Origin of the sequence: Oculatella sp. LEGE 06141, assembly GCF_015207605.1 — a bacterium.
Taxonomy (GTDB): Bacteria; Cyanobacteriota; Cyanobacteriia; order Elainellales; family Elainellaceae; genus Oculatella.
In genome coordinates this window covers 1-115,343 of the sequence record NZ_JADEWO010000014.1, presented here as the reverse complement: position 1 = coordinate 115,343, position 115,343 = coordinate 1, and the positions used below count along the sequence as shown (strand labels likewise).

Genomic DNA, 115,343 nt, shown 5'->3' with positions numbered 1-115,343 from the left:
CCCGTTTTCACAATATGTAATGCTGCCTCTTCAGAAATTAGAAGGGCTGGTCCCAACCAGTTTGCTTCATCTTCAAGCTCCTTATTGAAATTGCGACAACCGTAATCACCGAATGGCTCCATCGGTGGGTGCTGAAGAATGGCGTGGCTCAATTCATGGGAAATATTTGATGCCTGCCGATTCTTTGAATGAGCATCATTGTGAACAATCATCCGTCGATAGCCTCGAAATACCGTTACTGCCGAAAAACACTGGCGATCGTGTTCCATCAGGTAATCGATGTGGTGAACGGCAATCTCAGCCTGCAACTGAGAAAGAGGAACAACTGGAATCTCCAGATGGGCTGCAAGTCTCCAGGGACAAAGTGGGTCATGTGCCCTCAACCCAAGTTCTGTCCGAAATTCTCTGGCATAGCTATTTGTCTCTTTCTTAAAGCCGCGACGTAATGACATTTTATTGATCCTTACGAAGTTTTTCGTAAGCCGCTTTCACAACCGCTTCGATCGCAGCCGATCCTTCAGGCGTTAAATGTGGATCAGCCCGTAGGTAAGCCGTAATCGTGGCTAGGTTATCCGAAGGCTGGTCACTACGGTCATGATGCACAAAAGAATTGGCATCCAAACCCGACCAAACTAGCAACGCCGCCATACTATCTACGTCTGGTCGTCTCCCTTGCGCCATGCGAGTCAGTGTAGACGCGCTTACACCAGACTCTTCAGCCACCTGCTTCCAGTTCAACCGCTTCGACTGCCGCTGGCTATCCAACGCGGCATAGAAAGCTTCAACGTCGAATTGACCCTTTGGCATCTATCCTCCAATTGCTCTCTTGCAATTCTAAATCATTTGTGCAATATAATAAGATAATTGCACTTTCGCAATTAAAAGTCTATCTAGCAATCAGGAGGTTGCATTATGGTTACATCCAGAGGGTATCGAATTCAAATCGATGAAAAGCCCTATATTGTGAATGACCCGGTGATTACTGGACTTCAGCTTCTAGATCTGGTCGGCAAGAGACCGGCTGACGAATACCTGATTTTTCAAGTGCTCCAGGGTGGTCAACTAGAAGAAATTCGGCTCGACGAAACCACCGATCTCCGTAAGCCAGAGCTGGAGAGATTTATTACCTTTGAGAGCGATCGCTCCTTCCGGCTGGTGATCGACGGTCGGCGATTTGAGTGGGGCAGACCCCTAATCAATGGGCTGGAGTTGAAAAAGTTGGCGGGTGTTGACACTGCAACTTACGGCATCTGGCTCGAAGTTCGAGGTGCCGAAGATCGGGCGATCGCAGACAACGAATTGGTTGACCTGCAACAGCCGGGAGTCGAACGGTTCTTCACGGGTAAGAAAACCACCACCGAGGGCAACAGCTTTCTACCGGCGAAAGATCGGGAATACCTTGCGGGTCGAGGGCTGCAATTCGATGAAATCGTTGATGGCTCCAACAAAGGGGTGATCATTCGAGGCTTTCCTCTTCCCTCGGGGCGCTTTGATGCTGGGCAAGCCGATCTTCTGCTTCTCTTGCCGTTTGGTTATCCCGATACGCCACCAGATATGTTCTTTGTCCTTCCTTGGATCAAGCTAGCCCAAATCGCCAAATACCCAAAAGCCGCCGACCAGCCCTTTCCTTTTAACGGACAGCAGTGGCAACGCTGGTCCCGCCATAACAATGAATGGCGACCGGGGGTAGATGGCATTTGGACCATGCTGAAGCGGGTGGAACACGCCCTGGAGGTGGCAGCATGATAACGTCCAGCTTGACTGCTAGCCTGACAATTCAGGAATGTCACCTGAACCGTCTTAAGGAGTTCTTGATCCACCAGGATGGAGTAGAACGCGCTGCTTACATTTTATGTGGGGAGTCATCAAGCTCGCTCGACCCCTGGACTGGGCATCCCCATCGTAAATTCTTCTCCTACGACATTCTGCCTGTTCTGGAGGATGAAGTCCTTTCGAGTTCTGACCAGCACATCACCTGGAAAACTGATTCCTTCGTGCGAACCTTGAAACAAGCGCAGGAGCAAGGTTTAACTGTTGCGCTTATGCACAGTCATACAGGGGGCTTTGCAGAATTTTCTGACCAGGACGATGCCAATGAACCCGATTTAGTCGAGCTAGCTCAGCATCGAAACGGAGAGAACACGTCACTCCTGAGCCTCATTCTGACTTCAGATGAAAAGCTGGTCGGTCGCCTCTGGACTACTCAGCAGCAGTGGATTCCGCTTCGTCTAATCTCAGTTGTCGGTGAATCGATCCGACTCCATTACCCAGGAAGAGGGCAGGGGCAATCTTCTCCCATCCTCCAAAGGCAGGCATTAGCGTTTGGGAGAGTGCTGGAGCAAGACTTGGCAATGTGGCGAGTAGGGATTGTCGGCTGCGGAGGAACTGGCAGTGCTACTGCTATGCTGCTGCCTAAAATGGGATTCCGACGTATTGCCCTCTTTGACAAAGATATTGTCGAGGAGAGCAATTTGAACCGTCTGCATGGTGCAACCCAAGCAGATGTAGACGCGAAGCGTCCCAAAGTGGAGGTCATTGCGCGATCGCTAACGGAGCTAGGCTTGGGAATGCAGGTGAAAACATACCAGTCCTGGATTGGCGATCCAGAATGCCGGGATGCCCTTAAAGCCTGCGACATCATTTTCGGTTGTACGGATGATCATGCCGGACGCTTGCTGCTTAATCGCTATGCCTATTACTATGTCACGCCCGTTTTTGATATGGGTTTGGCAATTGAGGTATCGCCATCAGAGCCACCAGAAATCAAGGCAATGGACGGACGGGTGACTGCCCTCGTTCCTGGTCATACTTGTCTCCTCTGCCGAGGAATTATCAGTCCTGCGATCGCACGTGATGAAGCTCTCAAGCGAAATAACCCCACTGAATATGAACGCCGAAAGGCAGAAGCCTACGTTTTGGGTGAAGGCAATCCTAGTCCCGCTGTTGTTCTGTTCACGACTGATGTGGCAATCATGGCGATCGAAGAACTGGTGCATCGACTTCAGGGTTTCCGAGGAGAAAACGGTTCAGTTGCCCAGCGGGTACGCAAATTTCACCTTATGGAAGATCGACGGCAAGGAGCTAATCCTGACCCATATTGCCCAGTTTGCGGATCTGTGGAGTACTGGGGCAGAGGGGATGTTGACCCATTTCTCAATCTAGTGGGGTAAAACATGCTATTTCGTACCTTTGTCCAACAATTACTAACGCGGCTCCGGTTTATCCCTAGACCAGATTTTGCTGCCCAAATCGTGCCCACCCATCCGACCCCTGAAGAAGTCAAGCCAGGAATGATACTAGTGGTTGGTGACGCTAAGTATCAGAAGTGGGCATGTTTTCGATGCCCTGGAGGTTGCGGTGAGAATATCTTACTGCCGCTGAATAAAGCTCAACGTCCTCGCTGGGCGATTTCTACAGATTGGCTTGGACGACCCACCATTCATCCTTCAGTCAGGCAACTCAACGAGTGCCACTGCCATTTCTGGGTTCGGCAAGGATGCGTTGACTGGTGCCCCGATGATTGAGTTTGTACTGTCTTGGGTGAGGAATAACCATTTCTGAATTAAGTGGGTTTCTAGAGGAGGTGGTCAGGTCAGATCAGATAATTTAAGTTCGGGGGCTAAAAACATTGGAGGGTTACTATGAAATCTGTTTAAAAATGACAAATTTTTAGTTGTTTAGTGGTAGCTGAAACCAATATGACAGAAGCTTTAGCGCATGAATGGGATTGGTGGTTTGAGCCGTGGAAAGGTTTGATTATCTGTGGTAGTTGTGAGGGATTTATGCATTTTCATAGTCCTTGCCTTATTTGTGGTCAGGACTATCGCAATACTCCAAATCAAAAAATTACTATTGATGGGCAAGTGGTCGAGGTAGCCGCATCATTTCGAGGCGCTATTGGCTACTCAGATTACACTCTGCTTAGATTGATGTATCAAGAGTGGCAACGTCCCCTAGCTATGGAAGATTGCTTTCCAGGGATGCCTATTGAAAAAAGACCGTCACTTCGCCTCATGATAGTTATCCTCTTCTGGACTTTGTTTGAGAGCCTGATGGATCGATTTTTTGAAGCTGCTACTTACCACTTGCCCAAACCTATTTCTGAAGACATACTTAACCGCTATTCGTCTATTGGAAGCCGCTTTGATCGCTTGTATAAAATACTATTTAGTACAACGATGGCTAGTGATTTGAGGCAATTGGGTTATGGTGATCTGATGACGCACCTTACCGAGATACAGAAAAAGAGAAATGCTTTTATTCATGGCGAACCAGAGGCAATTAATGATGATCTCGTCAGAGTAACACTTGAACGTTTGCCTGAAGTTCAGAGAGCCTGGATTGGGTTATACAACTTGAGGTGTACGAGACCAACTGTTAAAGGCTGAATTAGCGATTGCAGGCTTTTTAGAGAGCGTCTATGTGGCGATGATGACGATTCAAGCTGTCGCATTTTCAGTGAATGATTGAGTTTGTCCCGCTTGTATGGGCATTCCGGCAATGGTACCTGGTAGATGTCACCTATGCTTAGAAAAGACTGTTTCTCCTTAGACGTATTTAATAATCGAGTAGTAGATACGATCGCTACATGTGGAAATGAGTGAGGCAATCGTAAATACAAACAGTGACGCTCTCAGATTTTAATTGCCTGGTAAAAGAATATTTTCTGCTATGGCGATCGCTCGATTTCTTGGGTTTACTAGAACAGAAGCCCAAAAAATGTGTTGCAGATGCCCTTCGAGATCATTCATAAGCCTACCTTCACCAACCAACTCCTCGCTATCCCCAAAGAGCGAGTCATCCAGGTATTGGAGAAAATCGAGGTTTTGCGGGATGACCCCAAGCCCCACGGTAAGCTGAAGAAAAAGCTGCACGGCTATAAAGGCGATATTTACCGCCTGCGGTCTGGAGATTTCCGCATCATTTATACCTACGGTGATGGTTGGGTTGCCCTGCTTGGAGTTGATGCCCGTAAGGATATCTATAAGGGCGACAAACTGATAGCGGAAGAAACTGAGGTCGATGTCGCTGCCTTTGCCAATCTTGAAAATCTGTTAGCCCCTGAAAAGGTGCTGCCACCTGAATCTAAAATGTCTCAAGTGGAAACCCTTTTACCCGTTGGGCTAACCGAGGAATTACTCGATCGCCTGCTCATTCCCAAAACCTGTTTTCCTACCCTCCTTGCTTGTCGTACCTTTGATGACTTGTTAGAAGCCGATGTGCCAGGGGCAGTGCGCGATCGCCTGTTTGACTGCATCACCGCCCCCAACTTCGATCAAGTCCTTAACCAACCTAGCTTCGTCACCGGCAGTCCTGATGAGCTACTCCGCTTTAAGGAAGGGGATCTCCTGGGTTTTCTCCTCAAACTTAATCCTGAACAAGAAAGATTTGTTACCTGGGCAATGAATGCAACGGGACCAACCCTCCTCAAAGGAGGTCCAGGTACAGGGAAAAGTACCGTTGCACTCTATCGCACCCGTGAAATTCTCAAACAGCTTCAAGCCAGTGGCGTTAGCCAACCCCGGGTTCTCTTCACCACTTACACCAATGCCCTGGTTACCTTTTCAGAGCAACTGCTGCACCAACTCCTGGGTGAGGATGCCCGTTTTGTAGAGGTCAAAACGGCTGATGCACTGATGTCCTCCATCAGCCATGCCACTGAGCAATTTCAGATCGCTCAAACTAACGAACTAAGCAAGCTATTGCGACAAGCCATTCCTCAAGCGATCGCCGCTCTAGAAGGCAATGTTCTACAACAACAGGCACAGCGGCTCATCCTGCAACGGCTCCAACCAGAGTATTTGCTCGAGGAATTGACAGATGTGATTGATGCACGGGGCATCGAAACGCTGGCAGATTATCAAGAGACTACCCGTACTGGTCGCAACATCTCTCTCAACAAATCTCAGCGACAGGCAATTTGGACACTGCGGCTTCATTTCAATCAGTTACTGAAAGATCAGGGAATAGCAACCTGGGCACAGATGCGGCTTTATGCCCTTGATCGCCTTCACACGATGCCAGATCCGCCTGTCTATGACGCGGTTGTGGTGGATGAAGCCCAAGATCTCAGTCCCGTTGTGCTGCGCTTTTTGGTAGGGCTTTGCCGCGAATCGAATCGGCTGTTCATCACCGCTGATGCCAATCAATCAATCTACGGCAACAGCTTCCGGTGGTCTGAGGTGCATCACTCCCTCAAATTTGTTGGACGCACAGGCATTTTGAGGATGAATCATCGCACCACTCAAGAAGTCGGGGAAGCCGCTCAATCCTACTTGCAGGAAGGCATTCTGGACGAAGACAACATTGAACGGCTGTATATCCATACAGGTCCCTTACCAGTAGTCCGCGCTGTTGCCGATCGCCCTTCCGAAGGTTCTCTATTGGCTCAGTTTTGTCGCACTGCCGCTCGCGAGTTTCGCCTGGGGATAGGAGCCTGCGCTATACTAACGCCGACTGAAAAATCTGGCAAGAATATAGTAGGACAGCTTAACTACTTGGGAGTTGAGGCGACGTTTATGACCAGTCGAGAACTAAACTTGAACTGTAAGGGCATTAAAGTGTTGCCGCTCAAGGCTGCGAAAGGGTTGGAGTTTCCGATCGTGGCGATCGCAGGTTTTCTAGACTCTCCCTTTTCGGCAGTAACCAAGAAACTATTAGACGAGGAAATTGCAGAGATGCTGGCTCGTGAACGTCGCACCCTGTTTGTGGGTATGACCAGAGCCATGCGCGCTCTGATGGTTCTCGTTCCGGCTCATCAGCCAGGCAGCCTCCTGCAAGACTTTGATCCTCAGTTTTGGAATTTAGGTAACGCATGAACAGCCTTCGACTGCCTGCTATTCTCCCTGGTGATCTGGATCTTGCGGCTGTTAACCAGCAGCTCCGCGATCGCACAGTCCAACTGGATTGGAGTGCGGTTGTATCTGTTTCAGAGTCAGTCTTGGCGACGCTTCTAAACGGGCTGGATCTGTCGAACGATGCGGATGTCCTGGGTGTTGATGGCTCAATGGCGGATTCTGTCATGGCAGAAATTAGCCGTTTCTTTTCACAACAAGCTGTTACAAAGCCCAAAAAATCTCGCCAGAAATCATCTGCTAATCCCTCAAAGATTACTCCTCAAATCTGGCAACAAGACAGTTTGTTTAAAGCCGAATTGGTTCCTTCCGAGGGGAAAGCTTCCGATGGTCAGGGCACTTTATTAAAACTCCAATATATAAAAGACGAAGAAAAGGTTGCTGAGGAATCTTCAAAAGTAGTTGAACAAACGGTTGAGCTAACAGAAAATAACAGTTCATCTGATGCAAATGCAACGAAGTCGCTCCTATCAAAAAGAATTCCATTTGCTTACGACATTCGGGCTGAACTAGAGGATGCCATTCTCAAGGATTTACGGGGACCAGTCCAGGGTGAGGAGGAAGAAGTAGAGGAGGACAGTGTTCAGGATCGGTATTTGGTTGGCTTGTTGGCTCCTCAGTATCGCCAAGCAACAATCTTAGGTGAGCAGCCTGAAGAGGAAGACGAATTGGCGATCGCCGACAAGGGCAACCAGGAGGAGGGAGCCACTGAAACAACTGCAACTTCTACCCCGACGATGTTTCCTTCTTCACTTGGCATGACTTTCTGCGTCAGCGGTGAAGCCAAAGCGATTGAAATCACAGCAGAATGGGGCAACTACCGCCGAGAAGCCAGTCAATTTCCAAAGGAAGACGGCAATGCCAAGCTCGTCTGGAAACGTTACCCAATGGGAGGCAGTACCGTATTGCCTTTAGATGGCGAAGCGTGCCGCTGGGTTGTGATGGGCGAAGCAGGTCCCGATGTCTATGTTCAGGGGCGATCGCGACAACAGGATAACGGAGACTGGATTATTACGCTATTTCTCGTGAATGGACAGCACGAACCCAAGCAACGTCGGGACGAAGCATGGTTATTTCAACCGGAGTTAAGCGTCCGGGCACCTGACCGCTCACCTATCTTTATTCGTAATCCATTGCCGGCGACTGTTCAAAATATTGACCCAGTGATCCGGGCTGAAGCGCAGGCAATGGCAATGCTTTACCGTAAGCAAGTTGAATTTGCTGTTGGGCATGGCGTTAGCGTTCAAGCAGAACTGGCTGCTCATACAACCGAAAAGGCAGTTTGTCTCTCAACGAGTGTGGTTCCAGTTTATGAAGTACCGAAGACAACCCCTCCAACCGCAGAGGAGATTCCAGAACTTGCAGGGTTAGTCCTGGATATGAAAGAGCTATCAGAAACCCCGATCGGTAGCCTTTCTGTCAAACTAATAGCCTTGATCAATGCCTATAAAGCCTGGATTGACCAGCAAGAAACCCGGATCTCAGATCCGGCATCTGGGTTACTGACTTATCAAGATCCGGCTGCGACTGTCATCCACAATTGCCGGATTGCCCTCAAGCGGATTCAGGAAGGCGTGTCCCTGCTTCAGACCGATGTTCAAGCAGCCGAGGCTTTCCGGTTTATGAACAGGGCAATGTGGCAACAGCGGGTTCACTCCCTTTATTCAGAGCAGAAACGTCAAGGGAACGAGACGACTCTGGAAACAATCGACCAGTATGAGAACCGTCGTTGGTATCCATTTCAGCTTGCCTTCATCCTGCTGAACTTGCCCAGTATGACTGATCTGCATCATCCAGATCGAACGCATCCGACTGATGCGATCGCTGACTTGCTCTGGTTTCCAACTGGCGGTGGAAAAACTGAAGCTTATCTGGGGCTGACAGCCTATACGATTGGGCTACGACGGTTACAGGGGGCGATCGCAGGTCGAAGTGGTGAGTTTGGTGTCGCCGTTTTAATGCGTTATACGCTGCGACTACTAACCCTTCAGCAGTTTCAGCGAGCCACTGCTTTGATTTGTGCCTGTGAGTCAATCCGTCGCGATGATGAGGATCAATGGGGTAAAGAACCTTTTCGGATCGGGCTTTGGGTTGGGGAACGCAGCACCCCAAACTATACAGCTCAGAGCGAGGAGTTTGTTAAACAAATTCGGGGACAGCACCAGCAGTACCGGGGCGGTTCTCCCCATCAGCTCACAAACTGCCCCTGGTGTGGGACTCGGATTGAACCCGGTAAGCACATTCAGGTAACTTCAGTAGAAAAAGGGGATGGGCGTACTCTCATTTTTTGTGGTGATTCACTGGGTCGCTGCCTTTTCTCAAAAGGTGAAGGGCTTCCTGTGGTGGTGGTTGACGAGGAGATTTATCGTCGCCTACCCACACTTTTGATTGCCACCGTCGATAAATTTGCCCAAATGCCCTGGAAAGGAGAAGTTCAAATGCTATTTGGGCAGGTGAATGGGCTATGTGAACGGCATGGATTCCGTTCTCCTGATTTAGATGATAAGGATTCCCACAAAAAGACCAGCACGCTACCTGCGGCTAAAACCCGATCGCATCCATTGCTACGTCCCCCAGATCTGATCATCCAGGACGAGCTTCACCTGATTAGTGGTCCTCTGGGAACCCTGGTCGGACTGTATGAAACGGCGGTTGATCAGCTTGCCTCGTGGACAGTGAATGGAAAGTTAGTCCGTCCCAAAGTGGTTGCCTCAACTGCCACGATTCGACAGGCGAATGCTCAAGTTCACAATTTGTTTCTCCGCAAAGTGCAAGTCTTTCCCCCACAGGGACTAGACATTGAAGACAACTTTTTCTCCCGCCAACGGCAACCTAGCGAAGAGTATCCTGGCCGTCGTTATCTAGGTATTTGTGCCCCTGGTCGCAGAATTAAGGCCGCATTAATTCGAGTTTATGTTGCCTCTCTATCGGCCTCTCAGTATCTCTATGAAACCAAAGGCTATGGTACAAAAGCTGACCCCTGGATGACCCTCGTTGGCTACTTTAACTCCCTACGAGAATTAGGCGGAACTCGGCGCTTAGTAGATGATGATATTCGGTCTCGGCTTGCCAAGATGGATCGGCGGGGATTAGCCAAACGAACCCGGTTGCTGATGGATGAGTTGACCTCCCGTAAAGATTCAACTGAAATTCCAGACATTTTGGATTGGATGGAAACGACATTTGATCCAGAGCAAGAAGCAGAAAACCGTACCAGACGAAAGAACAACCAGAAAGTAGACAAACGTGATCCGTTAGATGTCATTTTGGCAACCAATATGATTTCCGTTGGAGTGGATGTGAAACGGTTAGGCTTGATGGTTGTCTGTGGGCAGCCCAAAAATACGGCTGAGTACATCCAGGCAACCTCGCGAGTCGGCAGAACGTATCCTGGTTTAGTCATTACTGTTTATAACTGGGCACGTCCCAGAGACTTGTCACACTATGAGCGGTTTGCTCATTACCATGCAACGTTTTACCAACACGTTGAAGCTTTATCAGTCACTCCCTTTTCCTCGGGTGCTCTGTACCGGGGACTCAGTGCTTTACTCGTTTCTTTGATCCGGTTATCGGGTCAAGACTTTAATCCCAACCATCATGCAGGAAGAATTCAATCGAACCATCCGTTTTTAAAGGCTGCGATCGACGCGATCGTACAGCGAGCTGGATTAGTAGCCAATACCAAAGTTGCAGATTACGTTCAGCAAGAACTGAAATCAAAGCTCGATGTCTGGTTGAGCAGTGCTCAAAATACCCCAGGTGGCGGCACACTTAAATACAAGGTTGCTTCAAAGGATGGTACGTCGATCGACCTTCTGAAGCCTGCCGGAAAAGGGGATTGGCAAGAGTTCACCTGTCTCAACTCCCTCAGAAACGTGGAGCCAACCATCGGACTCATTCTCACCGATAGCGTCCCTGATGAAGACTTTAGCCGTCTACCTCAACCCATGTCTGTTGACCCATCTGAACTATGACCCAGGCAAACTATAAGTACCGTGTTGGGGAACTTCGCCCCAGTCAAATTCTCTTCTCCTATGGGGTTGGGGCAGTGGTTGACCTCCCAAATCTCTCTGTCATGGTGCTGGGATTGGAGGATTGGGCTGACCGCTATGGCATTGAGGTTGCCGAGGAACGGCTTCTGACAGCCGTGCGCCGAGAGTTAGGCAAGCAGGTCAAGCAATTAAAATCTCCTCCGATGTCTTTGCAGGAGGATTCTGGTGGCTTTAACCCCTTTGATGAAGCCGCTCGGATTGGCATTCCCGTAGCGCCCTTTCCAGCCTGGATGGTTTGTCCCTACTGTCGTTTTCTAGCTCCCTTGCAGGGGGGATATTTTGAACTCAAGTCCAATCCCTACCGTCCTCAAGAAAGCCATTACATCCACAAAAATTGCCGTAAACCAGGGAAACCTCCCAAAGTGATACCCGCTCGGTTCCTGGTTGCCTGCGAACACGGACACTTAGATGACTTTCCCTGGCTGTACTTCGTCCATCGCGGTAATACGAACTGCCGGGGACCTTTGCGACTGGAAGAATATGGAGTTTCGGGAACGGCGGCTGATATTGTGGTCAAGTGCGAAGGTGAGGGCTGTGGTGCGTCACCCCGTCGATTATCCGATGCCTTTGGAGAGCAAGGTAAAAAAACAATGCCTCGCTGTCGGGGACGACATCCCCATCTCCGTAGCTTTGACGATTTCTGCGACCAACAAATGCGAGGGATTTTGCTCGGTGCTTCCAATAGCTGGTTCGGCATTAGCTTGTCTGCGCTCTCGATTCCGACTGCGTCTAATAAACTGAGTGAGTTGGTGGGTGAATACTGGACCCGGCTGAGTAAGGCAACTAGCGGCGACGTGCTCAAAATTCTACTGGATGCATTTCAAGCGGTCGGTGAACTTCAAGAATTCGCCAAATACTCAATTGATGATATTTGGCAAGAAATCCAAAGGCGGCAAGCAGGAAGCTCAGAGAGTGACATAACTCATGACTTAAGGACTCCGGAGTGGGAAGTTTTCTCCACGGCAGACTCCAGCAAAAACACGAAAGATTTTCAGCTTCGTCCAGTTCCACCGCCTCAAGGCTTTGAAAAATGGTTTACTCAAGTTGTTTTAGTGGAACGCCTCCGGGAGGTTCAATCCTTGATCGGCTTCACCCGGATTCAGTCTCCCGGTGATTTTGAAGACGCTGGAGAAATCCCAGAGGAATATCGAGTCAGGCTGAGCCGGAGTGCTCCCCAGTGGGTTCCAACGACCGAAGTGAAAGGAGAGGGAATTTTCTTGCAGTTTGATGAACCGTCACTGGAGCAGTGGGAGCAGCAAGCTGCCGTCAGCAAACACCAAAGCCAGACATGGGAGGCACATAAACGTTGGTGTCAAAACAGAGGACTTGATCCACTGAAGATTAGATTTCCTGGCATTCGCTATATGCTGATTCACTCCTTCTCCCATGCCTTGATGCGGCAACTGGCGATCGAGTGTGGTTACAATGCAGCCAGTTTGCGTGAAAGGCTCTATTCCAAGCCAGTCAGTGACGAAGATGGACCACAAGCAGGGCTGTTGATTTATACCGCTGCCCCAGATAGTGAAGGAACTTTGGGGGGATTAGTCAGTTTGGGAGAACCTGCAATTTTGGGACACCACATTGCCCAAGCGTTAGAGCAAACACGCCTATGCGCCTCTGATCCTCTCTGTGCAGAACATGATCCACTTCAAGGCAATGCCTGTCTACATTGGGCAGCCTGCCATGCTTGTCTATTCAGTCCTGAAACTTCATGCGAAAGAGGGAATAAATTCTTAGACCGATCGCTGCTTGTCCCAACGTTACATCGTCAACAGTTGGCATTCTTTCAATAATGGAGAGCCACCCCGTGAACTCAAAATTACTCAGTTCAATTCACCGGGTTGCGAAAGAACTACCACCGCTTGCATTGAATTCTCTGGCAGACTTTCTGGAAGAATCCGCAGGGTCTTACAGTGAAGCATTGAAAGCCAGGGTACTGAGCCAGTTGCCAAACGTCAATTTTCGGCGAGCTGTTCTTGAGCTTTTGGAGAACTGGCATCAGGCATCAACAAACTTAGATAGCCAGTCTATTGCCTTGGCGTTACGCTCAGCTGCCTATGCGATCGCCTCGGCCCACTCTGCGCTTTCCGCCGAAATTGTCTGGACAGGTCCTGATGTCTCCAATATTCCTGTTCGGAAAACAGAGCAGGTGCTCAAACAGTTGATTCAAGCAGCCCAACGAGAACTAACGATTGTCAGTTTTGCGGTCTACAAAGTACCCGATATTGCAGAAGCATTGATTGTCGCACTGGATCGAGGAGTACACTTGCGGATTATTGCCGAAACTCCAGAAGTTGGGGAGGGTAAGGTTCCTTTTGGAGTTGTAGCAGGACTGGGAGCAGAAGTCGCCCAGCGATCTGAGGTGTTTATTTGGGAGAAGTCTAAACGCCCTCAAGGCAAAGACGGCAAACACGGTTCACTTCACATGAAGTGCGCGATCGCAGACGGCAATGATTTGTTTATTTCCAGTGCCAATTTAACTGGGTATGCTTTAACTCTGAATATGGAAATGGGATTACTTATCCATAGTCAATCTCTAGCCAGTTGTGTTAGTAACCATATTAATCAACTCATTCATCAAAACGTTTTTTCATTACTCAGGTAAATGGTGTAAATAGATGAATGACGTTCCTACATTCAACTGGACTGATACCGCTATACTCCTTTGGTAGCACCAGTAATCCAGAGAGTTTGCCTATTATAAAATTCACCCTGCTGTTCTAAAGGGTATCCTCCTAATAGCAAACCGAGCCATAACTCGACGATCGGCATTTTTAAAGCTTGTTGTAAATCAGGTAGACGAATGTTTGAGCCGAAACACTGAAGATATTGGGCGATCGCCTTCGACCACTCCTCTACATTTTCTCCATGTGCTAGATCCCGAATCTGCTCCGCCATCTGAGCTTCATTAAGTGCTTGATCTGCTGCCACTTGATCGACCCAATTCAACAACGCATTCTTATCGACTTCCCCGACGACTGAACCCTCTTCCTGAATGGATGATTTCTGCTTGCGGTTAGCAGGGTACTGAATTGGCTCTGGTTCTTCAAACAGATCCGATACATCCAGCGTTAAAGATTGGACGAACAGATCGACACAGTCCTCTAGATTTACCACCGGTTCAGCCGGGTTATGCCGACGCTCCCACCCGGAAATCAAGAGATTTGCTCGTGCGGCATGAACCTCTGAGAGCTGTACCAACACATCCCCTGCGACAGTCAACTGTTCTGCCAGAGACTGGTCAGATAGGGTTTGCTCTAGCGCGTCACAGAGCGATCGCAGATCCGCCGTCTCTGGAAACCGAGAGGCTTTCTCCAGGGACTGCCAGAGATCAAGCTCTAACTGCTGCACTTCCATTACAGCCTAACCTCTGGATAGAGTGGGCAGGGTCGAATCGGGCAGTTATGGGGATGGAGTTCAACCGAGGAACGAAAGCGTTCTACCTTGATTCCACTATGCTGCGAAAACACATCGAGAATCCGAACCAGCAAGGTTTTGACATGCAATTCGGTCAGCCCCAAACAGTGAACGGGTTCAACTTTAGCAACCCGATCGTTTCCCATCCAGAGTTCTGCGCCCAGGGCATGCAGCGGCGAATCCTTGGTTATGCGATACCAGTGAACAACCGCAGCAGGAACGGCTGGAGCCAGTATCTCTAAGGTTGCCACCCTTACCGAAGTAGAAACGTCCGGTTCTGATAGCGCTTGTTCCGTTTGCTGTCCGCGTCGTCGCTGTTTGCGGACATGGTTCCGGACTCCCCGGTGGCGATAGTAGGAACGGCGGTTATGGCAAACATTCGGATTCCAGCATCCGTCCCCATCCGATCCATGACGCTGTTGGGCTTCCTGGGAGTCAAGCTTAGAGCAAAGCCGACATTTTTCCTGATCGGGACGTGCCATCACGCACCTCTGAGGGGGGCAAGTAATTCATCGACCCACTGCTGATCAGCCTCCGATAGCTTGGGCGGTGGTACAGGCTGACGATAGTCGATGCGTTCGTTGTACCCCGCCCGATCGCACACACCCTGCACAATAGCTTGTAAGTCTACCAACGGTTCCTCATCTTCGGGTCTTAGCGGCAGCGGCACACTGGGAATGGGTTCACGCAAGTCAAAGTCATACAGGTCAGCTTGAGGACGTTGTGAACGACGACTCACAATGAGGCGATAATCACTCGGCTGCACCTCTCCGATCATTGTCATCGGGATGCCAGCCCGGATTAGATCAATTTCAACTAGATTGGAGAGACTGCCCAGAATTCGCCTGCGCTTGTTTTCATAAGCCGTTCTGCCTTTTCCTTTCTGCTTGTTTTTGGGTGACAGCACCTCAATCACTGTAATGACCGTATCTGTGCCGACTTCGCGAACTTCTAAATAGCGCTCTTTAATGGTCGTTGGCTGGGGCAAGAAAATGGAGCGAGGTCGCTTCTGAGTTAACGTTACACCCGATTCAACTCGCAACGGCTCCAATTGATCGATTGACCGAGCCGCTAAGACAGCAGCATCTGGAATACCCACCAGGATTTCTTCTGGCTCTTCTTGATCCTGGTAGGTGCGAGTTTCCACCTCAATGTAATAGTTGGGGCGCAGTTGGGGCGCTACCGTATCGGCGATCGCCACCATCAGTCGGGTGTGAAACGACGACCAGAAGGCTGGCTGTTCCAAATAGGGATTCATGCCAGGGAAGGGCGACGGCATCCGTGAGACTCCCACAGTGCAAGGATTTTCATTTAGTATACCCTAACCGCTGTGAACCTAGTCGTAGTTTAGTCGTACAAAAGATATTGTACAGATATTTTACTTGAAATGCTTTAAACTCAAGGTGGCAACCTCTGTTGTGTGGCGATTGGCATGTTTTCTGATTCAGAAGGGCTACCCCCCATCCGGCTGGTTTCTGCTCAGACTTCAGTTCCACCCCGGTCAACCGAACCCACGGATCTGCGTTGGTTGCGAGTAGAAGAATATTTCCAGGCGCGATCGCTGGCTGATAACACGCAAAAAGCCTATCGACGGGAATTGAAGCGGTTTTTAGCTTGGACCGATCGAGCCTGGTCAGATCTCACGCCTCGCCAGATTGCCCAGTTCAAAGCGTATTTGCAGGGGCAAAACCTTTCTCCCAACTCTATTAATCGAGCCTTGACGGCTCTAATGAGTTTCTTTGATTGGTTTCGAGCGGCTTATCCGGAGCAAATTGCCCATGATCCCACTACAGCAGTAGAGATGGAGCGGGTGCCTTTGCCCCCAGCCAGGGATTTATCAGAAATCGAGATAGCGGCGCTGTACCTGGCATTGGAGGAACGAGGGGAGACGGAGGTGCGCGATCGGGCATTACTAGCCGTACTAGGTCATGGTTTGCGCGCGGAAGAGGTCGTGAATTTGAACGTTGCAGATTATGATGGCGTGCGGCTAGCCATCCGTGAAGCCAAGGATGACAGTACGGGCACGGTGCCGGTGAGCCGCCAAGCGCGAGAAAAGTTGAACACGTATTTAGTCCAGCGTCGTTCTGAGGAAGGGGATTTGCTACCGGATGCTCCCTTGTTTCTGTCATGTGGGCGGAATCGGAGCGGCAATCGATTGGGGTATCAAGGTCTCTACTATGTAGTTAAGTCTTTGGGTAAAATTGCAGCAGAGCAGGCTCAATTGGCATTAGAGCGGCGGCAAAGAATTGAGCAAGGAGAGCTAGAACCTGATCCTCAGGACAGATGGGGACAGTTTAGTGAGGTAGAACTCAAACAAATCCTGACTTTACTGAATGTTCATCCTCACCAGTTACGCCACACGTTTGCTACTGGCTTGCTCTTACGGGGGGTTGAAAGCCTTCATGCTCGGACACTGACCCGTCATAAATCAGAAGCCAGCTTCAAGCGATATGCCAAGCGAGCACTCGGTGCAGCGGCTGAACGGGCTTTTTATCAATCTATTGGGGAAGAGCCTCCCCAAAACAGTGAGTTGAAATGAGACGAATTTCAAAGATGGATGCTCAATTAAGCTGGTCTTGATACATACTATTTATCAGGCATATTTGGTCTGACTAATCCCGAAGAGGTTTTTTGGCCACTGTTCTCAGTCCTGCGTACAGGTTCCTAGTGAATCTGGTTTCGCTTAAAGTTTTGTTGCTATTTTTGATGATCCCCATGTTAAGGGACGTTTCAGGATTGTTCAAAAGTGTGTTTTGCAGTTGAACCACAACGTTGTGGTTCAAAAATTGACTTACTCTAATACTTGGAAAAAATTGAATGAGTCGGATTATTGCTTTGTTTAATCAGGCTGGTGGGGTTGGCAAGACCTCTCTTGTCAATCAACTTGGATACATGATTGCTTGTTGTAAGCGGTTAGATGTGAAGACTAAGAAACGGAGTAAGAAGAAGGGAGATTACTACCAAGTTCTTGTGGTGGATATGGACCCTCAGGCTTCCCTCACAATATTTATGGGTCTTGATCCTTACGAATTAGACAAAACGATATACCACGCGATTCTGCACGACGAGCCGTTACCCATTCACAAGGGAATTTATGCTCAGACTCAAAAAGAAGATGGTACACCGGGCGTTGATTTAGTTCCTGCTAACTTGGGGCTTGCTTTAGCAGAGCGTGAATTGATGTCAGCCATGATGAGTGACTTTCGCTTGAGAGAGGCACTATTGCCCGTTCAAGAGCATTATGATTTCATTTTGATCGACTGCCCTCCGAGTTTAGGTAACTTGGCTTATATTTCGTTAGTTGCAGCAACTCATGTGTTGGTACCAATTCAGTCCCAATACAAAGCGTTTAATGGGGTGCAACAGTTATTTGACACCATTAAACTGGTGCGGGCGCGTCCAAACCGAGATCTTGCGATCGCCGGATTTATACCAACCATGTATGATCAGCGAAATTCTCATGATGAGCGGACATTGGCAGCGATCCAAGAACAGCTTTCAGCAGTTGCGACAGTTTACCCCCCGATCGCACGATCTACAATTTTTGCAGATGCTTCAGAAGAGCATCTGCCCTTAGCACTTTATGATAGAAAACACCCTGCGCTTAAAACGATGAATCAGATTATTGAAGGGCTGGAGCTTCTATGACACAATCCAAAGCTTCTAAAAAAGATAAACCCTACGGGGGAAGTATTGATTTAACTAGGCTATTCGGTTCCAGTACTGAAGAATTGGCTCAGCCGGAGCCTAGTGAGACCAAGAATTTTTTGCCGCTTGCTCAGATTCATCGCAAACCTGAGCAGGTCAGACGCTATTTTGATCCTTCGAAAATGGAGCAGCTTACTGCTTCTGTTCGAGAGTACGGTATTTTAGAGAACTTACTGGTTCGTCCCATGCCAGGGAAACCTGGAGAATATGAATTGGTCGCGGGAGAACGTCGTTATAGAGCGGCTCAGGGAGCAGGTCTAACAGAGGTTCCTGCAACTATTCTTGAGTTAAATGATCAGCAAGCACTTCAAATCACGCTGGTCGAGAACTTGCAACGGGAGGATTTAAACCCAGTTGAGGAAACAGAAGGGATCTTACAGCTACTAGCAATTCGATTGGAGTTGTCTGTCCAGGAAGTAGTGTCTCTCCTATATCGAATGCAGAATGAGTCAACTCGAAATTTGAACCACAACGTTGTGGTTCAGGAAGAAGAGGTTGTAGAAGAAGTATTTAATGCCCTTGGAAGAATGAGTTGGCAGTCGTTTGTAAAACATCGCTTGCCCTTACGAAATTTGCCTGAAGAAGTGCTTGAGGCACTCCAACAAGGAAAAATTGAGTATACGAAGGCGCAAACCATAGGACGGGTTAAGGATGAAGGGCAGCGACAAGAGCTACTTCAAGCAGCGATCGCCCAAGACCTTTCGATTAGGGATATTCGTGACCGTATTAAACAGCTTTCGCAATCACAGAACACTGCTTCTCAGCCTCCCGACTACCTAAAGCGTTTCAATGCTGTAAGCCGTCAGCTCAAAAAGACATCTGCATGGGAGGATCAGGAGAAACGCGATCGCCTAGAAGCGTTATTGAAAGAGATAGAGGATTTAGTTCAGTAAGGTTTGAGCTTTTACTTACGAAGTAGATCGAATTGAACTATAAAGCAACTTCCTTTACCGACTTCAGATTCAACTTTGATAGTTCCGTGATGGGCTTCCACAATTTGATGAGATAGATAAAGCCCTAGCCCGTTCCCTCGACGCTGATGATTTCCCTGCCTGTATCGCTCAAATAGAAACTTTTGTTCTTCCGGGGGGATACCAATTCCTGTATCTTCTACCTCCAGGACAATGGAGTTATTCTCTGGGGAATCACGAGTCAAATGCTGTAAGCGAAGCTCTACCAATCCGGTATCGGTATAACGGATGGCATTACCAATCAAATTAGTCAGTAGGCGGCGAAGTTCCAGGCGATCGCCCCTAACCCACAAAGGTGTTTTGTCAGTGCCTCCTACTAAGGTTAGGTTCAACGCCAAGCCTTTAGTCATAGCCAGAGGAGTTAGTTCTCTAACAACGTTTTGGCTTAACTCCCAGAGATCAACCTTATGAAAGTGAAGATCTTTGCACCCTCCTTCATACTGATAAATTTCCAGAAGAGTATCTACCATCTCTAGCAAAGTTTGGTTGCTTTGAACAACCTGCTCTAAAGAACCCCGCATCTCCGGCAATGTTTTACCAAAAGTACCTCGACGTAGTAAATGCAGCATATGATCTGCTGCAATGAGCGGGGTTCGTAGATCGTGAGTCAGGCTAGCGATGAAGTCTTCATGCTGTTGATTAATCCTGATTTGTTCATCGATACTGTGTTTCAGTTTTAACATCGACTGGATTCTGGCAAATAGCTCTCCCTTTTTCACCGTAGGGCGGATGACATCATTTGCACCCAAGGCTAAGCCCTTAACCACACTGGCATGGTTATGATCGGCCACCAACACGATTGGAAAAAAGGGCAATTCAGCATTCCGTCGAATTCGTCGGGTTACTTCATAACCGTCTATATCAGCAGTGGCTGTATCCAGCAATAATAAGTCAGGTGGAGACTGTTCAAGCTGAATCAGTGCGTCTATTCCGCTATGGGCACTGTCTACCTGATACCCCCGTTTCCTGAGCAGCGATCGCATGGAACGAAAGATATTAGGGAGGGCATTCACCAGCAGAATGCGTTTTGCTCCAGATGAAGCAACCCTGATGGTTGGGTTTAAAGGTTTTGAGAGCATATTTTTTATCCAATGCTTTATTTGTCGGTTCTCTAGGAGATTTACGGCAAACTGGCGATGCCCCTGTGCTTCGTAACCTGCTCTAAGCCTGCTTGGTACAGCCTTCCTTAGCCTTCATCTCAGGGAATAAAAAGTACTAGAAAAGAAGCAAAATTCTGGAGAGGGAACAGCGATGTAAAGAAATCAGTCTAGCGAATTTATCAAAAATTTGCGTTTAGACAAAGACTTGTTGTATCCAGGGATTCGCATCTATCAGTCTTTAGGAGTAGTCAGGATGAGGTGAATGATGCGAATTGCAATTGTCGAGGATCACAGCCTGACCCGAACTGGCATCCGCAGTTCCCTGAATGAGCAGCAGGATATTTCGGTAGTGGGAGAAGCTGAAACAGGGGTCGCAGGGCTGAAGCTGCTTCAGAAAACCAAACCGGATCTGGCGATCGTGGATATCGGCTTGCCAGATATCGATGGGATAGAAGTTGTGCAACGGTTTCGGAATGCTCTCCCTCCAGAGTCAGATGTTTCAACCCGATTTATCATGTTGACATCCTACACTCAGGAAAGAATGGTGCTAGCGGCTTTTGCAGCAGGGGCAGACTCTTACTGTGTCAAAAACACCAAGTTTGAATTGCTACTGGAAGCCATCCGCACGACCTTCGAGGGACAGTCTTGGATTGATCCAGCGATCGCCCGTATTGTTCTCAAGCATGCTCGGCAAGCTGCGTCGCTATCATCGGTTGCTAGTGAGCCTCAAACAGTTACCATCAATGCTCTCGATTCGGAGCAAGCCACGATTCTGGAGGCTGATCCTCTGACGAATAAAGAGCTGGAAGTGTTGGAACTGGTGGTTCAGGGCTATACCAATAATCAGATTGCTGGGCAACTTTATATGAGTCTTGGCACAGTCAAAGTACATATCCGTAGTATCCTCAGCAAATTATGTGCCAGTGATCGCACTCAGGCAGCCGTACTGGCAATGCGAGCAGGACTGATCGAGTAGAAATTCCGGCACAGTGAAAAACTATGCAGTGCGCGGTGATTAATTTGAAGATTGATGGATTGCTTGAATGACACTGGTTTGGGTAGTGTAGAGCGATCTCCCACTGCCGCTCTCTAGATCAAAGTAGGTGGCGAACCGTCGCAGCTTCCCGGTGGTCAATTGCAACAGATAATCGAAGGTTTCAGCCGCAACCCGCTGATTAATGCTGAGGGATTGGCTATTCAGTAAAGCAAGCTGTTCGCAGGAGAGGCTGTTATCCTCTATTTCCTCTGGTTGCGGAATCAGCAGGTCGGGTTGTTGGATGGTAGCGGCAGGGAGCCGAAAGCATCCCAATGCGTCAAACCGATAATCATCGGGTTGGGTAGAAAGGTGAGAGCCTAAGAGAACTTGTCCACTGCGTCGGGAATTGCCACAATCCAGATACCAGGTACGAGGAGTGAATTGGTGGTTGTTATTCTCTAATATTTGAGTGATCGATTGTCTGGCTCTGGCGTTATCGACACAGCCAGTGACCAAGGCAAGGGTATTGTAGGCGGGAACAACCCAGGCTGGATCGAAGGGTTGGGCAATTGCACCGATTTCCATTTTCCAGGCGATCGCATAGCGAAGTGCCAATGTTTTGGCTTTGTTCAACCCGATTTCTGCATCACAGAAACATTGGCGTAACACATTAGCTTCTTCAATGTGGTCTGGGTCAACAAAGTAGAGTTTGACCTTCTTCCCTTTACTAGACAGAACTCTACCTAACCGAACAATGGATGGAGCGAGCCAGGAGCCTGTTCCACCACATCCTACCAACCAGAGTTCAATCTCGGTGTAATTGATGGTCAAGACAGGAGAGGCGTTGGCTAGATCGAGATTTAGCTCCATAGGTTCTCCAGCACAGGGGTAGGGGGCAAATCTGTACTGTAAAACTGGCATCCAGACAGTACAGAAACGTCAGTCATAAAGAAATCTGACTCAATATCAAACACGGTTTTTGCAGGAACATTCCAGCAGTGCTGAAACAGCCCGACTCGCATCTGAATCTCTGGTTTGGTTGTATTCACCCGACCCAGGACTCCATAGATCCGGAAGCCTGTTTCGTCTGCATTGTCGGTGCTAGAAAAGAATGCAGGCATGGAAGCATGGGAGTGAATCTCTACGACAGCCTGATGATGAGAGGTATGACTCCCCGATTCTGTAGGCTGACAACTGGTTGTGCTTTGAGTTTGTTCTGGAACCCGTAAATTCCATCTGTCTTCCTGATTATGGAAGTGAAATAGTATTTCGACATTGGATTCAGTGCAAGCATTACAGCTCGATCGCCATACTTCCAGCAAAAGTTCTTTGGGGATACGGGGTGAGATAGTGAAATGAGGAGTCAGGTGAGGTAGCCCTTTAATTCGCTGATCGCTCAGACAAATGGGCATGAGAACCTGGATGCCAGGACGGATCGCACTGACAAAAATGCCGTTGCCAGCTAGGAGGTAGGTGAGAGCGCTGCCTGAGCTAGGGAGCGAATCAGCCGCAGTTGCATAGCCAATCAGCGGGTTAGTGGTTTTGTTCATCTAAAATTTCCTGCACCAGTGTATCGACACTTTTTTTGTTGCCGATAGGCATCAGATCAGAAACTGGATAGGTGGAACGCTTGTTTAGTTGATGTAGTTTCAAGAGCTGTTGGCGTACATCTGATCGATGAGATTTCGATTTACCTGTAGACAGATGATTTGTAAATAGGCTGAAAATGAAAAGGTTCCAGGCTGGCTCAATGCCTTGAGGTCTGGCATCAGGTGGTTCATTGACACCCCAGCAAACCTGCCCTGAATTGTAGACATTGGGTAGTGGAGTATGAAAGGCAAATGCTTTGGGGTCAAATGTCTTGCCTTTAATTGCCCAAACCCAGTATTTTTTCTCCATACCCATAAAGAGCATTGCAGGTAGAAGAATTTTTAGGGTTCCGACCTCATCACAGTTGAGGAGATGCGTAGCGGGAGGGATGAACTTGACCAGGTAAGTGCCCCTGCTCCCTGTGCCATAGCGCACGATGTTAGGTTGCATCCAGCCGGTGTCAATGGGTTCAAAACTAAAGGCAGTCCGGAGTGCAGTTGGAGAGACACATTTGTAAATGTCAGCGGCTGGCAGATCTTTATCCCGTCTATGAAAGATGTAATAGCCATCCAGAAAGAGTAATTCTGCCTGGATTGCAAAAGACTTTCTGGGTGGGTCAGCAAGAACAGATCGGATGATATCACTGGAGATAATAGTGCTGGGTGAGTTCTCAGTCAGGCTCGTTTCAAGGCGCGTGTCCATAGCTGTAGCAGCAGTTGTGCATGAGTGTTTAAGTCAGCCTCTAACCATTCGATCAGGCAATACGCAGCATCCAAAATGCGGCTTGCTTGCTTCCATTTCCGGTGCACGAGGTTGATAGACGATTTAGACCAGGGTAGAGAGGAGGCGTACAGCCCATAGTTCATCTCATCAGGAGATTCATCTAGCCAAATGTTTTTGGTTTCGTGATCTAGCAATTTCAGTGCCAGAGGCAGGAATTGTAAGGGAGTCGTGAGTTCACAGCAAAGCCGCCGCAATCGTTTGTTGTCGATTTTGTCGGGAGCGTGAATGTCTTTGTAATAAATTTGATGAGCCTCGAATTCACTGTCAAACCATTCGCTACCTTCCAACTCCACATCGTCTAACCAATAGCGACCTTCTTTACTAAATGGGATAAGCAACTTCCATCCGATCCGTAAGTTCTCGATTCCTTCTTCAATTTGCCAGTCCACACCCATTGATGTGATAGGGATAGCCTGTAGTCGCTCTTCATGAGCGCTTTCTACTGCCCAAAATGACATTGGGAATAGGTGGGTATAGACCAGCGTAATGAACTCCAATTCCCTTGGGCTATGGCGATTTTCCAGGGAGACGGCTTTAGTATGGCTGGCATCAATGGGTAGATAAAGAGAGGTTTGGCTAGTTGCCCATTCAAGAGGGAAAAAGTGTTGGTAAAGTGCCAGCAATTGATAAAGGTTGAGTTGGGCTTCCAAATAGTCAAGAGCTTTGGAGGAATTGATTATGAACTGGCACTGGCGAAGGCTATAGATGGCTTCCGCTGTGCTGTTGGGGACAAGATTCATAGCTAGAATCCTTCAGGAATGCCGCCGGATGTCGGAGTACAGAAAGTTAGAGCTTTTAGTGAATGATTGACTGCTTGTGTGAATACTGTCCCAGCGGCGATCGCTTCTTCGATCTGCCCTGCCCATTGCTCGGCATTCCTCCAATCAATTCCAGTTAGCATCTGATGTTGTCGTAGTTGATGACACATCTGTATCGCCGGATTGACCTCTTCTGGATTCGTCAGCAAAGATTCCAATGGAGAAGTACCTTTTCGACCCGGCTTTTTGATAATGCGGATGGGTTCTCCTTCTTTGCGTTCAATCTCTGCATTTGCTAGTTCAGCGCAGAGGGGAGTGAAGGCATCGCGTAAGAGTTGATCATCTAGGGCGATCGCATCAGGTAGCCAGTGTTGTTGCCCTTCATAGATTACAAGTCGTTTGTTAGTTGTGCTGGTAGTCATAACAGTTAAAACAATGAAATTTGAGTTTGAGCGTTGCTGCTTGGCTTGGAAGTGGTAGGACTGGCTGAGGCAGGCTGAGTTTTGGTCTGAATTGTGGGTTGAGGCGCGACTTTAGCAGATTGAGTCCGAGCAATGTTGCGGCGGATTTCGCGGTTGGGGAAATCCGCTTTCAGGTCAGCTAGAAGCTGGGCGATCGCAGGTGGAAAGGAACCTAATTCTTCCTGGGTTAACATTGCCACAATGGGAAAATCCCCATGACTACTGGCAGCCAGTAGCACAGGTCTGCCTCCTGGTTGTTCTGTGTAGGGTAACAGAGTGATCACAACCTGAATTTTGCACTGCTCGAAAATATAAGGTTCAGGTTGCTGTATGGAGGATGGAGGGTTTGAGGAGTTTTCGTCATTTGAAGTTGCCTCTAAACCCTCTTCGTCAAGATCATCCTCTGTATCAGTGTGTTCTTCTGGTTCCTCAGTTGCGAGATTCAGGAGTCTCAAGAAGTCAGAGTGACCTGCTTCGTAACGCTCCCGATCGAACAACAACCCAAGCGCTTGAAAACTCTCTTCAGCTGTCTTTTTGCCATTAGTGCTTTTGGCGATCGCATCCAATTTAGTTGTTGTAGCTGTTAAATTTGCAACAGTGATCGCCTCATCTGGTGTTAGCCATTTCATAGCAGAGACAAATTAATGGTTTAGCTGAAATGGCGGTAGCCAGGACAATGCAAAAATTAGCCAGCAGCAAGGATGCGTTTCTGCTGCTGGCTGACGAAAGGGCTTATTGCTCCGCTAAAAGTGAGTTCTTGAAGTCTTGAATCGCTGTAGCGGTTAGTGCATAAATGACGCGCCGCCTGCGTTCGATATGGGTGCCATCGACGGGAACGCCTCTCTTCCAGGCAGCAATGATAGCTTTCTTGTCGGCAGCGTAAGTGACTTTCTTTTTGCGGAACTCATCTGGCAAGTCTTCTGCATCCACCAGTAGCTCACAACTGGGAGGATTTTCGCGAATGGTGATGCGGAGTGAATGACCGACGACTTCATCGGGCAGCCCCCCGGCTAGGTTTTGGTCTAGAATGTTTTGATCGAGTGCCTGTCGCCATCGTTCTAGGCGATCGAGGGCTTCCTGATGGACTGCTTTCAGGTGTTCCAGTCGTTGTTTAACACCCGCAATCTCAGCATCAAGCTGAAATGCCAACTCGGCGTGAAGATCGATCGCATCTTCTTGCGCTTCCTGGGTTTCCCAAATCGCTGCAAGAAGTTCTGCTTCCTCCTCAACTGTTTGGGAATGGGTGAGTAGATCCCAGAGTGCTGCTGCTGCTTGAGAGAGTCCTGCCAGGGATTGTTGAGCCAGAGGAAAGGTCATGACTACCATCTCCCACAAAATTCGTAATAGTCTCGTTCTGCTTCGATGTCTGCCAAAATCATCAGAGTGCCTGGATTAATGTCTTCTGAGGATTGCTCGGATTCAAGAGAGAGATCAGGATTGGTGATTGTCAGTGGTGTTGAGTGATTTGTAGAACTGGTTGTCAGAGTTTGCATAGGGGTAGCCTTAATCACACTGTATGAACCAGCGCGATAGCGCACTACTGCTGTGCCATAAACCGTCGAATGTTTCTGGCACACACAATACACCGAGCTTCCCGGTGACCTTCAAACCCTAATTTCCAGGCAGGTGTGCGAATTAGTTTACCGTTACGGATATGAATAATCAATCCATAGCGAGCACCATCCCAGGCAAGGCTACTATCTGCGCTGTAAGCCAGATACCGCAGGTGGTTGAGGGCAACTGTCCAATTGCACCCATATATGTGAAACCGTTGAGGATATTGCTGGCAGAGAGTTTTCAATTGACGCAGCATTTGATAGGCGATCACCCGTTCCTCTGGGTTTGTAGATTTGCCCTGACGCATGAGCATAACCAATCCACCAATGCCAACAACCCGGCTATGTTGCAGGTAGTGATTCAGAAACTTCTTGGGTGTGTCCCATCCCCAGACCGGAATCATCCTGATAGGAAAAGACTCAAAGTTTTGCTTAAGCCATCGACGAGCCATCAGCCAGTTCTGATAAGTTGCTTCCGGATCGCCAATCACATCTGGAGCACTGATCCACGTGTAGTTTCCTGACACTGCGATTTCCATATATTGGATCACATCAAGCGTACCGCCGTACCTAAAGTGATAGTAAGCATTAGAATCTAAAGCTACCTTTAGAAAACCCTTACTCAGATGAATTTTTGTTGGATTCACTAAAACTTGATTCACGCCAGCCCGTTTTAACATGAGGGCATCATTAATCTCAGAAAGCCCACTAAAGTAGAAGAACATGAGCTACTCACCGTCTTGTTGTAGAGTCGTCAGAGCGTTTTGGATGAGTGGCAACGTGTCTTCATCAGCAACAGGTACGAGTCGATAAATCCGAGTATTTTGGGTGGTGTAACCAAAGTCTTCAATCAACGAGGCAACCAGCTCCACTGCACGCTGAAGCGTACCGTAGGTGTGGGGTTCTTCTGTTGGCAAGATGGGATAGAAAGTCTCCTGTTCTGGCCACGGTAAAGGTTCATCGACCTTAACCACTACGAAAGTTGGAGGATTTGAGTTGAGTGATTCAGACATAGACCGCTCCATGTTGGTGAACAGGCGAGAGCATATAGACCTGCTTAAAGCTGGCAGCCCGCCTATATTGCCTGGAGCGGAAGCTCTATCGCGATCGCAGCCATCTTGTCTGGGCTTAGGTTAGGGAACAAAGAGAGTCAACTGAACAGGTTTAGCGGGTCCTGTCAGTTCTCGCCAATTTTGCTCAAAGGCTTTCAGGTTACGGCATTTGTTTTTCGCTAGCTTGGGAGCAACAACGTAAAACTCCTCGAAAGCCGGATAAATGCCTTCTTGTCGTCGGTGGAGATAGCACCGTTTGCCGTGCAGATCTTCTATTGAGGCATGATGCCGATGGCAAATTGTCTCTAACTTGGACTCGATCTGAGCTTTGTTGCCTTCGTCTACCAGAACCACTTTGCGATCGGAATTGACGTAGGGCTTGCCGTTTTTCCCAGTTAATTGCTTGTAAGTGCGTTGAACGTGATAGATTGCCCACTGTAACTGGCGTAATAGCTGCTCCAATTCATCAAGGGCAGCCTGGTTACTGCTTTTCACCATCAGATCGTAAGCAGTGCCTGATGAAAATAGATGCATTCGAGGATTAAATGCCAGAGCGTTTAGCTCCACCAGCAGTGTGAACCCTGCGGCTTTCGGGTCACGATTATAGCGAGCGATCGCAGCTTTTTTTTGCTGGAACGGGCAGTAGCTACAGGCAGATTTCCTCCATAGAACTCCCAGAGTACGATAGAGATATTCAATGCAATCATCCCGTGTCCATCCCCACGCGATGAGCGGGTAGAGAAACGGGTGCCCCTGACAGGTGTAGCCATCGGCTTTACCTGCCCGTTTTGTTTCATCCGCGTTGTAACCCAAATAGGGACCAAAGGCTTCTGTAATGTGATCTAAGATCCAAGCATCAAGCACTTCCCCTTTCCAGCGTTGAGCACAGATGTGAGGTCGCCCTAATCGAGGGACAGTTCCAGACTGAAGCAGATCACGGCTGAGGGGAAAGTATCCTTCGGTGTGCAGTTCGTAGGGCTGCTGAGTGTCACTGAGAATGATGTAGCCATCCAGTTTACTGGCAGAGGTTTTGGCAACTTGCACCAATCGAACTTGATGCGCCCGCATTAGTGAAAAGAGATGAGTTTCACAAAGGTATTTGGTTTCATCCATCTCATCGCCAGTTTGCGCGGTCAGCACGATCAGATTTTGGAAGCTATCGAAGGGACGGGATTGAGGCTCCAGCAGCCAACGCACCAGGATTGCTGTGCTCTCAATTCCCATCCCCCAATTGAGGAGATGCAATTGAGGAGTCATAGCGTAGAAATAAAAAAATCCTCCAGTTTAGTGCTTGAAGGAGTTCGCAGGAAAGGATTTTGATATTCTCAGGTGATGTTCCCTGTTCGCTCGGTAATATGCAGGAACCCAATACTTGTGCCCTCTGGATTTGCCTGGGCGATTACATAAAAGAACGTCTCTGAAGCTGGTTGCTTCACAATCAGGTAAGGGTAGCCGTCCTGAGTTAATCCAGCATGATGAACCTGACCACCAACTAACTTGGTGAGTTCTTGTTGATACGGGTTCATGGCAGTGTCTCTATTGGTTTGCGCTTGTCGGAGCCAATGATGAAAGTCGATACTTTCGAGTTCAGGGGTATACTCGCTGGGTTTAAGTTTGCGCGTGCGATCGTACATTGCTTCTGGCACCACACTTTTCAGATGCGCGTCAACAGCATTGAAATTGATGGTATGGAGATTGCTCCAGGGAAGGCTCACATGAAAGCGTTGGGGTTCACCAACCAGGTTGAAGTTAAGATAGTGCTCCATATCGCTTAGAGATTAAACGTCTGGAAGCGTTGGAGCGATAGCTCTGAGGTTAACTTAGGGAACAAAACTCTTGATTTTTGGTAGAGTTTATTCCCTAAGTCAAACACTACGATGTTTAACTAGAAGGAGCAGTGTTTTGATATTCCTTGCAGTTCTTTGCCCTTCAGGAGTCAAACACTACTGGAGGACGCTAACGAGCGCTAACCTTTCCGGTCTGAGTACGTCGGCTCCTACGCTTGTGAGAGTGCCATTGACTTACACTCGTCAGAATGGAGTCGAGGGTACGACTGGCGAAGGCAGGAGTTTTGCTAGCGCTTTGCCAGATGGTATTGGCTTCAGTATCATTCAGGGGAGGCGTGCAGAGATAGCAGTATCGCTCAAAGAGTTGATGGGGATCTGGATGGTAAACGATCCGGTGTCGGGTTAGCAGATCAGCGGTTCCCAATAGGTTCCGAGCCAGCTTGTAGCCTGCGTTGTTACGGTTACCTTTCAACTCACCGTACTTTAGGAGGGCGCGATCGCTCTTTGTCAGGCAAATAGTTAGCGGAATTGATATCCCGCTAACGCGGTGTTGTTTGAGAGACAAGTGCTTGTCTCTTTTTGCAGGGCTGGTTCTAACTCTCCAATGCTTTAGCACTGTTGAGCGAGACCCTGGAACAGGTGGTTGAGTCAATGCGGAGTGTGGGTCAACAAAATGATTCATTTTTGCCAGATGAACCAGTTGTACCCACTTCCGCCATCGCTGATCCGATAATCCGTAAGGAAACAACCCGGTAGAATCCAGAGCAGCTTCCAGAATTTCAGGATCGTATCGGAACGTGGAATAATCCTCCAATGTGATTGCTCTAGCACCGCTCAACTCTCCATCTATTACTTCCCTGCAAACCATGCCTGGAAGCCGCATAGAACGCGCCAAATTACAGATTGCTGGGTCAGTATTTTGAAAGATCGCTAGCTTTCGATTCAGGCAGATCCAGTTTTCTGGAGATAGCCCAATGGTGCATTTAAAGTATACATGCAGGGATTTTCCCCCGGTATACGCAACTGCTGCTGGTTCCAATCCCGTTGCGTGCTTAAATTCTTCCAATACAGTGTATTGGCTCGCCAGAGGTAAATCATCAATTTCATAGAACAGGCACTGGCATTGCCTGACATGGCTGTTGCTAATCCCTTTATCAGGCTGGTTGGGATAGAAACTAACGCTTGCACCCAAATAGGAAAACTTGAATGCAAGTGCCCATCCATCTGCATAACGTTTGGGAGTGAGCTGCCAGCAGGTATTACCCTGGCGATCGCGCCCACCCTGAGTGCAGCAGTAAAGGGTAAAGCCCTGGGGAGTGATGCTGCCACAAAAAATGTAATGACTGTAGATCAGTTGATTGTTCTTCCAGTAGCAGTTCCAGTTGTCAGGAATAATTTCTACAGGCAGATCCCAGGAAATTCGTAACCAAATTTTAGCACCCGACACAAAGCCAATGTGCCTGAGAAATTGAATTGTCATTTGTCGCAGATTGACATTCATCGCAGTTAAGCCAAGAGCATTGTTACTCCTGAGTGGCGTTAGCTGCCCTGACTATCAAAGTTCCAACTCTCGTTGTCGTTGTTTTGGTAATTTGGATTTTTGGTGATGTTTCGCTGCATTATCATCTCGTTGGTTCTCTTTGATATTCGATACCTGCATTAACGAGTCTGCATTGATTTCACCTGTAGTTGATGAATTAACAGGTTGTTCTACTAGTTTTTTAATTAATTCCGCATCTCGATGTGAGTCATAGTTCACTCCTCGGTATCTCTGCAAGCCTTTGAAGGTATAGGCTTTGCCCAGATGAGTGCCACTGAAAGCAATATCATTTAATTCGTAGCTGATACCTTTTATTTCACCAGTTTGACGATCGCGAATCCGAACAGTGATGCCGTTTTGCTGTAACTGCTCAATTAGCTGAGGCATAGTGATAGGAGATTGAGTAGCTTGATCAAGCGATCGCTGAAGCTGCACTCGAATACTTGCCTCACCAGTCCGCTCCAGTAATCGCTGTTCTCCAGTAGTAGGGCTACGGCTGGTTTTTTCCTGGCGGGAGTGGAGCGATTGCAACCCATAATCCTGTTCCAACTGGCGGATAGCAACTTCACTCCGGCGATAATCCCAGCTATCGGAAACGGTTGTTCCATCCAGCCGAACCCGACTGGCGACAATGTGAGCATGATCATGGGCGCGATCGCTATGCTGCACAACTACATACTGATTCATGTCAAAGCCCATTGCCTGAAGATATTTCTGGGCAATATCGTGCCAGGTGTCATCCTCCAGATGCTCGGTATAGGGCAAACTCAGGGAGGCGTGGTAGACCGATCGACTTACCCTGGGGTTTAACTGTTGGCAAAACCGGAACTCTGCTGCTAAACCACGCGGGGTTGTTTCCTCCATATTGCTACCGATTAAACTGGCTCCATCTTTGCCAAACAGATAATTGAGCAATTTGCTGAAGCTCCGACCTTTGATTTGTTTGCCGATCACGATTCCTCTTCAATCTCTGTCATGAATTCCAGGTCAGTAAGTTCTCGCCGTATTTGGCTCAAGAGACTTCTGGTTTGATTCAACAACTCCTGATCGACCACGATCGGAGTTGCTTGAAGTGGCGCAGTGGTATTGGCGCTAGCCTTTGCGTTAGCAAGTATCGCCTTAGCAATTTGGTTCAGGCTGTCACTAATTTTGGTGAGTTCCCAGTAGGTCAGACCCGCAATTCGAGTTACACGCCGGGGGAGCTGATTTTTCAACGTCTTGGCACGAAACAACTCTGCCATCGTCAGGTTGTGCTCTGTCGCCATACAGCGCACCTGCTCTTTCTCCTCAGCGTTGAGGGAGATATGGAACTTGATGGGACGTTTCTGCGAGGACATGCCAGCCAATCAGGAAGACGGTGAAGATTCTTCTCTAGCTTTGCTGTTCCTTCGTTGACTTGTGATCTACCAGTCGGCTATCTTTTTGATTTCTGCATCGGGCAATAGCCTTTTACAACAAACAAAACTCACGGGTGTTACAATAACACCATTATTTTTATTCCAGTAGATGAATATACATTACAACATGGCTTGCTCTGCATCCTGGGTTTTGAACGGGTACTGTAGTCTGCTGTAAGAATGTGGTTCATGGGTGGAATGCTGCGATAAAGCTGTGGACATTTGAGGTTATTGAGTGTCAATAAGTCCAGCTTATTAGGAATTCAGCGCCTTAATCGGGTGGTCAAATGAGGATGGAGACGAACCATTGAGGGAAACTGTGGCAAATTGTGAACCCCTTCGGGAGAGGAAAGCCGGGGTTCTCTTTTTTATCCACATGGATGATGAGTATTCAATCAGTGCTCGCTAAGTTGAGGGAACGTTAACCATTACTGATCAACCCGTGATGTCTGACCTCACGTTGACTTTCGATCCAGGCTCCTCACTCAGTAAAGTGATCTATAACTTAGCGGATGGCAGACCTCGACTGCTGCTCATGGAGCCTGAAGTGATTGAACTCAGCTTGAGTTCAATTGATGCCCACTTAAGAACCAGAGGAAGTCTTGGTATCACTCGACCTGAAGATGATGTTTGGCTGCAATGTGTTGATAGTCAGCAGTGTCAGGTGGTTGGTTATTTAGCGCGTCAGTTTTTGGCAGCCGTGCGGATGAATGAGGTGAAATACGAACGGGCGTTATATAAAGTGCTGGCAGCCGTAGGAGCAATCGTCCAGCACATGGATCTACCTCGTAAGTTCTCTATTGCCATTTCTGCTCTGTTACCCTACGGCGAATACCAGAATGCTCAACGCTTTCAGCAACTCCTGAAACAACAGCTCAAAAACTACAGCTTTCGCGGTGAACGCCTTCAGGTCAAGTTAGCAGCCTTTGAGTGTCGCCCAGAGGGAGGTGGCTTGGCAATGGCACAGGTCATGCAGAATGGGGCAGAGTGGTTCCAGCAACAAACACTGGCTGTGCTGATGTTTGGGCATCGGAATACCAGCCTATTGCTTTTTGAACGGGGCAAGCTGGCGATCGGTAACACCACCGATTTGGGCTTTCATCAACTGGTAGATAAGGTATTAAACCGTACCTCTGGTCAAAGTGCTGATTCGTTAACGAGCGCAATCTATAGTATTGGCAATCAGATCGCCCCTGATAATCCACAACTTCAACATCTGGTAAAGACGCGATCGCCTACAGAGCAAAAACTAGAACGCGAACAAATTGTCACTGCTATTTTGACTGCCAGAGAGGAGTACTGGTCATGCTTGCAAGATTGGCTTGACACTATGTTGCCGAATGTCACAGAGGTGATTATTTCTGGTGGAGCTGCTCTTTATCTCCATGATGAATTGGAGAACTATTTCAGTCGAACCTCGACTTATTGGGGTACTGACCTTCAGCGACGATTACAAGACCTGGTAGGACTGGATTATCGCTCGAACCGTCCAGATGCTGAGGCACTATCCTTTCGTCTGATTGACGTTTTTGGCATGTACTGCGACTTTGTTGAGCAGTTGGCGGAGGTCGCATGAACGAAATTACTCAGACCTCCCGCAAACGCGAAGATTTCAGCTTTCGCTATTCGCCATACACCGACACTCCAGACGGTGTACTGACAGCATTTTTGAAGAGAGGTGATGGCGTGAGGCAGGGCAAAGAGTTGATGTTAGAGTCCGCCAGAGCTTTTTGGATGGTAGCCGCTCGTCAGGCAGAAGGTCTGTTGAGCCAAGAAGAACTACGCCAACTGGGATTGAGCTGCTGTCGCGCTTTGGAACGTCAGGCAGACTATATCCGGGAATGTTTGCAACTGCCGATTCCATCTGCTGAATCCTCAACAATCGAATATACCAATGGCGATCGCCAAAATGGCAGCATCAAGACTGCTGATCGAGCAACCCGAACAATGTGGCAATAGGAGAGTGCAATGGCAATCATTCATTTCATTGATGGTGAAAAGGGCGGTGTCGGTAAGTCTTTGTTTGCTCGCGTAATGGTGCAATATTGCATCGATCGCCAGCTTCCCTATGTGTTGGTAGAAGCCGATCGCAGTAATCCTGATGTGGGTGAAGTCTACCCTGAAGGGTGTGAGCGAGCCGTCTTTAGTGAAGCTGAACGCAAAGCCTACGATGCCGATCGCATTTTTGACCTGGCGATCAAAACTCCAGTGATTGTTAATCTTCCCGCTCAGGTCTTTCCAGCCGTTACCGATTGGATTGAGCGCAACGGGGTGCTGGAGATGGGAACGCAGCATGGGGTCAGTATCTGTAAGTGGTTTATCTGCACTGGCGGCTATGACAGTGTGCAGCTTTTCATCCAATCTTTGAAGCAGTTTGATGGCAAAGTGCAGCATGTTTTTGTCCGCAACTGGGGACTGTGTGATGACTGGTCCCATCTGGATAGTAGAGAAGAACTACAACAACTTCTGGCAAAGCAAAAGGTTCCCGTGCTCGATTTTCCCAAGTTCAGCTATCGCGAGCGGGATCACCTGGATGCCCAGCGAATTTCTTTTTCAGCAGGCAGGGAGAGCGGTGATCTGGGCGTTTTAGGAAAGCAGCGGCTCCATACGTTTCTCAAAAGTGCTTATCAAGCGATCGACCAGGCAAACATCTGGAAACTCTCGCAGTCGGAAGTCAGTCCTTCAAAGCCAACTGCGACTGATGGACCATCAGTGGAAGCCGGAGAAGCTGACATTAAAACGGCTGAACCAGCAACAAGCGGCTCCAAATCTCGCAATAGCAAACGTTCAAGCTAAGGGAGGTAAGGCTTATGAGCAATCCCCGCCAAATAGAAGAACCTCTAGATCTGGATGATCAATTCCTGGAATCGATGGCTGCCAGAGGCAAAGGTCTAAATCGAATTCCCTACCCGACCCTGCTCGATCTGGCAATTCGCGGTAAGGATGATGCTTTCAAAGCCAGAGTATGGGAAATTGTCGTACAAACGGGAATTGACCCGGATGATCCAGCCTTCTTGATGCTGGTTGCGACTGGCAGGCTAGAAGTGTTGTTAGAAGACAGTCCCCAAGAGATGGAGACAATGTTTGATCAGTGGCAGACGCAGTTATACGATCGGCTCCAGACCTACGAAAAGGTGGCGATCAAGGGACACCAAAAGGCGATCGCCCAAACCGTCTCTGCCCTGATTCGTCGCACAGAGTTTGAGCGGGCTATTCACTCGGTTCCCTCATTGATTGCAGCCGGGGTATTGCTCCTGGTTACAGCCGGATTGGGAGGATTCTTGGGCATTGCCGGACTTTCCTGGTATCAAGCCAGTCGCCCCCTCGACCCTACCGGAACCCGACAATTGACATTAGAGCAAGCCAAGGCTTTAGACTGGGCAACCAGTGCTGAGGGTCAATTTTCTCGAAAGCTGATGAACTGGAATCAGGACTTGTTGAGCCGCGATCGCAATGGTCAGCTTGTTTGCGCCAATGAGGTTAAGCGCTTGGGTGTCACTCTGGAGATGCTGCCTAATCGAAAAGCGACTGCCGGATTCTGCACGTTATGGGTTCAGCCTCCTAATCAACGCGAATTTGCACCCGTTCAAGGAAACTAAGCGTTTATTCAAAGTTCGAGGGGAATTTACCAATGTGGACTTGTAAAACTACTCAATACTGGACAGTTGTGACTTTGGCGGGGTTGCTTGCCGTTAGTTGCGCTCCTCGCACAGCAACAGGAGGCGGAACTGAAGCCACTCAAGCGCAAAATTTTTCCATTCCAGAATATCCGCCGCTCTATAATGTAGATGTCCAGGTATGCGGTAACATTATTGCTCCTCTGAAAGATGGAAAACGCTGCATCACGACTCAACTTCAGCTTTGGGGTCCAGTCGGAGAAGCGAAGCTGGTTCGGGCTGGAGTTACTCTGCCATCAGTGTCCGCCGTACAGCATAAAGTCGCGATCGCCTCAAAAGGCTGCTACCCAGCATACTCACAACCTTCACAAGAACAATTTTACTGGGCAGACACGATTATCCAGGTTAACCGGGGTGGAAAAACCACGATCGAGGTAAAACCTACTCAACTTTCAAATCAGCAAGTTCATGAATTGGTCACTGGAAGGCTTTCAAATTCAAGTGTTCCAACCTTCGGTGGTGTTGGCTGCGAACCTGCCCCGGCTAGTTAACATCCGATACGATGGATGGGTTTGCCAATCGTCCAAGAGCGCTTGGACAATTAAGAGCTGAATGATCCCCTGCCGTTGTTCATCCCCTTTCTCTAGACAAGCAATTCACCCAATTGCAAGGTATAGTAAGGTCTGGATTAGACTCCCTGTACTGGTTTGCGAAAGGAATGGCAAGCAACCTGTCTTCAGATAGCTACGATCGCTTTCTGGATGACCTCAAAGAATGGATTCAGAGTGCTCAACTGCGGGCAGCGACCGCAGTCAACCGGGAACTCGTGACTCTGTACTGGAGGATTGGGCGTGCTATTCTTGCCAAGCAGCAGCAGGAAGGGTGGGGAGCCAAAGTCATTGAACGCCTCTCCAAAGACCTAAAACACGCTTTTCCAGAGATTAAGGGGTTCTCCCGCTCTAATCTGCTCTATATGAGAGCCTTTGCCCAAGCCTTTCCTGATGAAACGGTGATTCAGGCAGTCATGGGTCAAATTACCTGGTATCACAACATTGCACTGTTGGATAAGCTCAAAGGCAACGAGGAACGGCTGTGGTACGCCCAAAAGACAATCGAACATGGCTGGAGCCGCAGTGCCCTGGTACATCAGATTGAGAGCGGTTTGCATCAGCGAGTGGGGAATGCCGTTAATAATTTTGACCATACGCTACCTCAAAGCCAGTCAGACTTAGCCCGCCAGATCCTGAAAAGTCCCTACAATTTTGAGTTTCTGGAACTGGCAGAAGCCGCGCAAGAGCGAGATTTTGAACGGGCACTGGTGGATCGGATTCGAGATTTTTTGCTGGAACTGGGTGTGGGCTTTTCCTTCCTAGGTAGCCAGTATTCGCTTGAGGTCGGCGGCAAGGAATATAAACTCGACCTGCTCTTCTACCACGTCAAACTACACTGCTATGTGGTGATTGACCTGAAGATGGTTGAGTTTGAACCTGAATTTTCAGGCAAGATGAGCTTCTACATTGCCGCTGTGGATGATTTGCTGCGGAGTGAGATAGATAATCCGACAATTGGGATTGTCTTGTGCAAGTCTAAAAATAAGGCAACAGTAGAATATGCATTGCGGTACATCCAACACCCGGTAGGAGTGGCAACCTACCGACTGAAGGACACGTTACCAGAACCATTACAGAGAAGTTTGCCCAGTATTGAGCAGCTAGAGATGGAGCTAAATGCTCTGGTAGCAGAGGCAATCGCAGACCCTACAGATCTGGGTGAATAAATTTTTTAGGAATAAATTAATTGTCCAAGATCGCTTGGACAATGGTTAAACCCTATTCTACGCGGGTGGGCGGGCGGTAATGAAAAACCCCGACTCATCGCCGGGGTTTGAGTGGTAGCCTCTGAACCTGCTCAAGAATTAGTCATCCAGGTTGATGTCCTCTTCCAGATCAACTTCAAACTCTTCATCCGTATCCAAGTCATCCGTTGTACTCAAGCCGTTGAGCGCATTCAAGCGTCCCGTGCGGGTTGCTTTGTGGGCAGCACGGCGATCGCGCACTTCATCCAGATTTTGCAATCCATAGAGCTTGCGAGCATAGGTCAACAGATCCCGGAGTAAGGTTTCGGCATAGTCCTTACGGAACTGGGCGTTGTGCTGTTCCCAATCGAACTCCTGTCCGGTGAAACGAGCGGATGCTGCCAGCTCTCGTCCAGACTCCTCCCGTAGCACTTCAATCACCATCAGTCGAACTTTCTCTTGATAGGGAATTACCCGTTGCAAAGCGGGAGTGTGCTTCGGTTCCTTGCGTGCAGTGTTTTTTGCAGCTTTGCGTGTTGCTGTTGCAGTAACCATGAGAATTGCTCCTTTATGAATGAGTTGGATTTCTCACAGCGATCGCATCGACAGATGCCTGCTTCGTGCAGTCCGAGCTTTCATTCCTTCCGCAGTTGTTACTGCCTTTAGCTTCAGCGTACGAGGGAGGTGGGCGGGAAAAAAGAACCCTGCATCAGCCGAACTAATGCAGGGCAAGCAATCAGGCAGTGAATGAAGCTGAATGTGTTATTCGTCCTCTTCTTCGTCTAGATCCTCGTCTAACTCGTCATCCAAATCATCGTCCAGTTCATCACTTGCTTCGTGATCCAAGTCATCACTGAGATCATCATCCAAGTCATCGTCCAGTTCATCATCCAAATCGTCCAAGTCGTCATCCTGTTCAGCCTGGAATGAATTGCGACGTTCCAGGGATGCCCGGTTGAATTCCACCAGGTCTGTAACAGCTTGCTCTGGATCAGTACGAATGGTGTCATACAGAAGGCTCATAAGGATCGCCACCACTTCTGGCGCGTACTTCAGCGCATCGGGTTGTCCGAACAGTCGCGGGAACACCTTCGTATTCCATCGCTGCCAGTCGAACTTTTTATTACCACCCTTCTTCTTCACCTGAGCGGCAATGTCAAGCCCAAGCTTTTCGCGAGTCGCATGCCCAATTTTGGTAGAGACACGAGCATCCCGGAGTTGCAGCTTCACGCCGTACTCCTTGAATACCAAGTTCCGCAATTCTTTGAGCAATGCTGATGCGTTAGTTTCCGGCGGTCCATCAACCGTTGGTGCTTTGGCTTTGGTAGCTGAGGCTGTACCGTTAGGTTTAGCCGTTTTGGAGGTAGCACCGTTGCGAGTGCCGTTGGGGGTGCGAGGTTTTGTAGTCGTCGCCATTTCATAAACTCCCAAATTTGAGGATTTCACTCCCTCGCCGCATTAGCGGCATTTCCCTCCATTGGAAGTATGATCAGTCATTTTAGAAATGTCCACTTGGTTGAGGACTGAATGAAGCCCAGTTCGCTAGAAACAGTGAGAACCCTTACAGCTTTAGCTCATGCAACCGTTGCAGGATTGGATAAAACTGATCGAGCAGAACGCTCCGATCGTGGCGCTGGAATATCAGACTCCGGATCGGATGGCGGTGTTGAGCCAGTTTTATCACTGGGGTGAGGCGCGATCGCTGCCAGTTTATGTTTGGAACCCTGGTTTCTCAACACTTCAGCAGTTGATAGCACCTCAAGGACAAACGATTCTGCAATCTACAACGCAAACGATAGAGCAAGATATCCTCCAATCCTTGCTAGACCAGCCGGAACCAGGCATTTATCTTCTGGAAGGGGTTTTGAATAGCACTGTGTCGGAGATTAGCCAGCAACGTTGCTACCAACTCTTGAATGCTTGCCACCAGGCGCTGTGGAACCCGCTGTCCCATTATTGGGTCTTGCTGGAAACCTACGTTCAACTGCCTCTGGAACTGCAACCCTTTATTCCAGTGCTGTCTCATGCAATGCCTGATCGCCAACAGGTAGAAGCAATCGTGACTCGGTTCTGTAACCAGCATACCTGGTTGGGCAAGGATGACTCTGAAGCTCAACAACGATTGATCGCGGCCTGTCAGGGGTTGCCAATGGGTGAGATTGAAATGGTGCTGGGCAGGCTGCTGACGTTTGCGAATACCCCTGAGCAACTAGTTCAACTGATTTTAGAGCACAAGATCAACAAGCTGCGGGGACGTGGGCTGGAGTACATCGCAGAACCAGATGTACCCAGTGCTGCTGGATTGGATTTATTGGAGCGCCGATTGGAAGCGATCGCTTCTCTGCTTCGACCCGAAGCTCAACAATATGGGCTGAGCTTACCCACGGGTATGGTGCTGTGGGGACCACCCGGCACAGGCAAAAGTCTCTCTGCCAAACTGGCAGCTAAGAAGATGGGTTTACCTTTGCTGGCGGCAAATTGGGGCATTCTCTTGAGTAGCCCAAACCCCGATCGCGCCTTGAAGGAGTTTATTGCGGTGGTCACGTCTCTGGCTCCTTGTGTCCTCTATTGGGATGACTTTGACAAGGGTTTTGCAGGCTGGGACTCAAATGCTGATGGTGGGACCGCCCGTCGTCTTTCGGCGGCTTTGCTGACCTGGATGCAGGAACACCAGGAACCGATCTACACGATCGCGACCGTCAATCGTCTGGGAATGCTACCACCCGAACTGGTACGTCGGTTTGATGACATTTTCTTTATCGATCTGCCCCATGAGGGAGCCAGGTATGAGGTGTTCAATCTGCATCTGGCAAAGTACTTTGCAGCGTTTCGAGGGAATGGTCAATCTCCCTGGACTGATGACCAGTGGCGTAGACTGTTGACGGAGTACCGAATTTGTACCCCTGCTGAAATTGGAAAAGCGGTGCGGCGTTGTGCTGAGGAAGCGTTTTACCAGGGTAGACCAGGGCAAATTGAACTGGAGGCTTTGTTGGGGCAGCGGCAGCAGTTTACTCCAGCAATGGAACGGGAATCAGAACAGATGCAGGCAATTCGGAATTTGGCGACGTATGCAAGACCTGCGAGCGGGAGTGATCGATCGAGATTTGCTTATGCCTATCGAGAGTTGTTTGAGTGAAGAAGAAACGAGAACTCTCATATTTTGCAAATTATTAGCAACTTCGCATCAAGAAGCTAGATCTGTATCAACCCTATCACCCATTAATTCATAATACAGAATTGCCCGCTTCCCTATCTGTGTTGTTTCCCACCAGCACACACTAGCTCCAAGGGTTGCCCCAAAAACAAATGGAACTATCTTTTCAAGAAATTTTCTAACGGATTTATCTATAAGTTTACCTAAAAGATTCTTAAGTACATTTTCTGCTGCATTTTGAATTATTCTTTGCAATCCTTCTCTTGCAATTCCACTCTTTACCTTGTTTCCAAAGGCTCTACCTGGAGCTATTCCAGAAAATAGTTCTAACACTTGTTCGTCGGAACTAAACAGAATTACAAAAACATCATTCTTAGTGGGGTTTTTCTTATAAACATGAGCCACGAGACAAACAATATATACTTGAATTGTCAAAGCCTTTAAAGTATCTATAGGAGCGGTAATTAGAACACTCTCTATACTTCCTAATCCAGTTACAGCACCTCCAATAGCATCAATGATTGATGAGTAAACAACCACTTCCTTAGCTAGTCCTCTGTCAGTTTTCTCTATCTGGTTGCGAAGTTTCTCAACATGAAATTCAGCAATTTTTGAAATTCCCTTAGAGAAAAGATCATCTGTAAAACTATTGATCCAATGTGCTAAAGGATCTAGCCTTAGACTCGCTAATTGTGAAAACCACTGAATCGTTTCAGAAACTTGTGAAATGCCCCAAGTTTTGGAACTCTCTATTTCTTCTAAAATCTTTTTACTATTGACAATAAACTCCTCTAGCTTTTGAGCTTGAGATTCCATATAAGAGGAGTCTTGAGAAATCCATTCAATCAAATGTTCATAAATTTTAGAAGAAATTGATTCTACTGACTGAGAAAATGGCTCTATCGGGTTTGGAAGCCACCACTCATTATCAAGCTCACGTTTGCGTATAAGTTGCCGTTTAGTCAGCTTTGTTTCTTTAGATACTTTAGACTCTAAATGTGTACGAACAATAGATAGGAAATAGTCATGAGCTAGCTGATATTGTCTCTCCAAATTCTCTTGCAATAAGAGCACTAAACCTGATCCTACGAGAATTGAAATGACTGAATCAAAATCTTCAGCTTGATATTCAGTTATAACAATTTCTTTCCTTAAATCATCACCAGTCCTAAGAGGACGAACATTATTGGACTCCGTAAGCAAATATAGACACTCTTTCGCTAATTGTTCACATTTAGGACCGCAATCTGAAATTACCTCATCTATATATTGATTAAGCAGTTTTTCTTTGCCATAATTTTTATAATCCTCTAAATTATCAATTTTTTTTGCTTGTAATTGGGTACCTAATATTTGCAATTCAATGGGACGCACTCTACCTGAGATCCCAACTAAATCTCCTGTTAATACATCAACTAAATCATTCTGAAGAGGGAATTGATTATGTTCTGACAAATTCTTAATTAAGTGCCCAGCTTCTTCCCTCGTAAAATCCTCTAAATGGTAAAGTCGCTCTAGCTTCAATATATCATTATTGATACCTTCAAGATACTTAAGACGACCAAGTCTTGGAAGATAGTGCAGGTAGTTTTCTTGTATTGCAATAACGACTCTTACATGGTGATACTTTTGCTCTAAACACTCCTTCAAGAAATTCCCAAAAACTTGAGGAAATTCATTTGAACTTTGTAGAGTTTGAAGGTTCTGATCATCCTGGTAAATCAAGAGAAGATCTTCAAACTGATCGAAAATCAGGACAGTCAGTAAATTGTGCTTTTCACCATTCTGAATCAACTGTTTAAGAATATTAGTGCTCAACTCTTGTTGGCTCAGGCTTGGCGAATCTAAATCTGCAACAGGTTTGATTTCTCGATGTTCTAGTTCCTCTTTCAAGGTTCTACCAATATTTCTCAAACAGTCCGTAGCTGATGATGAATGTAAGATAGGTAGGCTATCACGAGCAATGTCTGGCTTGTTCCGAAAATCTTCTCCTACTAAACTGCGAAGAGTCTTATATTGAAGGGCAGGAACTAATCCAGCTCGTAGTATTGAACTTTTACCTACGCCTGTTTGTCCATAAACAACTGTGATTTTCACGCTTCCACTAATAATACGTTCAACCAAGTCAGTGATTTTTATGTCTCTCTTTGAGTCAATGATTTCTTGAGAGATCGCCTTTTGGGGCTTACCAGAACTGCCAGTCAATTCAACCATCTGCCTAGGTTGCAACTGACTTGCGCCAGTAAAAGGACGTAAGCCAAATTCTTGCTCAACCGAACTACGCTTCTGCTTATACTCAAAAGCGGTTTTGTAGTCTCCTATCTTAAAGTAACCACTATGCAGTGAATTTAAAATCTGGATACAAAGTTCTGGACCATAATGGCGCTTATCATCTATGTATTGAAACGCTTTCGCTAAATTGTCTAAGCTTTTATCATCCTTCTTAGTATTTCTTTGCGCCTCTGCCAGCAAAAAGAGGTACAGGCTTTGATAGAACGAGTATTCAATATCTAAACCAACTCGCTGCCCATTATCATCAGCGGTACTAGAAGTAGGCACAGTTCTCAATGCTATTTCTAAGAGAGAACGAGCTTCTTCAGCATATTTTTCCATTGCAAGGAAGCAATCCTCAGCTGATTTTTTATCATTTTTTGCAAATCTTATGTTGCCCTTTTCATCATGCTTTTGGGCTTCCACAATATTATTTTTGGCTTTAAAATTGAATACTTCTGCTAAAAATCCATTAGCCCTTGCTAATCTAAATTTTTCATCATAACGCTGGTGGATAATCAATGCTTTTTCAGCAAGGATCTGTAATTCTTCCCACCTCTCAAGTTTTCGTAAAACTTCTCCAAAAACATTAATAATTTTAGCCATTAAATCGTCGCGATCGGCTTGCTCTAAAACCTCTATACATTGACGGAAATAGTCCTTTGCATTCTCCAAGTTGCTCTGCTGTTGATCCTTTTGCCTTTTTGTATAAGCTGGATACCATAATTCCAAAACGTATAAACATCCTAAGTCATAAAGTACGAGTCCTTGCTTATCTAGATTGCAACTCTGTTGCCAAATTGCTAAGCTCCTCTCATAATGCTGCTGGGAAGTTTGTGCTGAACTTGCCAAGTAACCTAGCAAAAACTCTAGACTTGCCTGGTGAGTGAGTTCTAGGTTAATGGCACGTTTTTCAAGTTCTTGATGTACTAGTTTCAATTCAGTGTAGGTCAAAGAGTCAGCATTTAAATCTAATGCAACACTTTTGTCTGTAAAGCCAATTCTATTTGTAGATCCCTCTAAGACTTTGGAAAAGATATTATCAACTATGCGTTGGACAGGTTGGATAAATTGAAGTAATTCATTAGTTTTAGGAATGAATTCAATGCTTGTAGTTCGACTATTGAAATCAGGTGCTACACGAAGCATTTTTTCTTGCACTTCATCAGTAACCCATAGTACAACTGGAAATAGAAACTCCTCGATAAATTTATCTCGTGCTTGATTTATAGTTTTTAGTATCTGCTCAATAGATTTGACTGATTCTAAACCAGAAACTATTACTGCTTGAGGTTTTTCCTGAGCAAGTTTATCAATAGCAGGATAAAGATTACAAGATGAATAATCTAGAACTAGTTCCTGAAGTGAACCTGAAAACCTTTCTTGAAGATTACACATCAAACGAGAGCGCAAACTAGTGAAATTACACCGTACTAGAATAAGAGTAGACTGCTGTAAATTACTTTGAATTGCCCTAGTTAGCTTCTCTAATGACTTTTGATTATATTCTTCAATTGTTTCATCACTCTGATATAGGTTGTTCATAAGTTAAAGCTCCTTTAGTTTCCCAAGCTTTTCTAGAAACTCTTCGGATTCTATGATTAGAGGATTGACATCAAACCAGGATCGCCTATCCTCACCATAGTATTCATATATGAACATGTCATGAATCAAAGCTTGATATTCACGCATTTTTTCGTCATCACCTTGACCGGGTTTCTTCGATTGATATACATTAAGCAATAAACTCCATTCATTATCGTCAATTGGTCTCAGCAAAGAGTTAGTATTGTGTTGAACTACACGGTTTAAGCCTTCACGAGAAAGAGGTAAATTCCAATCTTCATTTATCCACTCATTTAGGAGCTGTAGAAATTTACGAATATGTCCACCACTAACTTGACATAACTGTATTAAGCTCTCTTCACAATCAAAAAGTTGCTCAATTAATACTTTCGATTCGCAAGCTTTCTCTTCAATTGGGAATGCCCTCGCTAATGCTAGTCGGTACATTAGTTGCATCCCTTTAGAATATTTGTCACCATTTCGTGATTTGACTGGTACCATAGGCAACACGGTAGCATCTGCTCCATATCTTTGAGCCAATTCATTTCCTTTATTCGAGAAGATTAGCCCCAGTGGAATTGTGTAGATTACATGGCACTCTAACTGACGTAATTCTTCTGATAGAAAAAGTTGTGCTTGCTGAGTTGGAGGATTCTTTAAAAGGTCAAGTCCATCAATAATAATGGCTAAACCTGCTTTATTATTTGGATTACGTTTTAACTGCTCAACAGCTGGATTTAGAATTTCTTGGTTAATTCCTCTAACAATCTCAGTTCTGTGTGCTCCTGCGTAGGCTTTAAGCTTGTCGCGAAATGATCTATCGACTTTAGCTTTTCCAGTAAGCTTGAAAATTCCAGCACTAATGGAAAAGTCTCCTGAGCGGTTTGCATTCCCGCTAGTAGTTCCTCCGGGCAACGTCCACCCTATTTCATTCAGTTCTATTTCTGTCAGTAAAAGTTTAGCGGTTTTTTCTAGAAAATCTCTTAGCCCTTTTGGTTGTAAGCTGATTTTTATGTCTTTCGCTTCCTCTAGATTTTTGCTCACAATTTGAGCAATAGTTAATAAAACATCACCAATCTCAACATCTTCTAGGCTCTCTAAGCCTTGAGAGGCAGAGAAGTAAATAGTATAAAAATTTTCTTTGCCTAATTCAGCTTCTAGTCGGTGCAGCTCTGTAGACTTACCACATCCAATATGTCCAGTGAATAGCCTACAAGTTGGAAGATCTGGTTGAGAGACAATGTTGCGCTTTAGCTTTTCAATAGCTCGACCACCTCGAACTTCAGAAAAATCAATGTAATACTGTCTATCTTGCTCGCTTGCATATACCAAAGTTTTGTTAGGATTAGTGGCTTTGAAGAATTCTTCCAGTAAAGTCATTGGGGTGTAGAAATTTGACACTACAGAATTACGTTGTTCTATGCACAGGATCAGGAAATATGTTTATGTTTTTATAGTCGTCTCATCAAAAATTTGAAAGAGCCTATATTTGAATGGTATAAACTGCTACTCCTTCTGAGAAACCAAAATTTTTAAGATGGTGATTAAGCAATGAACAACTATCTTGAACGAATCGGTAGCGAAGCAGATTAACCATCCTGTACAAGCTACCCGTTTTGGGGTTGATCAGGTTGAAACTTTAAAAATATCTTTATAAAGTAAAATATTTTATGATCGTGTACTGAGTTTTACAAATCTGAAAATACTTACGTCCCTCTCTCTAAACTTGCTTAAACGGTCTTTTTGGAAAAATGTCTGCCTGGGTCCTATAGGTACCTTTTTCCCATCTTATGAAGGAACAATCAATGGAGTGCTTCATCTGTCACCTTTACCTAGATACACACTTTTCAACCCCATCGTCCCCTTCTTCGTTATGCCCCAGTAGCGCAGATAACGGTAAGGCCCATAAGCCTTACCCGTCCTAGAGTCAGGAATCATCTTCAGCTCAATATGCCCTCGTCCCCCGTGCTTCCCCAGCGGTGTGCCATCCTCACGAGTCTCCTGGTTCTCCTCCTCTGCCTCCTCCCGCCGTGACTCCAATAGCCCCTGAATCATTTCAGCCAGATCCCCTAGCTCTTCATCACTCCAATCTTGGAGTTCCTGAATCAATCGCCCTGCTTTGCTCCGCTTTGGCATCTCCCACCCCTGAGTCCGCAAAATTTGCTTAGGGAATACTTAGGGATCTTTAGCTTGTTTTTATTCCCTAAGTCCAGATTCACCTGTACTGCTTTTGGTTAGGGAAAACTTGGCTCGTCATAAAGGCAAAACTATTCCCTAAGCCTCATCGCCACCCCAACTAGATGAAACTTTGATGTCCACGACCACTGGGATCGGACGCAGAAACTTCCGAGCTGCTGCAACCATGCAGCAATGTAAGAGATAACTGATGTGCTTCGCTTCGGCAACAAGACACTCCAGCAGGATTTCGTCATGAACTGTGCAAATCAGCTTCGCTTCTGTCTCTACCAGCACTTTGTTGAGTTTCACTAACGCCAATTTCGTGATGTCAGCATTTAACCCCTGGACTGGATGATTCAGCAGCTCTGCCAGCCTGGGTTTATCCGCCCACCTGCGCCGCCGTCCTGCCAGTGTACGGCTCTCCTTTATGCCCCGAATGTAACTGCGCTTAATCGTCTCATGCCATCCTGCTACTCCGGTGTAGGCTTCAAAGAACCGTTTCCGGAATGCCTTTGCCTCCTCCAACGATAGAGTGACTCCATACTTCGTCTCAGCATAGCTCTGAAGTTTGGCAGCACCCATACCATAGATCAGCCCAAAGTTAATAGCTTTGGCAAGCCGACGATCTTCCTCACTCACCGCGTCGATCGCTTTGCCAGTGACGAGGGCTGCTGTTAGCCGATGCAGATCCTCACCCCTGCGATAGGCTCGTTGCATCTGAGCATCGCCACTCAAACGGGCAACAATCCTCAGTTCAATCTGAGAATAGTCCGCTTGTACTATCTGATAACCCGGTGCAGCGACAAAACAGTTTCGAGCAGCGGCATTGCGAGGAATGGTTTGCAGGGGCGGGTTACGGCAAGAGAAGCGACCCGACCTGGCTCCAAGCTGATAGTAGGTCGGGTGAATCCTCCCTGTCACCGGATGGATATGCTTGGGCAGGCTATCGGCAAAAGTAGCAGTAATTTTGGAAAGGTGGCGGTAATCCAACAACGCTCGGATCACAGGATATTGTTTCGCCATGGGAACCAGCTCCTTTTGATTGGTCGAGTTTACTGGAATGCCAAATGCCTGAAGCGCTGCAAGCACCTGTTGGGGAGAGTTTGGGTTAATCGTATCCGTCATCTCCGGCAGTAAGGACATCTGAGCGTTACCAGCGATCCGGAGTTGGCTGAGCTGATGAAGTGCCGCATCCCGATCGCTCTCTAGCTTTGCCCCCAATGTTTGCCAGCGTGAGAGATCCAGCAACATCCCATTCAGCTCCATCTGAGCTACCGCAGGCATACAGTGAAACTCCAGTTGGGCAATTTTGAGGAGGTGCGATCGCTCTAACTTCTTGACTAGAATCGGGTATAACTTTAACAAAATTGCTGCATCCAACGCCGCGTACTGTAACTGTTTTGAAGTTAGGGGCTGGCTCCAATCACTGACCTGTTGGGTTTTATCCAGCTCTATATTCAATAGCTTTTGAGCAAGCGTCTGCAACGAGAGACTGGTTTTCAGTCCTGCTGTCAGCACTCGATAGGCAAGTTGTGTATCGAAGAAGGGAGAAGCAGGTTGGAGTCCTGCCTGGGCAAGGAATTGCCAGTCAAATTTGCCGTTGTGAGTAATCTTAAGCACAGGGCTGGAGAGGATCTGTTGCAGTGGGTGGCGATCGCAGGGAGCAATCTGGGGTAAATCAATGAGCATCACTGGCTGATGGGGGACTGCAAGCTGAATGAGCCGAATTGTATGAATGTGAGGATCTAACCCTGTTGTCTCGCAGTCTAATCCAAACATGGGAGGCTGTTCTAGCGATTCTCCTCCGACGAGGCTACGCCAACGTAGTGCCGATTCAAGTTCTTTCCCCGACGTAATCAGTTGATAGGTTCTATCTTTCAAATGAGGGTGAGTTTGGGAGGCAGGCATAATCGGAAATGGATGGAGGACTAGCTTGCAGGGGCGGTAGCACCAACCATCTCCGGCATTGCTCATGATTCAGAACAAACTGACCTGTTCTGGCTGATCGGATACTTGAGCTGGGTCAACTGAGATTGCTTCTGCCTTTTTCCGATTGCGCCGCTTTCCCCATCCCTGTTGAGCTGCGTGCTTCACCACGCTTCGACGAATTGATCGGCTCAGATCTTGAAAATCATTTTTGACTGTGCTGAATTCAATCGGATGCCCACCAATCAACTCATAAAAACTGGTTGCGTTTTCGGGCAACCGATTGTGTTTTTTCATGACCTCATTTCCCGACCAAAGATAGAGATCAACATAATTTCGATGCATCGGCGCTTCCATCGTGGCAAGCATCATATAAGCTAATACTTCCGTAGGTGTAGCGTAGTCTCCAACTTGCTCCTGTTCATACTCGGAAAGGATGAGTTCAAACCGATCTTGCACACAGGCAACCTTTAACCAACCTGGAGTTGCATCACCCCACAGACTTCGATGTAATACCAATGGTCCTACTAGATAACGGACATGATGGATGGAAAACTCTGCCATTTCCAACATGCACGCTAGCAATTCTTTGGGAACATCGAGGGATGCCAAAAGGCGCAACATTTCCAGCGTGCTAGATGAGCAACGGGTGTCTGGGTTAGCAGCATCTTTCCCTTGTTGAAGGGTTCGCACCAACTCTTCGGGAATAAAACTCAGTTGATCCACAGCGCAAGCCTCCTGTAGGAATGTCCCTACAAACAGCCAATTGGCTGGAGCGTTGTTATCCACCTGGTTGAGGTCACTCCCAGGTCTGGCTTTATAGGCTGGCAAGCATATCGTTTCGTATGGATGCTTGCGCGATGAACACTGAATCAACCCCCGATTTCAATGCCAATCCTGACAGTAGTAGCGGTTACCAAACGGGTGGTTATCAAACCTCTGTCGCTAGTGGCGAACAATCGATCACTGGGGCAGGCACCAATCCCTGGCAAACCGATCACTTCAGTGATGGCTATCAGGAAAACATCTTTGAACAAAATTTTGGCGATACGCCTTACTCAGAATCAGCCGCCAACCCCAACCCTCACTTAAAAGGCTATGGCAAGGGTTCTGCTTACCAGTCGAAAACAGAGCGTACCTTTTCTGCACCCGAACTGGAGCTTTAATTCCCTCAACCCTTTCTACTGTCATGAATACCCCACTGAGAATGCCAGACGGCTTCAAAAGGCAGCGTGTTCTGGCATGGATCATTTCGCTGTGCTTGATTGTCATCAGCCTTTGTGGGTTTGTTGCACCTGCGTCTGCTCGCACGATCAACGACGGCAGCCTACCCACGCGAATTCTAGAAATTGCAGGGAGTCAATCTGGATTGCCTGCAACGCAAGTTTTGTTGCCCGACTGGAACCGGATCTCTTTATCGCAGATGCCGGGTATTAGTCGCTCTGGCTCGATCGATGACAAGTCCTACAGCCAAGCGTTAGGGTACGACCTGAGCCGTCGTTGGAGTGCTGGCATGACTCCCGATCAGTATTTGAAGCTGGGGGATATCTCGCAGGCATTTCAGGCAGAAGTCTTTTCGCCAGGGGCGATCGCCCACCTCACCAACCTCGATCTCAATCAAGTGGCTCTGAGTGCGTTTACGCTGGCAGCCGATCAAACCCTGAGCCATTTAACAAAAGTGGTACCGGGGCTAGCACAAACTAATGTCCGGGCGATCGCCCCTGTCGCGGCTCTTCTCGCTGCCAAAGCCGTAGGCATTAATGTCTCTGATCAAACCCTGGCTGGAGTGCTGGCACAGAATCCCCAGATTGGACAGCTACGCTTAAAGGAGATTGATCTTTCTCGCTTTCCTGTCAGCTCCATTCCCAACCTGGAAGCCGTTCAGCTCCAACAATTTGAGGGCTGGATGAACAGCTTTGTGAAAGGTATTCCAGGGTTGGGTCAGGTGCCATTAGGGTCAATGCCCAACCCAATTGCTGAACTGGGTAGTCTAGTCATGCGGATCGATCAGGTATATGGTCCAGCAGAGGCACAACGCAACAACACCATTTCTGGCTCTGATGTTCAGGGCTTTTCTGTGCCCTGTGCTGAAACCGATTGCGCCTATGTTGAACTGGATGATCTGGAGAACGCTGGACGTAGTGCGCGTGGCAGGCTGGAAGGAAAGCAATGGATCTCAGGAAAATATCAGGAAGTCCAGGGTGGTTGGGGCGTTTTGCGATCGGTGAATGGTGGTCGAGAACCTACAGGACGCTTGCCCTTCGGTTCTGCTTTCAAAGTCGTGGTGATGGAGCCGGATGAACCCACGGATACCGTAGACACTGCCCTATTCTTCCGTTTCTGTGCTAACGCGCTGGGCTGTACACCCTATTTCATTGGTCCGGTGCCGTTCTTTACCTACAAAGTTAATGCTTTGATGTTTGTCGGAGATTTGAGCGATCAACGAGCTGCCGCTGCCTCTCAACCCACTGGGGCTAGCCAAGAGTCCGGAAGTAGCCAAACTGGGGCTGGGAATCAAAATGAGGGCAACCCCTGTTCTTTAGACGGCAGTAGTCAGCCTGTATCAGCACAGTCCATGCAAGGCATTGATCTAAACGCACTGGCAGAATCGATCGCCAGCATCGAAAGTGCTGGAAGTGGCGGTTACCAGGCAGTCGGAGTTCATACATGTGCGGATGGCGGAAGCAATTGTGGACGGGGGTTAGGTCGCTACCAGTTCATGAGTTACAACCCCTATGCAGTCCAGTTAATTGCTGCAAAGCCAGGCGGGCAGGGATTCTTAAATCGCATTGGACAGGGCTACCAACCCACTGAAGCAGAACTGTTTCAATTCTTTCCACCTGCTGATCAGGATCGTGCCTTTATGGCAGACCTTGCCAATAAAATTCAGGTGACGCGAGGACAGATTGATCCAACGACAGGACAACCCTTTACGGGCGATCGCCTCTTAGAACGGGTTGCCCAAAAACATTTCGGTGGCGATTACAGCCGTGTGGATGGGGGAAGCTCCGATGCATTAGGTCGTCTGAGTCTACGAGATTACGGTCGCACTGCTGTGACTCGCTATCGCAACGGTGGCAATGGCACACTCACCTGTGCTCCCAGTGCGACCCGGACAACTGCTAATGCCTCTGGAACAAAAAGCAATGATACAGCCTCGAACAGTGGGACACCCGGACGAGCTACTGGAAGGCTAACCAACCCTGCTCCAGGCTTTCCAGTAACCAGTGAGTTTGGTTCTCGCTCCAGTCCTTGTGCCAGTTGTAGCTCCAATCACGCTGGCATTGATATTGGCGCACCAATCGGGACACCGGTTCGAGCGGCTGATGGTGGCAAGGTTCTTTACGCAGGTTGGCTTTCGGGCTATGGCAAAACCATGATTGTGGAACATGCCAATGGCAGGATGACGCTCTATGCTCACCTGGATTCAATGGACGTGAGCACTGGCACGGCTGTTCGGCAGGGGCAGGCGATCGCCCGTAGTGGACAAAGCGGCTTGGGCACTGGACCCCACCTCCACTTTGAAGTGATTGAAGGTGCTACCCCCGGCAACTGGCGCAGCGGCTCTTCCATCAATCCCAGACAGCGGGTTCAATTCTAAGGAGGAATCAACCATGCAACCCCAGCAGCGATTTTCACTGAGATCCATTGGCAGACGTTTGACTGCAACCTTCTGGCTACCTTTAGCGGTGGGTATGCTACTCACTATCGGGTTAGGGTATCTTCCGCTTGATGCTCAAACCCCTGGAATCCCAGAAACCGTCAGTCGTTGTATTCCCCAACAAACCCGGCAACCCATTGTTCGGAGTGAACTGATCGGCTCTAGTCGATTACAAGGCAAGGACTATTACTTACTAGCAACCTATACCGAAAACAGCCAAGCGCCAACTAATTTGATCATCGCAGTCACGAATGGACGCTGCGAGGAAGTGTTTTTTAACCCAATGGGCGATCGCATTCCCTTTGCTAGTGTTGTTCCCCAGTCCGTCGCTCAACAATTGACATTGGCACGATTCCGGCGAGAGATTCAACGGCTTGGTAAAGATCGCTTCCAACAACAGGTCAGGCAGGGCGCAGCCTCCACCCAGAATCCTACCTGGTTTGCAGAGGAAGTCTGGGCACTCCGGCAGTTAGGCATTACGGTTCCCGCGAATGTTCAGGTTCAGCAGTGAGTGCAAGTTGAAAAGGAAACCCGCTATGACAGATTCAGCTTCAAAACTGGCTTCAACTCAGCAGCAGGAACTGAGCCCATCCACCATCCCTGCACCACCTCACTGGTTATGGCAGTTAGGATACTGGTTTCGCGTCGGTTTTAGCCTTTTTCTGCTGTTATCAGTACTTATTGGCGTGGCAAGTTGCAGTTCCAGTGCAGCAACGGTTCCCTGGCAAAAAGCGACAGCAATAGTCTCTGAACCTGTTTTAGAACAGGTGATTCAAGCAAATACTGATCTGGACATAGCACAAGCCAAAGAAAACCTGCTTGCCTGGACTGTAGACGGAAAAGACAGCAAACTGACGCTATTTAATTTCAACACTCCCAAGTTGTGTGGGGCATTAGGCTGTCTTTACGCTGGCTACTGGTTAAGAGAGAATCAACCCGCAGTAGAAGTGTTCCAGAACTATCTAAACCCAAACCTTCCAGCGAACAAACCGCTATTTCAAGTAGGAGAAAACCGGGGTCAGGCTCTACCCTGTTTAGAGGTGTTACAGATGGAGGGCGATCGCTTACGACAGTTGAATTATTGCTTTAATGGCGATCGCTATCAGCTTATCAATAGTCAAATATTAGCCCATCGCCTAATCAAGAGCTACTAGGAATATAACAGAGAAAATTCTAATTCAGCAACTGCATCCTTATATCTATCATCTTAAAGATCAGAACATGCAACAATGCCGAAAAAACAAACTTATGATTACTAAAACTGAGCTTTTTATTTACCTTATTATTCACTACTATTAGTTTTATAAGCGCAGCGACTCTATTAATTGAGAAGAACTTTGGAAGAAGCTTCTGTAGAATCTAGAACATATTGCGTGTCGTACTGTAACCGTTTTATAAGAAAATTTTGACGCTCGTCCAAACGAATTTGCGGTTTCAAACTACTTCTCCTAAAGCATGAGAAAATATTTGTGCAATTTTATCTAACTCATCTTGAGTACAGATAAATGGAGGTGCAAAGTTAAAAGTTGATCCACCATAAGTTGAGCGTATAATAAGCCCATTTTCTCTAGCAACCTGCTGAACTTTATTACCAATAGAACGAGGCAGTGGCTGATTTGGATGTTTAGGATCTTCAAGAGCTACTGCAATCATAAGTCCAACACCTCGAATATCTTTAATAAAGTTATATTTGGCAAGTGCTTGTTGCATTTGATGTAATAAATATCTTCCATCTGCTCGTACTTTATTTAGCAGTTTATCAGACTCAACTACTTCTAAATAAGCAAGACCAGCAGCACAAGCTGCTGGGGAACCACCGTAAGTAAAACCATGCATAAAAACATTATCAGAGTTCTTCTCACATAGCTCAAAAAACTCCTGTTTAACAAGTACTGCTCCTAATGGATAATATCCAGCAGATAAGCCTTTAGCTAATACAATGATGTCTGGTAAAACCTCGTATAAGTCAGCAGCAAACAAGCAACCTGTTCGACCCATACCAGCAGTAACCTCGTCGAAGATTAGAATTATTCCATTTCTATTACAAATTTCTTGAATTTTTGAGAGATATCCTGGAGGTGGAGGAACCATCCCACCAGCCCCCATAACTGGTTCTATTATTAAGGCACACACTGTTTTGGGATTTAGAAATTCGAGAGTGCGAATTAAGTCAGCAATACATTGATTTGTAGAGTTTTCACTATTTGGTAGTCCCTGCGGAGATCGAATATGATGCACCCCAGGTAAAAGAGCCCCAAACTGCCATCTATCATCTGGCACTCCCGTTACAGAAAGTGCTCCGTATGACATTCCGTGATAGGCTCCTCTAAGTGCAAGAATATTATGCCGTAGTGGTTCGCCCTGAAGGTATGCGATGTGTCGACTTAGTTTAAGGGCGGTTTCAATTCCTTCGGAGCCACCGCTTGTGAAAAATACTGTATTGAGGTCACCTGGTGAACGTTCAGCAAGTGCTTTGGCAAGACGGATAGATGGTTCGTGGGAAAAAACAATTAAGGAAGTGAAAGGCATTGCCTCAAGCTGCTGGGTAATTGCTTTAATTACTCGTTGTTCAGAATATCCCAAGTTCAAATTCCACAAGCCTGATATTGCGTCTAGATAGCGTCGTCCTTGATGATCAATTACATAAGGTCCCTCACCATTAACAGCGATTAATTGCCGCTGACGGTAGGTTGTAGCTTGCTGAAACGGATGCCAAACATGAGCTAAATCATCAGAATACAAATCGGCTCTAATTTCATCCATTTTTACTTTAACCTCATCAAATTAAGTCTAAAAAGATAATCAATGAGACAGTTCCTATTACGAAGTGTCTTTATGATGCAAAATTCTCATGGGCTAGATTAAGTATATCAAACTTTAAATGTTCTTCAAAAGGTACAAGTTCAACTAGAGACATTCTTATTATTTTGGTTAAACTTTCTGACCTATTGAAAATTTAAGCAAATAAATTTTATACTTATTTATAAAAATCACTAAAACCTCAACTGTTTAAATTCTTACTATTAACATTATTTACTAGTAAAACCCCAGACAGTACTAAAACTCCGCCAAGAACTGACAATAGATTAGGAATCTCTTTTAACCAGATCCAAGCTATTAAGCTTGCCAAGATTGGGACTAAATAAAGGAAGCTTGCTGCTTGCGATACAGGCATTTTAGAAATGACATAATTCCAGCTCATGTATGCAATAGCTGCCGGAAAGACTCCTAGATAGGCAATTGTTAAAGTTGCTTGTAAAGGCGCTGAATATATTGTTTCTACTAAACTTGACAAGGAAAACATTAGTAGCACTGTACCACCCCAAATAGTGTAAGTTGCAAGCTCAAATGCATTATATTTCTTAAGATAAAACTTTTGAAGGGTAAAATATATTCCTTGGGAAATAGCAGCGATTATAATCAACAACGCATTCGTATTGAAATAAATGCTATCTGACTCACTTAGCGAAATTAAGATCGCTCCTATAAAACTAGTAATAATGCCGATCCAACCCTTAGCTGCAAGGCGTTCTTCGAGAAAGACTGTAGCAAAAAGAACCGTGAAAATGGGACTAGAGGCGTTGAGCAAACTTGCTGCACTAGCAGTAATAGTTCTTTGACCATAGGAAAGGCAAAGATGATAAAGCGCAACACCAAAAAAACCAAGCAATAGCATGATGGGAACATCCTTTATCCTTGGTAACCTCATCTGAGTAAGCAATGCATAAACTACTAGTACACTTGAAGCAACTAAGAAGCGTAGAAGAACAAGGTGTTCCGGACTATAACTTGTCAGACTAGCGCGAACACCCGCAAAACCAGAAGCCCAAAGAATGAGAGATATTCCTAGTGCGAGAACAGTTTGTATTGAGTTTATTTGTGAAGTTTTCATCAAAGTAATTCATCTCCAAGTTAAGCTACCTTGCTAATCTGGCTTCAGAAGTGTTGAATCTAGCCACAAAACTTCATATTGTTTCAGACAAGTGTATCTGGCAGTAAATCATAGCTCCAATGCACGATGGAACAACGCTGGCTCAATTCCAATTGCAAATAGCGGAACTTATCTAATAATCGATGCCCATAAAAGGCAGGAATTTCCATCAACTCCAAAATCAAATACCCAATCAATACCATGTAGATTTGCATCGTCACTCCGTTGACATTTTTGCTAATCAAACGGTCGAGTTTGAGATGCATTTTCAAAAACTTCCATAGAATCTCGATTTGCCATCGATTGCGATAGATTTCACCCACCTCTTCATTCGTCATTTGGTCTAAATTTGTGGCAAGTCGAAATTCACTCCGACTCTCCAAATCACAAAACCAAACGACGCGATAGCGTTGGTGGTCGAGATCGGTTTTCATGTTATTTTTGATTCGCACCACAAAGCGTGTTCGAGTGCTGCTGAGTTCATCCAAAAAGTCCCAACCTGCAAAGCCTCTATCCATGATCCCAACACCGTTTTCAGGAATCATACTATTCACCATTTCGGCAAATCGAGCATCATGTCCCTGTCCAAAATGAATCAAACAGTCGGTTGGGTTGCCCTGCTCTAAATTGATGCCATTGAGCAATTTAACTTGATGATATTCCTCTTGCCAAAACAACTTGCTTGTCAAGCTAATCACAGTTGAATCAATTGGAACCAGCATCTGGGCAGTGGCAGGATGCTGTCGCTTTAATCGATCAACCAACTCCACATAAATGCGGCAAAAAGTTTCTCCTTGCCGAGTTTTACACGCTTTAGAAAAGGTCGAAATATCGACTCCAATTCCGGCATGATTCAGCCGATAAAACAGGTCTCTCATGCTCATTAAGCTTGCGTCAAGTACGAAGGTCAGCCAGATTTCAAAGAATAGGCGCGAGTTCAAAACTGGGTAGTCAATTGCTGAAAGTCGCTTGAGCAAGGATTTGACAATGTTAGGAAAGGACGGTAGCATCAGACATCATTTTTCTATTCTTGGGGACAGAATACTGTTTTCTGCCCCCATTTTTTCTACCTTAAGCTTTCTTTCAACACTTCTGATCTGGCTTAACTACAAATCTTTCTATACAATTAATAGTACATATACCTTAATCTGTTTTAGGAGTACTGTTTGAGAACAGCATTATATGAAATCACCAATTCAAATTTGAAGTACCTTGTTGAGCCTGAGACTTTAAATTCCACATCTAATTAATTGAGCATCATAGCAAAATAAAAATTAATCTTTTATCCTGAGTCTTCCTTTCAAAATTTACTCTTTTAAAAGAAGGCTAAATAGTTAGTAGGTGGATAAATCTAAATAAATGCAAAATTCTGTCTAGGTATAGTAGGCTTTTTAGGACAATCTATTTTTACCTAATTGGATTGTCTTATGTACTAGCAAAAGGGCTATTTTCTCCTCATTTTTTTCGTTTGGCAACAACTACAATGCGTTCACTATTTATTGAAGGATCTAGTGGAGAAGTGGTGCTGAAATCTTGAAATAATTTTTCACGACACCATCCAGTTTCAGCTAGAAGGGCGTCAATACGCTCAACATCATAGCCATCAAGATGAAATGGAATTTCGTAGATCCTATTCTCTTCAAAAACGTACTTCCATAAACAGGAAATTAAGTTTAGGGTTGAATCCCATTTATATTGTTCGACCAATGAAAAATTACCTATATTTGTCTCTCTTTCAAACGAACCAGAAATCTTGAATTTATTTGCATTAAATGTGTCTATAATAAGTTTGCCGCCGGGTTCTACTAACTCAGCACATTGTGATAGGATTGCTGCCTCTACACTTGGTTCAAAATAACCAAGTGATGTGTATGCCCTGACTATCATATTGAAAGTTCCAGATGGAAAGAGGTTTCGGATTTGTCTCATGTCGTGGCAAACAGTTAATACATTTGGAAGAGTTCGAGCAATACCATTGGCTTCCTCAATGAGTTTTGGTGAGAAATCTATCCCAACAACTAATGTAGAAATTTCCGACAGGATAGGAAACAGCCGACCTGAACCACACCCTAAGTCTAAAATTGCTAGCCGATTATTTGTAGAAGGACTCAAGCTTTGTAAGAAATATTTGATATCGCTTGGTAGTTTCTTCGACTTTAGTATTTCCAGAAAACAATCGGCTAAGTCAATAAACATTTCGTCCTGCCAAGTCATGGTTTACTCCTTGGGATAGGGGTACTACTCTGTAACCCAGTTCCTGTAATTGGTATCAAACCAGCGTTCTTGGCCTCTCGCAGCCAAAGTTTATCAAGCTCGATAGCTATGCTGTCAGGAAGTGTTCCCTCCCGTGGGTATTGCCCCGAATGCCCAGGAAATACCAAAGGATCTTTACACATTACAACGGGAATGGTGAGATGATCCCCATCCCACGATTGAAGAGTTGCTAAGCCAACGTGAATAGATCGGAAATATTCACCAGCTTGAGGATATAAATGAATTACTGGCGGTTCATATCCTCCAGCAGGGAGTTGAACAAAAATAAGCCTTGTTCCTATCAAAAATCCTTCAATGTTATAAGTGTGCGTTTTGCCTTGCGAGTCAGGAACCGCTAAGGTAGCTACAATCTTGCCTGGGACGGACAATCGTGCAAAGTCGAATTGGCGATATCGCCAAACAAACTTATTGTTTATTTTTGTCATTAGGTAATGATGCCAAACCTTACGGTACTCATCGAGATTCTGCTCGGGGGCAGAGAGTGTTTTTTCGAGTGAAAATTCAAGCATTTCTCTAATTCGTTGAAGAATGCTTGCATCAGAGACACTGCCAAAAGTAATACCGAAGCAGGTACCCAGCGCACCTCCACCTATAGCAACAAAAAGTTCAGAAAGAAAACCCTGGGAAGATTTTAATGACAAACCAGCAGTGATGAGCAAGACACTAGCCAGTGTTGCTGCTACGAGGAAAGCAGTTGATTGCCGTTGAAGAAGCCGATAAGTACTATTCCCTCTTTTTGACATTGATTCTTGTTGGTTTGTTGTATATTGTGCTACGAAAATACAAATTTGCTTATTAATTCTCTATATTTATAGCTGTAGCTATTTGGATTAAGACGGGGGCAGGGGTTTCACCCTTGGCGGGGGGCACAGCATCCAGCTTCCCTTTGCTACCAATTTCATAAGCCATCTGGCAACAGCCATGCTACGTATATACCTATTTATGAGAGAATTAATTGAAGGCATACGTATATCTTCATCAAAACACGTAGGTTTTTCGTAAAATCAACTCCATGAAAATGGCTCTATCCCTCCTTTGTCACTCTCGGAAAATAAAATTTACATTAAAACGTTGAAAAGCTTATCTAGCAGGTGTATTCGCTGTCACGCAGCATCTCAATTGAACAAAGCGATTAGGGATAAGGGGTGACCGCGAATTGACTTCTTCCATAAGGGTTCCGTTGCTTTTGTTTAATTTTCCTCTGCCTAGAGTGACAATGGAGGGCTGTAGAGGTTTCAGGCAGTCACTTGGCGATAAATGTTTGAAATGTTCACCATTACTTGCTTTGAGTGTCAGAGGTGGTCAAAACTCTGAAATTCTTTCTGCTAGAGTACCCTGACCGCTTTCTGAACCCTACGTCCCCAAAACCGCTATAAAACCCATTTGGTATCTTTTCTAGAAAGATAAGGCGGACAGCCAATCCGTCTCACAGGACTCAATTAGCTACAAAACGGTAAATCAAAGAGCAACGACAGCAAAAAATGTCAAACCCATATAGAAATAAGCTTACGGTTATAGGAAAAAATGTCAAATGGGTTCTATAGAGTCCTACGCATTATTAATACAAATGCCTCATTTTTGAAATCAAATTTACCAATAATCTTCAGTATTAAGCAAAAAAGCTGCCATAGCCAATTCAGCTACAGCAGAAATTCATTCAGAATAAGTCCCAGGGATAAAGTGAATTACTCGTCGTCATCCAGTTCATCATCATCGAAATCAAAGTCCTCATCGTCTAGCTCCGCATCCGATTCCTCCAGATCATCCAGAAAATCTTCATCCTCTTCAATCGGTTTGATCTTTCGAGGAGATTTAGTAGAAGGTTTGGTATTCAAGGTTTTGGTAGTTGCACCATTCTTCTGAGGCGGCAATACTTCTACTTCAACCGCTTCTACCTCACCTGGCAAGGCAGGCAGAGATTGAGGTTCTGTGAATCCTGCGATCGCATCATGCTGCTGCCAGATTAGCGCCTTTGCCGTAGGAGTGCCCAAATAGAGGAGAGGCAAGGTTTCGATCGTCGGTTTGGTATATGCCACCGTCTTACAGCAGTCGTGTTTGTTCTTGCCCTCCCCTTCCTTGACGGCTTTAAACTCCACCTCCAACACTCCCAAACTCCGCCATCGATCGTTCTTGCCGCTGAAAGGCACATTGAAGTAGTCAGCAAATGTTTTTTCCAGGGCACGGTAGAACTCCTCACGGGCTGACTTAAAGCTCCAGAGCGCGACATTTTTGAACCGCACTACGATCGGCATCGTATGCAGGGGTTGATTATACTCATCCAGAAACAACAGCGCATGTTCTGAGCAAACATCCATCGATTTCTTGTCCAGGCTATTGCGGTACTCATCGTAGAGTCCGACCACAGTGCCGCCCAGGTCTTCCACATCCGACTTGTAGCGAATGTATTCGGGCACAAATGCCAGCACGAGCAACCGGGCTTCCGTAATCAAAAGACCCGTCACATCTTCAGTGAAAGTAACCGTCGTGAGGTCATCTTCATCCGGCATGGCAAGCCAGTCCGCCTTTTCCAACTGATCGTTCGGAATCAGAATCCCGGCTGGCTTGTCATTAACCACAATGCCGTAGGGCAACTGCGGTCGGCGCACCTGATTGTAGCCATCGCTGAGTAGATCTGTGTCAACCTCAAAGTCTTCTGGCTCCGTCCTGTCGGTTCGAGCCGCACGAGAGTTGGTTGCCGCAGTTGATTTTGGTGATTTGGGAGTAGCCGTCTTAGCACCCGTTCTGGCAGTGCTGGTAGAGCTATTTCTAGAGTTCGTTGGTTTAACCATTGCAGTGCAGCCAAATGAATTATCCCAATGCGGAGGCGTTAGCCTGAGACGCTATCTGAAACAGAATTTGGGTATTGAGCCTTTGGAGATCGCGAACTGACAAGTCAGCGCAAGCTATCGCATCGCCTCATCCCTAAAAAAATGTCCAGGTAGCTGATCCGCTCACCGACCTGCAATCGTTAGAATTTATGCCAGAATCTAAGCCTTTTGCTATGCCTCTCCCCTTGCCGACCCATTGGAACTCCTTTTCTGGCAGTAAAAGCCCTACATCTACTGCTTTGATGCAGGTGCCGTCCTATTCCCAACCACTGGCAGCGATCGACTTTGGCAAAATGTTTCAGCAATACAACAATCCCCAGGGCTGGATGATGCTGGGTGGGTTGGTGGTCGTATTATTGCTGCTCCGCATCAGTGGATCGAGTAAGGGCAAAATTACTACGGGCAAACTGTGTGGCACAGCGGAGAAACTCGCTGCAACCAGCCTGTCACTTAAACAGATTCGGGAACGCAAACACAACAAAGTAACGCTCTGGTCTGGCACACCTCGTTATTGGGCAAAAGGAGCATGGCGCGGGGTGATAACAACAATACAAACCACATTGGGAGCATCCCCAACGGTTTGGTTTCCCAGTTCTGAACGAGGTACATTGGTCATTGGCGCTCCTGGTTCTGGAAAAACTTATTCCACAATCGATCGAATGCTGGAAAGTGCTATGCAACAGGGCTTTCCCATTCTGCTCTACGACAAAAAGGGTGATCAGATGCGCCTCCATGCACCCCTGGCAGCGCGTTATGGGTATCAGGTCAGAGTCTTTGCACCAGGAGAAGCTTTCAGTGGCGTGATTAACCCATTGGATTATATGCGGGATGCGCGAGATGGCGTGATGGCAGGGGAGATTGGTAAAGTCATCAATCGTAACGCCAGAGAGGGGGATGGCGGGCGGAGCGATGAGTTCTTCACCAAGGCAGGAGATTCGCTGGCAAAGGCGTTGTTACAACTGGTCAAAGGTTCCCGCTATCCCGATATGGCAATGCTCTACGCCGTGTTGCGCCTGCCTAACTTGGTGCATCGAATTGATTATGCGGTGCAATCCAAACAGTTGGATGAGTGGGTCGCTACCTCTTTTGTGCAATTTCTCAGTGCGAAGGATGCTGAAAAAACAATCTCTGGTATCCTAACGACTGCCGCAGGCACCTTCTCATCGTTCATTCAAGCAGACCTGCTCCGCGCTTTTATTGGCAAATCCACGATTCCAACTCGCTTGGAAGGACGAGAGCTTGTAGTATTCAAGCTGGATGATGAGCGTCGCAGTGTGGTAGGTCCGCTACTGGCTGCTGCGATTCACCTAATGATTGTGGGCAATCTCAGCACACCCCGCAAAGACCCGCTGATTATCTCTCTAGACGAGTTGCCCTCGATCAAGCTCGATCGCCTGCCCCAATGGATTAACGAATACCGTTCCAATGGAGCCTGCTTCATCCTGGGCATTCAAAGTTTGGATCAACTCTATGACATTTATGGAGACAAAATGGGTGCCGCGATCGCCTCTGCCTGTAGCACCCATGTCCTGTTCAATCCCGGCAATCATAAAACGGCTGAGGACTACTCAAAACGGTACGGTGAAAAAGAAGTGCTGATCAAAAATCGAACGACCGGGCGATCGCTCGGTGGACAAATGAGCCGCTCCATTAGCTGGAGTGAAAATCTGCAAAAAATGCCGGTGATCAGCGCCGATGAGATTCTCAAATTTCCTCAAGGCAAATGCGTGATCACCAGCCCAGGCTACAGTTCAGGCGGACAGGCATCCATTCCCTATCCGCTGATTATTCCTGTTTCTAAGGCGGATGAGAAACGAGCAAAGGAGAGTGAGAGTTTATGGGAATCACAAGTGAGAGCCGCTTTGGAAAGTCAAGTGATTCTGCCAAACGTAGATGCATTAACCCAAGCTTTATATGAACGGATTGAAGAAGCAGAGCGTATGCTGCCACTTCCCGATGAAGGAGAAGCATCAGCATCGTCATCAAAAAGTGGTGTTGAAACTGATGCACTCGATCATTTCCCTAAACGAACTTTTACAGCACCGGAGTTTTAGGTTCGAGAACACTGCTATTATTGCCAAATCCGTCTGTGGACTTATTATCCAGAGAGCTAGGTACTATAATTAGATTCACCTGTACTACCTAATTCATGCTGTAAGGCGCGTAAACTCTGCATGACTTCGTTTATATCATCTCGTGACAACGATGCCTCTAATACGATTCGGGGGTACGTTTACCAAGTTGACTTAACTATTTTACGTTGGCTAAATTTACAGACAGACGAACGCTTAGAGCTTGAATGTGGTGAAGATATTGACTTTATATCGCGTTGTTTGCCAACCGGAGACGAACAACGCTTATTAGAACAAGTAAAAAATTATACTAGTTCTATTTCTTTGTGGAGTTCTGTTAGTGCAATTGCCAACTTTGTTGAGCACCGTCAGAGTAATTCTTGCGGAAATCTGCGATTTTTGTTTACAACAACAGCTTCAGTAAAAATTGAGCGTCCTTCTCCACCTATTCTTAAGCGACAAAAGGGAATAAATATATGGGAGAAAATTCGATTGGGGAATTTAGAAGTGATTTCCCAGGAAGATGCTTTGATAGGGATTCGCAATATTCTTAGTAGAGATACTAAGCCAAAGAAATTAGCTGATACAACATGGCTGATATTTAGGGATTTTGTTCAAAATTCAAGTGATGCTGATCTACTAAGTCTCATTCATGCTTTTGAGTGGAGCACAAAGGCTATACCTGCTGAAATTTTAACCGAAAGAATTCCTGCTTTACTCATAGAACGTTGCCACGCTACAGATCAAAATCACTCAAAGGAACTTTATCAACGGCTTTTTCTTTATGCTTTTAAGCGACTATCTCAATCAGGCTTGAAGCAACTTACACTACCAGAACTTACGGAGCAACTTCAACAACCAACACTTAGCGATAGTGATCACGAACTACTGAGTAGGGTAGTCTCTAGATTATGTTCGCTTGAAGAAAGAGTTTCTTTCGTTGAAACACGAGTGTATTCGCTAGAAGAGAATCTCCAACGTTTTCCTAACGAAATTGCTACCCAAGTCAACGCTCAAATTCAGCGTCAGCTTCGAGATCAAGGCATTGACATTTCAATTGATCACACTACTTTACCAGATTTAGGAATTCCTCTTGCCGTTGAACAGTTAAGCAATCGTTCTGAGAGCGTAATCAGTTTGATATCTGCTTTCAATCGTCATACCTGGATAGCGATAGATGGAATCAGTGGTTCAGGTAAAACTCAGTTAGCTATCTTAGTTGTTCAGACTATCGGGAAGTGCTCAGCTTGGATAAGATTAAGGGATTTGTCTCCTGAACAAGCTAGTCAAAGGTTAGATGTAGCCTTCAGAGCGATAAAGCCTTCACTTAAACAAAACAACAGTAGATTTGATTGGTATTGTAGTCTTTGTAATAGCTTAGAAAATAATGCAATATTAGTTTTAGATGATTTACCAGAGTTGTCAGGTAATGATGAATTGTCAGAATGTTTAGTACAACTAAGTAGGGCATGTAAGAAGTATGGAATAAGGCTCTTCTCAACAAGCCCCTATCTACTCCCTTTTGGGCTTAGAGAACGTCTGAACGAGCAGATTCTTTATGCAACTAGCACTCCACCTTTCAGCGATAGTGAAGCAGGTGGAGTTTTACAGGCATACGGAGCATCAATCTCTGTCATTAATGCATATTCTAAGTTCATCAATAACGTAGCTCAAAAACATCCACAAATAATTGCTGCGATCGCGCGGTATCTACAGCAGCATGATTGGCAAGTCACTGAGAGTTTAGAAGATAAACTACTGAGAGGTGAATATCACACAACGTTAATCCCCCAGACTATAAAGAGGATATTGGATTCCACTGAAGATGAAGATTCTCGAGAATTGCTATATCGTCTCTGTTTACCCATCGGTAACTTTTCAGCCCTTGAAGTTCAAACAGTTGCATCTATTACACCACCCTTAGCACGCCCAAGAGAGCATCTGCAAAACCTCATTGGTCTTTGGGTACAGCATGACATTAATGAACGTTTTCTTGTTTCTCCACTTGTCAAACCATTGGGAGAAAGAAGTTTACTGCTCGCAACAAAAAAGTCTTGTCATCAGGCATTAGGTGACCTGATTATATCCAAACGTCGGCTCACTCCATCAGATACTTTGCGAGTAATTCTTCATTTTCTAGGTGCAGAAGTTTTTAACAAAGCTGGTCTTATCCTTGTTTCCGCACTGCAAAAACTCAGTTCAATAGATCAGTTGGCGGATGAAGGCTTCTTGTTATCACTGTGGTCTAGTTCATCATTGCCTGAGCAGATGGATTTAGGGACTTGCATTCTTATACGTGGGTTTCAAATTGCTACTCGATACAAATATGGGAAACCTATTGGTTATCTTGTTGAAGAGTTAGACACACTTGTTGAACAAGCAGGTGAAGATAATGCATTAGAGATTCTTGGAGCTGTAATGGCTACCAATCTAGTTTTTAGTAAAGACAACCCGCAAAAAGCTAATCATTATCTCCGAACTGCTCTTCATTTTCTACCTCATGCTTACATACCTAACAGTAGTAGATTAGCTTTTCCTGATTCATCATTCTTAGGGTTCACTATTTGGACAAACAGTCGAAGTATTACTAATGCTGAACAACTTCAAGATTGGGTAGCTACTGTCGAATGCCTTACCTTTGAGCAACGGGATTTTGCTTTCTCCCATGAGGTAGCTGAACTAGGTTGCTTGTTGGTCTCAGAAACCGTTTGGAAACATGAAGCTGAAAAGCTAGAAGATGAACAAAATTGGTCAAACATTCTACAAATCTATCAAGACTTGACAGGTAGAATAAGACAGCTTGAATTAGAGCTACTATGGGCATGTTTTGTTCTAGCTCAAATTATTATTGTTGGAGAATTTTGTCATAATCTTCGTGAGTCTGTTCAATTAGCCCAGCAAGCACTTAATCAGGTATCAGACGATCCTCGTGTTAACTTTCTTCTTACACAGAGAATTGGTCAGCAGTACCTGAATTTGAATCATAACAATGAAGCATTGACCTGGCTGAGCCGAGCATTAGGGGCAGAAACGAATGCTTATCCATATGCACGAATGAAGTCGCTCTTGAACATGAGTCACGTGGTCGGTAGGGAAGATACTCAACTAGCAGTTCAATTTGCTCAGCAAGCTTCTGATCTTGCTCGGAATACGAAATCCATTGATGAAATTGAGCGAGTACAAGCTCTATGTGAGCTTTCAATTGCTAAATGGTTAGCAACTAATATTTTTGATGCTTTTGAAACTTGGGTAGAGGCAGGTGAGCAGCTATTATCCTGTAGATCAGACAGTGACTTTTGGAAAGAGATGTTTCTCAGATACGGTCATGTATCGGGTTACTTTACTATGCTTGCCCATACAGGTAGTCCCCCAAGTGTTGGGCTACAGAGTGGTGAAAGATATGCTGCACCACAGCGCGGAATGTTTCTAATCAGAAATTCAGCCTTGCTGGAGTACTATCGCAGAGATCGTGAGTGCGCTGTGTTAAGCCAGTTATCGACATTTGCTGCTGCGGTTGGGAATGATGAGCAAGCTGTTACTTGGGCACTAAGAGGAATTGATGATGCTAGAGAGTTCAACCAGTTTGGTATTGTATCAGTTCTAAGCCTAGAAACCATCCCTCACTTGGTATTAAACGGCTATTATGCTGAAACATTCGATATTGCTATTGAGGCAGGCGCTTTCTTTACCGCAAGTATTCAACTGATTCAAACAGGATTAGCGCCTAATGGATTTGAAATTTTTAACCTAAATCCCGAAGAAATTTTAGGCAGTAGATCTAGTAGTTCGTGGGGCAAAGCTGATGAATATGCAGCTTTAACTGGCTGTATACCAACAGTGTTTCATATATGTACTCTTGCTTTACAAGATGCTGAACTTGCAGAGCAGAAAGCGGTGGAGGTAACAGCTATTTGCCGTCAGATTAGTGAGACTGTTACAGACCGACAGCTTTGGTTAACAGCCGCTGTGCTAATTGAGCAAGCTTATTCTCATGCATCCTCACATGATGGTGTTATGAACTACAGTAAATCCCTAGACTCGAATGCTGCTGTTTTAAAGACAATTGGCTATTTGATCGCAACGCTTCAAAAGGATACACCGGTACAAAGAGCTATAAGAGTTCACTTTGCAATTGCACCCTTCGTCTACTCTCAGCCCGCACCCATGACGCCTGCTTATCGCCGTGTAATTCTTCCTTTCTTTGTCAATTACTGGAGAACTCAATTTGAGCGATCGCCTTTATTATTTGGCTCGCACCAAATGATTAGCCAAGTTTTTACTCAATTAGACAGCATTCCAGAATCTAAGCTATTGCAGTTTTTGCTTGTAGCAGTCTCCCGTAGTTTAGAAATTCCTATAGCACCTGATTCAGCACAATGGGTTATAGAATCGGCTCCTGAATTAACGCAGATTCTAGTAGGTCTGTAAGAGAGGATATTCAGGAAACGTATAGCCTTGGAACTAATTACTCTTACCTTTCTCAAGCAGAATCAATCATCAACGGTTCTGTCTGCGATCTAAACTACGAATCTGCAATTCTTGCCACCAGGTTGTACTACGTTCTGTCAATCCTTCTAATCGATAAAGCCATTGATAGGACTGTTCTTCCGTTTGTACACACCACATCCCAACAACTGTTCCAACTTCCTTGGTTGTTCTGACTTTAACAATTTGGAAGAATGAGAACTCTGGCATTGGCACAGTTGGATGCAAGACTGGAATTGCGCGCGTAGGAGCGTTTAATTGAGGCGATCGCGTTGTCATGAGTAAACACCTCGCATTATCTTAAATGCAGAAATGGATGTGAAATAGCGCTGATTCGTTGCTACAGAGACACTTCTGGAATTGCATCTAAGTTCAACAGCAACGAATAATCAGTGTTCGTGTGGATTTCAGGCACTGGAAGCTTGGTAGGCTGAGTCAGAAGCTGCATTAACCATTGTTGCGTTTGATCCCACTGCAATCGGAGTTTTTGAGCTGGTAGAGATGGATGAAGTGCCAGAACAATCAGGGATAACTTCTCTGGAGGAATGGCGTAATGCACAGCCATCACCCAAAGTTTTACAGCATCTTGCCAGGTTGGTTTTGCAGAGCGAATCACCCATTCATAAAGTCTGGGCATCCCTCGTCGAAGACCATAGTTAACCTGAACTTGAATGAAAATTGGAGCGTCCCCAGTCCTCAGAGGAGCAACCTTTGGTACATCAAGCCAGAGTTTTTTCCTACCCTGGAAAAGCTCTGGAACCAGTTCTTGGACTTCAGCGACCCATCGAGCCATCAATGGGTGGGCGTTCAAAAGAGGTTGCACTGGCAGTCCCAGAAATAGCTGTTTCATCAACAACTGGAAATTGGTTGGATCGGCTGAACCAAATGCAAATTCTGATTCATGAGTGCGTAACCCCAAAAGAGGCTGTTGACGCTGATGAACCTGATGCAGATCAGCCAGAGTAAAAAGTGCCATAGGTAAGAAGGGATAACTATCCTACCTATGCGGCGGTTGTCGCCGCTACAGTCTCTATCTAGGCAGTAGAGGCTCGGTTTGTTGGGCAGCCAGACTGGCTTCTAACAGCGTTTCCCAGGTGCGATCATCCAGTTGTCCCATCGCTTGAATACAAATTGAAAATTGCTGCCACTTCTCTTGAGCATGTTGGAACTGAGGATCAAACCCAGTTACATGGCAGAAAGTGTCAAATCCGTTATCCCAGTAGAAGGTGCCAAGTGCTTTTCTGAGTTGATGAAATTGAGTAGGTTCCATAAGTGTTGCTGAAAAGGAATCAGATCTGCCCGCTTTACCCCGTTAGGGGAGAAAAAAGTACTGCCTGAATTCAGACAGCATTAACTGGCTCGAAATTTGAACCACAACGTTGTGGTTCGGGAAGTTGTCGGTTTTGTGGGAGATCGTTGTAATCCAGTTTCAGGTTGCGGTTGGTTTTGATTGAAATCATCAGCGACACAACAGTAAATCGCTGTCTAATTGCCCGTTGGTTGCAGCAAGCCCGTTGAGAGCATTGCCATTGAAGATGCCTTTACCAAAGATCATGTCAACTTCTGCCGCTCGAAAGGGTGGGGCAATCTTGTTCTTCGCCACTTTGACTTTGGCTCGAATGCCGTATTCCTCACCACCTCGCTTCAATGTCTGAATCCGGCGAGTATCTAACCGCATTGAAGCGTAGTATTTGAGTGCATGACCGCCTGTGGTTGTTTCAGGATTACCGTAAACCACACCAATCTTAAAACGCAGTTGATTCAGAAAAATCACGGTGCATTGATTATGCAGGCAATTCATTAAGCGCCGGAGGGCTTTGCTCATCAACCAGGCAATGGAAGTTGTTGGAAAATCGCCCATATCTGCTTGAAGTTCTGCCTCTGTAACCAATGCAGCCACGGAATCCACCACAATCAGATCAACACTCTTAGAACGCACCAGTTGTTCAACTATTTCCATTGCCATCTCACCGCTATCAGGTTGACTGACCAGCATTTGATCGATATCGACTCCGATCGCAGTTGTATAAAGTGGATCGAGGGCGTGTTCCATATCGACAAAAGCAGCCATACCTCCAAGCTTTTGCATTTCGGCGATCGCCTGTAATGCCAGTGTGGTTTTACCGCTACTCTCTGGTCCATAAATTTCGATAATGCGTCCTCTCGGATAGCCTCCTCCTAATGCCAGATCCAGTTCAGTTGAGCCACTGGAGAAGGTTTTCACGTTCATATGACTGGCATCCCCCAGGCGCATGATGGAGCCATTGCCAAATTCTCGGTTGATCGTTGATAGGGTGTGCTCTAGATCCGATTTTTTGCTTACCAGTTTGTTAGCCATCGTTCTCAAAAATGAACAACCGACCTCCATTTCTGAAGATCGGCGGGTGTGCAGCGATAGCTGACGGTTGCTCAGTTGATCAGGAGCTAATGTGCTGTCTCAGTCTGTGCGGTGGGTAAAGCGTTTCTCTCAACCAGAGGCTCTGCCAACGCATCCAACAACACTAACCCCAGTTGCTTCAGCAAAGCCGTGTTGCCATCGGGACAACCATGTTGAATCAAGCACTTGGCGCAACCCGCATCACAATCACAGCCACGGGCGATCGCCGCAGCAGTACTCGCAAGTTCAGCCATATATTTGAATACAGCTTCAGAAGCCCCATTTCCACCGTCGCTGGTATCGTAGAAATAACCCGCATAGTGGTTACGATCGCCAGCTTCCTTAACTACCGAAAAGTTCACTTCTCTAGGGTCAACTCTGGCAAACAGTTGCAGCGATCGCAGGATTTGATGCCCGAAGCTGTGCATGGCGATCAGGCTACTGGGATGCTCCCATAATTGCTGATAGCCAGGTGGAATTGGCTGCCCACTGCGACTCAAGCTGGTTCTTGCTTCTCTAGCAAAGGTTTGGAGATAGTCTTGTGCAGTGGAGTCGATCGCCACTTTGACAATGGGGGCTGAAAATTGAGTGCGGTAGGGCTGCTCAAAACTTTCCTCAGACAGGGTTTTGATCAGCAGTGCCTTGCGGGTTGGCTTGATGCAAAGTGGACAGCGGCGCTCGTCTGGTAACGGCTCTTTGTAGTTCAAGCACCGTCGGTTCAGACAAGTCTGTTCATACAGCTGTGTCATCAAGCTGTAACCGCTAGTGATATGGCTGACTTGCCCATAGCTGAGTTCAAGCGTTAAAACGGCAGGTAAATCAGCACCCCCCTCCGCACTGGGAAATTTTAACGGTAAGGCGACCGGATTGGTTAAAGCCTTCAGGCTGCTGGTTTCCAATTGAGTAAAAGCTACCGTGAACAGGGGACTATCCGGTACTTGTTTCAAAATTGCCTGCTTACTGGTCAAGTCGAGCGAGATGCACTGATAGGTCAACATTTGCCCGTCGCCATCTTGCCGTTTGTAGATGGCATGGGGATGTACTTCCCGATGGGCAATGTCCTCCGACACTTCCTCCAGTGCTTCGCCCGACTCAGCATCCATCAGTTTGACGGTCGTTTGAGACACACCTCCCCGAAAGTTGACATCTTTATGCGGGTAGCCCCGCGCCCATAGCCCATTACGCCCTTTGTTGAGGTGTCCTTGAGCCATTAAAAGCTTTGCAACCTCGATCGCAGCACTCCCAAAGTAATGCTTGATTTTGCTGGTGGGAATGCCCGTTTCTGCTGCGGCACAGAGAAGATGTTTAGCCGCAAAGATAGGGTATTCATCATTAAAGAAAACGTCCTCCGCTTCACCAGAGATCAAAAGTTCTGGATGCTCTGTGATGTAGCGATCGATCGGATTAAGAGCATTGGGAATCAGCACTGTCATTCCCGGTTTGACACGTCCGGCTCGACCGCTGCGCTGCTGATATGCCATTTTGGAGCCGGGCCAGCCGCGTAGAACACAGCACTCCAGCTCAGGTAGGTCAATGCCAGCTTCTAAAGCTTCCGTCGCAATAATCCATTTAATGGTGCCGGACTGGAGTTGTTGAACCACTTCAGCCCGACGCTCTGGACTGATGCCGCCATAGAAAGCAGCCACCTGGTTTGACTTCAGCAGTCCCGTTAAATCCCTGACACTCCGGCGCGAGTTGCAAAAGGCAATCCCGGACTTTCCCTGAGCTAGCAAGAACTGAATAATACGGGCTGTATCCGAAGTCAGGTTGAAGCTGGGTTGAGTCACAACCACCTGGCGATGGGGTACCGCAGCTCCACTCCTATGAATCCAAATGAGAGGTTTTGGATCACGCTTAGTTGGCTTCAGTCCCGCCAGCTTCTGGGCAAGCTGTTTTGGGTTGCCACAAGTTGCACTCAGAAAGATGAATTGCACCTCTCTGGAGCGACCGCCATAGTGATCCACTGCTAGCCGAATGCGACGGATCAGCCAAGCCATATTGGCTCCATAGCTGCCTGAGAGCGTATGTGCCTCGTCAATCAACACATAACGCAATTGCTGATAGAAGGTTGACCAACGCTCCGATTTCCAGGCTTGCTTGAGTTGAAAGTGAATCAGTTCTGGCGTGACCCCCAGAATGTGGGGATCGGACGCGAGAATTTGCTCTCGTTCCTCAGTCTTGACATCCCCTGTCATCATCGCCAATACAGGACGGACGGTAACAGGCATCGCTGAGAGCAACTCCGAGATTTTATGAAACTGATCCAGCGCTAGTGCACGGAGTCCATAAAATGCCAATGCCCGGCACCCTTCATTCATGCAACCTTCTAAAATGCCGGGGTAGGTACTGAGCGTTTTGCCGCTGGCAGTGGGAGAGGTGAGAATCAGACTTTTGCCTGCACGAATAGCTTGCAAAGCTTTGAGTTGATGGGAGTATAACTGGTGAATCCCCTGAGCATGAAGGGCTTCAACCAACTCAGGTGGTAAATCCACAGGAATATCTCTCAAATCTGGCTCCTGTGCAGAAATGGTTTGCTGCCAGAACAAGTCTTCTCCCAAAAATTCAATGATATCGGTGGGTTCAGAGGGGCAGTCGCTCGTTGAATCAGGATTTTCTGCAATAGAAGTCGTTGGTGGTGTCCAAAAGCTTTGGAGCAGAGCACCGTAGTTCGGTGTAGTTGTCATGGTCGTTGGCTTCGCTCACTGCCCCAAAATATCCCCCATAGGGGAAGGCAGATGCCTGCACAGTTACAGGCATTCGATCGCCTCAAACGGCTGCCCCCAAAAGTCACTTGGAATGAATGGGCTGGAACAACCGCGCGATCGCCAGCAGAGATGGCATGATGGCGTTTGCCTGGACAGCACCTTGCTTAATCAACATTTCCAAATCCACCAATTTGGTTACCGCCTGAATCAATGTTCTGAGGGGCATGGTTGCGACCTCTTGCCGCAAATAGTAAAGCCGATTGGGATTCCCCACGTTGCACAGTTGAGCAATTTCAGTGTTGTTCTGGATACCACTCGCAAGCGCACTTTTAACCCATAGCCAGGTTCTAAACTGGGTCAGTAGAGTCGCAACCATCACCAGCATTGGTTCAGAGCGAGCCAGCAACTCATCGATCAGACGCACCACTGTTTCACTTTCCCCGTTGCGAACTGCCTCCGCCAGTTGTAGATTGCTCTGAGTCTGGCAAGGAATCAGGCTTTGTACTTCAGCAAGACCGATGGGCTGACCATTCGTATAGATTGCTAGTTTGCGGAGTTCTGAAGCAGCACGGGTCATGTCATTGCCGATCGCCTCTGCCAGATATGCAACAACATCTTTAGGCAGTCGTAGTTTCATCTGCTTTGCTTGAGTGGCGATTGCCTCTGCGATCAGGTCTGTACGCCAGGGTGGAATTAATGAAAGCTCGAAACACTGACCGTACTTGATCAAATGCTTGTAGATTTTCAGGCGCTTGTCCACATTCGTTGCCAGAAAGACAAGCGTTGTAGAATCTGGCATTTGAGCAAGGTACCGCAAACTTTCTAACTGGGTATCACCCCACTGCTTCAGATTGCAGTCTTCTACGACCACAAGCCGTTTACCACCACTGAGCGAGGGTGTTCGTGCTGCACTCATTGCCTGTTCCAAAGCACTGGATGGGAAGCGATGATAGCAAAGCTCTAACCACTGCGAGTCAAGTTCTGCTTTGTATTGCTCTAGTTTTTGTCGGATGGCAAACTGATCATCTCCAGTCAACAGAATAATCATACTGATCTCCCATTTTTGCTGGCTGTGAGCGTTCTGATCAATACAGTCATCGGCTTCGGGCTATGAGTAACTCGCTGAAGCATTCGAGCGATCGCCTGCTGATTCGCCTCAAACTTTGCAAAGGATGCAGGGGCAACTTCCAGAATTGCCTTCGTTCCTTGTAGCTTGGTCAAGCGCGCCTGGGCCAACAACTTTTGAGTTCCTGGTTTACCCGAGGCTACAACTTTTTGCCAGAGAGCTGCTAAATCAGTAGGCTTGTGAGCTGTGGTCGCCGAGGATGACTCAGAGATTGCTTTACGGCTGTGCCCATTTTTGCCTACTGCCTGCTTCACATCTGGAGAGCTAAAGGGAATCGATCTCAACATCGGCATCAAGTTCAGCAGACACGTCTCTAGCCAGACAGCCGCATTGGTTGTGTTGCGAAGATAGCTCTCTGCTTTCTGTAATTGAGCCAGAGATTGATTGCTTGCATCAAAATCCCAATGAGCGGCAATCGCCTTCAATTGGCTGTAATTGACAGGGCTGGTAAGTAGGTCAATTGCCTGGGGAGCCGCTTTGAGAATGAGCAAATCTCGGTAGGTTTGGAGTAAGCTGCTGAGGATCAGTTTAGGCGTTTTGCCAGAATCAACCAGTGTTCGGGCTGATTGAAGAAGTTGAAAGGTATCGTTCGTGGCGATCGCCTCCAGTACTGTCAGTAAGTCTGTCGTCGTAACACCACCTGTCATTTCAATCACGTGATTCGCGGTCACTGCTTCACCGAGCAAGCTAACCTGACCCAAAAGCTGAAGGGCATCCCGTAAGCCTCCTTCTGCAAACCGGGCGATCGCCATTAAAGCGTCAGCACTGACAGCGATCGCTTCTGCTTCCGCAACGTCCTGAAGGTGCTGCGCGATCGTCTGGATCGACAGCGCCCGAAAGTGAAACACCTGACAGCGGCTCACAATCGTCGGCAAGACCTTATGCACTTCTGTCGTACAGAGAATAAAGACCACATGGGGTGGTGGCTCCTCAATGCACTTCAGCAAAGCATTTTGGGACTGAGCGGTTAACATATGGCTTTCATCAAGCAGGAAAACTCGGTAACGTCCGATAACTGGAGCAAAGCTGCTGCGCTCAATCAAGGCACGGGCATCATCCACCCCATTGTTAGAAGCTGCATCAATCTCACTCACATCCAAGCTATTGCTGGTTTCAATTGAGCGGCAAGATTGACAGGTGCCACAAGGTTCATCAGTAGGTCCATCAAAGCTTAAACAGTTGAGAGATTTAGCAAAGATACGTGCAGTAGAGGTTTTACCAGTTCCTCTGGAACCTGTGAAGAGGTATGCTGGGGCAACATACATTCGGTCGATGGCGTTGGTTAAAGCGGTTTGGACGTAGGGTTGTCCAACCAGTTCTGCTAGGGTTTTCGGGCGATATTTTTGATGTAAGGCAATGGTTGGCATGGTGACATAGGTTTAATCATCATGGCGATCGCCCCTAATCAGGGGCAGCTTGCTCCAGCAGAGATAGTTTAAATGGTCAACACCCTAAAAGCCTTATGATGAGAGCCGTTGTTGAACTCCGCTTGCTCCGTTGAATCGCACCATTCAGCTGCTTCAAGTTCAAGACCAGAAGGTCATCGATGCCATCCTGACCGAGGTGACTGACAAGCACCTTGAGGATGCCAGAACTCTTTGGGAGCCAATTTTGGCAGGAAGCGGTCAAGACGATGAGTATTGGCACTGGGTAGGCAAGAGCCGTAGATCGAAGTTGCTCCCAGGTGATGAGTTGTACGCGATCGAATGCGAAGGGATCACCCAAGGGCTGATGATGCTTGATGTCTTAAAAAAACGCTGTCTGATTGAATCTCAGTTACGACGACGGTTAGTCTACATCAGTGCTTTGGCAACCGCCCCTTGGAACCGACCGGTCATCACAAACCCTCCGACCTACAAAGGCGTTGGGGGTAATCTGGTGGATTTTGCAGTCGCCCACAGCCATGAACTGGGTTATCAAGGCAGAATCGGGTTACATGCCCTGCCGGGTGCGCTAGGATTCTATAGAAAGCTGCGCCTTGGACTGCTCGATTGCGGTTCTGATCCTGAAGAACCCGATCACCTCGTTTACTTCGAGACTCTACGGACGGATGACCCATGACCCAATCGATTCCTGCCAAGCCGAAAGCCGCACCCAATGAAGGGACTCGCCATCAGCGCCTGATGGAGTTGATTGAAGCAGAGGACGCTGCCAATGGCGAAGTGGGTTGTGGACAAAATTTGGGAAACAGAATTTCAGGCTATTTCAGCACCCATGAAATTGCGCTTGAAGACGAAAAACTGAAGCGTTTCTTGCAAGAGCATTTAGGACACATTTTGAGGGAGCCGGATTTTGATGCCATCGCCACTCAGATTCAACGCCAGCTTGAGTCTTTGCTCATTCCGGCTGCGAGTCAGTCCTTGGGTTCTGAGCCTCCGCCAGCTTCAACAAACGTCACAGCACATATTCCAACAGAAGCGCTCAAAGAACTATTTCAGTCACAGCTTGACGAGTTTTGTTCCGAAACTGCATTAGAACAACTGATTCAGTTTAGCCATCAGATCATCCACAAAGCCATCCTTCGACCCCGGCATACCTGGTCTAGTCCGATTTGGGTGCTGAGAGGCGAAGCGCAGATCTACATTGCTCAGGCAGCAGGGATTGAGGAGGCGATCGCCAAAGTCAAGACTCAGCATCCCCAGGAAACTGGAAAACTGGAAGTAGTCACAGTCGGAGGTATTCTGGCACCCGATCAGGTGATTTCTCTGGATACAAATCTGTTGTAACGTTCTCATCTTGAGAGAAGTTCCCAGGATGAGCATAACGTTGCTATTCAGCGGCTACCAGGGACCTTCGCTTCCACAGCAACAAACCCTAATACTCCGCTGCAACAGCGTTGTTGTACCGCGCCGAAACCTGAATATATTTGAGTTCTTCATTCGTCCTCCTACTACAGGACAATATGTTATTAGGTAGTTTTCTTCAACCATGCCAGAACTATTTCCGCACTCTTGTTCGGAGGAAAAATTGGATAAAAGTATTGTGATACACAACCTTCTTGAAAAAGTAGAGCCAGCCGACGGTAAAATGTCTTTCCATGAGATTCAAAAGTTGGTAGGAAAAGTAGTTTACAAAGAAGGAATTCTGGATCACTCAGCAACACAAATGGTATAGCTGTTCTCTGAACAAACTCTTTCTGCTCATCAATAGGCTGTGCGCTGAGGCCAAACACGGTAATGTTACGCGATGCAAATTCTTCATAATGGTCTCGAAAACTAAGCGATTGCAGGGTACATCCTGGAGCACCAGGAATAAGATCCCATTCTGGAATAGGATCTTGCCCTGGGACACCAGTAGCAGGGTACACGTAAACTACCGCTGTAGTCTGCGTGATTTGGTTGAGGTTCCAAGACTGACCATTTGTACCTTGAAGGGTAACATCCGGAGCCGGAGTACCAAGAAGGTGATCGCAGGCTCCATCATCCTTAGGTACAGGCAAGCCGGGAGGAAGCTCATAAGGATTCGGTGTATTTGATATGCTCATTGTGTCATTACTCCGAAAATGGTTGTCTCATTAGCAAGGAAAATTCCTCTACCGCATTTGAGTCCTCTAGCTTTTGCCTAACATAGGCTGCTGCAATTAGAGCGCATTCCATTGAATCTTGGGTATAAAGCTCTGGAGCCGTCATCTGTGACTCCGCGATAGCCGCGCATTCACGCATTACTTGCAATATCCCGTCTGTAGTTGCATCAGAGAATGTCAAGACTGGCTGCCCATGAGACCATATCACTGACAGATATCCTATTTCCCGTAAGATGCAAAACAACATGTATGGCACGAGTCCATATGGCGCAATATTAGCCGTGACGATCCCTTGACGGTGAACCCCGAAACGAAGGGCGAGATTATATAAGAATATTTTTACAGCTTGCTCCGCCGCCAACAGTTGAACCCCGAAACCGAAAGCATGGAGATCAGCGCGAAGCTCTTCAAGATAAATGAGTGACCATGCTACCTTACCACCTAGTGAAAAATAGCCATCACCATATTTGTTCAGAACATCATATCCGAGAAAATGCCCAGCTTCATGTAAGTAGTATTCGTTCGCTACAACCAATTTTAAGTTCTCTAAGCGCGTGGTAATTACATCGTAATAATCGTCGTAAAATAAAAGACGCAAAAATTTTTCACGGTCATGCCAATTGACCACAGCCTTTAGGACATCAATGATGTTCTCTGCCATCGCTGATGTCCCTTTCACAGGTACAAAAAACTCATGCTTATAAAGGATGTCAGGTTCTGACTCAAATTTGCCGCTTCGCCTCGTAACAATAGCAGGACGAAGTGCAACGCGGGCACTCCCCACCAATTGAGAATGTGAGACTAAAGCATCGTTAACCTGATCTGCTGACAGAAGGCCGCATTCCCTTTTTAACCAAACACCTTCCAGTGTAGAGAAGGCAAAACTGTAGCGACTCTGAACACGGTATTGTCCTGCAAAAGAGAAGTCGAACATTGCTCTAAATCTTAGTCAGAATAGTTTTCCCTTTATTACGCGAGGATGTCGGGAGGTATAGCATCTTGGGTTGTCATCCATCGCTTGATAAGTTCGTCGAACTGTAACAGGGTCGTGATAGAGTAATCGCTCTCTTTAGGGCTCAGCCATATTGTTGACCGAAATTCATCGAGAAAAAGCAACTGATCGGGTGACCAACTCATTTGTGAGCTAGATTGACAGTGGGATCGAATGCGATCAAGCAAGAGAGAAACACAAAGTAACCATAAGGTGGGTGAAACCGTCATCTCAAGAATGTAGTTGACTATTGCGATGCTCCAAGGATTTTCTGGCAGTGAATTGATCGATGTAGTAGTTATTGTCGAAAAGAGCTTTGCAGATCGACCACATACGAGGATTTCATCGTGACTGCGTGCAAAGCCGAGTGCCCGGAAAGATGCTGAAGATAATCCATCACGCAGATATTCTAGGTCAGTGTCAGGTCTGACACATTTGACATAAAAATTTAAAGTACTACACTCTCTTGTGTACCAAAGATATAGACTCTGAAGGTTATCGAATATAGATGCTGTTGTTGGTTTTGAAAAATAATTTTCGCGTAGAAGAGCCGTTTTCTCAGGTTCAAAAAGACCATCTGTGATAGGAAGACGAAGTAATATTTCGGAAGCGTTATGCCGCTCTTGGTAGATGTCATCTAAACTTGCCAAGAGAAAGAAAAATGAGAGCCACGCATTCCGCAGAGCACTTTCAAGGGATAATTCATCAATGATGGCATTCGATTCAAGTAAATTACCTAACCCCTCAGCATGTCCCTGCTCTATATCAATCCGAATATGCTGCTTCCAGCGTTGAAAGAATGATGGTATTTCATACGATGCTTCCACATCCTGGTAGAAATGATTACTATCTTGTTCAAATGCAATGCTTGATTCCTGGAAATATGCCGTCAATAGATGTCCGAGTGAATCGCATTCTGCGAGACGGAGGGTATGCTGCTCAAAGGCAGTGGAAGACGGAAGAGGTACATATGTCTTGACGCTCTGGGAGCTTACACGCAAAGCAGGGGCATCAATAAAATAGAACGCATCGCAATGCCAGTATTCATCAAGTGCATCCTGCTGAAAAAATTGTTTCCACTGAGCAGACTTCCCTATAGAAACCATCCTTGCTGCAACAACTCCTGCAGTACGCGAGGTGTGATAATTGTGAATAAGCCAAGCAATCAGCTCATTTCGAGTTGCTGATCCAGAGCGGAGTCGTTCCCAAATCGGATGAGCGTAATATATCGCATACCATGATGACCTAAGAGGGGCGAACAACTCTCGAATTTCAGACAGTGTATAAGATGGCTTACGCAGTGGGGTAAAACATCCCTGCGCTTCAAGGAGGCGCGTGAAAGCTGCCGTTTGAGGATTAGAAACTACCTCCGTTAAAGTACTTGTCCGCTCAAGCAGTCCTTGTACGGTGGGTTGGGAAAACACCCAGACGGATGGAAGCGTAACTTCCCACAATGCATAAGTAATTTTGACCTTATCGTCAGAAAATGCGACATCAACACCCTCTCGAAGGTATCCAGGCATGGAGCTCATAGTGTTTAACTAGAACCTCAAATTGAAGTGCTGCAGAATGAGATAAGAAGCAAACACAACCAGTGTTGAATCAATAAAAGGCTGTGACAACTCTGTTCACCACAGCCCATCACGGTTTCAACGAACGATAACAGAAGCTGCTTTTGTCACAACCTTTACTTCCGTTCCCTTGGGCAGATCGAGCAGATCGAGCAACTGATGGATTTTCTGTGGATCATTATGCAATGAAGCAATATGCCCCTTGATTGTGATGGGTTCTGAGCCTTTTACTGTGATGTACAACTCAGTTTCTTGCGTAGTTTTCTCGGTTGTCATTTAGGGTACTCCTTGTTTAGGTGTTGGCAACTTAACTTAAGTGGTACAACGATTAATAGAGAGAAAGCTTCCGCCTAAGATCTCATAGTGGGTGGATAGGTAGAAGGATGCAGCCATAACACCCTAAATTCAGTCTTAGGTAGAACCTGCCCATATATTATGCTATAATTCTCCGCTGAAGGTGAATATGAAGAATCTTTTCGCATATTTTCAGTTCACTACGGAGTTCATCAGGTGTGCTTAATAGTACACCTGATGCGCTTACTATGCTTGCTTATAGAGAGGAAAGAGAAAGTGACGCATTTCCATCTCTAACTTCGGATTGTTGAAATCGCCTGCAGGAACCAGCATTACCGGATAATCCGGTTGCTTCAAATGCATCTTGATCCCAGTACTGGGAATCGCTTTAACCGCTTCTCCCAGATATTTAAGATTGAATTGGATATCCAATGTCATATCTGTAGGGACATGAGCATTAATCGTTTCATCTCCCTTACCAAATTCTCGTTCGATCGAAAGGTGAATTTGTTGGGTCACTCCATCAAAGCGAAACTGAATTCCTCTTTCCTTTTTGTCAGTCAACACCGATAACCGTTCCAATGCCTTAAGCAATCCTGATTTCTCCAGCACCACTTCTTGGTCAAAACTGTAGCGCGCCAACAGTTGCTCACAGTCTGGATATTGCCCTTCAATGCACTGGCAGCTCAAACTAATGTCTTGCCATGCAAAACTAGCGCGGGTTGCCTCCGCATCGTACAGCAATTGAATCGAGTCAACCGAATCAGCCAGGTTACGAATCAGTTCCTTTAGCGCTTTGCCGGGAATCGGAAACTGGGTAGGTTCATCGGCTCCCGATTGCTTGCGTCGCTTTCTGCTAATGCCCTCCGTTGATAATTCTGCTATCGCCACTCGATGACCGTCTGTTGCAATGAATTTCAGGGCATTTTGCCTAATCTGAATATAAACGCCTGTCAAAATACGCTTAGTTTCATCCGTGCTAATCGCGTACAGCACCCCTTTCAGTCCTTCTCTCAACACATTGGTCGGTAGGGAAACTGGAGCCGCTTTGGGTGTTGCAATGGGCGGAAATTCCTCAGCCGGAATCCCTCGAATCTCATATTTTCCATCGGCATCCGACAGCGTAATGGAGCAAGTCTTAGTCAGTTGCTCCTCTTCCGACGCTGGCTTTGTGACCTGCGCCTGACTCTTGAGCGTGATGCTACCTGCTGGAAACTGCTTGACCATCCCTGAGAGCATCTCAACAGGTGCCGTAATCTCACTGCCCAAAAGCACCTGTGCCTCAAAGCTTGCTTGAATCGTCATTGCTAAGTCGGTTACCGTCAGATGAACCTGTTGAGCGTTAGCATCTGCCACCACTAGCACATTTGCCAGCACTGGATGATTAGGTTTTGCTGGGGCAGCACAACTTGCGATCGCCAGCGCATCATGAAACTGACTTTGAGAACAAATCACCTGCATCCCTTGTTCTGTTGTAGGTGTGTCCTTTGGCTGCGATCTAGCTGCCCGTTTTCTCGATGACTTTTTGGGCACAGGCTCTGCCGATACTTCAGGCTCAGCAGAATTTTCAGGCTCATCGACGGTTGCCTCCGCGTCACTCGCCTCTGATGTGTCGGTAGGCTGCTCTAGAGAAGTGAGTTTCCTAGGGATACGCTGTGCGATCGCAGCTTCAGAAGTCGGTTGCTCAGTCTGCTTTGTTTGTCTTGCAGTCTTGCCCCTCGATCGTTGTAATGCTTGAGTCATGATCAGTGTCTCTGATTGAATGGTCGTTGAAGGATGCCTGCGTTAGCAGAGGAAAAATGCCAAAGACCCTATGACTCAAGCTTCTTGGCAGAATGGTCAAATTACTTAGGGTATAGTGTGAAGCCAAAACGCCGTTAAGTATTTCCTAAGTCAACAAGGTTGTTGGAAGCAACTCATTAGGGGTGAATCCGATACGTGGCTTCTGGCAGTTGGTTTTACTTAGGGAATACTTTTAGGTGGCTCTGTCCAAAAGCATTCCCTAAGTTAAAGTCCTATGGCACAACCAGAATCCGCCGCCGAGCACGGCTGGCTCCGACATACCATAAGCGATTATGCTCTTTCACCTTTGCCAACAAGTCTTTTGCCGTATCACCACGTTCAGGATTAAGCCGTTTACTTAGATCTTGTCCATCAACACCACATTCTAGAAACGTACTTCCCTGGCTATTGTGAACCGTAATGGCAAAGCAATTTCGCACATTAGCAAACTGTTCTAAATGGTGATAATAATCGCGCCATAGGAATGGATTGCGTTTGGCGATCGCCATCAACCGACGAGCTTCTACATCAAATCGGTTCTGCTCATCTTCATGTAAAGCATAGATTTGACGTGATACACCATCATCCGTTGCAACCTTTAGCCTCCAGGCTTTGTAATTACTGTAGCGATCTTCTGAAAACTCCTGAACCGTGAACTCTGTTGAAGTGGAGAGGATGATCGTTTTACCATCAGGAGCTAAAACCGGATCGCGCGTGATCAGCCGTTCACCGGGAATAAACCGAGAGGCAGTCTTGCCATACAGGTGATTGCGGATCTGCTGGTTGTAGTAATCCACTTGAGCATTTGTCCAGCTTAAAATTCTGAAGCAATCAGGGTTCTGGGTAAACTCGCCAGAGATTTTCTTGAAGGCATATTTGAGGAGCGATCGCCGTTTTACCAGCAATGAACCGTTACTTTTGTCTGGTAGATATTTTGCAAATGGCTCAAAGGGTGCTTTGCTTTTCGTCACCGCATAACGGCAAGCGGTGATAAATTCCAGCAGCGGACTATCTGTACCCTGGCGCACCACTTGAGTCAACACGGCTTTATTGGGTATGGTGAAGGCTGGCGATCGCCCTTCATTCACCGGGTTAAGCTGAGCCGGATCGCCCATCAGAATCATTTTGAGCGGATGCCACGTTGATGTTCTTTTGGACGCTTCCTCAATCCAGTGCCAGAGCTGCTCTCCAATCATGGAACACTCATCAATAAACACAACATCGAACAGCCCAATGTACGACGTTCCAGTCGGTGCCAACACTTTTTCGTTACCTCTGGAAACCATGCCCAGTCCCAGCAATTGATGAATTGTGAAGAAGTCTACGCCAGTCACCCCGTTTTCTAGCGCCATGCGTTGCAACACACCGACAGCCTTATTGGTGGGTGCAGTCAGAACCACTCGTTTCCCTTGGCTGACTAGCACTTTCACCAGTTGAAAAACGATCGTTGATTTTCCTGTGCCAGCAAAGCCAACTAAGAGAAACAGGGCAGCCGTGACAGCTGGTTGCAGGAACATCCACATTGCATCCAGGCCTTGACGCTGTTGCTCAGTCAGTTGAAAGGGGAAAGAGACAGCCGGGGAGGAAGCAGGAAGGGTTTGCATCATTACGACTCCGCTAATTTCATCCATGAATCGGCTTGGCGCAGCGGTAGCTGGTTTTTTTGGTCTTCTCGAAATTAGTGAAGCTACGATCGCACATCCCAAACCGGCGTAGCTTTCAGAGATTAACCACTGGAAGGATGAAATCTTCAGTCCTGATTCAGAGGTACCAACCGTTTCTGTCCACCTGGCTAGTTCTCCTGGGCAAAGGTTGGCAGATCAAAACGTTTCTTATACAAGAGATATAGAGAGCTATTGAGATTCTCAAGCAGAATTTAAATTCTGTGGTATCTCTTATATAAGCGATCATGGGTAACTATGAACACCGATAAGGAAAAACGGAGCCGTAGAGGGCAGGGACAATATTACGCAGAGCCTAAGAAGCCGACGATGGTTGGTCTTACCCCAACGGGTGTCGAAAAACTGGACGAGCTTGCCGCAGAGTTCCAGCTTTCTCGATCCGAGTTTATCGAACAGATTGCTCGACGGCTGATCCCTGTTGGCACCTCTGTTATCAGTCAGTAAGTTGCCTGAAAATTCAGGGTCTCATCAATTTTGCAAGCAAAAAGGAGTAACAATGTTTCGTCAAGCAAATGGCAGAATGCGTGATCCAACTAAAGCTTCAGATCAAAAAACACCAAGGTCTCGTCTTGGCGGGTGAAACCTTGGTGTCTTTGATGTTTTTTTGTTATAGCCAGAACGACCATATTGGATATGTGCCTTCCGGGCTGGATAGGTTACCGCCTCTCCACGCTCTTGCATCATAGCAAATCGCTATGCAGCTGAAAAGGCACATCAGTTCCTATCTTTGTAAGAACCGACCGAGTGGCGTTTCTGGCTCCGAGTAACCTCTTTAACCTCCGTGAGCCATTATGAAACAAGCTGGAATTCCTGGAAGTGATACTTCACTGGCGATCGCCGCGATCGAAGTGGATGTATTAACCCCAGAGACAGAAACTAAAAAGACTGCTACAACCAAATCAAAGCGCAAAGGGCGTCATCACTCCTTTGAACGCCCACCCACCCATGCCGATCTGTTCCCTGATGGCGAAACTGATCGCATGGCCTCTAACAAAGTCATTTGGGAAGGCTGTAATATTCTCTCCCAAGGAAGAGATATTGGCTGGGTCGAAGCCGGTTCGGGATCACCGTACTATGAAAGCAGCGTTGCTAAAGGCAAGGGATACCTTTCCTTCTGGATTACGAATGAGTTACACGTCAAGCATCCCACTGTGCTGGAAGAGGAAGCTGCCCTGGCATTAATTGACCAGTTCGACATTCGGGCTGCTTGTCTGCATCTAATCTATGCCGCTTACGCCACCCAACTGGAACGTCCCTGGGAACAGCAGTTTGTCCTGAACGATCGCCAGCTTGAGCGGTATCTCGGCTTAGACAAAAACAAAAAGCTCAATAAGCAGCAGAAGCTAGAATTATTGCTGGAGTTGGCAAAGCAACCCTGTCATCTACTAGTGTATGTCTCCTGGCCCGAGAAAGGAAAGGTAAAGTCCTTCAGCGTCAGCCGCACCTGGCTCTGGGAAATTTCAGAACCCATTCTACACTTTCAGGAAGATTTGATGGGTAACTCTGAGATGGTGGGTTTTACCCTGCAAATCAAGGCAGGCAACTGGGCGCAGTATTTTCTCAATCCCAGCCGCTGCAAAGATGGCAATGGCTACTACGAGTACGGCATCCTGTCCCAGTCCATCCTGCAAGATTTGATGACCATCTGGTATAACCACGAAGGGGCTGCACGTCTGATTCTCTGGCTATTGTTCAAAACAAAGGTCGGGAATGGACCCGTCCGAGCTGGCACCCTGTTTAAGGTGGCATTTGGAACGGAAAAGGTGGAGCAAGCTAGAAAAGCTTCGGCTACCCGTAAGCGTCTGGTTGCTCAATGGAAAACTACGTTAAAAGTGCTGGATGAACAGGGGTGGAAGTTCACGTTCGATCTGGCAACCTACCCACCTCAATACTTGCCTGACCTACCTGACCTACTACCGCTAGCGGACATTCCAGATGATCCTGAACAGGCAGCCGAGTTCTGGTTGGAGGACGGCGCTAAGGGAGAGGGCGATCGCCTCACCGATACAGTTAAGCGACCCTATGGTGGCTTTGAGCAGTTGCTGACTGCCCGCATGGTTGCGCAGCCTCCAGAAGAGATTTCCAAGAAGTTAGAAGAGTTAAAGGAAACGCGCCCGGTGCGTAGCATTGCCACAGGGGAAGCTTCGTCCAAACTATCCTTAGATGCTGAAACCTCCTCGCCCAAATCAAGGTCTCGCAAGTCTGAACGTCGCCTGCTGTCTCCCGAGCCATCTAATCAGTTACCCGAAACCACTAAACCGACTGAACGGATTGATTCTGGGGAGAAGTTGAAGGTGCTGAGGCTAACCAGAGGGATGACTCAAAGCGTTCTCGCTGCCAAGATTGGCAAGAGTACCAGTTGGGTCAAATTGGTTGAAACTGGCAGACGCAGCATCACCCCTGAAGATCAGACGCTATTGCTGACCGTCCTTCAAGCTACGATGTAATCGCTAATTACCATCTGTAACCTTTGGCATCTGGATTGAGGTTACATCGTGGTTAGACTTAAACCGAACCGAACGCCAGATATAGAGTTGAATCGATCGATCTTGCATTATAGGTAGAGTTGTAACTTTCGATCGAGTTCTTAAAAAACTTCCAAAAAGCTTGCTAGATCGGCAGTTCAGATCTAGCTCATAGATCGCCCTGAAAGGGATTTCAAAATTGTCCTTTAATACCGCAGGTGCTTCCTGAAGGTTACAAGCAACTAAACCTGATAGAACTGATAGCGAAGGGGTCACAATCCTTGTATAGATCCTATTTCAGAGGCTTCAAAGAACAACTGAACTGAACAAACAGCCTCGCAATTAATGCAGGAATACCGCAGGGTTAGACAAAAGGTTACAGACTTCTCTTGCTTAGAAATACCTTTGGTTAACTCTAAAAGTTACAACACAGGGTGAAACCATAAAATAACCGCAGGAGTGCCCTAAAAGTTACAGCAGAGGAGTTTAGGTTACCAAATGCCCTAGGCTTGGACTGAAAGTTACACGTGTGTTTCGGAGAAATACCGCAGGAGTGCCCTAAAAGTTACAGTCGGAGGGTTACAAAATACCCCAGGTTCAGGCTTAAAGTTACAAAAGGGAGAGGGTTTCTGCAAATACCCTCGGTTTGTCCCAATGGTTACAAATATCCGAATGGCTATTGGTTTGTAACTATTTGGCTGATGCTTCAAAAGCCTTATTTTTCAGATCATTCAGCGATCGCCACTCTCGTTCCACCGATGCTCCTCTCGGAGGTTACAAAGAAATACCCCAGGGTTGCTTAGAAAATACCCCAGGTCTGTCCCAAAAATACCCTCCAGTTATTCCAAAAGTTACAGAAAAAATCTTAAAACTGGCTTCTCATAAGCGTTTCAGATTTTGGTTACACGTCTGATCATTCTAATGATCTTGATCCAGCAACCGCTCTGAGTGCCCTCCAGAGCGGTTGCTATTGTAAGACAACAAAAAGCGCCGCGCCATCGGTGTACGTTTGTCTATCAACTCGTTAATCTTGAAACGCATTTACAACTACCGTTAAATCCATGTCACCCACCACCACAACTCAGCTTATTCAGCAGCTTTATCGCTTGATCCTGCATGAGCATCAGCAGCTTTATGCCGTTTGGCAAGCTGCTGACATGTTGCAGTCGCAATATGAAAAGGTACTGACCGCTGATATTGTGGAAGCCCATCTTCAGGGCAGACAGACGATTTCAGTGCGATTACTGCAACCAGGTACTAGCACTGCCAAAGCGGGTTGTATTGATTTTGATGCACCTAAAGATGGTTCTGATCATGATGCGCTTCAAGCGGTTTTGACCCAGGCTCAACGGGTACAGACAGCAGCGACCGATCGCGGTCTATCGACCTATTTAGAGTTCAGCGGTCGTCGGGGGTTTCATCTCTGGCTGTTTTCCGAGGCTCCTCTACCTGGCATAACCTGGATCAAGGCACTAAAAAACCTTTGCTACCTGTCAGGTTACAAACCTAAAGAAATTTACCCAGCAACTGCAACGATCGCAGACGATGGCAAAGCCTCTGGGCGACCGATTCGTCTACCCTGCGGAATTCACCAAATTAGTGGTAAGCGCAATGGATTTTTGCCTGAAACAGTGGAATGGGTAGACGGATACCCGATTGTTCCAGAGAATCAGGTGGCGCTAATGGCTGACGTTCAACAGGTGAGTGCAGCCGCGATCGCTCAACTGGCAGAGGAAAAGTTACAGGAACCAGAGAAAAGAAAAGTAGTTGTGGACTCCAGTTCAAATTCTGCTGGAAGTGCACCAAACTTGCAATCCAAAATCCAAAATCTAAAATCGGCAGACTTTTCTGTCCTAGCACCTGATGAACATCCGGTGTGTATTCACTACCTGATGAATAAGGGTGCGCCAACTGACCAGGACTACAATTCAGTCAACCTTACCCTCTCTCGCTATGCCATTACTAGAGGATGCGATCGCAATCAGATAGAATCCCTGGCAGAAAAGATGGCTCAGGCATCTGAGCACCACCCCACCAGTAAGCTGACCGTTGATGCTAAGCTTCGGAACTTTCACGGTGCCTATGCTTCAGCTCGACGTAATCCTCAAGATTACCAATGGAGTTGTAGCTATGTTCGAGCCAGCCAAGAGTTAGTCAATTGTGGAGGCTGTACTGGCTATGCTTGTCCCTTTTGGCAGTGGGACAGACCCGATGGGGACAATGAAGCCGCCAGACGAGCAGAACGAGAATTGCTAGCCTACATTCTTCTCCATCCAGAAGCTGGAATGCAGGAAGCCCTAGGGATTGACCTTCCTGCTGAGGGATTCATTTCAACCTGTCAATCCTTAGAAGGTGAAAAGGCTTCTTTATATTTGCATCGAATGATTTGGGAGGCTCTTGTCAGGCTTGAAACCGATGGGAGAGAACTAATTCCAAGCCTGATTCTGTCGCAGTTAGAACAGGTTCCAGAGGAAAGATTCGCGTTGTCTACAGGTGTCATCAATCAGGTAGCAACCTATTTGGATGAGTGGCTGCAAATGTCGTCCTGTAGTTGGGACACGTTTGTGGAGCATTTGACGAAGGTAAGAGATACAGGGCTGCGTTTGCTGGCGAAAGAACAGGCGACCACTGCGACTGAGTTGTTGGGCGATCGCCTTCAACCTGTCACTGAGACCCTGGAAACCCTGATCAACAAGTCCCAAAATCTTCAGCGTCGCAGTGCTTCTCAAACGCTGCCAATGGTGGCATACAGTCAGGATTTGGTCCGAGATCTGTTTGGGCAACCGCAGACTGCAATTCCAACCCCTGCTCACTGGCTCAACCATGCTCTCAATGGTGGACTGCATCCGGGTAGACTCTATGTGATTGGCGCACCCCCTGGATCGGGCAAGACGACCTGGTGTGCCTGGTGTGCAGATGAGGCAGCTAAAGCCCGAACGCCAGTACTTTATGTTTCGTTTGAAATGGGTAGGCAGCAGCTCTGGGTGAGTGCGTTATCCAGGCTTGCTGGACTTAACTCAGGGTTAATTGAGTCTAAGCAGTGGGATGACCCAGATTATGCCAATACTCAATGGTTAAAGCAGCAAGTTGCTCAGGCGATTCGCGCTTACGACCAGCAGATTGCCGAACATTTAACTATTCTTGAAGCAGGACCAGAAGTTACAGTAGCTCACCTTAAAGGTGTGATTGCTCAGGTCAGGCGCACGGCTAATTTGAGCAAAAATGCGCCCGTGTTGGTGGTGGTTGATTACCTGCAACTGATGTGCTGCGGGGATGAAAAGTTGGATTCTGGTGCGAACGAAGTTTTGCGGGTTTCCAGAGTGGCAACTGGGCTGAAACAGTTGGCGCGGGATACAAATACCGCTGTCGTTGCGATTAGCGACATCAATAAGGCAGCTTACCAAGAAGCGCTCCGGACTGGAACCCTTGATATGGGGGCATTACGAGACTCGTTTAAGATTGCTCATGCTGCGGACTGCATTATGCTGTTGCAAACGGGTAAGGCACAGCGAGGCAATGACCAGCCCAAAGACCAGGTTGATCTATTGGAAGAACGCTATGCAGGTAATCACCTAAAACTGCGACAGCTTCAGGATGTCCGGACTCGCTTCCCTTTGAATGAAAAAGCGAAAGCTACTTATGCACGTCTTAGCCTGCTCAAGAATCGAGGGGGGATGACCGCAGAACCGATGTTTGTCTATGAGCGGGCATATCACCGCTTTATTCCGGTTGATCTTGACTTGGGAGGGGATAATGAATTTGAGGATCTCTAGCTCTACTGCACCATCATCAGATGTTGAACTAAACACTTCAGTAGATCCCTTCTACAACGATTTGATGGATTGGGCAAAAGAGCGTAAGCAGCAGTTCTTGAGGAATCGTGCTAAAGGTGTTTCTATAAATTCAAGATCAGATCATACAGAACCACTGAGCAAGACAGAAACAGAAACCTGGATTGAGACCTGGTACACTCCTCCGCCTTTACCTTCAAGAATGGCTAGGCAAAAAGTTATTTCTTCTGATGCACTTTATCAAAAAATTGAAGATGCAGAAGCTGTAGAGGCAAAGGATACTCAAGAAGAGCACCAAACGGAATCCCAAACTCCAGAGTCTAAAAACCTTCCATCTTCTCTGCCCAGTACGTCGTCAATTCAAGATCCTTCTACTTTTGAGATTGGTCAGAAAGTTGTTATCCGTCCAGATGCAAATCGTGTACCCGCTGGCATTCCAATCGATGCTGTACTGGTGGTTCAGGAGATGTATGTCAACGTTTATCGACAGCATCAAAATATTTGGTGTGTTTGGTGTAGTAGTGATGCATTTTCGGGTTTGAAGTCGATCGATTCAGATTGCTTGGTACCACTACGAGAAATAGCCCAGATCGCTGCTACAGAAAGCGTATCTGTACTAGATTTAGAAGATTTCATAGATGAGAAAGCAGATTCTAATTCATCTCATGCTGCTGTGAGTTATGAGTTCGTTGAAGATGGACAACGACTTGCGGAAGTACTTAAGCCCTTGCAAAGTTGTCAGGCGATCGCGGTTGACACAGAAACCACTGGACTTGATCCCTTAAAAGATCGAATTCGTTTAGTGCAAATTGCTGCGGCTAACCAGCCGGTTATTATCATTGACCTGTTTAAAGTTGCCAAGGAAACGCTAACTCCGCTGCGCAAACTGCTCCAAGGTACGCCAATCAAAGTCTTGCAGAATGCCAAATTTGACTTGAAATTCCTTCAACAGGTAGGACTTCCCATTGCTGGCAAACTGTTCGACACAATGATAGCGGCACAATTACTGGATGCAGGGGTACGATCGCACGGTTACAACCTGGCGGAGCTAGTCAAGGTGTATCTGGGAGAAGAACTCTCCAAAGAACAGCAGCGAAGTGATTGGAGCAATCCCAGCCTTTCTTCCGAGCAGTTAGAGTATGCAGCGCGAGATGCAGCGATTTTACTGCGGTTACGCGAGGTAATGAAGCCTAAGCTAACAGGTGTTCGCTTGGTGGAAACTGCCAAATTGGAGTTTGATTGTTTGGGAGCGATCGCCCAAATGGAACTCAATGGAATGCTACTCGATCTTTCCCGTTGGGATTCTCTGCGACAAGAACTAGAACAAAGAAGAGACCAGATGGCGGGTGAATTGCGACAACAGTTCCAGCCAGCCTTGCTGAGTGCCCAACTCGATCTCTTGGGGAATGAAGTTTCTCTCAATTTGGACAGTCAGCCGCAGGTATTAGAAGCACTACAGCAGATGGGTGTGCCAGTAGAAAACACTAGTAAATTTTCGCTGATTCCGCTGGCAGAAGAGCATCCGCCCGTCAGAGCGTTGCTGGACTACCGCAAAGCAGCAAAATCAGTTCAGGCGTTTGGTAGTAGCCTGCCCAAGCATGTTCACCCCATTACGGGTCGAATTCATCCAGACTATCAGCAGATGGGTGCTGCTACTGGGCGCATGTCCTGTCGTAACCCCAACTTGCAACAGATTCCCAGAGACAAAATCTTTCGCAGTTGTTTTATTCCGGCTCCAGGCTATCGTTTAGTCGTGGCAGACTACTCTCAGATTGAATTGCGGGTCGCAGCAGAACTGAGTGGCGATCGCCGCATGATTGAGGCATACCAAAATGATGAAGACCTGCACCGACTCACCGCTGCCCTGATTGCTGATAAATCCTTGGATCAAGTTGAGAAATCGGAGCGGCAGGCAGCCAAAGCCGTCAATTTTGGGCTGATTTACGCGATGGGTGCAAAAGGGTTAGCTGAGTACGCCTACAACAACTATGGGGTGCAGATGAGCCTAAAGCAGGCAGAAACCTTTCGCAAGTGCTATTTTGAGGCATATCAGGGAATTGCCCGTTGGCATGGGGCGATGAAGCGCAGGTTGCCCAGGGAGATGCGGACAATGGGCGATCGCCTTCGGCGCTGGCAGGATGAACCAAAGCTAACAGAGCTGCTAAACACTCCAGTTCAGGGCACTGCCGCCGATATTACCAAAGCTGCCTTAGCAAAACTGCCTACAGCCTTGAGGGAAACGGAAGCTAGATTAATTGGCACCGTGCATGATGAAATTTTGCTGGAAGCTCCAGAGGGTAAGGCAGAACAGGCTGCACAGATTCTTCAGCAAGTGATGGAGCAAGCTGGACAGCAGTATTTAAGAAAAGTGCCAGTGAAAGCCGATGTGGCGATCGCCCTCAATTGGGCGGGGAAGTAGTGGTTGCTTTCAAAAGATTGTTAAGATTTCCCTGACTTTTTGCCAAATTGAGCTACCAATTCTGCACGAGTCAACGTATATAAGGCATGGATAGAGTTCTTGGCTGGAGTTTGTAGGAGGTAGGCGATCGCTGATCTAAGCGTTTCGTCAATTTCACCAAATCGCAATTTTGCTAGAGCTTCTAGAGCTTCCTTTTCTCCTTGCTTTTGAATGTAGTATTCCTCAACAGGACCGATGATTTTGAAAAGATCTTTTTTAAGTGTTGAGGGATTGACACCGTTCTCTAAGCCAGTCAGTAATTCTTCCCGCGAACATGTCAGCAAAAGACGGAGTACTTCATTCGATGGCATTTCAGCCATTAGATCGATGGCTTCTGACAATACCTCATCTAAAGTGCCATACCGCAGCATGAGCAATTGGCGAACCACCGATCGTCGATCTTCAAGTTTTGCCAGATGTTTGAACTCTTCAATATAGGATGGCATAAGCATGCATTCTCCTATCTCTTTGGTTAGCAGGTATTATCAGGATTCTGGCTGACTAAACCGTGTTAAGAGATCTTCACGGGATAGTTCCAGCAAGAGCCGTGTGTACTCCTCAGGCGATAAAGTCAATAAGTGGGCAACAATCGACGCTAACTGCTCATCTAAAGTGCCAAAACGGACTTTGAGAATATTCTCAATAATCTCGCGTTGTCCCTCCTCCTTTATTAGTCGTTCGATGCTAGTAACGTAGGGCATTTGCCGTTCCTCCTGGTACTGTCGCAGCTCTGCTAGAAATTCCCGCTCTAGGCTATCAGGCAGTGTCATCATCCAGCTAACCAATCTGAATAGCTCCACCGCATCACTTTCACTATAACCTTGCTCGAATAGCTTGAGAACGAGTGTCCACTTCCACTGCTTACGTTGCTGGGGCTGACCTGTCGTGGCTTTTGTCTTTAAATGAGCCATGACCACAACAACAAATGGGTTTCGGCTCTGATCCAGTTCTTCCCAGTGGGCTTCATAGTCAATGAGCTTGGCGATCGGAAATTCAATTCCAACTCGGCACCCACCCAGATCGTAACCGTAAGAAGAGGGTCGCCAGTTTGGACGCTCATCGCCCAAAACAGCAAGGCTGATCACAGGTTTACGGTAGCGATCGAAGCAGCGATAGTTATACACGAACATTCTCTCTGCGAAGCCGGAGTCCTCCTGGGACTGGACTTCTATATGTACGAGTATCCAGGTTTCTTCGCCATCCTGTTGCCAAACTTTGAACAGCTTGTCGGTGAATCGTTTTCCCAGTTCGCTGTCTTTAACAAACTGCTGAAATTCTTGCTCCAGCGACTCATAGCTTCGTCTCCAGTCAATCAGTTCATGCACGACTGGGAAGAAAAATGCTAAGAATGGCTCAAAATAAAGCTCTAGCCCTTCTTTCCAAGGGTCATCAAAACTGGCTTGTGGTTCAGATGGATTGGTAGCTTGAATGATTGGTTCATCGCTCATGCAACGTTAACCCGTGTATTACCTGTAATCATAGAGATTCGTCAGGTTCGTAATAGCGCCAGTTGTAGCGACGAGAGCCGCTACCGCTATCTAACTTATCGATCGCCCCCGGATCACCGTTCAAAAACTCGCCCAGATCCTCATACTGACTGGGATACCAGGAACCAGAAGTCGTGGTTTTGGGTTCATCGGGTAGTACCAAACTTTCCCCAGGCTTGAGATGAGCAAACCGAGGATGGCATTCATCTTGAGTTCTGCCATCTGGGGTCAGGAGTTCTTCGCTTTCATCGTCGGGTTCCTGATCATATTCCTGAACCAGCAAACCATTTTCCAACCGTTTGATTTGCCAGGACATAGCTATCCTCCTTGTTTAGCAACTAAAAAATAGCCACATGGCTGATTTTGCCACTACTGCTTCATGTAAAGGTCAGAAAACAGTCTAACGCTTTCTGAACCAGATAGTAGTACGTTTATATCACGAACATAGGTAATGGATCTGACCACGCGGGTCATTGAAGGTTCCGGTCTCAGCATCCCGATTTTTGATGGGGCGCACAACAACGGGAAGGGACGGTATTTGTCTGAGCCGGAAATTATCAAAAACTCCTTGCTGGAACAGGTGTTTGAACCAGAGGAGTTGCAATCGTTGCTGCTAGTAAAAATTGACCATCGTAATCCAGACGCAAATCATCTACGCAGACGAGATTTTGCTGATGGTATTTCGCGGCGGCTCACGTTTAGTTCTGGCAACAGTTATTACTTTGCGGATGCGGATCTGCGTCAGAAGATCCGGCGATTATTTGCGACAGAGCCGGATACTGCCTGTCGGTATGGTTCTCTATTGGTGAGTAACTGCTACAAAGGGTCTGACACGTTGGAGAACCTGCGGGTCAAAATTGTGGATTTTAATGACCCAGAGTATGCTCACTACAAGACTGGAGATTGTCACGGTAAGATTTCGCCGCAACTTGCTCGTCAATTAGGGGGTGAGCAGAATTGCCCGTTTCAATTCCGGTTTGCCTGGAGGAAGCAATGGGCAGAAGGAAGCGAGGAAAACTGTCCGCGTGTCAGCTTCTTATCTAAGGGAACGCTACTGCCTGATGCCCGACTGACTGAGGCAGAGGGCTATGACATCATCATGGATCGATCGTCGATTAAGGGGATTAAAAAAGCCCGGTTGGACGAGCTGGTTCCGTGTGGAGATTATGAGTTTCCGCGAGCCGCAATGGGCAACCGGGGCAATGCCAGAGCCACCAGTTACGATAATAGCTGGCAATTTACCATCTGGTATTCCGAGGATGCAGTGCGGCAGGATTTGAAGCAGCCGACCGAGGAAAAAGCCAAAGTTTTGGCAGATTTACAGCGGCATCCTTTGGCACTGGCACGATACATCGTGCAGGAATACGACAAAGAGCAGCAACGGCGACAGGAGCGGTCGGAAGAAGACTTTGAGGATGAGGATGGTAATGCCAACAGTCAGGTGCAGGAATCTCGCTGGATTTCACTGCTGCGAAGCGATAAATATGGGCAATTGGTTGAAACTCCCAAGTTTCGGAAGTTTGCAACGGATTATGTAGCGGGTAGATGGCGAGATTTAGCGATTAAGAGCGGCTACAGCCATAGTTCTGGTATGGCGATGCCATCGGATGACTTACCGCGTGGCACGGTTTGTGTGCCTCATCTGCCAGAAGGCGATGTGATTCTGACTCGCTACCCAATCGTTAACTCAGACAATATCCGTCTCTACCGCAACAGCCATGACCCGGAACTCAAGAAAACTCGCAATGTCATTTGGATAAACCCCCAAGATGCTGAGGAATATCATCAGGCAGACTTCGATGGCGATCAACTCATGGTTAGCCCTGCTAGCCAGTTGCCTAACCTTGCCAAAGAAACGCTGCGAGCGGGCGAGCCAGGACGATTTGAGGCAGTAAAGCAACGCCCCAAGCTGGCTTACAGCGAAGTTGTAACTGATGATGGTGGCTCAAAGTATCAGAATTTGGCTCAGATTGCGGCGGCAGCGAATCAGAACAAGGTAGGTTTGGTGGCAACCAACATTGGGCGGGTGCAATCGTCGATGCCGGGGGAAGGGGAGAATGTTGAGCGGTTTGAGCGCCGTCAACGAAAACTACTCAACCGTCTGTTTCAGGCACTTCAGGTCGAGGTCGATTCGCCCAAAAGTGCAGAGCGGTTGGAGGATATCAAGGAGATCGAAGGGGAGAATCTGCTTTCGGATGCAAAACGCTGGTCAGAATCTCATCCCAGCCACTTTTTTGACTTTAAGAAGGACGATCGCCTCTATCGGAGTTTTGCGATGCCTGCCGATGCTCCTGGCTCGATCAATGTGCTTTCCAGAGAAGTAGTTAACCCCTTGTGGGAGCCGACCCGCATTCGGAGCCGCGATCGCCACGAGTTCCGCTATTTATTTCCGAAAGATGAGTTGTCTGTGGATGCGTTGGAGTGGGCAGAGGAACTGAAGATCCGGTTCCAGCAAGCCAGGGATGAAATTCAGGAACGGGTGGGGGAAGACCGGGATGCTTTCAATGAGGAATTGGGCAAGCTTTACGACAGCTATCGGGCTGAGATCGATGAATTGTTTCCGACTCCGGAAGAGCGTTTTGAGGGAGCCGCGGCACTCTGGTATACCCAGCACACGCGCCCAGAGATGGATCGGCATCGTCGGGATTGTCTGGCATTGGCAGAGCAACTGGATATCACCTTTGCCCTTCAGCATGGCTATGAAGTACCCAGTGAAGCGCTACCCAGAGATGCCTATGTGTTGAGTGTACCGTTTGGGGCGGATGCGATTCGGTGGAAGGAAACCTTAGAGCACAAAGGTATTCAATTTGATGCGATGATTCATCCGCAGCTACCGATGATTGAGTTTGCGCTCAAAGATCTTCCGCCCCGTTTGGTTGAAAAGCTGGAGGCGAAGTTTGGCAAAAATGTTAACGATCTGGATGAACTTCGTGTACCCGATGATTTGCGAATTATTCCTCCCGCTGATCATATCTGGGCGGAATCTCGGCAGGATTCAGGCGTGGGGGCGCTGGCATACAACTTGTTGACTGAGGAAGTCTGTCAGCAGCTTCAGGCATTTCAGTTCGATGAGATTAAGGTTTTGGGTATCCGCCACAATGACTTTGCCGGGGAGAACTTTGCCAGTAAGCAATGGCGCAATCAGTCCGTGAGCATTCAGGTGGGGGAGTTTGAACTGCCGGAATCGCATCCAGAGTATTACCGTTATAACGGCACCCCGATCGTCCAGATCGACGACAAGAACTTGGGCACCTTCTCACCGGATACTCCTAAGCTACCGATCGGGAGTTCTTTTGAAGCTAATCTACGTCCTGAAGGTTCCAGTGTGGTGCTGAAGTTGAACCCTGATTCCATTCAACTTCCTGAGCCAGTCCTCCCTGGTGCCGAAGCTGTTCAAAGTTCTGAACTGGATAGAGATCAATGGCGTAAGGAGATGTTTTCAGGACTGGTGACAGCCGTAGCCACAACCTACGAGCAGCGCCGGTCAGGTAATGCTGAAATCGCTCAGTTTAAGGTGGGTGACAAATGGACTGCTTACGTTCAACCCACGGGTGACTTTATTGTTCGGAATGAAGCGAGGCGAACGATTTGTCGAGGGAATCTACATACAGGTGAGGAAACAGTGTCACTGTCAGAGGATTCTGCTGGTGACTTGGAGGGGATGTTGGTGGAAAGGGAGCGATCACCACATCAGGATAGACAACGAATGATAAATTTATCTAATGAACAATTTATCCTTTGACGGTGATTAATTCAGATAGTGCTTACTAACAGTTCTAACTAAAATCAGTCAACCTATTAATTGATAGCTGATACGAGTGAGATTTCTTTTATATTTAGCAGGTAGATTGCCTGCTGATGCAAACGGTTCTAAGTTTTCGGGTAGTGCCATTGAGGGAAGGAAGAAGAAAAATAGACTGAAATGGTCAATCCAGTGCTGTAAGGTTTCTGACAATGCCTGATCATTCTCCAGTCTTTCCCAAATAGGACTACCAGTTTTGGATTTAGAAAGCAACTATAAAATCTTCCATTCCCTGATCCTAAACGGTTCCATCCTCACTCTACAATCTCTCATGGTTCCAGGTTAATAACCCTGAATTACTTTAGACTAGTATTATCAGCACGACTTCATTGCTTCTGATGAATAAAGAGCAGAGATTAAAGACCCCTGAATCCCTACTAGTTAAATTGGTTGAACATGGTTTGCTACTTCAACAGGACAAAAATTTACCAAATATTGTGTCTTTTGTAACAGGTGAAGTAGTTCGAGGATCATGGTGGTCTCATCCAGATGCTCAAACTATATATGAGTGTCTGAATACTGTAGTAGAGCATCCTGATGTGCTGGTGAGTAAGTTAGTGTTGGGCAAAGTAACTTTTGTCCACAGACGGCTATGGTCTTCGATACTTGCAATGGCTAATTCTCACGACTTATGGCAGTTTGAGAACCTCTCAGAGCAGGCTCGTAATCTCTATGGAGTAATAGAGCAAAACGGTACTATGCTGTCATCAGGTCAGAAAGTCAAGGAACTTGAGCAACGGCTCTTAGTACACAGTGAGCAAGTTCATACAGAATCAGGACGACACGAAACACAAATTGAAACTTGGATGTTGTGGGCTGAGCGAGTCAACTGTCAAAGTATTTTGGCAGTTTCTGAAGGAAAGTTCCAGCTAGAAACAGCCGTACGTTCTTTTGGCGGAAAAGAAGCGATGCTGCCATGGTATCGCTACAGTGGTAAAGCATAAATTGATAAGGTTATAGAGACCTCAATAGATTATTAAGTATTTGTTTCAGACAGAGCATGTGAGAGCACAGCAGAAACTGAATCCAAGTTCCAATTACACTTCTCGTTTTCTCAAAGGTGTTTCATTGGGATGTTGATCATAGCACTTAAATTATTGAGACCTTGAGGGGCAAATAAGACCATAGAATTATTATTCGGATCATTTAACCAAGAATTATATTCTGTCGCTGGACCTGTCGGAGGGAGGCTTCTTCTTGTATCAAGCTCTTCAAGCACATTTCCTGTCTCTGGTTCAAACATGGTTACACGCCCTTCAATATCGCCTGCAACAGATAAATGCGATCCTTCTCCTCGATAACGAATTTCAAACGGGTGTCTGAGAGGAGATTCAAGCTGATTTAAGACTACCTGATTTTCTAAATCTACTATCACGATTTGATTACTTCGCCAATTTGTTACGTATCCCAAACCAGTTGGACCAACTGTAAACCAAGTTGTGTCTCCAAGTCCCCATTCAGGATTTGGTTCCGAAAGACTACTATTGCCAACAGAAATTGTAGCTGTTACTTGAAGAGAGCTAAGGTCAACTAATGACAAGCTGGCATCTTCAAAATTAACGACAACAAGAAGATCATGTAGCAAATCAATAACAACGTTGAAAGGTCCTTTCCCAACCTGGATTGTGTGTGTTACTTGCCAAGTTAGTAGATCTATAACACTGATGTTGTTGCTTCTAGAATTTGCAACAAAAGCACGAGAACCATCATCCTCAATAGCAATTCCATTCGGACCAACACCAACTTGAACTTCTCGAACAAGAGACTGATTGTTCAGATCAATCACAGCAACAGATGAGTTGTCGGTGGAGATTGCACTTCCATCAGTAGAGAATCTGGCTAGTGTTATAAGTGCAAAGGCTCCATCAGGTGTTATTTGTGCCATCCATGGACAAGAACCATCTCCTAATGGAATAACTTTGGTAATTGTCAAATTCTCAATACTTAAGAAAATCACATTGTTGCTATCTTGGCACGGAATCACCAGAAAGCGATTATCAGGTGTAATCGCCATTAAGCCAGGATGAAGTCCTTCAGGTGCAAGATTAATGTGGATACAAAGTGGACAGGTAGGATTAGAAGGAGAATTTGTCATATTGTAAGGACTTTTCAAAGAAAGTGTCAGCTCAACTCAAGATGTCCCAAACATGCTACTTTAACTGGCTAGCAATTTGAGCTTTTAGTTTTACACTAGTGAGAGCTTTAAGAAATGCAATTAAATCCTGTTTGTCCCTCTCACTAAAATTGAGTTCATGCATTTCTGGATCTAGATTTTTATTTGAAATTCCTCCTTTGTTATAGTGATCTATAACTTCTTCCAGGGTATTTAAGCTGCCATTATGCATGTAGGGAGCAGTTAGCTCTATATTTCGGAGAGTTGGTGTACGAAAAGCTCCTATATCCTCTGGACGCTCTGTTATGGATGCTCGGCCCAAGTCCTCTATAATCCCTTTTTCATTAAAACCAATGCCAACATTGTGAAACCGATTATCGGTAAATAGTGCTGTTGAACCACCAAAAGGATGGCATTCTTTGCATCGAATAGTGTGACATTCAACGCATCGAGCTTCACCAAGAAATATTTTGAAGCCTCGTTTCGCTGACTGGCTAATAGCGTCCTGCTGTTTGCCATATAGGTATCGATCAAAAGGAGAATCACCTGCAACCATAGTTCTTTGATATGCAGCTATTGCTTTCGCCACGCTGTCAGCAGAACTTTCACCATAAATCTCACGGAGTTGTTGACCATATTTTTTTTCAACACGCGCCTTAAGAAGTTCTGGATAAAGACCCATCTCTTTAGGATTAAAAAGAGCTGCTAGTACCTGCTGTTCAAGAGAAGAATTCTTACCATCCCACGATAAATGATCCAAAAATGCTGCATTCCAAACAGTTGGTGTATTACGAATACCTTCCTGATTATTAATACCTAAAGATAAAGCTCGATTATCTGCAAATCCATGAGTAGAGCGATGACACGTAGCGCAACTGATTTGCCCATTACTGGACAATACAGCATCATCAAAAAGATCTTTACCCAGCAAAACTTCAGAATTTTTAGGTGGCTTACCAGTCGGAAAATTAGGTGACATTAAGCCAAGATCCATTGGAACAGTAGCTTCAGGAGAGGAACTCACATCTGTAGTAATTGCGTTAGCATTTAGAATCGGTGAGATAGTAGTCGCTATGGCTATTACCAATGCTGAAAGCACAAGAAGCTGTTTGGCTATTTTGATAACCACTTGTCTATACATCCGTAACTGAGCAATGGAGGGTTGTCAAGTAAAACTAGGATCTGAAACTGCAACAATCTGAATTGGCTCAATTATCCGCTTCACACTGTTGCCTGCTATATCTTCTGCTATGGCGTTCACTTTTAGATTGGTACCAGGCGCAAATGGACCTAAATTAGCCTTAAATTTGGTTGGTCCAACGAAGTTGCCCGCAAGGTAGAACATAGTTTTGTCAGAGTATGTCAACCCGTTATCAGTAGAATACTCAACTCGGACTCCACTAGCTTCTTTAAGCATGGATACTGTATCACTAGCAGCAAAGGTAACCTCAATTATGCCAGTTTCGGGATCAACTGAATATCCTAGTCCAGTCGTTTCAGGAGGTGTTGTGTCATAAACTGTAAACCATTCATCTTGAAACAGAGGTTGTTGCGTCTCTTTATCAACTGCAGTGACTCTCGTATCAATATGTTGTCCCTCTTTAAGAGTTCCTGGAGTTTTAATAGTTATATATCCATTTATTGTCTCACCAGGCATAATTTGGTTTTCCTGTTCCTCCTTGTGCTCTGTATACATAATCCATCCATCAGGTAGATCCGACGAGGAGAGCTTCCAAACCACATTCAATGGTTTCTCAGTATTGTTTCTAAACGTATAGTCATGGAAGTGTACTGCGTCAGGTTTTATTTTAGAGTTGACGTTAAAACTCTTTACAGCAATGACGCTTGCTCCTGAAGTTTCGTCAACAGGAGTAACCTTGGCTCTTAATGAATAAGGAGAATTCGCTCTATCTAGTTCATCAATAAGCGAATTCATGGCAAAAGTGCCTTTCATTTGCACAATTCTGCCTTCTGCACCACCTTTTGCGCGTGGTGGAAGTGTGACTGTTTGGGGTGTATCTTGTGGTTTTGAATTACTTAATAGGACTTGTCCTTCTTCATTAAGAATGGAAACTTCAAGATAGCCTGTAGCTTGTTCGTCGCTATAGTTCTTTACTTCGAGTTCAACTTCAAGAATTCTTTGGGTGTTACGCCATGCAATGAAAGCGTTAGGTCTATCAGTTTTTTCATCAAAACCAATCGATAAACCATTATCGGCACATGCATTACTTGAAAGAGCAATGCAAAAAACCAGCACTAAAGAAAAGAATTTAGCAATTGTCCAGAAAACTTTCATAAGAAAAGCAAACCCCAGAATTTAATTTGCTCCATCCAAGCTCCTAACTTAGTACTACTGCTAGGATTAGTAATTCAAGTGATTTTAATAAAATGTATTGATTATTAAAAGAATTAATAGTAAAGTTATTAAAACTTCAAGATGGTTTTTATTACTTTGAATTATAGGTAAAGTTTTTACATTTTTTGAAAAACTAGATTATTTTAGGACTTACGCACTATCCAAATGACTCAAAGTATGCATGAATGTAGTTGCAACGTTTGAGCGATTCTAAGAGACACAGCCAAATAGAAATATGGAGGCAAATTTGCTATTGAGTCAGTCCTGAATTGTAGTCTCTGATACCAGGCGAGGTCGATTCACACCTTGTTTTTCTGTCAATGCGTAAGTCCTATATTTAATTACATAACTTTTAAGGTAGATCGAAGATAGTAAATATCAACAGTTAAAACTTAAATATATGAAGGAATTTTAAACAATTTTTTGTTGGCTATAACCCTATAGTGGAATCTATATTCTGGCTTTTTGTATTTGCATAGAGATTTTGTTTAATTCTCGGATAGGTGCAGGAGGAAACTCTGGATCGGAGTTACAGGTTTCAAAAAACTGCTTATTAAATTTATGTTCATAAGCTAAATACTTGAGGAAAGTAATATGGTTGTACCGTCCTCTAACTTTGAATCGTATGGAAACTATATGTGGAGAAACGGTCAAAAAATTAATTTAGAAAAATCCCTTGATCGTTTTACGGTTATGCCTTCTAACTCTGAGCAATTGGATAAAATAAAGAGCGCTCCAGGGATAAAGGGTATTAGTCCCATTACTAATCAAGTTTATAAAGTTGAAACTAGCATGACTGAGCGAGATTCTGCTATGTCTGCATTGCGCTCTGAAGCATTTAGAGCTGTTGCTCACCATGCTTACCTTCTTGAAGGTGCAGAAGGTACAGTATTCTATCTTACTAACAAGATTATTGTGCGCTTTGAAGCAGGAGCAGAACTTGCTGTAATCAATTCACTTTTCAATAAATATAGTTTAAAGTTAGTTAGAGAATACGAGAATAATGCGTATTTAGTTCAAGTAACTACAAATAGTGGTGAGAATCCAATTAAGATTGCAAATCGATTGATGGAAGAAGAAGAGGTCATCTCTGCTGAGCCGAATATAGTCAACCGCTTCCAGACTATGTTTATTCCCCCGGATCCTCTTTTTCGTCAGCAATGGCATTTAGATGCACATTCAGGACCGCAATTGATTTCAGAAGCTTCAGTCATGGCTCCAACAGCCTGGGACATAACACGTGGCGAACGTAGTGTTATTGTGGCAGTCCTGGATGACGGGTTTGATCTTGGGCATCCCGATTTCAAAGGAGAGAATAAAATAGTCTTTCCAAAAGATTACATAGATGGAGACGCAAGCCCATTTCCAGATTCTCAATTAGGAAACTATCATGGTACACCTTGCGCTGGGGTAGCAATTGCAGAGAGTAACGGGCGTGGAGTTGTAGGGATAGCACATGGTTGTGCTTTTATGCCTGTAAGGTGCCCTTTGCAGTTGGATGATAATCTGTTAATTGAAATTTTTGAAGAAGTTGGTAAGCAAGCTAATGTTATTTCATGTAGTTGGGGACCTCCTCCTGCATTTGCACCACTTTCAAAAGCTGTCTCTGACAAACTTGCTTATTTGGCGAATTCTGGAGGTCCTCACGGTAAAGGATGTGTAATTTGTGTTGCTGCTGGTAATTTCAATGCACCAATTAATGATCCACTAAATAGTGGCGGCTTTATTTGGTTAAATCCTGGTTTAGGTATACAACAAACAACAACAGGTCCCATTCTAAACGGATTCGCTGCCCATCCTGATGTAATCACTGTTGCTGCTTCTACTAGTCTCAATAAGCATGCTGCTTATAGTAACTGGGGACCTGAAGTCAACATCTGTGCACCAAGCGATAACTCTCATCCCCTTGATCCACAAAAGTTTGTTCCTGGTCGAACCATTTGGACAACAGATAATGAAAGGTTTGGTATTGGGTTTGCCCCTAACAGTCGCTATACAGGTTACTTTGGTGGAACCTCTAGTGCTACTCCATTAGTAGCTGGTGTTGCTGCCTTAGTCTTGTCTGTAAATCCTGAATTAACAGCTGTTGAAGTTAAAGAGATTCTACAATTAACAGCTGATAAAATTGTTGATTCTGATCCAGACATTATCTTCAATACAAACCGTGGTCAGTACGATAGTGCAGAACGCTGTGACTGGTTTGGGTTTGGTAAGGTGAATGCGGCTCGAGCAGTAGCTGAGGCTCAGAAACGACGAAGTTCTCCCTAAAGAGACATGACAGCTTGTGTATTTTACACTAAGGCTTACAAATTTAGCTTAGTATTTATCAACATTACTAAGGTTATTCTTAAGAGAGCAACTGATTCCCGGGAATTTTCCATAGAACTAGCTATCGGAATGCAAGTTTAAGAAAATCTAACTCAAAAATTTTTGCTCTATCGTTTTCCGTATGCTGATGCTCTCCGTGAACATTATTAAGCGATTTGAAATGCCCAAAGACCTAAAAATTCGTTACAGTCCGTTCCGACACGTATAGTTCAGGCGATAGAACCAAACTTTTCAAGTTGAGAGAATGATATGGACTCAATCCTAACTAAAGTAAACGTACCTGGTTATAGAATTGACAATGCAGATGTTCACAGCCCGATGTTTATTGCTATTTCATTAATGCCAAATGGGCGAAGACCAGGATTACCTGCTTTCACTCCAGATCACCGCTATTTACTAATTCCTAATGAGGAAAGTGATAATGTATCAATTTTGAGTTTAGCGAAGCTGTCAATTATTCATACTGTTGAACTGCAAGCAGGTAGCCGACCCTGGCAAGCTAAGGTTCTTCCATCTGGACAGTTCGCTTATGTAACAAACTCCAGATTTCAAAACACTGCTACAGCTAGCCCAAGAGAAAATTCTACAGTTAGCCTAATTGATATGAATATTGGTGAGGTGGTTAAGGAGATTGTAGTTGGAGCTGGTCCAAACGGGGTTACAGTTGATCGAAAAGGACAGAAAGGTTATGTCATGAACATGCGAAGTAATACTGTTAGTGTGATAGATGCTTCAGCACATGAAGTAGTTGAAACTTTGCAAGTTGGTGATGCTCCAGCGTTTGGGAAATTAACTCACGACGGGAAGCTATTAGTTGTAACAAATTTAGGCTCGTCGTCATTATCTTTAGTTGATACCGACAGGATGGAAGTTATTCAAACAGTTGAAGTTGGGATACCTAAACTCAACGACTCCTATCCTGAGTGGGGGGAAGGAGATACAACAGGTGTGGCAATCTCCTCTGAGAATATTGCCTATGTTACCAATTGGCGTAGCCACACAATCGTCATATTAGATCTTAAAACTGGTTGTACTACTAAATTCGATTCCCCTATCAAACACCCATTTGGAGTGGAAATTGATTCAGTTGTTGGTGTGGTAGTTTTTACAAGCGGAGTTGAAAAGGCATTTGCAGTTTTTGATATACACGATGGTAAGTGGCTTGGAGTATTTCCTAATAATGGAACTGTATTTCCAGGATTAGAATCAAGGATGACAACGCTTAACCTTTGGATGACAGATCCGGATAACAACAGATTAACAGCCCTTCTTCCACGAGGACTTAAAGGTATTTCAGAAGATTGGAACCGCAATATGGTAACTAAGTTTATGTGAGGTTTTGTCTAGTAGCGGGTACTAGTTAATGTTCTGGATTGACCAGACAGGTGGCGCTTCCCCATTCCAAGTAATAAGAACATTGGTATCTTTTGCTGGATTAGCACCTTTGTTGGTATTTTTCAACTTCATTGCTTAAGCGTGATGCATTGAGGATATGGGATCTTTAGATTACCAAGTTACTTGTGAGTCAAACAAGCCGAAAGGAGACAATTCTAAGATTGTTATGAACTAGCCAATTGGATATTAGACAAATCGCCATTGGGCATAGGTAGCCTGAGCGATCGCCTTGTTAGGGTGACATCTACAGCAACCTTAACTTGTGTTCCATGGCTGCCTATGGCTACCAAAACACCCACCCGACCCAAGCAGCGCCAGGGTACCCAGAAGCGATCTTGGCAAAACCTGACCGATCGCCGCAAACTCCGCCATCTTGAAAACACCCTGGATAAAGCCATCACTAAGGCGCTCCAGGAAGGAGGAATTGAGTCTCATGCGGACTTCAAGGCTTCTGTCGAGTCATTTAGTGAGCGATCGGGCAAGGCTCCCATTACCGTTGAACTTTGTGAAGGTGGTGGCAGTGATGATGAAATTCGGGGCTACCGTTTCTATCTCACCAGCGACCCCAGCCAAAGAACTAGCGGTAAGTATTTGATCAAGAACCTGGAAGGCGTTACGGATAAGGATGAAAACTACTTTACGCCCTCCAATATTGCTGAGATGTTTGGGTTTGAAGAAGCAGAATTCGGTGATCTGGATACCGACCTGGATGATGCCCTTGATCTGGACGATGACTTGGATGAAGAGCCAGACGAGGCACTGAATGCCCTGCTGGACGGAGACCTTGATGAGGATCTAGAGAATCTGGGGGATGAAGAGCTTGCTCCAGTTCCGACAGCTAAAAATCAAGCTAAATCATCGAAAGCTCAGAGCAAGGCTCAATCTAAGGAGCAGACTCAAGGCAAAGCTAGTAAATCTAATGGTCGGGACTTCCGCTACCGAGACCCGATAGAGGAGGCATCTCGTCTGAGTGCCTCGGCAGCTGTGAATGGACGCGAGACAAATGGGGTCAATGTGGCGGGGCTGGCAGGGCAACTGGCAGCTCTGGGCATTGTGGTTGGGCAGGGCGTGTTAGAGAACCTGGCAGCTCAGGATGACGAAGAACGGATCGAACGAATTGTCCGAGAACTCCAGCGGCAGAATGAGCAGGTTGATAACCTGACCAGCCGTTTGCAAGAGGCAACAACCGGGCGCTCAACGGTAGCGCCATCAGTGGAACCAGAACCAGTTGTGGGGGACAATCCTTTAGCAGATGCGGCTGCAACGGTGGGGAATAAGGTAGACACGCTGGGTGTAAAACTAGACCCCACTTACAAAGCGCAACCCCTGGAGATTGATCGGGAAGCCAGCATTAGCGAACAGCTTGACCAGATTGAGGCATATCTGAAAGGGCTATCCAAACGGCTTGATCGTTTAGAAGTGGCGGTGAGTCGTTTAGAGAAGCAAATTGCAGAACAAACCAATTCTTCAATGGTTGAGCCGGAGGTGGATACAGAAGAAAGTCGGGCTGCGGTACCCGCACAAGCGATCGCAGAGTCCAAAGTGCTGGAACAATTGATGGCGCGACGAGCTGATCCTCAACAAGTTTCTTGTGCAGAATCTTTAGTGGGCTTTGCCCGAGTTGCTAAGGAACTTTCGGATGCTGCTGATCAAGAAGGAATTGCGATTTCCAGTAACAAAACTCTGCGGATGGACGAGCAAGGGAATCAGGTAGCGATCACCCTTAACAACAACCAGGGCAATACCCTTTTTGCAGGCAACCGCACCGATGGGCAGTGGGCGATCGCAGCAGATCACCTCAGTTCTGATGAAAAAGCTACCATTGCTAAACTTCCTCAGTCCAAGCAGGAATACGCCACCAAAGCCAGTGCCCAGGCATTGATTGCCACCTTCCAGGAACGCTTATCGGAGCGATTCAATGGGGAGGCTGAACCTGTATTTACCTGGACAGATCAGGGCAAAGCCAAGTATGAGTTTGAGGTTGTGACGTTACCGAATGGGACTCAGTTGCTACAAGGGTTTGACCCGAACCACAAGGATGAACAGGTTTTTGATGCCATGTTGGTGCCCGGTCAATCGCCAGACATCCTGCATTGCAGTATTCCCATACGAGAGATGGAGTCAGCCATCAATGAGCAGATATCTGAACAGACGGATGAAAAGCATCTGAATCGACGCTCTGGTAAAGCGTCTGCCAAACCGAATCGAGAAGAATTGCAAGTTTAATTAACAAGCTGGATCACCATTGATGGAGAACCGATGATGCAAAACATTAAAACTCCCGTTACTAAGTCTCACTTAACTCAACTACATCGTCGCTCTACTCAACAATTGGGGCATTTCAACCTTACCAAATCTGATTTATTGTTCATTGGGCTTTGTGTTGCTGTTGTTATCTATTTGTTGATTAAAGAGCCGTTGCTCATAACTATTTTGGGTTGTGCCAGTGTGGTATTCCTCAGCCTCTGGCATTTGATTAAGACAGTACCCATTTTGGAAAAATACCTGGGTGCCAGAATTCGTTTCTGGCATATTGCCTCACTCATTATTGCGATCACGGCGCTGCTCAACACCTTCGCGGCACCTGCCCAGGCTATCTTTCTCAGCGGATTAGAACAATTTTTCGTCAATCTGGCTCAGCAAAGTTCACAGGCAGGTGGCGGTACTGCCACGCTGGATGCCAATGTGATCGGGCTAATTTTCAACTTAATTCGGGGGGTATTTTTGTTGCTGGTTGCGGCTGCGTCACTTTTTGCTTACAACCAGGCGCAGCAAGGAAACGACTGGCGACCGATCGTAACCCAGGTAGGACTGGCATTTGCGATCGTGATTGCGATTGATGTGGTCACGTTTATCTTCGTGGGGAATGGTACAGGAACGGCTGGTGGTTGATCTGGTAACGTGAATTGCAAGCATTATGGAACGAGATTTCAATCGAGAATTCATCAAAGTCAATCGAATTTTAGGCAAGCAAGCGAGTATTGGTCCCATTCCAGCAGATCAACTCGGTCCCTGGGTTGCCATTGTTATTCTTTGTTATGTCATCACAAATGGTTTCTTCAGCCTGGGTCTTGGCTGGTTCTTTGGAGCATCATTCTGGTTGATTGCGAGTTGGTGGATTCTGACTGGAAATCAACCCCATCAATTTCTCGATCGCTGGCGTAATCCACCGGGAACCGAGTGGTGTAACGGCAACAACATCTATGTTTCGCCTATCCCAGAACATAGACCAATCTGGATTCGCAAACGTTATGGTGATGCACGGATCAACATTCGACTGAAACCAGTGCAAGTGCCCAATCAGTATGGAGGCAAAAGTACGTTTATGCCATTCCAGAATGAAGTTAATATCTGCTGTATTGCAGAAATCAAAAAAGATGATCGTGAAGTGGCGGCACTGTTGCTAGAGAAAGGCAAATCTCAGTATCAGCTTGTGTTTGGATTTCGTGTGGCTGGACTGCACGATGTGCTGTACGACAGTGAGGTGAATGCGTTTGCTCATGCAATTGAAGAAGGGATGAAAGAGTTACCGATCGGGGAACGGATTACCTTCTGCACAGGTTGTTCAAGTGATGATGCAGCGCGACAAGAAGAACTGTCTACCCTGGCAGAGGAATGCCAATTAAAACCTGTTTCCGTGCTGACTCGCAATGAGCAATTACGAGTACAGCAACTTACTCAGGGAGGGATGCGGCAGAACTGGAATCAACTTGCTTTTTGTACCTGGACGAGTGATGACGAAGCAGGTACGCAACACAAAGATTTGGTTGGCGGGCTGATCGAACGGTTAAGAAAAACGGGTTCCTGGGTAGTCGAGCAGATTACGGGAAATAAGCGCGTTTATCAAGAAGCATTTTTCAAAAAGCTTTTACTACAAGGGTTTCAGCAGGGGTTTATTCAATGGGAAGTATTGCTCAATACTAAAGTGGGACTGGAGGTAACGCCCTGTAGCGCAGTAGATCTGTGGCAGTGGCTCTGGAGCCGATTTAATCAGGGCGTTGCGCCTCCTATTCCGCAGGTCATTACTTTAAAGGAGACAGAAACCGGACTGGAACTGACCGAAACTGTGACGACGGACAAGCACCTGTGTACCTTGCTCATTGAAGGAACTCAGGGGCGGTCTGCTTGCCCGGAGCATCGAGGTGATCACGATCGGATTTACCTGACGGGAAGAGGTAAGGTCTGCGGTGTGATGACGATGACCGATCCACCTATGGGCTGGACGAGTACCCGAGAACATTTGAAATGGGTTTGGAAAATTCTCTCTTCGAGCTACGTGCATGACACTGAAGCCTGGATTGAGATCAGTCGTGGCAATGACTTTTTTATTCAGGACAACTTGGCACGGCAGGCAAAGCAGTCCAAGGCAGCTCGCACCATTGCGGTTACGAAAGGGCAGGGGCGAGATGTAGGAGCTGAAATTAAGCAGGAAGAGTCCTTTGAGGCACAGCGCCGTCTCTATGAGGGTACGAAAGCGCTACACTGTGCGCCAGTCTTTTTGGTCTATCGCAACAGTGCTGAGGAGTTGACCCATGCCTGCAATTTGCTGGCGAACAGTTTTGAAACGGCGAAGGTGATTCGAGAGCGTCATATTGCCTGGGAAATCTGGCTCCAGGCATTACCGATTACTTGTAAGCGTCTGTTGCATGGCAACAACTTGAATGAGCGCCGATTGACCCTTGATACACATACAGTGGCGGGAATTATACCCCTGACGATGCCGAAGGATATCGATCGATGCGGTGTAGAGTTTTTAACCGGACGCGGTGGCAAGCCTATCTACATTGACTTATTTCATCATCAGATTGGACGGGCGCTGATTACTGGAACGTCAGGTTCAGGCAAGAGTGTATTGGGCTGGCGATTTGCCATGGAAGCTCTGACAAATAACATTCCAGTGGTTGGGATGGACATTTCTTCCAGTGGTAATAGTACATTCAAAACGGCGATCGAACTCTTAGGTGATCAAGGAGCGTATTACGACATCTCCAGTGGTAGCAGCAACCTGCTGGAACCTCCTGATCTACGCCGCTTTGATAAGTTGGAGCGCGATCGCCGCATGGAGTCCTGGAAGGACTTTATTCGCCGTGCATTGAGCGCGATCGCCATGGGAAAGATCCATAATCCTCATCTGGCACAACGGGTAGATGCGTTGCTGATCAGAGCGCTGGATGTCTTTCTGCGCGACCCAGAAATCATCACCCGTTATAACCGAGCGTTTGAAATGGGTTGGCGATCGCCCGAGTGGCAACAGATCCCAACCTTGCCAGACTTCATCAAATTCTGTACCCGTGAACGATTAAATCTCCGCTCGTTTGAGGATTTGGATCGACACTCGCTTAACCAGATTCAGAGCCAGGTGAGTGCCTTGCTGGCTTCACGCTTGGGCAAGGCGATCGCCCGTCCGAGTACTTTTTCGCCTGAACCTGCGATCAAGTTCTTTGCTCTCAGCGGTTTGACTAATGAGCAGGATGCTTATCTGATGGCAATTAATGCCCACGCTGCCTGTATCCGCAATGCGCTTTCCCATCCCCGCAGCTTGTTCATTGGGGATGAGTTATCGGTGTTGCTTCGCAGAGATGGGTTTGCTCAGATTGTCGGGGAGACCTGTGCAACGGGGCGTAAAGACGGTATCGCAGTGCTGTTGCTCTCTCAAGATCCAGACACCATTTGTGAGTGTTCGGCAGGTTCGCAAATCATGCAAAACATTAATTACCGAATTACTGGACGCATTACCAGCAGCGGGATTAACTCTTTTCAACGGTATCTTGGCTACCCCCCTAACATCATCAGTCAGAATGCCACAGAAGCTTTTTTGCCTCGTAGCAGTGATCTCTACTCTTGCTGGTTACTAGAACTGGGTGGTCGGTTCTGGAGGACTCGTTTCTATCCAGGTGAATTGATGCTTGCCAGCGTTGCCAACAATCAGGATGAACGGGAAGCTCGCGATCGGGTGATGGCACACTATTCTCTCACGCCCAAAGGCAGATTACTGGGTTTGAAAGCGTTTGCAGATGAATATATTCCAGCATTGCGAGAGGGCAGAGGGTTTAGTCATATTGGGCAAGGTTTATCAGTAGCGCAATCAGGGCGATCGCCCCAACAGGAGGATTATCCCAGTGATCCTGCTGAACATGATCAACGCTCACTTATTGCACGTTAAGGAGGTATATACTATGCGACTCAAGTGGATGACAATTCGACTCATGACGCTGTTTCTAGTCGTAGGTGTTGGGTCTGTGAATAGTCCTGCATTTGCACGCACTCAAGATACGGGCAGAGACCCGGTTGAGGCAGCAATTCGTGATCAGGTAAATGGCAGCAATGTCTACGTATCGAATACGGGCAATCAAATCAATGATTTCTTGGGAGATGTGCAAAACTTTGTGCAAAACGATTTACTGAGTCCGGTTAACAATTTAATTCAATCGACTCTGGGTGCGTTTCAGGTTCCAGATCTATCTCAACTCTGGAGTCAAATTATGGGTGGTTCAGCCAGCCGTGATCCGGGTGCGGTTCTGTCTGAGACTTTAGAGAATAAGACTACTGGGCGCAGTTCTTACGGCATTCGCGAGGATCTGAGCAAATATGCTGCTAGAGCCACAGCTACAGGAGTAGCGGATCAGTCCACCTTGAGTCAGGAAGCACAAACCCAGATGGCTCAAGTACGGCAAGCAACGCAGCAGAACACGCAGGAAAGTGTGCGTTTGGGTGAGGAATCCCAGGGTTTGGACGTGACTCAACGGATTATGCAAAACCTTTCCCAGCAGACTGCACTTAACAGTCAGGTGAATGAGCGGGTGCTGCAAGAGGCACAGCAAGCACGGGTCGATCGGGCGATCGGCAATACATTGTCGGCTCAAACTGCCCGTGAACTATCAGCGATTACCACTGCCGATCGTCGCAAAAATATTTCCGCAGGCAATGCAGCCAGTCAGCAAGGTGGTTTGTTGATGATGCCAGGTGGAGTGACGCTGGGTTCCGATCAATAGCCCCACCGAAACAATCGCGATGCCTTTAACGGTTTGATTTGACGGCTAACGCTCATGATGTCCCTAATTGCTCAATCCTTTCCAACTACAGGCGGAGAATCCGATGCCCTGGACATTATCACCAGTTCGCTGGAATTGTCCCGTGCCACGGTGGAGTCCTGGAACACGGTCTGGCTAGTAACGCTAGACCCGCTTGCGTCTGGACTCTGGATTGGGCTGATCCAATTGGGCATTACGCTGGGAGCTGCCAGCATTCTGTTTATTGCGATGACTACGGGTAAAGACATTATCGATAAGCAGTCCTGGTCAGAGTTAGCCTCCATCTTCGTCTGGCCGTTGGTGATTATGATTTTTCTGGGTGCGAATGGCAATGTCCTGGCAGGTACGATCAAGTTTATCCGAGGCTTTTCCTACACGCAGGTGCAAAATGTATTGCAACTTCAGGTGGGTGAACTGACTTTTCGGGATGCCATTTCCAATGTGACGATCACTGGCATTGCCAAACAACAGCTTGAAAGTCTTTACAGCGAATGTCAGGGTAAGGTTGGCACTGAACTGGTGGAATGCTGGAACTCAAAGCAAGAGCAGGCACAAGCGATCGTGGCTGAAGCAGAACGACAGGCGCGATCGCCCCTGGAGCCGTTACGTGCCTTTGGTCAGGCGTTGTGGAATGCATCATTGCCCGGTCAAATCAGCACAGCCGTGCGATTAACAACTGACCCTGGTAGCGTATTCCGAGACACTGCAATTCCCATCATCCGGTTTATTCTCTACGCTTTGCAATGGGGATTCGTCAATATTCTGGAAGCGGCACTATTGCTAACGGCGCTGTTTGCACCGATCGCGATCGGACTCTCGCTTTTACCGCTGCAAGGTCGCCCCATCTGGGCATGGCTAACTGGATTTATCACTCTTTTCGGGATTCAACTGGGTTACAACATTGTGGTCGGCTTAACCGCCGTTGTGTTGGTTAAGTCTGGAGCGGAACTGGTATCGGATGTAGCATTTCTCTTTTTCCTCAGCATCTTTGCACCGGGACTAGCGGTTCTGGTTGCGGGTGGTGGGGGCTTTGCGCTTTACAACGGCATTTCATCCAATGTGAAAAGCCTGATTGACATTTTTAGTAATGCGATCGGTACAGTCACCAGCATTGCGCTGATACGACGGGGGTAGCTATGCAGATTAAACGACTTCAAGCTCCACTTTTACCAGAGGCAAAAAACTTGCTGGCAGTGTGTTTTATCTGCCTGACTGTCTTCAACAGCCTGATTTTTGTCTTAACGCTATTCACTGCCTTTCGAGTGAACCGTATTGCCGAAAGAAAGACAACCTTTGCTCAGTTGGTGAATGGCGAAACGATTTATGTCTCGGAGCAAGAGCGTCACTGGCGCTATCCATCGGTGATCCAGAAAGTCGTCAGTGATTGGACGACCCTAACCTTCAACTGGGATGAAAAGATTCCTGGCACGAATGAACCCGATCAGGGGATTCGAGTTGGTAATAACAAACGGATTCCGACCAATGCCTGGTTTGCTTCTCTGCTGCTGGAATCGGAGTTTGCTAAAGCGTCTCTGCCCAAGGTTGCGGAATTGGTTCCTCCGGCGCTTTTCTCGGGGCAGATTCGGAGCACGACGATCATTTCCTACCTGTCGGAACCGAGAGAAATTCGACCTGGCGAATGGGAAGTGGATCTGGTGGCGACGCGGGTGTTGATCGATCGCACGACGGGTAAGGATGAGCGAATTCCTTTCAATCGCACGTTTACCTTGCAAGCGGTTGAAGTGCCGCGATCGCCCCTTGGAGCCGATGCGCCTCTGGTAGAACGCAAAATCTACGAAATGCGTGCTGCGGGGTTGCAAATCACCCGAATTGTCGAGTTTAACCCCCAGCAACAGCGGTAGTGCAGCGAGGATGATCATGACGAATGCGAATCGGCAGTTTGAATCCCATGAGTTTGATGAGGTGTCTGAGGCATTTTCCAACTCGACTCATCATTCAAACGGAAATGGCAAAACTTCTACAACATCAGTCCAGTATGGCTTGGAAGCTGATGATGACCTGACTCCAGAGGAGGAACAGCAGCTAGCGGGTTTTAATCCTGCCACTCCGCAGCTAATTTCAGAAGAATATCGACTGAAGCAAGACCAAGAAAGTGCAATAGAGCGTCCCCTGGCGGAACGTGCCAGCATTCGATTGGGTTCCGTTGTGGCAGTGGTTGGAACAGTGATGGGAGCCGGAGCTGTTTTGTGGTTTGGCTTCCTTCAACCCCGCCCACCAGCCCGACAAGTTACTCAGTCGCCCACCCCAACCCCGACAACGCCTCCAACGTTTGATGAGACGGCTGA

The 115,343-nt window shown here is 46.7% G+C and carries 92 protein-coding genes and 2 pseudogenes (1 of these 94 running past the window's edge); 42 read left to right on the top strand and 52 right to left on the bottom strand.

The features are described 5' to 3' along the window. A protein-coding gene (locus tag IQ268_RS12515) for an ImmA/IrrE family metallo-endopeptidase (RefSeq protein WP_193879024.1) crosses the window boundary here: on the bottom strand, positions 1-452 show its 5' portion. 106 nt of this gene lie to the left of the window's left edge; only the first 452 of its 558 coding nucleotides appear in the window; the start codon lies at positions 450-452; the stop codon falls past the left edge of the window. Between the two features lies 1 nt (position 453). Then, positions 454-807 (bottom strand): helix-turn-helix domain-containing protein, encoded by a 354-nt coding sequence (locus tag IQ268_RS12510; protein WP_193879021.1) that lies wholly within the window; start codon positions 805-807, stop codon positions 454-456. Between the two features lie 105 nt (positions 808-912). Between IQ268_RS12510 and IQ268_RS12505 the strand changes: the two genes are divergently transcribed. From IQ268_RS12505 to drmC, 8 genes are all read left to right on the top strand, one after another. After that, entirely contained in the window at positions 913-1,746 is an 834-nt protein-coding gene (locus IQ268_RS12505) for a multiubiquitin domain-containing protein (RefSeq protein WP_193879018.1), read from the top strand. Continuing rightward, positions 1,743-3,170: a ThiF family adenylyltransferase gene (locus tag IQ268_RS12500; RefSeq protein ID WP_193879015.1), complete on the top strand. Its 1,428-nt coding sequence runs from the start codon at positions 1,743-1,745 to the stop codon at positions 3,168-3,170. The genes IQ268_RS12505 and IQ268_RS12500 overlap by 4 nt, the downstream gene beginning before the upstream one ends. Before the next feature lie 3 nt (positions 3,171-3,173). Next, entirely contained in the window at positions 3,174-3,524 is a 351-nt protein-coding gene (locus IQ268_RS32235; protein ID WP_228035303.1) for a DUF6527 family protein, read from the top strand. Positions 3,525-3,698: 174 nt separating this feature from the next. Beyond that, the gene (locus tag IQ268_RS12495) at positions 3,699-4,388 is read left to right on the top strand and encodes a hypothetical protein (RefSeq protein WP_193879012.1); all 690 of its coding nucleotides are present in this window, start codon (positions 3,699-3,701) and stop codon (positions 4,386-4,388) included. A gap of 342 nt (positions 4,389-4,730) precedes the next feature. Next, on the top strand, positions 4,731-6,818 hold the full coding sequence (locus IQ268_RS12490) for a UvrD-helicase domain-containing protein (RefSeq protein ID WP_193879010.1): 2,088 nt from the start codon (positions 4,731-4,733) through the stop codon (positions 6,816-6,818). Next, complete coding sequence (drmA, locus tag IQ268_RS12485) at positions 6,815-10,828, top strand: DISARM system helicase DrmA (RefSeq protein ID WP_193879007.1); 4,014 nt, start codon at positions 6,815-6,817, stop codon at positions 10,826-10,828. The genes IQ268_RS12490 and drmA overlap by 4 nt, the downstream gene beginning before the upstream one ends. Continuing rightward, a complete protein-coding gene (drmB, locus tag IQ268_RS12480; RefSeq protein ID WP_193879004.1) occupies positions 10,825-12,699 on the top strand; it encodes a DUF1998 domain-containing protein in 1,875 nt (624 codons plus the stop codon). The genes drmA and drmB overlap by 4 nt, the downstream gene beginning before the upstream one ends. Positions 12,700-12,713: 14 nt before the next feature. Then, on the top strand, positions 12,714-13,511 hold the full coding sequence (drmC, locus tag IQ268_RS12475) for a DISARM system phospholipase D-like protein DrmC (RefSeq protein ID WP_193879001.1): 798 nt from the start codon (positions 12,714-12,716) through the stop codon (positions 13,509-13,511). A 50-nt stretch (positions 13,512-13,561) separates the two neighbouring features. Here drmC and IQ268_RS12470 read toward each other — a convergent pair whose 3' ends face one another. The 3 genes from IQ268_RS12470 to IQ268_RS12460 are packed head-to-tail and all read right to left on the bottom strand — an operon-like array spanning position 13,562 to position 15,602. Beyond that, positions 13,562-14,263, bottom strand: a complete 702-nt coding sequence (locus tag IQ268_RS12470; RefSeq protein ID WP_193878998.1) for a hypothetical protein — start codon at positions 14,261-14,263, stop codon at positions 13,562-13,564. Continuing rightward, complete coding sequence (locus IQ268_RS12465) at positions 14,263-14,805, bottom strand: hypothetical protein (RefSeq protein WP_193878995.1); 543 nt, start codon at positions 14,803-14,805, stop codon at positions 14,263-14,265. The genes IQ268_RS12470 and IQ268_RS12465 overlap by 1 nt, the downstream gene beginning before the upstream one ends. After that, positions 14,805-15,602, bottom strand: a complete 798-nt coding sequence (locus IQ268_RS12460) for a DUF4058 family protein (RefSeq protein ID WP_193878992.1) — start codon at positions 15,600-15,602, stop codon at positions 14,805-14,807. Before IQ268_RS12460 ends, IQ268_RS12465 begins: the two co-directional genes overlap by 1 nt. 153 nt (positions 15,603-15,755) lie before the next feature. Here IQ268_RS12460 and IQ268_RS12455 point away from each other — a divergent pair, with 153 nt between their 5' ends. The 3 genes from IQ268_RS12455 (at position 15,756) to IQ268_RS12445 (ending at position 18,924) form a co-directional block, all read left to right on the top strand. Then, on the top strand, positions 15,756-16,862 hold the full coding sequence (locus IQ268_RS12455) for a phage integrase N-terminal SAM-like domain-containing protein (RefSeq protein WP_193878989.1): 1,107 nt from the start codon (positions 15,756-15,758) through the stop codon (positions 16,860-16,862). Between the two features lie 278 nt (positions 16,863-17,140). After that, complete coding sequence (locus IQ268_RS12450; protein WP_193878987.1) at positions 17,141-17,971, top strand: ParA family protein; 831 nt, start codon at positions 17,141-17,143, stop codon at positions 17,969-17,971. Further along, positions 17,968-18,924, top strand: a complete 957-nt coding sequence (locus IQ268_RS12445; RefSeq protein WP_193878985.1) for a ParB/RepB/Spo0J family partition protein — start codon at positions 17,968-17,970, stop codon at positions 18,922-18,924. The genes IQ268_RS12450 and IQ268_RS12445 overlap by 4 nt, the downstream gene beginning before the upstream one ends. Before the next feature lie 11 nt (positions 18,925-18,935). On the opposite strand, the gene IQ268_RS12440 is transcribed toward IQ268_RS12445, so the two are convergent. Then, a complete protein-coding gene (locus tag IQ268_RS12440; RefSeq protein WP_193878982.1) occupies positions 18,936-20,081 on the bottom strand; it encodes a hybrid sensor histidine kinase/response regulator in 1,146 nt (381 codons plus the stop codon). 283 nt (positions 20,082-20,364) lie between these two features. Between IQ268_RS12440 and IQ268_RS12435 the strand changes: the two genes are divergently transcribed. Beyond that, positions 20,365-21,078: a response regulator transcription factor gene (locus IQ268_RS12435; protein WP_193878979.1), complete on the top strand. Its 714-nt coding sequence runs from the start codon at positions 20,365-20,367 to the stop codon at positions 21,076-21,078. 39 nt (positions 21,079-21,117) lie between these two features. On the opposite strand, the gene IQ268_RS12430 is transcribed toward IQ268_RS12435, so the two are convergent. The 15 genes from IQ268_RS12430 to IQ268_RS12360 all read right to left on the bottom strand — a co-directional run bounded on the left by IQ268_RS12430 (position 21,118) and on the right by IQ268_RS12360 (position 31,942). Further along, entirely contained in the window at positions 21,118-21,948 is an 831-nt protein-coding gene (locus IQ268_RS12430; RefSeq protein ID WP_193878976.1) for a ThiF family adenylyltransferase, read from the bottom strand. Next, positions 21,939-22,628 (bottom strand): Mov34/MPN/PAD-1 family protein, encoded by a 690-nt coding sequence (locus IQ268_RS12425; protein WP_193878972.1) that lies wholly within the window; start codon positions 22,626-22,628, stop codon positions 21,939-21,941. The genes IQ268_RS12430 and IQ268_RS12425 overlap by 10 nt, the downstream gene beginning before the upstream one ends. Next, positions 22,612-23,370, bottom strand: a complete 759-nt coding sequence (locus tag IQ268_RS12420; protein WP_193878969.1) for a hypothetical protein — start codon at positions 23,368-23,370, stop codon at positions 22,612-22,614. Before IQ268_RS12420 ends, IQ268_RS12425 begins: the two co-directional genes overlap by 17 nt. Beyond that, positions 23,343-24,191 (bottom strand): hypothetical protein, encoded by an 849-nt coding sequence (locus IQ268_RS12415; RefSeq protein WP_193878967.1) that lies wholly within the window; start codon positions 24,189-24,191, stop codon positions 23,343-23,345. The genes IQ268_RS12420 and IQ268_RS12415 overlap by 28 nt, the downstream gene beginning before the upstream one ends. A 2-nt stretch (positions 24,192-24,193) precedes the next feature. Next, positions 24,194-24,631, bottom strand: coding sequence for a hypothetical protein (locus tag IQ268_RS12410; RefSeq protein ID WP_193878965.1), 438 nt, complete (start codon positions 24,629-24,631; stop codon positions 24,194-24,196). A gap of 5 nt (positions 24,632-24,636) precedes the next feature. Next, a complete protein-coding gene (locus IQ268_RS12405) occupies positions 24,637-25,299 on the bottom strand; it encodes a hypothetical protein (protein ID WP_193878964.1) in 663 nt (220 codons plus the stop codon). A gap of 103 nt (positions 25,300-25,402) precedes the next feature. Further along, entirely contained in the window at positions 25,403-25,987 is a 585-nt protein-coding gene (locus tag IQ268_RS12400; protein ID WP_193878963.1) for a siphovirus Gp157 family protein, read from the bottom strand. Between the two features lie 2 nt (positions 25,988-25,989). Next, positions 25,990-26,163 carry a hypothetical protein gene (locus IQ268_RS12395; protein WP_193878962.1) on the bottom strand — a complete coding sequence of 58 codons (174 nt, stop codon included), beginning with the start codon at positions 26,161-26,163 and terminating at the stop codon, positions 25,990-25,992. A 44-nt stretch (positions 26,164-26,207) separates the two neighbouring features. Then, positions 26,208-26,753 (bottom strand): hypothetical protein, encoded by a 546-nt coding sequence (locus IQ268_RS12390; protein WP_193878961.1) that lies wholly within the window; start codon positions 26,751-26,753, stop codon positions 26,208-26,210. A gap of 201 nt (positions 26,754-26,954) precedes the next feature. Then, on the bottom strand, positions 26,955-27,239 hold the full coding sequence (locus IQ268_RS12385; RefSeq protein WP_193878960.1) for a hypothetical protein: 285 nt from the start codon (positions 27,237-27,239) through the stop codon (positions 26,955-26,957). 120 nt (positions 27,240-27,359) lie between these two features. Then, the gene (locus IQ268_RS12380) at positions 27,360-28,535 is read right to left on the bottom strand and encodes a hypothetical protein (RefSeq protein ID WP_193878958.1); all 1,176 of its coding nucleotides are present in this window, start codon (positions 28,533-28,535) and stop codon (positions 27,360-27,362) included. Positions 28,536-28,603: 68 nt separating this feature from the next. After that, on the bottom strand, positions 28,604-29,044 hold the full coding sequence (locus tag IQ268_RS12375; protein ID WP_193878956.1) for a hypothetical protein: 441 nt from the start codon (positions 29,042-29,044) through the stop codon (positions 28,604-28,606). Positions 29,045-29,234: 190 nt separating this feature from the next. After that, the gene (locus IQ268_RS12370) at positions 29,235-30,545 is read right to left on the bottom strand and encodes a hypothetical protein (protein ID WP_193878954.1); all 1,311 of its coding nucleotides are present in this window, start codon (positions 30,543-30,545) and stop codon (positions 29,235-29,237) included. Between the two features lie 75 nt (positions 30,546-30,620). Then, positions 30,621-31,559 (bottom strand): relaxase/mobilization nuclease domain-containing protein, encoded by a 939-nt coding sequence (locus IQ268_RS12365; RefSeq protein ID WP_193878952.1) that lies wholly within the window; start codon positions 31,557-31,559, stop codon positions 30,621-30,623. Next, positions 31,556-31,942 carry a hypothetical protein gene (locus IQ268_RS12360; RefSeq protein ID WP_228035301.1) on the bottom strand — a complete coding sequence of 129 codons (387 nt, stop codon included), beginning with the start codon at positions 31,940-31,942 and terminating at the stop codon, positions 31,556-31,558. Before IQ268_RS12360 ends, IQ268_RS12365 begins: the two co-directional genes overlap by 4 nt. Before the next feature lie 505 nt (positions 31,943-32,447). Here IQ268_RS12360 and IQ268_RS12355 point away from each other — a divergent pair. The 6 genes from IQ268_RS12355 (at position 32,448) to IQ268_RS12330 (ending at position 37,396) form a co-directional block, all read left to right on the top strand. Next, complete coding sequence (locus tag IQ268_RS12355) at positions 32,448-33,578, top strand: ParM/StbA family protein (protein ID WP_193878950.1); 1,131 nt, start codon at positions 32,448-32,450, stop codon at positions 33,576-33,578. Further along, positions 33,575-33,961 carry a hypothetical protein gene (locus IQ268_RS12350; RefSeq protein WP_193878948.1) on the top strand — a complete coding sequence of 129 codons (387 nt, stop codon included), beginning with the start codon at positions 33,575-33,577 and terminating at the stop codon, positions 33,959-33,961. Before IQ268_RS12355 ends, IQ268_RS12350 begins: the two co-directional genes overlap by 4 nt. Before the next feature lie 9 nt (positions 33,962-33,970). Further along, complete coding sequence (locus IQ268_RS12345) at positions 33,971-34,798, top strand: mobilization protein (RefSeq protein ID WP_193878947.1); 828 nt, start codon at positions 33,971-33,973, stop codon at positions 34,796-34,798. A 14-nt stretch (positions 34,799-34,812) separates the two neighbouring features. After that, positions 34,813-35,601 carry a DUF6753 family protein gene (locus tag IQ268_RS12340; protein WP_193878946.1) on the top strand — a complete coding sequence of 263 codons (789 nt, stop codon included), beginning with the start codon at positions 34,813-34,815 and terminating at the stop codon, positions 35,599-35,601. 32 nt (positions 35,602-35,633) lie between these two features. Next, positions 35,634-36,170 (top strand): hypothetical protein, encoded by a 537-nt coding sequence (locus IQ268_RS12335; protein ID WP_193878945.1) that lies wholly within the window; start codon positions 35,634-35,636, stop codon positions 36,168-36,170. A gap of 167 nt (positions 36,171-36,337) precedes the next feature. Beyond that, entirely contained in the window at positions 36,338-37,396 is a 1,059-nt protein-coding gene (locus IQ268_RS12330; RefSeq protein WP_193878944.1) for a YhcG family protein, read from the top strand. Positions 37,397-37,534: 138 nt separating this feature from the next. Here IQ268_RS12330 and IQ268_RS12325 read toward each other — a convergent pair whose 3' ends face one another. Next, the gene (locus IQ268_RS12325; RefSeq protein WP_193878943.1) at positions 37,535-37,969 is read right to left on the bottom strand and encodes a hypothetical protein; all 435 of its coding nucleotides are present in this window, start codon (positions 37,967-37,969) and stop codon (positions 37,535-37,537) included. Positions 37,970-38,176: 207 nt separating this feature from the next. After that, positions 38,177-38,830, bottom strand: a complete 654-nt coding sequence (locus IQ268_RS12320; RefSeq protein WP_193878942.1) for a primosomal protein — start codon at positions 38,828-38,830, stop codon at positions 38,177-38,179. A gap of 160 nt (positions 38,831-38,990) precedes the next feature. Here IQ268_RS12320 and IQ268_RS12315 point away from each other — a divergent pair, with 160 nt between their 5' ends. Further along, entirely contained in the window at positions 38,991-40,550 is a 1,560-nt protein-coding gene (locus IQ268_RS12315; RefSeq protein WP_193878941.1) for an AAA family ATPase, read from the top strand. A gap of 48 nt (positions 40,551-40,598) precedes the next feature. Here the strand turns inward: IQ268_RS12315 and IQ268_RS12310 are convergent, their stop codons facing one another. From IQ268_RS12310 to IQ268_RS12290, 5 genes are all read right to left on the bottom strand, one after another. Then, positions 40,599-44,384: an ATP-binding protein gene (locus IQ268_RS12310; protein WP_193878940.1), complete on the bottom strand. Its 3,786-nt coding sequence runs from the start codon at positions 44,382-44,384 to the stop codon at positions 40,599-40,601. Positions 44,385-44,387: 3 nt separating this feature from the next. Beyond that, positions 44,388-45,785 (bottom strand): ATP-binding protein, encoded by a 1,398-nt coding sequence (locus IQ268_RS12305; protein WP_193878938.1) that lies wholly within the window; start codon positions 45,783-45,785, stop codon positions 44,388-44,390. Positions 45,786-46,220: 435 nt separating this feature from the next. Beyond that, positions 46,221-46,541 carry a hypothetical protein gene (locus IQ268_RS12300; RefSeq protein WP_193878936.1) on the bottom strand — a complete coding sequence of 107 codons (321 nt, stop codon included), beginning with the start codon at positions 46,539-46,541 and terminating at the stop codon, positions 46,221-46,223. A gap of 138 nt (positions 46,542-46,679) precedes the next feature. Beyond that, complete coding sequence (locus IQ268_RS12295; protein ID WP_228035300.1) at positions 46,680-48,557, bottom strand: bifunctional 3'-5' exonuclease/DNA polymerase; 1,878 nt, start codon at positions 48,555-48,557, stop codon at positions 46,680-46,682. A gap of 3 nt (positions 48,558-48,560) precedes the next feature. After that, positions 48,561-49,235 (bottom strand): hypothetical protein, encoded by a 675-nt coding sequence (locus tag IQ268_RS12290; protein ID WP_193878934.1) that lies wholly within the window; start codon positions 49,233-49,235, stop codon positions 48,561-48,563. A 134-nt stretch (positions 49,236-49,369) separates the two neighbouring features. Here IQ268_RS12290 and IQ268_RS12285 point away from each other — a divergent pair, with 134 nt between their 5' ends. The 4 genes from IQ268_RS12285 to IQ268_RS12270 are packed head-to-tail and all read left to right on the top strand — an operon-like array spanning position 49,370 to position 53,324. Next, positions 49,370-49,675 (top strand): hypothetical protein, encoded by a 306-nt coding sequence (locus tag IQ268_RS12285; RefSeq protein ID WP_193878933.1) that lies wholly within the window; start codon positions 49,370-49,372, stop codon positions 49,673-49,675. A gap of 23 nt (positions 49,676-49,698) precedes the next feature. Next, on the top strand, positions 49,699-52,110 hold the full coding sequence (locus tag IQ268_RS12280; RefSeq protein ID WP_228035299.1) for a M23 family metallopeptidase: 2,412 nt from the start codon (positions 49,699-49,701) through the stop codon (positions 52,108-52,110). A 13-nt stretch (positions 52,111-52,123) separates the two neighbouring features. Beyond that, a complete protein-coding gene (locus IQ268_RS12275; protein ID WP_193878931.1) occupies positions 52,124-52,681 on the top strand; it encodes a hypothetical protein in 558 nt (185 codons plus the stop codon). Between the two features lie 25 nt (positions 52,682-52,706). Further along, positions 52,707-53,324, top strand: a complete 618-nt coding sequence (locus IQ268_RS12270) for a hypothetical protein (RefSeq protein WP_193878929.1) — start codon at positions 52,707-52,709, stop codon at positions 53,322-53,324. Between the two features lie 280 nt (positions 53,325-53,604). Here IQ268_RS12270 and IQ268_RS12265 read toward each other — a convergent pair whose 3' ends face one another. The 6 genes from IQ268_RS12265 to IQ268_RS12240 all read right to left on the bottom strand — a co-directional run bounded on the left by IQ268_RS12265 (position 53,605) and on the right by IQ268_RS12240 (position 61,164). After that, entirely contained in the window at positions 53,605-54,933 is a 1,329-nt protein-coding gene (locus IQ268_RS12265; protein WP_193878927.1) for an aspartate aminotransferase family protein, read from the bottom strand. A 238-nt stretch (positions 54,934-55,171) separates the two neighbouring features. Then, positions 55,172-56,062: a DMT family transporter gene (locus IQ268_RS12260; RefSeq protein ID WP_193878925.1), complete on the bottom strand. Its 891-nt coding sequence runs from the start codon at positions 56,060-56,062 to the stop codon at positions 55,172-55,174. An 83-nt stretch (positions 56,063-56,145) separates the two neighbouring features. Then, entirely contained in the window at positions 56,146-57,111 is a 966-nt protein-coding gene (locus IQ268_RS12255; RefSeq protein WP_370584658.1) for a transposase, read from the bottom strand. 445 nt (positions 57,112-57,556) lie between these two features. Continuing rightward, positions 57,557-58,315 (bottom strand): class I SAM-dependent methyltransferase, encoded by a 759-nt coding sequence (locus IQ268_RS12250; RefSeq protein ID WP_193878923.1) that lies wholly within the window; start codon positions 58,313-58,315, stop codon positions 57,557-57,559. Then, on the bottom strand, positions 58,312-59,034 hold the full coding sequence (locus IQ268_RS12245; protein ID WP_193878921.1) for a hypothetical protein: 723 nt from the start codon (positions 59,032-59,034) through the stop codon (positions 58,312-58,314). Before IQ268_RS12245 ends, IQ268_RS12250 begins: the two co-directional genes overlap by 4 nt. Positions 59,035-60,060: 1,026 nt before the next feature. Beyond that, the gene (locus tag IQ268_RS12240) at positions 60,061-61,164 is read right to left on the bottom strand and encodes a DUF5895 domain-containing protein (protein WP_193878919.1); all 1,104 of its coding nucleotides are present in this window, start codon (positions 61,162-61,164) and stop codon (positions 60,061-60,063) included. Between the two features lie 281 nt (positions 61,165-61,445). Between IQ268_RS12240 and IQ268_RS12235 the strand changes: the two genes are divergently transcribed. Further along, the gene (locus IQ268_RS12235; RefSeq protein ID WP_193879048.1) at positions 61,446-63,257 is read left to right on the top strand and encodes a type IV secretion system DNA-binding domain-containing protein; all 1,812 of its coding nucleotides are present in this window, start codon (positions 61,446-61,448) and stop codon (positions 63,255-63,257) included. A 120-nt stretch (positions 63,258-63,377) separates the two neighbouring features. Next, on the top strand, positions 63,378-67,703 hold the full coding sequence (locus IQ268_RS12230) for a hypothetical protein (protein WP_193878917.1): 4,326 nt from the start codon (positions 63,378-63,380) through the stop codon (positions 67,701-67,703). A gap of 397 nt (positions 67,704-68,100) precedes the next feature. On the opposite strand, the gene IQ268_RS12225 is transcribed toward IQ268_RS12230, so the two are convergent. The 6 genes and pseudogenes from IQ268_RS12225 to dnaX all read right to left on the bottom strand — a co-directional run bounded on the left by IQ268_RS12225 (position 68,101) and on the right by dnaX (position 75,335). Then, positions 68,101-68,736, bottom strand: coding sequence for a hypothetical protein (locus IQ268_RS12225; protein WP_193878915.1), 636 nt, complete (start codon positions 68,734-68,736; stop codon positions 68,101-68,103). A gap of 54 nt (positions 68,737-68,790) precedes the next feature. Beyond that, complete coding sequence (locus tag IQ268_RS12220; protein ID WP_193878913.1) at positions 68,791-69,030, bottom strand: hypothetical protein; 240 nt, start codon at positions 69,028-69,030, stop codon at positions 68,791-68,793. Positions 69,031-69,252: 222 nt separating this feature from the next. Beyond that, a pseudogene (gene recA / locus IQ268_RS12215) lies at positions 69,253-70,098 on the bottom strand (recombinase RecA); the annotation flags it as partial. Between the two features lie 86 nt (positions 70,099-70,184). After that, positions 70,185-72,821 carry a DEAD/DEAH box helicase gene (locus IQ268_RS12210; protein ID WP_193878909.1) on the bottom strand — a complete coding sequence of 879 codons (2,637 nt, stop codon included), beginning with the start codon at positions 72,819-72,821 and terminating at the stop codon, positions 70,185-70,187. 103 nt (positions 72,822-72,924) lie between these two features. Continuing rightward, positions 72,925-73,890: a DNA polymerase III subunit delta gene (holA, locus tag IQ268_RS12205; protein WP_193878907.1), complete on the bottom strand. Its 966-nt coding sequence runs from the start codon at positions 73,888-73,890 to the stop codon at positions 72,925-72,927. Continuing rightward, positions 73,887-75,335: a DNA polymerase III subunit gamma/tau gene (dnaX, locus tag IQ268_RS12200; RefSeq protein WP_193878906.1), complete on the bottom strand. Its 1,449-nt coding sequence runs from the start codon at positions 75,333-75,335 to the stop codon at positions 73,887-73,889. The genes holA and dnaX overlap by 4 nt, the downstream gene beginning before the upstream one ends. Before the next feature lie 130 nt (positions 75,336-75,465). Here dnaX and IQ268_RS12195 point away from each other — a divergent pair, with 130 nt between their 5' ends. Beyond that, complete coding sequence (locus IQ268_RS12195; RefSeq protein ID WP_193878905.1) at positions 75,466-76,029, top strand: GNAT family N-acetyltransferase; 564 nt, start codon at positions 75,466-75,468, stop codon at positions 76,027-76,029. Then, positions 76,026-76,694, top strand: a complete 669-nt coding sequence (locus tag IQ268_RS12190) for a hypothetical protein (RefSeq protein ID WP_193878904.1) — start codon at positions 76,026-76,028, stop codon at positions 76,692-76,694. Before IQ268_RS12195 ends, IQ268_RS12190 begins: the two co-directional genes overlap by 4 nt. Positions 76,695-76,876: 182 nt before the next feature. On the opposite strand, the gene IQ268_RS12185 is transcribed toward IQ268_RS12190, so the two are convergent. The 6 genes from IQ268_RS12185 to IQ268_RS12160 form a co-directional block, all read right to left on the bottom strand. Then, positions 76,877-77,452, bottom strand: a complete 576-nt coding sequence (locus IQ268_RS12185) for a peroxiredoxin (RefSeq protein ID WP_193878903.1) — start codon at positions 77,450-77,452, stop codon at positions 76,877-76,879. Positions 77,453-77,459: 7 nt separating this feature from the next. Next, positions 77,460-78,425, bottom strand: coding sequence for a hypothetical protein (locus IQ268_RS12180; protein ID WP_193878902.1), 966 nt, complete (start codon positions 78,423-78,425; stop codon positions 77,460-77,462). Positions 78,426-78,460: 35 nt separating this feature from the next. After that, positions 78,461-80,014 (bottom strand): hypothetical protein, encoded by a 1,554-nt coding sequence (locus IQ268_RS12175; protein WP_228035296.1) that lies wholly within the window; start codon positions 80,012-80,014, stop codon positions 78,461-78,463. A gap of 117 nt (positions 80,015-80,131) precedes the next feature. Continuing rightward, positions 80,132-80,329: a hypothetical protein gene (locus tag IQ268_RS12170; protein WP_193878900.1), complete on the bottom strand. Its 198-nt coding sequence runs from the start codon at positions 80,327-80,329 to the stop codon at positions 80,132-80,134. A gap of 264 nt (positions 80,330-80,593) precedes the next feature. After that, a complete protein-coding gene (gene dnaN / locus IQ268_RS12165) occupies positions 80,594-82,090 on the bottom strand; it encodes a DNA polymerase III subunit beta (protein WP_193878899.1) in 1,497 nt (498 codons plus the stop codon). A 272-nt stretch (positions 82,091-82,362) separates the two neighbouring features. Further along, positions 82,363-83,736, bottom strand: a complete 1,374-nt coding sequence (locus IQ268_RS12160) for an ATP-dependent RecD-like DNA helicase (protein WP_193878897.1) — start codon at positions 83,734-83,736, stop codon at positions 82,363-82,365. Positions 83,737-84,048: 312 nt separating this feature from the next. Here IQ268_RS12160 and IQ268_RS12155 point away from each other — a divergent pair, with 312 nt between their 5' ends. From IQ268_RS12155 to IQ268_RS12140, 4 genes are all read left to right on the top strand, one after another. Next, a complete protein-coding gene (locus IQ268_RS12155; RefSeq protein ID WP_036010383.1) occupies positions 84,049-84,255 on the top strand; it encodes a ribbon-helix-helix domain-containing protein in 207 nt (68 codons plus the stop codon). Positions 84,256-84,602: 347 nt separating this feature from the next. Further along, positions 84,603-86,258, top strand: coding sequence for a helix-turn-helix domain-containing protein (locus IQ268_RS12150; protein WP_193878895.1), 1,656 nt, complete (start codon positions 84,603-84,605; stop codon positions 86,256-86,258). 1,079 nt (positions 86,259-87,337) lie between these two features. Beyond that, positions 87,338-90,049, top strand: a complete 2,712-nt coding sequence (locus tag IQ268_RS12145; protein ID WP_193878893.1) for a DnaB-like helicase C-terminal domain-containing protein — start codon at positions 87,338-87,340, stop codon at positions 90,047-90,049. A 220-nt stretch (positions 90,050-90,269) separates the two neighbouring features. Beyond that, a complete protein-coding gene (locus tag IQ268_RS12140; protein WP_193878891.1) occupies positions 90,270-92,486 on the top strand; it encodes a bifunctional 3'-5' exonuclease/DNA polymerase in 2,217 nt (738 codons plus the stop codon). Between the two features lie 20 nt (positions 92,487-92,506). Here IQ268_RS12140 and IQ268_RS12135 read toward each other — a convergent pair whose 3' ends face one another. Genes IQ268_RS12135 through IQ268_RS12125 form a run of 3 tightly spaced genes read right to left on the bottom strand, consistent with a single transcriptional unit; the run spans position 92,507 to position 94,328 of the window. Further along, the gene (locus IQ268_RS12135) at positions 92,507-92,971 is read right to left on the bottom strand and encodes a hypothetical protein (RefSeq protein WP_193878888.1); all 465 of its coding nucleotides are present in this window, start codon (positions 92,969-92,971) and stop codon (positions 92,507-92,509) included. Between the two features lie 39 nt (positions 92,972-93,010). After that, positions 93,011-93,973: an Rpn family recombination-promoting nuclease/putative transposase gene (locus tag IQ268_RS12130; RefSeq protein ID WP_193878886.1), complete on the bottom strand. Its 963-nt coding sequence runs from the start codon at positions 93,971-93,973 to the stop codon at positions 93,011-93,013. A 28-nt stretch (positions 93,974-94,001) separates the two neighbouring features. Continuing rightward, positions 94,002-94,328, bottom strand: coding sequence for a hypothetical protein (locus IQ268_RS12125; protein ID WP_193878884.1), 327 nt, complete (start codon positions 94,326-94,328; stop codon positions 94,002-94,004). Between the two features lie 135 nt (positions 94,329-94,463). Between IQ268_RS12125 and IQ268_RS12120 the strand changes: the two genes are divergently transcribed. Beyond that, positions 94,464-97,754: a hypothetical protein gene (locus IQ268_RS12120; RefSeq protein WP_193878881.1), complete on the top strand. Its 3,291-nt coding sequence runs from the start codon at positions 94,464-94,466 to the stop codon at positions 97,752-97,754. Positions 97,755-98,152: 398 nt separating this feature from the next. Further along, positions 98,153-98,758 (top strand): hypothetical protein, encoded by a 606-nt coding sequence (locus IQ268_RS12115; RefSeq protein ID WP_193878865.1) that lies wholly within the window; start codon positions 98,153-98,155, stop codon positions 98,756-98,758. 110 nt (positions 98,759-98,868) lie between these two features. Here IQ268_RS12115 and IQ268_RS12110 read toward each other — a convergent pair whose 3' ends face one another. From IQ268_RS12110 to IQ268_RS12100, 3 genes are read right to left on the bottom strand one after another with little or no spacing between them, the layout of a single operon-like run. Beyond that, positions 98,869-99,909: a hypothetical protein gene (locus tag IQ268_RS12110; protein WP_193878863.1), complete on the bottom strand. Its 1,041-nt coding sequence runs from the start codon at positions 99,907-99,909 to the stop codon at positions 98,869-98,871. Between the two features lie 55 nt (positions 99,910-99,964). Further along, a complete protein-coding gene (locus IQ268_RS12105) occupies positions 99,965-101,056 on the bottom strand; it encodes a cytochrome c peroxidase (protein WP_193878861.1) in 1,092 nt (363 codons plus the stop codon). A gap of 36 nt (positions 101,057-101,092) precedes the next feature. After that, positions 101,093-102,223, bottom strand: coding sequence for a hypothetical protein (locus IQ268_RS12100; protein ID WP_193878859.1), 1,131 nt, complete (start codon positions 102,221-102,223; stop codon positions 101,093-101,095). Between the two features lie 654 nt (positions 102,224-102,877). On the opposite strand from IQ268_RS12100, the gene IQ268_RS33245 reads away from it, so the two are divergent. From IQ268_RS33245 to IQ268_RS12055, 9 genes and pseudogenes are all read left to right on the top strand, one after another. Then, on the top strand, positions 102,878-104,551 hold the full coding sequence (locus tag IQ268_RS33245) for a S8 family serine peptidase (protein ID WP_193878857.1): 1,674 nt from the start codon (positions 102,878-102,880) through the stop codon (positions 104,549-104,551). A gap of 309 nt (positions 104,552-104,860) precedes the next feature. Beyond that, on the top strand, positions 104,861-105,946 hold the full coding sequence (locus tag IQ268_RS12090; RefSeq protein ID WP_193878855.1) for a beta-propeller fold lactonase family protein: 1,086 nt from the start codon (positions 104,861-104,863) through the stop codon (positions 105,944-105,946). A gap of 339 nt (positions 105,947-106,285) precedes the next feature. Then, positions 106,286-108,232 (top strand): hypothetical protein, encoded by a 1,947-nt coding sequence (locus IQ268_RS12085; RefSeq protein WP_193878853.1) that lies wholly within the window; start codon positions 106,286-106,288, stop codon positions 108,230-108,232. A gap of 33 nt (positions 108,233-108,265) precedes the next feature. Then, positions 108,266-108,898 (top strand): hypothetical protein, encoded by a 633-nt coding sequence (locus IQ268_RS12080; protein ID WP_228035295.1) that lies wholly within the window; start codon positions 108,266-108,268, stop codon positions 108,896-108,898. 25 nt (positions 108,899-108,923) lie between these two features. Beyond that, complete coding sequence (locus tag IQ268_RS12075; RefSeq protein WP_228035294.1) at positions 108,924-112,169, top strand: hypothetical protein; 3,246 nt, start codon at positions 108,924-108,926, stop codon at positions 112,167-112,169. Positions 112,170-112,182: 13 nt separating this feature from the next. Beyond that, on the top strand, positions 112,183-112,998 hold the full coding sequence (locus tag IQ268_RS12070; protein ID WP_193878851.1) for a hypothetical protein: 816 nt from the start codon (positions 112,183-112,185) through the stop codon (positions 112,996-112,998). A gap of 54 nt (positions 112,999-113,052) precedes the next feature. Next, the gene (locus tag IQ268_RS12065) at positions 113,053-114,171 is read left to right on the top strand and encodes a hypothetical protein (protein ID WP_193878849.1); all 1,119 of its coding nucleotides are present in this window, start codon (positions 113,053-113,055) and stop codon (positions 114,169-114,171) included. Between the two features lie 2 nt (positions 114,172-114,173). Next, entirely contained in the window at positions 114,174-114,899 is a 726-nt protein-coding gene (locus tag IQ268_RS12060) for a hypothetical protein (RefSeq protein WP_193878847.1), read from the top strand. 16 nt (positions 114,900-114,915) lie between these two features. Further along, positions 114,916-115,343 (top strand): annotated as a pseudogene (locus IQ268_RS12055) (hypothetical protein); the annotation flags it as partial.

Bases quoted from the DNA above. Each gene is read 5' to 3' on its own strand.
- IQ268_RS12510 (WP_193879021.1), bottom strand. From the start codon at position 807: ATGCCAAAGGGTCAATTCGACGTTGAAGCTTTCTATGCCGCGTTGGAT.
- IQ268_RS12505 (WP_193879018.1), top strand. From the start codon at position 913: ATGGTTACATCCAGAGGGTATCGAATTCAAATCGATGAAAAGCCCTAT.
- IQ268_RS12500 (WP_193879015.1), top strand. From the start codon at position 1,743: ATGATAACGTCCAGCTTGACTGCTAGCCTGACAATTCAGGAATGTCAC.
- IQ268_RS32235 (WP_228035303.1), top strand. From the start codon at position 3,174: ATGCTATTTCGTACCTTTGTCCAACAATTACTAACGCGGCTCCGGTTT.
- IQ268_RS12495 (WP_193879012.1), top strand. From the start codon at position 3,699: ATGACAGAAGCTTTAGCGCATGAATGGGATTGGTGGTTTGAGCCGTGG.
- IQ268_RS12490 (WP_193879010.1), top strand. From the start codon at position 4,731: ATGCCCTTCGAGATCATTCATAAGCCTACCTTCACCAACCAACTCCTC.
- drmA (WP_193879007.1), top strand. From the start codon at position 6,815: ATGAACAGCCTTCGACTGCCTGCTATTCTCCCTGGTGATCTGGATCTT.
- drmB (WP_193879004.1), top strand. From the start codon at position 10,825: ATGACCCAGGCAAACTATAAGTACCGTGTTGGGGAACTTCGCCCCAGT.
- IQ268_RS12470 (WP_193878998.1), bottom strand. From the start codon at position 14,263: ATGGAAGTGCAGCAGTTAGAGCTTGATCTCTGGCAGTCCCTGGAGAAA.
- IQ268_RS12465 (WP_193878995.1), bottom strand. From the start codon at position 14,805: ATGGCACGTCCCGATCAGGAAAAATGTCGGCTTTGCTCTAAGCTTGAC.
- IQ268_RS12460 (WP_193878992.1), bottom strand. From the start codon at position 15,602: ATGCCGTCGCCCTTCCCTGGCATGAATCCCTATTTGGAACAGCCAGCC.
- IQ268_RS12455 (WP_193878989.1), top strand. From the start codon at position 15,756: ATGTTTTCTGATTCAGAAGGGCTACCCCCCATCCGGCTGGTTTCTGCT.
- IQ268_RS12450 (WP_193878987.1), top strand. From the start codon at position 17,141: ATGAGTCGGATTATTGCTTTGTTTAATCAGGCTGGTGGGGTTGGCAAG.
- IQ268_RS12445 (WP_193878985.1), top strand. From the start codon at position 17,968: ATGACACAATCCAAAGCTTCTAAAAAAGATAAACCCTACGGGGGAAGT.
- IQ268_RS12440 (WP_193878982.1), bottom strand. From the start codon at position 20,081: ATGCTCTCAAAACCTTTAAACCCAACCATCAGGGTTGCTTCATCTGGA.
- IQ268_RS12435 (WP_193878979.1), top strand. From the start codon at position 20,365: ATGATGCGAATTGCAATTGTCGAGGATCACAGCCTGACCCGAACTGGC.
- IQ268_RS12430 (WP_193878976.1), bottom strand. From the start codon at position 21,948: ATGGAGCTAAATCTCGATCTAGCCAACGCCTCTCCTGTCTTGACCATC.
- IQ268_RS12425 (WP_193878972.1), bottom strand. From the start codon at position 22,628: ATGAACAAAACCACTAACCCGCTGATTGGCTATGCAACTGCGGCTGAT.
- IQ268_RS12420 (WP_193878969.1), bottom strand. From the start codon at position 23,370: ATGGACACGCGCCTTGAAACGAGCCTGACTGAGAACTCACCCAGCACT.
- IQ268_RS12415 (WP_193878967.1), bottom strand. From the start codon at position 24,191: ATGAATCTTGTCCCCAACAGCACAGCGGAAGCCATCTATAGCCTTCGC.
- IQ268_RS12410 (WP_193878965.1), bottom strand. From the start codon at position 24,631: ATGACTACCAGCACAACTAACAAACGACTTGTAATCTATGAAGGGCAA.
- IQ268_RS12405 (WP_193878964.1), bottom strand. From the start codon at position 25,299: ATGAAATGGCTAACACCAGATGAGGCGATCACTGTTGCAAATTTAACA.
- IQ268_RS12400 (WP_193878963.1), bottom strand. From the start codon at position 25,987: ATGACCTTTCCTCTGGCTCAACAATCCCTGGCAGGACTCTCTCAAGCA.
- IQ268_RS12395 (WP_193878962.1), bottom strand. From the start codon at position 26,163: ATGCAAACTCTGACAACCAGTTCTACAAATCACTCAACACCACTGACA.
- IQ268_RS12385 (WP_193878960.1), bottom strand. From the start codon at position 27,239: ATGTCTGAATCACTCAACTCAAATCCTCCAACTTTCGTAGTGGTTAAG.
- IQ268_RS12380 (WP_193878958.1), bottom strand. From the start codon at position 28,535: ATGACTCCTCAATTGCATCTCCTCAATTGGGGGATGGGAATTGAGAGC.
- IQ268_RS12375 (WP_193878956.1), bottom strand. From the start codon at position 29,044: ATGGAGCACTATCTTAACTTCAACCTGGTTGGTGAACCCCAACGCTTT.
- IQ268_RS12370 (WP_193878954.1), bottom strand. From the start codon at position 30,545: ATGACAATTCAATTTCTCAGGCACATTGGCTTTGTGTCGGGTGCTAAA.
- IQ268_RS12360 (WP_228035301.1), bottom strand. From the start codon at position 31,942: ATGTCCTCGCAGAAACGTCCCATCAAGTTCCATATCTCCCTCAACGCT.
- IQ268_RS12355 (WP_193878950.1), top strand. From the start codon at position 32,448: ATGTCTGACCTCACGTTGACTTTCGATCCAGGCTCCTCACTCAGTAAA.
- IQ268_RS12350 (WP_193878948.1), top strand. From the start codon at position 33,575: ATGAACGAAATTACTCAGACCTCCCGCAAACGCGAAGATTTCAGCTTT.
- IQ268_RS12345 (WP_193878947.1), top strand. From the start codon at position 33,971: ATGGCAATCATTCATTTCATTGATGGTGAAAAGGGCGGTGTCGGTAAG.
- IQ268_RS12340 (WP_193878946.1), top strand. From the start codon at position 34,813: ATGAGCAATCCCCGCCAAATAGAAGAACCTCTAGATCTGGATGATCAA.
- IQ268_RS12335 (WP_193878945.1), top strand. From the start codon at position 35,634: ATGTGGACTTGTAAAACTACTCAATACTGGACAGTTGTGACTTTGGCG.
- IQ268_RS12330 (WP_193878944.1), top strand. From the start codon at position 36,338: ATGGCAAGCAACCTGTCTTCAGATAGCTACGATCGCTTTCTGGATGAC.
- IQ268_RS12325 (WP_193878943.1), bottom strand. From the start codon at position 37,969: ATGGTTACTGCAACAGCAACACGCAAAGCTGCAAAAAACACTGCACGC.
- IQ268_RS12320 (WP_193878942.1), bottom strand. From the start codon at position 38,830: ATGGCGACGACTACAAAACCTCGCACCCCCAACGGCACTCGCAACGGT.
- IQ268_RS12315 (WP_193878941.1), top strand. From the start codon at position 38,991: ATGCAACCGTTGCAGGATTGGATAAAACTGATCGAGCAGAACGCTCCG.
- IQ268_RS12310 (WP_193878940.1), bottom strand. From the start codon at position 44,384: ATGAACAACCTATATCAGAGTGATGAAACAATTGAAGAATATAATCAA.
- IQ268_RS12305 (WP_193878938.1), bottom strand. From the start codon at position 45,785: ATGACTTTACTGGAAGAATTCTTCAAAGCCACTAATCCTAACAAAACT.
- IQ268_RS12300 (WP_193878936.1), bottom strand. From the start codon at position 46,541: ATGCCAAAGCGGAGCAAAGCAGGGCGATTGATTCAGGAACTCCAAGAT.
- IQ268_RS12295 (WP_228035300.1), bottom strand. From the start codon at position 48,557: ATGAGCAATGCCGGAGATGGTTGGTGCTACCGCCCCTGCAAGCTAGTC.
- IQ268_RS12285 (WP_193878933.1), top strand. From the start codon at position 49,370: ATGAACACTGAATCAACCCCCGATTTCAATGCCAATCCTGACAGTAGT.
- IQ268_RS12280 (WP_228035299.1), top strand. From the start codon at position 49,699: ATGAATACCCCACTGAGAATGCCAGACGGCTTCAAAAGGCAGCGTGTT.
- IQ268_RS12275 (WP_193878931.1), top strand. From the start codon at position 52,124: ATGCAACCCCAGCAGCGATTTTCACTGAGATCCATTGGCAGACGTTTG.
- IQ268_RS12270 (WP_193878929.1), top strand. From the start codon at position 52,707: ATGACAGATTCAGCTTCAAAACTGGCTTCAACTCAGCAGCAGGAACTG.
- IQ268_RS12265 (WP_193878927.1), bottom strand. From the start codon at position 54,933: ATGGATGAAATTAGAGCCGATTTGTATTCTGATGATTTAGCTCATGTT.
- IQ268_RS12260 (WP_193878925.1), bottom strand. From the start codon at position 56,062: ATGAAAACTTCACAAATAAACTCAATACAAACTGTTCTCGCACTAGGA.
- IQ268_RS12255 (WP_370584658.1), bottom strand. From the start codon at position 57,111: ATGCTACCGTCCTTTCCTAACATTGTCAAATCCTTGCTCAAGCGACTT.
- IQ268_RS12250 (WP_193878923.1), bottom strand. From the start codon at position 58,315: ATGACTTGGCAGGACGAAATGTTTATTGACTTAGCCGATTGTTTTCTG.
- IQ268_RS12240 (WP_193878919.1), bottom strand. From the start codon at position 61,164: ATGGTTAAACCAACGAACTCTAGAAATAGCTCTACCAGCACTGCCAGA.
- IQ268_RS12235 (WP_193879048.1), top strand. From the start codon at position 61,446: ATGCAGGTGCCGTCCTATTCCCAACCACTGGCAGCGATCGACTTTGGC.
- IQ268_RS12230 (WP_193878917.1), top strand. From the start codon at position 63,378: ATGACTTCGTTTATATCATCTCGTGACAACGATGCCTCTAATACGATT.
- IQ268_RS12225 (WP_193878915.1), bottom strand. From the start codon at position 68,736: ATGGCACTTTTTACTCTGGCTGATCTGCATCAGGTTCATCAGCGTCAA.
- IQ268_RS12220 (WP_193878913.1), bottom strand. From the start codon at position 69,030: ATGGAACCTACTCAATTTCATCAACTCAGAAAAGCACTTGGCACCTTC.
- IQ268_RS12210 (WP_193878909.1), bottom strand. From the start codon at position 72,821: ATGACAACTACACCGAACTACGGTGCTCTGCTCCAAAGCTTTTGGACA.
- holA (WP_193878907.1), bottom strand. From the start codon at position 73,890: ATGATTATTCTGTTGACTGGAGATGATCAGTTTGCCATCCGACAAAAA.
- dnaX (WP_193878906.1), bottom strand. From the start codon at position 75,335: ATGCCAACCATTGCCTTACATCAAAAATATCGCCCGAAAACCCTAGCA.
- IQ268_RS12190 (WP_193878904.1), top strand. From the start codon at position 76,026: ATGACCCAATCGATTCCTGCCAAGCCGAAAGCCGCACCCAATGAAGGG.
- IQ268_RS12185 (WP_193878903.1), bottom strand. From the start codon at position 77,452: ATGAGCATATCAAATACACCGAATCCTTATGAGCTTCCTCCCGGCTTG.
- IQ268_RS12180 (WP_193878902.1), bottom strand. From the start codon at position 78,425: ATGTTCGACTTCTCTTTTGCAGGACAATACCGTGTTCAGAGTCGCTAC.
- IQ268_RS12175 (WP_228035296.1), bottom strand. From the start codon at position 80,014: ATGAGCTCCATGCCTGGATACCTTCGAGAGGGTGTTGATGTCGCATTT.
- IQ268_RS12170 (WP_193878900.1), bottom strand. From the start codon at position 80,329: ATGACAACCGAGAAAACTACGCAAGAAACTGAGTTGTACATCACAGTA.
- dnaN (WP_193878899.1), bottom strand. From the start codon at position 82,090: ATGACTCAAGCATTACAACGATCGAGGGGCAAGACTGCAAGACAAACA.
- IQ268_RS12160 (WP_193878897.1), bottom strand. From the start codon at position 83,736: ATGATGCAAACCCTTCCTGCTTCCTCCCCGGCTGTCTCTTTCCCCTTT.
- IQ268_RS12155 (WP_036010383.1), top strand. From the start codon at position 84,049: ATGAACACCGATAAGGAAAAACGGAGCCGTAGAGGGCAGGGACAATAT.
- IQ268_RS12150 (WP_193878895.1), top strand. From the start codon at position 84,603: ATGAAACAAGCTGGAATTCCTGGAAGTGATACTTCACTGGCGATCGCC.
- IQ268_RS12145 (WP_193878893.1), top strand. From the start codon at position 87,338: ATGTCACCCACCACCACAACTCAGCTTATTCAGCAGCTTTATCGCTTG.
- IQ268_RS12140 (WP_193878891.1), top strand. From the start codon at position 90,270: ATGGCTAGGCAAAAAGTTATTTCTTCTGATGCACTTTATCAAAAAATT.
- IQ268_RS12135 (WP_193878888.1), bottom strand. From the start codon at position 92,971: ATGCCATCCTATATTGAAGAGTTCAAACATCTGGCAAAACTTGAAGAT.
- IQ268_RS12130 (WP_193878886.1), bottom strand. From the start codon at position 93,973: ATGAGCGATGAACCAATCATTCAAGCTACCAATCCATCTGAACCACAA.
- IQ268_RS12125 (WP_193878884.1), bottom strand. From the start codon at position 94,328: ATGTCCTGGCAAATCAAACGGTTGGAAAATGGTTTGCTGGTTCAGGAA.
- IQ268_RS12120 (WP_193878881.1), top strand. From the start codon at position 94,464: ATGGATCTGACCACGCGGGTCATTGAAGGTTCCGGTCTCAGCATCCCG.
- IQ268_RS12115 (WP_193878865.1), top strand. From the start codon at position 98,153: ATGAATAAAGAGCAGAGATTAAAGACCCCTGAATCCCTACTAGTTAAA.
- IQ268_RS12110 (WP_193878863.1), bottom strand. From the start codon at position 99,909: ATGACAAATTCTCCTTCTAATCCTACCTGTCCACTTTGTATCCACATT.
- IQ268_RS12100 (WP_193878859.1), bottom strand. From the start codon at position 102,223: ATGAAAGTTTTCTGGACAATTGCTAAATTCTTTTCTTTAGTGCTGGTT.
- IQ268_RS33245 (WP_193878857.1), top strand. From the start codon at position 102,878: ATGGTTGTACCGTCCTCTAACTTTGAATCGTATGGAAACTATATGTGG.
- IQ268_RS12090 (WP_193878855.1), top strand. From the start codon at position 104,861: ATGGACTCAATCCTAACTAAAGTAAACGTACCTGGTTATAGAATTGAC.
- IQ268_RS12085 (WP_193878853.1), top strand. From the start codon at position 106,286: ATGGCTACCAAAACACCCACCCGACCCAAGCAGCGCCAGGGTACCCAG.
- IQ268_RS12080 (WP_228035295.1), top strand. From the start codon at position 108,266: ATGATGCAAAACATTAAAACTCCCGTTACTAAGTCTCACTTAACTCAA.
- IQ268_RS12075 (WP_228035294.1), top strand. From the start codon at position 108,924: ATGGAACGAGATTTCAATCGAGAATTCATCAAAGTCAATCGAATTTTA.
- IQ268_RS12070 (WP_193878851.1), top strand. From the start codon at position 112,183: ATGCGACTCAAGTGGATGACAATTCGACTCATGACGCTGTTTCTAGTC.
- IQ268_RS12065 (WP_193878849.1), top strand. From the start codon at position 113,053: ATGATGTCCCTAATTGCTCAATCCTTTCCAACTACAGGCGGAGAATCC.
- IQ268_RS12060 (WP_193878847.1), top strand. From the start codon at position 114,174: ATGCAGATTAAACGACTTCAAGCTCCACTTTTACCAGAGGCAAAAAAC.